Annotated in this window: 99 protein-coding genes and 7 tRNA genes; 65 read left to right on the forward strand and 41 right to left on the reverse strand. The window is 58.9% G+C overall.

The annotated features are described in order from the left end of the window. The 3 genes from LLY24_RS06810 to LLY24_RS06820 all read left to right on the forward strand — a co-directional run. Positions 1-3,092 (forward strand): type I secretion C-terminal target domain-containing protein (locus tag LLY24_RS06810; RefSeq protein ID WP_259035540.1); only part of this gene is annotated, 3,092 nt, incomplete at its 5' end. A gap of 96 nt (positions 3,093-3,188) precedes the next feature. Then, positions 3,189-3,668, forward strand: a complete 480-nt coding sequence (locus LLY24_RS06815) for a hypothetical protein (RefSeq protein WP_259035541.1) — start codon at positions 3,189-3,191, stop codon at positions 3,666-3,668. Between the two features lie 36 nt (positions 3,669-3,704). Beyond that, entirely contained in the window at positions 3,705-4,028 is a 324-nt protein-coding gene (locus LLY24_RS06820; protein WP_259035542.1) for a tryptophan synthase subunit beta like protein, read from the forward strand. 85 nt (positions 4,029-4,113) lie between these two features. On the opposite strand, the gene LLY24_RS06825 is transcribed toward LLY24_RS06820, so the two are convergent. The 3 genes from LLY24_RS06825 to LLY24_RS06835 all read right to left on the reverse strand — a co-directional run bounded on the left by LLY24_RS06825 (position 4,114) and on the right by LLY24_RS06835 (position 7,491). Next, entirely contained in the window at positions 4,114-6,048 is a 1,935-nt protein-coding gene (locus tag LLY24_RS06825) for a bifunctional diguanylate cyclase/phosphodiesterase (protein ID WP_259035543.1), read from the reverse strand. A gap of 41 nt (positions 6,049-6,089) precedes the next feature. Beyond that, a complete protein-coding gene (locus tag LLY24_RS06830) occupies positions 6,090-6,794 on the reverse strand; it encodes a transglutaminase-like cysteine peptidase (protein WP_259035544.1) in 705 nt (234 codons plus the stop codon). Between the two features lie 91 nt (positions 6,795-6,885). Continuing rightward, complete coding sequence (locus tag LLY24_RS06835) at positions 6,886-7,491, reverse strand: arylesterase (protein ID WP_259035545.1); 606 nt, start codon at positions 7,489-7,491, stop codon at positions 6,886-6,888. Between the two features lie 91 nt (positions 7,492-7,582). On the opposite strand from LLY24_RS06835, the gene LLY24_RS06840 reads away from it, so the two are divergent. The 13 genes from LLY24_RS06840 to LLY24_RS06900 all read left to right on the forward strand — a co-directional run bounded on the left by LLY24_RS06840 (position 7,583) and on the right by LLY24_RS06900 (position 23,437). Beyond that, the gene (locus LLY24_RS06840; protein ID WP_259035546.1) at positions 7,583-8,371 is read left to right on the forward strand and encodes an ABC transporter ATP-binding protein; all 789 of its coding nucleotides are present in this window, start codon (positions 7,583-7,585) and stop codon (positions 8,369-8,371) included. Beyond that, a complete protein-coding gene (locus LLY24_RS06845) occupies positions 8,368-10,947 on the forward strand; it encodes an ABC transporter permease (protein WP_259035547.1) in 2,580 nt (859 codons plus the stop codon). Before LLY24_RS06840 ends, LLY24_RS06845 begins: the two co-directional genes overlap by 4 nt. A 117-nt stretch (positions 10,948-11,064) precedes the next feature. Continuing rightward, positions 11,065-12,330, forward strand: coding sequence for a serine hydroxymethyltransferase (gene glyA, locus LLY24_RS06850; protein WP_259035548.1), 1,266 nt, complete (start codon positions 11,065-11,067; stop codon positions 12,328-12,330). Between the two features lie 222 nt (positions 12,331-12,552). Further along, positions 12,553-13,869, forward strand: coding sequence for an MATE family efflux transporter (locus tag LLY24_RS06855; protein WP_259035549.1), 1,317 nt, complete (start codon positions 12,553-12,555; stop codon positions 13,867-13,869). A 31-nt stretch (positions 13,870-13,900) separates the two neighbouring features. Continuing rightward, complete coding sequence (locus tag LLY24_RS06860) at positions 13,901-14,578, forward strand: WecB/TagA/CpsF family glycosyltransferase (RefSeq protein WP_259035550.1); 678 nt, start codon at positions 13,901-13,903, stop codon at positions 14,576-14,578. A gap of 6 nt (positions 14,579-14,584) precedes the next feature. Further along, positions 14,585-15,226 (forward strand): glycosyltransferase family 32 protein, encoded by a 642-nt coding sequence (locus tag LLY24_RS06865; protein ID WP_259035551.1) that lies wholly within the window; start codon positions 14,585-14,587, stop codon positions 15,224-15,226. A gap of 165 nt (positions 15,227-15,391) precedes the next feature. Then, positions 15,392-16,630: an O-antigen ligase family protein gene (locus LLY24_RS06870; protein ID WP_259035552.1), complete on the forward strand. Its 1,239-nt coding sequence runs from the start codon at positions 15,392-15,394 to the stop codon at positions 16,628-16,630. Positions 16,631-16,632: 2 nt separating this feature from the next. Further along, on the forward strand, positions 16,633-18,042 hold the full coding sequence (locus LLY24_RS06875) for an undecaprenyl-phosphate glucose phosphotransferase (RefSeq protein WP_259035553.1): 1,410 nt from the start codon (positions 16,633-16,635) through the stop codon (positions 18,040-18,042). A gap of 36 nt (positions 18,043-18,078) precedes the next feature. Next, on the forward strand, positions 18,079-19,086 hold the full coding sequence (gene galE, locus LLY24_RS06880) for a UDP-glucose 4-epimerase GalE (RefSeq protein WP_259035554.1): 1,008 nt from the start codon (positions 18,079-18,081) through the stop codon (positions 19,084-19,086). A 77-nt stretch (positions 19,087-19,163) separates the two neighbouring features. Then, positions 19,164-20,411: an O-antigen ligase family protein gene (locus LLY24_RS06885; protein ID WP_259035555.1), complete on the forward strand. Its 1,248-nt coding sequence runs from the start codon at positions 19,164-19,166 to the stop codon at positions 20,409-20,411. Between the two features lie 231 nt (positions 20,412-20,642). Then, positions 20,643-21,044: a GtrA family protein gene (locus LLY24_RS06890; protein ID WP_259035556.1), complete on the forward strand. Its 402-nt coding sequence runs from the start codon at positions 20,643-20,645 to the stop codon at positions 21,042-21,044. Continuing rightward, on the forward strand, positions 21,037-21,972 hold the full coding sequence (locus LLY24_RS06895) for a glycosyltransferase family 2 protein (RefSeq protein WP_259035557.1): 936 nt from the start codon (positions 21,037-21,039) through the stop codon (positions 21,970-21,972). The genes LLY24_RS06890 and LLY24_RS06895 overlap by 8 nt, the downstream gene beginning before the upstream one ends. 25 nt (positions 21,973-21,997) lie before the next feature. Beyond that, the gene (locus LLY24_RS06900) at positions 21,998-23,437 is read left to right on the forward strand and encodes a glucosyltransferase domain-containing protein (RefSeq protein ID WP_259035558.1); all 1,440 of its coding nucleotides are present in this window, start codon (positions 21,998-22,000) and stop codon (positions 23,435-23,437) included. Positions 23,438-23,523: 86 nt separating this feature from the next. Here the strand turns inward: LLY24_RS06900 and LLY24_RS06905 are convergent, their stop codons facing one another. From LLY24_RS06905 to LLY24_RS06915, 3 genes are read right to left on the reverse strand one after another with little or no spacing between them, the layout of a single operon-like run. Then, on the reverse strand, positions 23,524-24,327 hold the full coding sequence (locus LLY24_RS06905; RefSeq protein ID WP_259035559.1) for a glycosyltransferase family 32 protein: 804 nt from the start codon (positions 24,325-24,327) through the stop codon (positions 23,524-23,526). Positions 24,328-24,381: 54 nt separating this feature from the next. Continuing rightward, positions 24,382-24,963, reverse strand: coding sequence for a FlgO family outer membrane protein (locus LLY24_RS06910; RefSeq protein WP_259035560.1), 582 nt, complete (start codon positions 24,961-24,963; stop codon positions 24,382-24,384). A gap of 4 nt (positions 24,964-24,967) precedes the next feature. Beyond that, a complete protein-coding gene (locus LLY24_RS06915; protein WP_267135246.1) occupies positions 24,968-25,657 on the reverse strand; it encodes a hypothetical protein in 690 nt (229 codons plus the stop codon). Between the two features lie 255 nt (positions 25,658-25,912). Here LLY24_RS06915 and LLY24_RS06920 point away from each other — a divergent pair, with 255 nt between their 5' ends. The 3 genes from LLY24_RS06920 (at position 25,913) to LLY24_RS06930 (ending at position 30,038) form a co-directional block, all read left to right on the forward strand. Continuing rightward, entirely contained in the window at positions 25,913-26,953 is a 1,041-nt protein-coding gene (locus LLY24_RS06920) for an OmpA family protein (protein WP_259035561.1), read from the forward strand. Between the two features lie 124 nt (positions 26,954-27,077). Continuing rightward, complete coding sequence (ilvD, locus tag LLY24_RS06925) at positions 27,078-28,922, forward strand: dihydroxy-acid dehydratase (RefSeq protein ID WP_259035562.1); 1,845 nt, start codon at positions 27,078-27,080, stop codon at positions 28,920-28,922. A 66-nt stretch (positions 28,923-28,988) separates the two neighbouring features. Then, entirely contained in the window at positions 28,989-30,038 is a 1,050-nt protein-coding gene (locus LLY24_RS06930) for an oxidoreductase (RefSeq protein ID WP_259035563.1), read from the forward strand. A 128-nt stretch (positions 30,039-30,166) separates the two neighbouring features. On the opposite strand, the gene nudE is transcribed toward LLY24_RS06930, so the two are convergent. Then, a complete protein-coding gene (nudE, locus tag LLY24_RS06935; protein WP_259035564.1) occupies positions 30,167-30,781 on the reverse strand; it encodes an ADP compounds hydrolase NudE in 615 nt (204 codons plus the stop codon). 97 nt (positions 30,782-30,878) lie between these two features. Here nudE and yrfG point away from each other — a divergent pair, with 97 nt between their 5' ends. The 5 genes from yrfG (at position 30,879) to LLY24_RS06960 (ending at position 36,062) form a co-directional block, all read left to right on the forward strand. Next, complete coding sequence (gene yrfG / locus LLY24_RS06940; RefSeq protein ID WP_259035565.1) at positions 30,879-31,568, forward strand: GMP/IMP nucleotidase; 690 nt, start codon at positions 30,879-30,881, stop codon at positions 31,566-31,568. A gap of 3 nt (positions 31,569-31,571) precedes the next feature. Further along, entirely contained in the window at positions 31,572-31,973 is a 402-nt protein-coding gene (hslR, locus tag LLY24_RS06945) for a ribosome-associated heat shock protein Hsp15 (protein ID WP_259035566.1), read from the forward strand. A gap of 65 nt (positions 31,974-32,038) precedes the next feature. Further along, a complete protein-coding gene (gene hslO, locus LLY24_RS06950) occupies positions 32,039-32,944 on the forward strand; it encodes an Hsp33 family molecular chaperone HslO (protein ID WP_259035567.1) in 906 nt (301 codons plus the stop codon). A 313-nt stretch (positions 32,945-33,257) separates the two neighbouring features. Further along, a complete protein-coding gene (locus LLY24_RS06955) occupies positions 33,258-34,814 on the forward strand; it encodes a phosphoenolpyruvate carboxykinase (protein ID WP_259035568.1) in 1,557 nt (518 codons plus the stop codon). Positions 34,815-35,030: 216 nt separating this feature from the next. Beyond that, positions 35,031-36,062 carry a quinone-dependent dihydroorotate dehydrogenase gene (locus LLY24_RS06960; RefSeq protein ID WP_259035569.1) on the forward strand — a complete coding sequence of 344 codons (1,032 nt, stop codon included), beginning with the start codon at positions 35,031-35,033 and terminating at the stop codon, positions 36,060-36,062. A 101-nt stretch (positions 36,063-36,163) separates the two neighbouring features. Here LLY24_RS06960 and rmf read toward each other — a convergent pair whose 3' ends face one another. Next, a complete protein-coding gene (rmf, locus tag LLY24_RS06965) occupies positions 36,164-36,370 on the reverse strand; it encodes a ribosome modulation factor (RefSeq protein ID WP_259035570.1) in 207 nt (68 codons plus the stop codon). Between the two features lie 343 nt (positions 36,371-36,713). Here rmf and rlmKL point away from each other — a divergent pair, with 343 nt between their 5' ends. Together rlmKL and LLY24_RS06975 are read left to right on the forward strand one after the other, a co-directional pair. Continuing rightward, positions 36,714-38,885 (forward strand): bifunctional 23S rRNA (guanine(2069)-N(7))-methyltransferase RlmK/23S rRNA (guanine(2445)-N(2))-methyltransferase RlmL, encoded by a 2,172-nt coding sequence (gene rlmKL / locus LLY24_RS06970; RefSeq protein ID WP_259035959.1) that lies wholly within the window; start codon positions 36,714-36,716, stop codon positions 38,883-38,885. Next, positions 38,882-39,217 carry a glutaredoxin family protein gene (locus LLY24_RS06975; RefSeq protein ID WP_259035571.1) on the forward strand — a complete coding sequence of 112 codons (336 nt, stop codon included), beginning with the start codon at positions 38,882-38,884 and terminating at the stop codon, positions 39,215-39,217. Before rlmKL ends, LLY24_RS06975 begins: the two co-directional genes overlap by 4 nt. A 36-nt stretch (positions 39,218-39,253) precedes the next feature. Here LLY24_RS06975 and LLY24_RS06980 read toward each other — a convergent pair whose 3' ends face one another. Further along, positions 39,254-39,535 carry a hypothetical protein gene (locus LLY24_RS06980; RefSeq protein WP_259035572.1) on the reverse strand — a complete coding sequence of 94 codons (282 nt, stop codon included), beginning with the start codon at positions 39,533-39,535 and terminating at the stop codon, positions 39,254-39,256. A gap of 108 nt (positions 39,536-39,643) precedes the next feature. Between LLY24_RS06980 and pdxB the strand changes: the two genes are divergently transcribed. Further along, positions 39,644-40,789, forward strand: a complete 1,146-nt coding sequence (pdxB, locus tag LLY24_RS06985; RefSeq protein WP_259035573.1) for a 4-phosphoerythronate dehydrogenase PdxB — start codon at positions 39,644-39,646, stop codon at positions 40,787-40,789. Between the two features lie 72 nt (positions 40,790-40,861). On the opposite strand, the gene htpX is transcribed toward pdxB, so the two are convergent. From htpX to msrB, 4 genes are all read right to left on the reverse strand, one after another. Continuing rightward, a complete protein-coding gene (gene htpX / locus LLY24_RS06990; protein WP_259035574.1) occupies positions 40,862-41,767 on the reverse strand; it encodes a protease HtpX in 906 nt (301 codons plus the stop codon). Positions 41,768-41,862: 95 nt separating this feature from the next. Further along, positions 41,863-43,110, reverse strand: coding sequence for a pyridoxal phosphate-dependent aminotransferase (locus tag LLY24_RS06995; RefSeq protein ID WP_259035575.1), 1,248 nt, complete (start codon positions 43,108-43,110; stop codon positions 41,863-41,865). Between the two features lie 93 nt (positions 43,111-43,203). Continuing rightward, on the reverse strand, positions 43,204-44,160 hold the full coding sequence (ylqF, locus tag LLY24_RS07000) for a ribosome biogenesis GTPase YlqF (RefSeq protein WP_259035576.1): 957 nt from the start codon (positions 44,158-44,160) through the stop codon (positions 43,204-43,206). A gap of 105 nt (positions 44,161-44,265) precedes the next feature. Beyond that, on the reverse strand, positions 44,266-44,664 hold the full coding sequence (msrB, locus tag LLY24_RS07005; RefSeq protein WP_259035577.1) for a peptide-methionine (R)-S-oxide reductase MsrB: 399 nt from the start codon (positions 44,662-44,664) through the stop codon (positions 44,266-44,268). 286 nt (positions 44,665-44,950) lie between these two features. Between msrB and LLY24_RS07010 the strand changes: the two genes are divergently transcribed. The 11 genes from LLY24_RS07010 to LLY24_RS07060 all read left to right on the forward strand — a co-directional run bounded on the left by LLY24_RS07010 (position 44,951) and on the right by LLY24_RS07060 (position 49,275). After that, positions 44,951-45,026, forward strand: a tRNA-Glu gene (locus LLY24_RS07010). A gap of 27 nt (positions 45,027-45,053) precedes the next feature. Beyond that, positions 45,054-45,128 (forward strand) — tRNA-Gly (locus LLY24_RS07015). A gap of 93 nt (positions 45,129-45,221) precedes the next feature. Then, positions 45,222-45,297: transfer RNA gene (locus LLY24_RS07020), tRNA-Glu, on the forward strand. A 42-nt stretch (positions 45,298-45,339) separates the two neighbouring features. Continuing rightward, positions 45,340-45,414, forward strand: a tRNA-Gly gene (locus LLY24_RS07025). A 94-nt stretch (positions 45,415-45,508) separates the two neighbouring features. After that, positions 45,509-45,584, forward strand: a tRNA-Glu gene (locus LLY24_RS07030). A gap of 18 nt (positions 45,585-45,602) precedes the next feature. After that, positions 45,603-45,677, forward strand: a tRNA-Gly gene (locus tag LLY24_RS07035). A gap of 201 nt (positions 45,678-45,878) precedes the next feature. Next, positions 45,879-46,817 (forward strand): ABC transporter ATP-binding protein, encoded by a 939-nt coding sequence (locus tag LLY24_RS07040; RefSeq protein WP_259035578.1) that lies wholly within the window; start codon positions 45,879-45,881, stop codon positions 46,815-46,817. Beyond that, positions 46,814-47,587, forward strand: coding sequence for an ABC transporter permease (locus LLY24_RS07045; RefSeq protein WP_259035579.1), 774 nt, complete (start codon positions 46,814-46,816; stop codon positions 47,585-47,587). Before LLY24_RS07040 ends, LLY24_RS07045 begins: the two co-directional genes overlap by 4 nt. Before the next feature lie 62 nt (positions 47,588-47,649). Next, on the forward strand, positions 47,650-48,483 hold the full coding sequence (queF, locus tag LLY24_RS07050) for an NADPH-dependent 7-cyano-7-deazaguanine reductase QueF (protein WP_259035580.1): 834 nt from the start codon (positions 47,650-47,652) through the stop codon (positions 48,481-48,483). A gap of 57 nt (positions 48,484-48,540) precedes the next feature. Further along, the gene (locus LLY24_RS07055) at positions 48,541-49,101 is read left to right on the forward strand and encodes a nitroreductase family protein (protein ID WP_259035581.1); all 561 of its coding nucleotides are present in this window, start codon (positions 48,541-48,543) and stop codon (positions 49,099-49,101) included. Positions 49,102-49,187: 86 nt separating this feature from the next. Continuing rightward, a tRNA-Ser gene (locus LLY24_RS07060) sits at positions 49,188-49,275 on the forward strand. 216 nt (positions 49,276-49,491) lie between these two features. On the opposite strand, the gene LLY24_RS07065 is transcribed toward LLY24_RS07060, so the two are convergent. The 5 genes from LLY24_RS07065 to LLY24_RS07085 all read right to left on the reverse strand — a co-directional run bounded on the left by LLY24_RS07065 (position 49,492) and on the right by LLY24_RS07085 (position 54,968). After that, positions 49,492-50,355 carry an NgoMIV family type II restriction endonuclease gene (locus LLY24_RS07065; protein WP_259035582.1) on the reverse strand — a complete coding sequence of 288 codons (864 nt, stop codon included), beginning with the start codon at positions 50,353-50,355 and terminating at the stop codon, positions 49,492-49,494. Next, positions 50,355-51,311 carry a DNA cytosine methyltransferase gene (locus LLY24_RS07070; protein ID WP_259035583.1) on the reverse strand — a complete coding sequence of 319 codons (957 nt, stop codon included), beginning with the start codon at positions 51,309-51,311 and terminating at the stop codon, positions 50,355-50,357. Before LLY24_RS07070 ends, LLY24_RS07065 begins: the two co-directional genes overlap by 1 nt. A 281-nt stretch (positions 51,312-51,592) precedes the next feature. Then, the gene (locus LLY24_RS07075) at positions 51,593-52,630 is read right to left on the reverse strand and encodes a YcjF family protein (protein WP_259035584.1); all 1,038 of its coding nucleotides are present in this window, start codon (positions 52,628-52,630) and stop codon (positions 51,593-51,595) included. After that, positions 52,627-54,015 carry a YcjX family GTP-binding protein gene (locus tag LLY24_RS07080; RefSeq protein ID WP_259035585.1) on the reverse strand — a complete coding sequence of 463 codons (1,389 nt, stop codon included), beginning with the start codon at positions 54,013-54,015 and terminating at the stop codon, positions 52,627-52,629. Before LLY24_RS07080 ends, LLY24_RS07075 begins: the two co-directional genes overlap by 4 nt. 74 nt (positions 54,016-54,089) lie before the next feature. Then, a complete protein-coding gene (locus LLY24_RS07085; RefSeq protein ID WP_259035586.1) occupies positions 54,090-54,968 on the reverse strand; it encodes a D-hexose-6-phosphate mutarotase in 879 nt (292 codons plus the stop codon). Positions 54,969-55,092: 124 nt separating this feature from the next. On the opposite strand from LLY24_RS07085, the gene LLY24_RS07090 reads away from it, so the two are divergent. The 5 genes from LLY24_RS07090 (at position 55,093) to nikR (ending at position 60,440) form a co-directional block, all read left to right on the forward strand. Further along, on the forward strand, positions 55,093-55,341 hold the full coding sequence (locus tag LLY24_RS07090) for a GlsB/YeaQ/YmgE family stress response membrane protein (RefSeq protein ID WP_259035587.1): 249 nt from the start codon (positions 55,093-55,095) through the stop codon (positions 55,339-55,341). 221 nt (positions 55,342-55,562) lie between these two features. Next, complete coding sequence (locus tag LLY24_RS07095; RefSeq protein ID WP_259035588.1) at positions 55,563-58,028, forward strand: DUF1266 domain-containing protein; 2,466 nt, start codon at positions 55,563-55,565, stop codon at positions 58,026-58,028. 209 nt (positions 58,029-58,237) lie between these two features. Then, positions 58,238-58,765: an NlpC/P60 family protein gene (locus LLY24_RS07100; RefSeq protein ID WP_259035589.1), complete on the forward strand. Its 528-nt coding sequence runs from the start codon at positions 58,238-58,240 to the stop codon at positions 58,763-58,765. A 13-nt stretch (positions 58,766-58,778) separates the two neighbouring features. Next, positions 58,779-59,975 (forward strand): MFS transporter, encoded by a 1,197-nt coding sequence (locus tag LLY24_RS07105; protein WP_259035590.1) that lies wholly within the window; start codon positions 58,779-58,781, stop codon positions 59,973-59,975. Between the two features lie 57 nt (positions 59,976-60,032). Beyond that, on the forward strand, positions 60,033-60,440 hold the full coding sequence (gene nikR, locus LLY24_RS07110) for a nickel-responsive transcriptional regulator NikR (protein WP_259035591.1): 408 nt from the start codon (positions 60,033-60,035) through the stop codon (positions 60,438-60,440). 111 nt (positions 60,441-60,551) lie between these two features. Here nikR and LLY24_RS07115 read toward each other — a convergent pair whose 3' ends face one another. Further along, positions 60,552-61,034, reverse strand: coding sequence for an FKBP-type peptidyl-prolyl cis-trans isomerase (locus tag LLY24_RS07115; protein WP_259035592.1), 483 nt, complete (start codon positions 61,032-61,034; stop codon positions 60,552-60,554). A gap of 201 nt (positions 61,035-61,235) precedes the next feature. Between LLY24_RS07115 and LLY24_RS07120 the strand changes: the two genes are divergently transcribed. Continuing rightward, the gene (locus LLY24_RS07120; protein ID WP_259035593.1) at positions 61,236-61,517 is read left to right on the forward strand and encodes a hypothetical protein; all 282 of its coding nucleotides are present in this window, start codon (positions 61,236-61,238) and stop codon (positions 61,515-61,517) included. A 105-nt stretch (positions 61,518-61,622) separates the two neighbouring features. On the opposite strand, the gene LLY24_RS07125 is transcribed toward LLY24_RS07120, so the two are convergent. The 9 genes from LLY24_RS07125 to LLY24_RS07165 all read right to left on the reverse strand — a co-directional run bounded on the left by LLY24_RS07125 (position 61,623) and on the right by LLY24_RS07165 (position 70,382). After that, the gene (locus LLY24_RS07125) at positions 61,623-62,090 is read right to left on the reverse strand and encodes an outer membrane lipoprotein (protein ID WP_259035594.1); all 468 of its coding nucleotides are present in this window, start codon (positions 62,088-62,090) and stop codon (positions 61,623-61,625) included. A 327-nt stretch (positions 62,091-62,417) separates the two neighbouring features. After that, positions 62,418-64,028, reverse strand: a complete 1,611-nt coding sequence (locus LLY24_RS07130; protein ID WP_259035595.1) for an isocitrate lyase — start codon at positions 64,026-64,028, stop codon at positions 62,418-62,420. Between the two features lie 340 nt (positions 64,029-64,368). Continuing rightward, entirely contained in the window at positions 64,369-64,794 is a 426-nt protein-coding gene (locus LLY24_RS07135; protein ID WP_259035596.1) for a GNAT family N-acetyltransferase, read from the reverse strand. Beyond that, on the reverse strand, positions 64,791-65,975 hold the full coding sequence (locus tag LLY24_RS07140; RefSeq protein ID WP_259035597.1) for a cupin domain-containing protein: 1,185 nt from the start codon (positions 65,973-65,975) through the stop codon (positions 64,791-64,793). The genes LLY24_RS07135 and LLY24_RS07140 overlap by 4 nt, the downstream gene beginning before the upstream one ends. A gap of 45 nt (positions 65,976-66,020) precedes the next feature. Further along, positions 66,021-67,406, reverse strand: a complete 1,386-nt coding sequence (gene purB, locus LLY24_RS07145) for an adenylosuccinate lyase (RefSeq protein WP_259035598.1) — start codon at positions 67,404-67,406, stop codon at positions 66,021-66,023. Between the two features lie 114 nt (positions 67,407-67,520). Further along, positions 67,521-68,162, reverse strand: coding sequence for a high frequency lysogenization protein HflD (gene hflD / locus LLY24_RS07150; RefSeq protein ID WP_259035599.1), 642 nt, complete (start codon positions 68,160-68,162; stop codon positions 67,521-67,523). Beyond that, positions 68,159-69,277 carry a tRNA 2-thiouridine(34) synthase MnmA gene (gene mnmA, locus LLY24_RS07155; RefSeq protein WP_259035600.1) on the reverse strand — a complete coding sequence of 373 codons (1,119 nt, stop codon included), beginning with the start codon at positions 69,275-69,277 and terminating at the stop codon, positions 68,159-68,161. Before mnmA ends, hflD begins: the two co-directional genes overlap by 4 nt. A gap of 60 nt (positions 69,278-69,337) precedes the next feature. Further along, positions 69,338-69,793, reverse strand: coding sequence for an NUDIX domain-containing protein (locus LLY24_RS07160; RefSeq protein ID WP_259035601.1), 456 nt, complete (start codon positions 69,791-69,793; stop codon positions 69,338-69,340). A gap of 1 nt (position 69,794) precedes the next feature. Beyond that, on the reverse strand, positions 69,795-70,382 hold the full coding sequence (locus LLY24_RS07165) for a pseudouridine synthase (RefSeq protein WP_259035602.1): 588 nt from the start codon (positions 70,380-70,382) through the stop codon (positions 69,795-69,797). 297 nt (positions 70,383-70,679) lie between these two features. Here LLY24_RS07165 and LLY24_RS07170 point away from each other — a divergent pair, with 297 nt between their 5' ends. From LLY24_RS07170 to clpA, 3 genes are all read left to right on the forward strand, one after another. Beyond that, positions 70,680-72,914: an NADP-dependent isocitrate dehydrogenase gene (locus LLY24_RS07170; RefSeq protein WP_259035603.1), complete on the forward strand. Its 2,235-nt coding sequence runs from the start codon at positions 70,680-70,682 to the stop codon at positions 72,912-72,914. Positions 72,915-73,215: 301 nt separating this feature from the next. Continuing rightward, positions 73,216-73,563, forward strand: a complete 348-nt coding sequence (gene clpS, locus LLY24_RS07175; protein WP_259035960.1) for an ATP-dependent Clp protease adapter ClpS — start codon at positions 73,216-73,218, stop codon at positions 73,561-73,563. A 171-nt stretch (positions 73,564-73,734) separates the two neighbouring features. Then, a complete protein-coding gene (gene clpA, locus LLY24_RS07180; RefSeq protein WP_259035604.1) occupies positions 73,735-76,011 on the forward strand; it encodes an ATP-dependent Clp protease ATP-binding subunit ClpA in 2,277 nt (758 codons plus the stop codon). Positions 76,012-76,162: 151 nt separating this feature from the next. Here the strand turns inward: clpA and infA are convergent, their stop codons facing one another. From infA to aat, 3 genes are all read right to left on the reverse strand, one after another. Next, the gene (gene infA / locus LLY24_RS07185) at positions 76,163-76,381 is read right to left on the reverse strand and encodes a translation initiation factor IF-1 (RefSeq protein ID WP_007111068.1); all 219 of its coding nucleotides are present in this window, start codon (positions 76,379-76,381) and stop codon (positions 76,163-76,165) included. A 159-nt stretch (positions 76,382-76,540) separates the two neighbouring features. Further along, entirely contained in the window at positions 76,541-77,275 is a 735-nt protein-coding gene (locus LLY24_RS07190; protein WP_259035605.1) for an arginyltransferase, read from the reverse strand. 15 nt (positions 77,276-77,290) lie between these two features. After that, positions 77,291-78,061 (reverse strand): leucyl/phenylalanyl-tRNA--protein transferase, encoded by a 771-nt coding sequence (aat, locus tag LLY24_RS07195; RefSeq protein WP_259035606.1) that lies wholly within the window; start codon positions 78,059-78,061, stop codon positions 77,291-77,293. Positions 78,062-78,181: 120 nt separating this feature from the next. Between aat and LLY24_RS07200 the strand changes: the two genes are divergently transcribed. Together LLY24_RS07200 and lolA are read left to right on the forward strand one after the other, a co-directional pair. After that, a complete protein-coding gene (locus tag LLY24_RS07200; protein ID WP_282563384.1) occupies positions 78,182-81,466 on the forward strand; it encodes a DNA translocase FtsK in 3,285 nt (1,094 codons plus the stop codon). Positions 81,467-81,585: 119 nt separating this feature from the next. Further along, positions 81,586-82,236, forward strand: a complete 651-nt coding sequence (gene lolA, locus LLY24_RS07205; protein ID WP_259035607.1) for an outer membrane lipoprotein periplasmic chaperone LolA — start codon at positions 81,586-81,588, stop codon at positions 82,234-82,236. A 53-nt stretch (positions 82,237-82,289) separates the two neighbouring features. Here the strand turns inward: lolA and LLY24_RS07210 are convergent, their stop codons facing one another. Next, positions 82,290-83,618: a replication-associated recombination protein A gene (locus LLY24_RS07210; protein ID WP_259035608.1), complete on the reverse strand. Its 1,329-nt coding sequence runs from the start codon at positions 83,616-83,618 to the stop codon at positions 82,290-82,292. Positions 83,619-83,818: 200 nt separating this feature from the next. Between LLY24_RS07210 and LLY24_RS07215 the strand changes: the two genes are divergently transcribed. From LLY24_RS07215 to LLY24_RS07230, 4 genes are all read left to right on the forward strand, one after another. Next, a complete protein-coding gene (locus tag LLY24_RS07215) occupies positions 83,819-84,364 on the forward strand; it encodes a hemerythrin domain-containing protein (RefSeq protein ID WP_259035609.1) in 546 nt (181 codons plus the stop codon). A gap of 133 nt (positions 84,365-84,497) precedes the next feature. After that, positions 84,498-85,325: a glutamate racemase gene (murI, locus tag LLY24_RS07220; protein WP_259035610.1), complete on the forward strand. Its 828-nt coding sequence runs from the start codon at positions 84,498-84,500 to the stop codon at positions 85,323-85,325. Positions 85,326-85,417: 92 nt separating this feature from the next. Further along, on the forward strand, positions 85,418-86,524 hold the full coding sequence (gene trmA, locus LLY24_RS07225; protein WP_259035611.1) for a tRNA (uridine(54)-C5)-methyltransferase TrmA: 1,107 nt from the start codon (positions 85,418-85,420) through the stop codon (positions 86,522-86,524). 211 nt (positions 86,525-86,735) lie between these two features. Next, a complete protein-coding gene (locus LLY24_RS07230) occupies positions 86,736-91,559 on the forward strand; it encodes an NAD-glutamate dehydrogenase (RefSeq protein ID WP_259035612.1) in 4,824 nt (1,607 codons plus the stop codon). Positions 91,560-91,669: 110 nt separating this feature from the next. On the opposite strand, the gene LLY24_RS07235 is transcribed toward LLY24_RS07230, so the two are convergent. Genes LLY24_RS07235 through LLY24_RS07245 form a run of 3 tightly spaced genes read right to left on the reverse strand, consistent with a single transcriptional unit; the run spans position 91,670 to position 92,943 of the window. Beyond that, complete coding sequence (locus LLY24_RS07235; protein ID WP_259035613.1) at positions 91,670-91,933, reverse strand: BrnA antitoxin family protein; 264 nt, start codon at positions 91,931-91,933, stop codon at positions 91,670-91,672. Further along, positions 91,911-92,186, reverse strand: coding sequence for a BrnT family toxin (locus LLY24_RS07240; protein ID WP_259035614.1), 276 nt, complete (start codon positions 92,184-92,186; stop codon positions 91,911-91,913). Before LLY24_RS07240 ends, LLY24_RS07235 begins: the two co-directional genes overlap by 23 nt. Before the next feature lie 46 nt (positions 92,187-92,232). Next, complete coding sequence (locus tag LLY24_RS07245; RefSeq protein WP_259035615.1) at positions 92,233-92,943, reverse strand: LysR substrate-binding domain-containing protein; 711 nt, start codon at positions 92,941-92,943, stop codon at positions 92,233-92,235. A gap of 20 nt (positions 92,944-92,963) precedes the next feature. Here LLY24_RS07245 and LLY24_RS07250 point away from each other — a divergent pair, with 20 nt between their 5' ends. From LLY24_RS07250 to rsd, 9 genes are all read left to right on the forward strand, one after another. Then, a complete protein-coding gene (locus LLY24_RS07250; protein ID WP_259035616.1) occupies positions 92,964-93,653 on the forward strand; it encodes a tripartite tricarboxylate transporter substrate binding protein in 690 nt (229 codons plus the stop codon). A 55-nt stretch (positions 93,654-93,708) separates the two neighbouring features. Continuing rightward, positions 93,709-94,215 (forward strand): tripartite tricarboxylate transporter TctB family protein, encoded by a 507-nt coding sequence (locus LLY24_RS07255; RefSeq protein ID WP_259035617.1) that lies wholly within the window; start codon positions 93,709-93,711, stop codon positions 94,213-94,215. 25 nt (positions 94,216-94,240) lie between these two features. Next, positions 94,241-95,713, forward strand: a complete 1,473-nt coding sequence (locus LLY24_RS07260) for a tripartite tricarboxylate transporter permease (protein WP_259035618.1) — start codon at positions 94,241-94,243, stop codon at positions 95,711-95,713. 28 nt (positions 95,714-95,741) lie between these two features. After that, the gene (gene argE, locus LLY24_RS07265; protein ID WP_259035619.1) at positions 95,742-96,935 is read left to right on the forward strand and encodes an acetylornithine deacetylase; all 1,194 of its coding nucleotides are present in this window, start codon (positions 95,742-95,744) and stop codon (positions 96,933-96,935) included. Positions 96,936-96,989: 54 nt separating this feature from the next. Beyond that, the gene (locus LLY24_RS07270) at positions 96,990-98,204 is read left to right on the forward strand and encodes an alpha-hydroxy acid oxidase (protein WP_259035620.1); all 1,215 of its coding nucleotides are present in this window, start codon (positions 96,990-96,992) and stop codon (positions 98,202-98,204) included. Positions 98,205-98,248: 44 nt separating this feature from the next. Further along, a complete protein-coding gene (locus tag LLY24_RS07275) occupies positions 98,249-100,597 on the forward strand; it encodes a Tex family protein (RefSeq protein WP_259035621.1) in 2,349 nt (782 codons plus the stop codon). A 128-nt stretch (positions 100,598-100,725) separates the two neighbouring features. Then, complete coding sequence (gene gshA / locus LLY24_RS07280) at positions 100,726-102,375, forward strand: glutamate--cysteine ligase (RefSeq protein ID WP_259035962.1); 1,650 nt, start codon at positions 100,726-100,728, stop codon at positions 102,373-102,375. Next, complete coding sequence (locus tag LLY24_RS07285; RefSeq protein WP_259035622.1) at positions 102,372-102,872, forward strand: disulfide bond formation protein B; 501 nt, start codon at positions 102,372-102,374, stop codon at positions 102,870-102,872. Before gshA ends, LLY24_RS07285 begins: the two co-directional genes overlap by 4 nt. Before the next feature lie 149 nt (positions 102,873-103,021). Further along, complete coding sequence (gene rsd / locus LLY24_RS07290) at positions 103,022-103,510, forward strand: sigma D regulator (RefSeq protein WP_259035623.1); 489 nt, start codon at positions 103,022-103,024, stop codon at positions 103,508-103,510. 288 nt (positions 103,511-103,798) lie between these two features. On the opposite strand, the gene LLY24_RS07295 is transcribed toward rsd, so the two are convergent. Then, positions 103,799-106,873 carry an efflux RND transporter permease subunit gene (locus LLY24_RS07295; RefSeq protein WP_259035624.1) on the reverse strand — a complete coding sequence of 1,025 codons (3,075 nt, stop codon included), beginning with the start codon at positions 106,871-106,873 and terminating at the stop codon, positions 103,799-103,801. Continuing rightward, positions 106,873-107,958 carry an efflux RND transporter periplasmic adaptor subunit gene (locus LLY24_RS07300; RefSeq protein WP_259035625.1) on the reverse strand — a complete coding sequence of 362 codons (1,086 nt, stop codon included), beginning with the start codon at positions 107,956-107,958 and terminating at the stop codon, positions 106,873-106,875. Before LLY24_RS07300 ends, LLY24_RS07295 begins: the two co-directional genes overlap by 1 nt. 181 nt (positions 107,959-108,139) lie before the next feature. On the opposite strand from LLY24_RS07300, the gene LLY24_RS07305 reads away from it, so the two are divergent. Continuing rightward, complete coding sequence (locus LLY24_RS07305) at positions 108,140-109,114, forward strand: malate dehydrogenase (protein ID WP_259035626.1); 975 nt, start codon at positions 108,140-108,142, stop codon at positions 109,112-109,114. A 532-nt stretch (positions 109,115-109,646) separates the two neighbouring features. Here the strand turns inward: LLY24_RS07305 and LLY24_RS07310 are convergent. Genes LLY24_RS07310 through LLY24_RS07320 form a run of 3 tightly spaced genes read right to left on the reverse strand, consistent with a single transcriptional unit; the run spans position 109,647 to position 111,704 of the window. Continuing rightward, positions 109,647-110,783 (reverse strand): GGDEF domain-containing protein, encoded by a 1,137-nt coding sequence (locus LLY24_RS07310; protein WP_259035627.1) that lies wholly within the window; start codon positions 110,781-110,783, stop codon positions 109,647-109,649. A gap of 5 nt (positions 110,784-110,788) precedes the next feature. Then, positions 110,789-111,445, reverse strand: coding sequence for a histidinol-phosphatase (locus LLY24_RS07315; protein ID WP_259035628.1), 657 nt, complete (start codon positions 111,443-111,445; stop codon positions 110,789-110,791). A 34-nt stretch (positions 111,446-111,479) separates the two neighbouring features. Further along, entirely contained in the window at positions 111,480-111,704 is a 225-nt protein-coding gene (locus LLY24_RS07320; RefSeq protein ID WP_259035629.1) for a hypothetical protein, read from the reverse strand. 10 nt (positions 111,705-111,714) lie between these two features. Here LLY24_RS07320 and LLY24_RS07325 point away from each other — a divergent pair, with 10 nt between their 5' ends. Both LLY24_RS07325 and ptsP read left to right on the forward strand, forming a co-directional pair. After that, the gene (locus LLY24_RS07325; RefSeq protein WP_259035630.1) at positions 111,715-112,212 is read left to right on the forward strand and encodes an RNA pyrophosphohydrolase; all 498 of its coding nucleotides are present in this window, start codon (positions 111,715-111,717) and stop codon (positions 112,210-112,212) included. Between the two features lie 17 nt (positions 112,213-112,229). Further along, positions 112,230-114,491, forward strand: a complete 2,262-nt coding sequence (gene ptsP, locus LLY24_RS07330; protein ID WP_259035963.1) for a phosphoenolpyruvate--protein phosphotransferase — start codon at positions 112,230-112,232, stop codon at positions 114,489-114,491. 16 nt (positions 114,492-114,507) lie between these two features. On the opposite strand, the gene LLY24_RS07335 is transcribed toward ptsP, so the two are convergent. Next, complete coding sequence (locus tag LLY24_RS07335) at positions 114,508-115,263, reverse strand: NRDE family protein (RefSeq protein WP_259035631.1); 756 nt, start codon at positions 115,261-115,263, stop codon at positions 114,508-114,510. Positions 115,264-115,343: the final 80 nt, after the last annotated feature.

A 115,343-nucleotide genomic window follows, 5' to 3' on the forward strand; every position in this document is an offset into this window, starting at 1 on the left:
GCGTGAATGCCACGGTCACCCTGGGTGACGGCACCCAAGTGGGCGACACCCTGGTGGTGGTCGATGGCAAAGGCAACGAGCTGGTCAACCGCCCGGTCACCCAGGCCGATCTGGACAACGGGGTCAGCGTGACGGTCACCGACCTGAACGCCAGCGACACCGCAATCAGCGTCACCGCCACGGTCACCGACCCGGCGGGTAACATCGCGATGGCTACTGACACCGGTGTAATCGACCTAGTCCCAGTAGCGGAAGATGGGCAGCTGGTAGGTAAAGAAGATGTACCCCTGACGATCACGTGGGATGCCTTCAATATTTCAGACGCAGATTCCGCTGATGAAGAGCTGGGAGTAATTATCACCCAGCTGCCTGAAGCAGGTGCCTTGCAATACAAAGCTGCCGATGGAAGTTGGCAGAGTGTTGAAGAGAATAGCCACTTCACTAAAGCCCAGATCGACGCAGGCGAGCTGCGCTTTAAACCGGCAGCTAATGAATCCGGCTTCGACGGTTATGGTGGCGATGGTTTGGGTAATCAGCAGGCTGACTATGCGCAATTCAGCTTTATACCTACGGATGCGCGTAACGAGGGTAAAGAGGCAACGCTTACTATTGATATTAAACCCGTTGCGGATGCGCCTGAAGTATCTATTGCGATAGGGGAAACGGTAGTTTCTGAACGCCAAACAGCCATTAAAGTCAAGCACGGTAACGTCACGATTGATATTAGGGGCGATGAGATTGCTGCTGCGGGGATTGATGGCAAAATTATCAAGCCTCCGTTTAGTGACGGAAACCTGAATCCGGGAAGTGCCAACAATACGCATGGTGCTGATGTGATTGCCTTGATAGGTGACTTTAACAAGCTGGTAAGAGGAAACCAGCCTGTTAACTCTATCAACGGGCAGGACAAGGATTATGTTTATCTGAGCAAGCCTTATGGCAGCTACTCAGTGGCTCTTGGCGAGGAGCATCAGAACTCTGGTTATGATGGAAGTATTACCGATAAGGCTACCGGTATCCAAATCAGCCTAAACAACATCAAGGGCCTCATTTTTGGCGATGGGCATACCATGATGCCGGTTAATGCGGAGACAACGATTACCCAAGAGGGCTTCGATATCGTCGAGCTGGACGTATCCGCGAAGCTTGTGGATATCGATGGCAGCGAGTTGTTGTCAGGCATCACGCTAACGGGAATTCCTGAAGGTGTCACCGTGACCAGTCAGGCAGGTTTTGACGTCATCAAGCAAAGCGATGGCAGCTGGTTCATCGATAACCCCGATGGTCAGGACCTCATTGATCTGGGCCTACAGATGAAGGTGCCGCTTAGTGCCGGCGCGTTCGATGTGGTGGCAAGTGCAACATCGAAAGAGGTCGTGGGCTTCAATGATGACGGTACGCCCGTTGTCATCGATACGGCAACCAGCACGGCGACCACAGGCATCGAGCAGTACAATATCATTGTCGGCTCGCCAGGCAATGACGGCATCGAAGGTAGTAGTGGCAACGATATCATTATCGGGGACGTGGCGGGTCTGCAACTAGTGCCGGGGTCTGACTACAATATCGCCTTCATGGTCGATACCTCGAGCAGTATGGGCGTCAAAGGTATCGAGGATGCCAAGGCCTCTCTGGCAGAAGTTTTCAAGGCACTGAAAGCCAGCTCCATTGGCGAGGATGCAGGTAAGGTCAATGTCTTCCTGACGGACTTCAATACGCAGGTAGGCAAGACCGTGAGTGTAAACTTGGCGGATGAAGGTGCGTTGGCAAAACTGCAGGGTACTCTCGATGGAATGAAGTACTTGCGTGACAAAGGAACCAACTACGAGGATGTCTTTAAAACGACCGCAAACTGGTTCCATAGCGAATCTGTAAAAGGCAATCCTGGCACTAACCTGACTTACTTCATCACGGATGGTGCGCCCACGTTCTATCAGCAAAACGAGACCACGAAGCCTGTCATTGGATCCAGAAGCAGCAAGAAATGGATATTAGACCTGGATGCAATTCATTATCAGCCGGGGCAGCCGGTGTATGAAAACATCGACGGCACAAGACGCGAAGTTATCGACAAAGATGGCGCCGTTAAACAATGGAACTACAGTTCCGGCTGTGGTGGCGGTAGTTGGACGAGCACGGTCATCGGTAACGTCATGGCTGATGGTAAGGGCGGATATGAGATTTCCGAGCTGGGAGGCAACGGCAGCAGCACTACTGAAGAAGTGTTAGCTAACTCGAAAGCCGCGTTTGCGCTGCTTGATGGTCTGTCCGATATCAATGCGATCGGTATCGGGGCGAGCCTCAATGAAAGTCTGCTGAGCCAATTCGATTCAGATGGCATCGTGCAGGCGAACATTGATCCAGAGGACTTGGCCGATGCGATACTGGGACAGAACACCGTGCTGCCGTCGGGTGACGATGTCGTCAGAGGTGGTGAAGGAAACGACATCATCTTCGGCGATCAGGTCAAGTTCGCAGATATCGAAGGAAACGGCTTGCCAGCCATGAAGGCTTACATTGCCGATAAGTTGGGTATTGACGATCCTAATGCGCTATCAGCGCAGCAGATCCATGAATACATCACCGAAAACCATGACGAGTTTGGTCGTCTGGGTGGGGCCGCCGGTGGTAATGATATTCTCATTGGTGGCGAGGGTGATGATATCCTCTTCGGTATGGGTGGCAACGACACGCTGATAGGGGGAACAGGCAACGACATCATGTACGGCGGTACCGGTGCCAATACCTTCGTCTGGGAGAGCGGTGATCAAGGCTCTCTTCAGGCACCTGCTGTCGATCAAGTCATGGACTTCCAGTTGGGACGCTTTAACGGTAGTGGCGAAGCGGATCGCCTGGACTTGGCTGATCTATTGCAGGGAGAAGATAGCGGCAATATCGATCAGTACATCTATGCTGAGCAGCAGGGCAGTGATACGGTGCTGCATATCAAGTCGGATGGAGGTTTGAAAGCTGGGGGGGACAATGCTGATCAACGAATTGTGCTCAAGGACGTAGAGATGCCCGAAGGAAGTAGCTCGTCTGACTTTATCCAGAGTATGCTGAATGATGGGCAGCTCAAGATAGACCTCTAATATGCCGTTTTAATATGGTGAAGCTCCATTCGGGTTTTTCGAGTGGAGCTTTTAACCTAGAGAGCGATCTCAATCATGTCGAGGAAAGTGTGCAGTATGTATTTCGATGATGAACAATTATTACGCTGGATGAAAGGCGATAGTTCCGCAGTTGAATTCATCGAAATAGTCTGTGATGTGGCGCATAAATGGGATGACTTGATTGACAGAGATAAGGAACTAGATGACGCTAGCATCAATAAGCTTTTTTTCGATTTGTTGATCCGCTTGCCAAGGAACACATTCTATCGTAAAAATTTTGAACATCTTAATTCGGTATTAATGAATTCGATCTCTAATTGGCAAATCGCAACGGAGATGGAGAGAGAGGGCGACGACTATAGGACAAGTATTGCCTTTATTCTTCGGTCCTCCTATGTTGACTTGATTACACAGGCATCTTTGATCACTGGCGGAAATAAATGGGCATGTGCTGTAGGTAAGCAAGCTCGTGAAATTACGCACAGCGAAACCTACTCTGGTTATTTAAAAAATCTCACAAAGGAGAGTCAGGATAGAGCGAAGAGACAGTCGTAAGTAATGAGTGTCTATAGCTAATCCTGCAATGACACCATGCTCTACATCAAACGCAATGCCCAGGGGGAAATCGTCATGCTCAGTAAAGAGCCTCTCGATGACGCCAACGAAACCATCGCGCCGGACTCGCCGGAGGTGTTTGCTTTTCTAGCGGCACAGACGGGGCAATCGGCGCAGTTCATCGCCTCGGATTTGGCATTCGTGCGGGTCGTGGAGGATATGTTGGAAGTGTTGCTGGAGAAGGGCGTGCTCAGCTTCACTGATCTACCGCCGGCGGCGCAAAGCAAGATCATGGAGCGTAAATCGCTGCGGGCCAAGAATGATGTGAACCTACTAGGCGATGATGGCGACGTCATCTAGAAAACATTCTTAGCCTCAAAGACGCAAGGCCGCTGCCACGAACTGGCAGCGGCCTTCTTTTTTGGGCGTTAATGCGTTTAGGTAATCAATGCAGCTCGCGTACACCGGGGCCGGTCGCGCCGTCGGCGCCCGCTTGGAAGGCGGCGGTGAGCTCGGCTTCGGTGGTCACGCCCTCGGCGATCACCTGGATGCCTAGGGAGTGGCAAAGTGTCGCCATGCCACGCACGATGGCCTGTTGCTCTGAGGACGCATCAAGGCGACGGATCAGGCTGCTATCAACTTTGAGATACGCCAGCCCCATGTCGTGCAGGTCGGCGAGGCGGGTAAATTCAGCGCCCACGTGCTCTATTCCTAATTGGCAGCCTAGAGGGCGCAGGGCATGGCTCAAACTGCGAAGGCTGGCTACGGCTTGCGCATCCAGCGCTGCGGGCACTTCGAAGCAGAGATTTTGGGCTAGCGGTGTGGCTTCCAGCAGGGCGCGCAGCTCGTTAACGAAGCGCGCGCTAGTGATGGAGGCGATGGAAAGGTTCAGCCCCAGCGTGCGCGTTGGGGTGAGGGCTAGCTCTGCCAGCGCCTTTTTAACCACCGCCATATCCAGCGCGGGTTCGATGCCCAGGCGCGTTACCCAGGGTAGGAATACCCCGGCGCTTTGCCATGCCTGCTCCAGCTCCAGGCGGGCCGGGCATTCATAGTGAACGATCTGGCCTGTAGCGTCTACAACTGGGAAAAAAGCCAACTGTGGCCCTTTGGCCAAGGCAGCATCGAGCGCTTCACGCCACTCGGCGTGGGTATGGAACAGCGAATGGTACTCGCGGTCGCGCACCACGACGCTGGTATGCACGCTACTCTCGGCTTCGGCCAGGGCGTCGTCGAGGGTGGCGAGTAGGGTACCGCGCTCGTCGTCACTTGCGTAGGGCATAACGGCGGCGAGCAGGCGTGGTCGTTCGCTATGCTCACTCGGGCTTTCCGTCGGTTGTGGGTGAGTATCGGCTGCTAGCGTTTGCAGCAGCGTAGTAAGCTCCTTGGCGAGTAGCTCGGGGCTTTCAGCGGCAGGGGCCATGACGGCGAAGTCGCTGCCGTTCAAGCGCCCGACCAGCGGCACATGCCACTGCTTACCGAGGCTCTCCAGGCGCGATGCCAGAGCCTTGAGTAGGGCATCGGTGGCGTTATGCCCCAACTGCTGATTGAGCTTTTCCAACTGCGACACGCGTACCATCGCCATGACCCCCGAGGCGCGGACGTCGTCGCTTGTCAGGGCAGCCGTTAGGCGGCCCATGAAGGCCTCGCGGTTGAGCGCACCGGTGATGCGATCGTGCTGCAAGTGGCGGCGCAGCGCGTCGAGTTTCTCGCCCTCTTGGCTTAGCATATGGTGCACATCGGCAGAGAGCGTATTCATCGCCTGAGCCAGTTGGCGAAGCTCTAGCGTTTTGGGCTCTTCACTGGTGGTAAAGCGGCGGGCACCGATGTCTCGCGCCTGCGTAACGACGCGGTCCAGCGGTTTTTTGATGCCGCGCACCAATACCCACGCCAGCAGTAGGCTAAGTAGGCCAGCCAGCGCGAACCAGGCGGCGAGTTCGAGCATGCTGCGCCAGAGGGCGGCGTAAGCGAAGCTGTGCTGGCTTGCAAGCGTGAGCGTGCCAAACTGACGCCAGCCATCTTGAATAGTGGCGCTGCCTTCGGGGACGTCGAAGTGCACTAGCTGACGAAACCACCTAGGAACGTCTCCCTCGTAGCTGGGCGCCGAGCGCTCGATCAGTACCTCGCCCTGAGGGTCGCGAAGAACGATCTGGCGGTAGTAGCCGGTATCGAACTGGGCCGCGATCAACAGCTCAAGCGTCACCGGGTCTTTATCCAGCTGGCTCATCGACAGCGCCAGGGCCGTGGCGTTGTCCTCGTTCTTGATCCGCACTTCCTGCTCGATATAGCTACGGCTGGTCGAAATACTCACCAGCAGGCTGCCGACGAACGACACCAGCAGCACGGTAACGATGGCCAGCCAGAGCTGTTTGATAAGCGACATCCCAGGTCCTCTTAGATAAATCCTTGTTAATTAAAATCTTGTTAGGTGAAGCCTTGTGACTGCATGCGTTCGATGACGCCTCGCCAGCGGGAGAGGCGGGCGAGTGGGTCGGCGCGTGACTGCGTTGAGCCGCCCGCCCAGAGGCCGTCGCTATTGAAGCTGAACAGGGGGTCAAGATCGCTACGCTGCGACGCTGGGGTGATCGACGGCAGTATATTATCGAGTACCAGCGGCTCGGCGTCGGGCGTCGAGTAGTAGCCGAGCACCATGTGCGCCTGCGTAATTTGGCTACGGCCGATGCGGGCGCGAACGTAGATCATGCGCAGACGTTCACCGGGCACGCCCAGCTGCTTGAGGGTGACGTACTTGGCGATGGAGTAATCCTCGCAGTCGCCTTGGCCCTGGCCCATGGTTTCTAGCGGCGTGGCCCAGTGGTCTTCGCTGCCCCAGTTGTTGATGTCATCGACCCAGCGTACGCGGCGGTTGAAGAAGTCGTTGACCTCGCGCAGCTGGACGCTGATCTCCTCACCGCGCAGACGCTCGAGCAGGGCAAACCACTCCTCCAGCACGCGAAGCCCGCCTTGGCCATAAAGCCGCTGCATGCTCTGACGCAAGCGGTCGGGGTCGAAGGCCTGCGCCGGCGGGGTAGGAAGCCCGAGCGCCAGCGCCGCAGCAACGCCACCGAGCCCGGCGAGAAAACGCCGACGCGAAGCATCGAGGGGGCGAGAAACGAAGCGAACGGACATTCAGTGAGATCGCGGTGGGGCCGGGGGGAACAAGAGTACAGGGCATGCCCGGCCCGCGCTAGAGAAGCGGTGCGGGCCATCGCAATAGCAGCTAGGCATCGGCCTCCTCCGGTGAACGCTCGAGTAGCGGTTCGAGCGCAGGCCAAACGTTATCGAGGATGGTGGGTTGAGCAGCGGCGGTGGGGTGAATGCCATCGTCCTGCATCAGTTCGGCATCGAGCGCTACGCTTTCGAGTAAAAAGGGCACCAGGGCGACCTCGAACTCGTCGGCCAATTGATGGTAAACGCCGGTAAACGCATCGCGGTAGGCTTGGCCATAGTTGGGCGGAATATCGATACCTAAAAGCAGTACCTCGGCGTCGATGGCTTGGCTCTGCTCTATCATGGTGGCGAGATTGGCCTGCATCTGCTGTGGCGCCAGGCCGCGCAGACCATCGTTGCCGCCGAGTTCGAGCAGCACGATGTCGGGGGCGTGCTGATCCAGCAGATCGGCAAGGCGCTGGCGACCGCCAGAGGTGGTTTCACCGCTGATGCTGGCATTGACCACCTGGGCGCGTTCACCCAAGCGTTCTTGCAACAGCGTGACCCAGCCTTCGTCCTGCTCGATGCCGTAGGCGGCGCTGAGGCTATCACCCATTACCAAAAGCGTTGGTGGCTCGTTGGCTTGCAGAGCAAGGGGGAAGGCGGTCACTATCATGGCTACCGTTAAGATGGCCCTCTTTCCTAGCACGCACAAAAGATGTTGTTGCCAGCGATTCGTTTGCCACATATCAGGGATACCTCATTTCATGACCGATGCGCCGGATCAGTCTAGCCCGCTTTCTTCCAAACCGATATCTCCCCGCCCGCATGCCGATACTCTCGTGCTCGATGCGCGAGGGTTATGCAAGCAGGTGGTTAGCGGCGAAAAGCGCCTCACTATTCTCGCAGCGCTGGACCTTCAAGTAACGCGGGGTGAAAGCGTGGCCATTCTGGGGCGCAGCGGTGCGGGTAAATCGACCCTTCTGGGTCTACTCGCCGGGCTCGATACCCCGGATGAAGGCGAGCTTGCCCTTTTTGGCAAGCCGCTTAGCCGCCTGGATGAAGACGGCCGTGCAGCGCTGCGGGCGGGTAAGGTCGGCTTCGTGTTTCAGAATTTCCAGCTGTTACCCACCTTGAATGCGCTGGAAAACGTGCTGCTGCCGCTCGAACTTTCCGCGCGCGCCGGTGATACACCAGCAGCCAAAGAGTGGCTTTCGCGGGTAGGGCTTGCTGCGCGCACCGGGCATCTACCCAAGCAGCTTTCCGGTGGCGAACAGCAGCGGGTGGCCATCGCCCGCGCCTTCGTTACCGACCCCGAGCTGGTCTTTGCCGACGAGCCCACAGGCAACCTTGATCCCGATACTGGCGCCCAGATCATCGATCTGCTCTTCGAACTCAACCGCGCGTTGGGCACCACGCTGATTCTGGTCACGCATGATCACGCCTTGGCGCGACGCTGTAGCCGCTGCCTGCAGCTGGTCGATGGCCGTTTGGAGGCGTTTGATCGTTTCGATACGGGTGGTGACGCGGTAACGCCCAGCACAGGTGACGCATGAGTGAGTGGAACTGGCGCCTGGCCGGGCGTAGCCTCAAGCGCGACCTGCGCGCCGCCGACGTGCGTGCGCTGTTTATTGCCCTAATGCTCGCGGTAGCGGCCTCGACCATGATTGCGTTCTTTCTCGACCGGTTGGAGCGCGGGCTCGAGCGTCAGGCGGGGCAACTGCTCGGCGGTGACGTAGTGCTCGAACAGCGCGAGCCTTTCGATGACGAACTCAGAGACACGTTCGAAGCCGCAGGGCTTACCCTAAGCGAGCAGGTAAATTTGGTCTCGATGATCAGCCGCGAGGCGCGCTTTCAGCCCGCGAGCCTAAAAGCCGTGGATGATCGTTATCCGCTCTATGGCAGCCTTGAGGTGGATAGGGGAGAGGGCGTTACCACCTTAGCCTCGGGTCCGTCCCCGGGTGAGGCGTGGGCGGATCCCCGGCTCATGGCGCTGGTCGAGCTATCGCTTGGCGATAGCGTGCAGGTAGGGCAGACCGAACTGGTTATTACCGGCGTTATCCAGCGAGAGGCCGACCAAGCCGGGGGCTTTGGCAACTTCAATCCGCGCTTGATGATCCACACGGCAGACCTACCCGCTACGGGCTTGGTGCAGCCGGGCTCGCGCATCGACTTCGAACTGCTGGCCGCCGGGCCGCCCAGCGCGTTGGCGCAAGTGCAAGACCAGCTTGCCGAACTGCGCCAAGCAGGCGTGGAAGTGCGCGACGTACGCGTTGATCGCCCTCAACTGGGTAACGCCCTGCAGCGCGCCGAGAGCTACTTGGGGCTTGCCGGGCTTGCCGCCGTGCTGCTGGCCGGGGTGGCGGTGGCCATGTCCACACGGCGCTATACCGAGCGCCATTTGGATACCGCGGCGCTGCTACGCTGCTTTGGTGCCAGCCAACAGCAGCTTGCGTTCATCTTTACGCTACAACTGCTGGGCTTGGCTTTGGCGGCTTCGATTGCCGGGGCGCTGTTGGGCTTTGCCGGGCAGGCGCTGCTATTGAGGCTTTTGGGCGACCTACTCCCGCTGACGTTACCGGCCCCCGGTTTGACTCCCCTGGCGCTGGGCGTGCTGACGGCGCTGGCGGTGCTGGTCGGCTTTGCCGGGCCGACGCTTTTGCGTATTCAGCGCGTGAGCGCGCTCAAGGTGCTGCGTCGCGAGCTCGATCCGTTGCCGCCTTCGGCGTGGCTAGTGGTGGGCGTTGCCAGCCTAGTCTTTGGCGCCCTGCTGTGGCTCTACTCGGGCAGTCTAGTACTTTCGATGGCGCTCTTACTCGGTGGGTTCGTGGTGTTGGGGCTTTTGTGGGGCCTGTGCACACTACTGCTCAACGGGTTGTTGGCCGCTCTTACGCGCCTCTCCGGACGCGGCGAATGGCGCCAAGCGCTGCGCTTGGGCGGGCGGCAGCTGGGGCGTCGGCGCCAAGCGGGAGTGGGCCAGTTATTGGCGTTTTCGGTGACGTTCTTCGCTATGGCGATGATCGTACTGGTACGCGGCGATCTGCTCGATACCTGGCAGGCGCAACTGCCGGAACGCACGCCCAACTATTTTGCCATCAACATCCAACCCAGCGAGCGCGACGCCTTCGCCACTGCTATCGCGCCCCATGCCGATGCCCAGAGTACGCTCTATCCCATGGTGCGCGGGCGGTTGACCGAGATCAACGGTGAGCTGGCACGCGAGGCGGTGCCCGTTGATGCACGCGGTGACAACGCCCTGCGCCGCGAGCTGAACCTCACTTGGCAGTCGCAGCTGCCCGAGGGCAACCGCGTGGTGGCGGGAGAGTGGTTTGCAAGCCGTAGTGCAGCCAATGCCCATCAGGCCAACTGGATGAGCGCCGTCGATGCGCACAGCGCCTCAACCGAGACTACGCCTGTGCCCGTGTCGCTAGAGGATGGGCTGGCCGAGCGCTTGGGCGTAACACTCGGCGACAGGCTCAGTTTCACCATTGGCGGTGAGCGCCTTGAGGCCGAGATCACGAGCCTGCGTAATCTCGATTGGGACAGTTTTCAGCCCAACTTCTACGTGGTCTTTCCGCCGGGCGTGCTCGAAGGTTTCGGCCATAGCTACATCACCGCTTTTCATCTGCCCGAGCAGGAGCAGTCTTTGATTCGCGAATTGGTAAGCGATTTCCCCGGTGTTTCTCTGCTCAACGTCGATGCCATCTTGCGCCAGGTGCGCGACATGCTTAGCCAAGTGACCCGAGCGATCGAGCTGATCCTTGCATTGGTGCTGCTCGCGGGCGTGAGCGTGCTCTATGCTTCGTTGACCGCAAGCCTGCCAGTACGGGCCCATGAGAGCGCCTTGCTGCGCGTATTTGGGGCGGGCAACCGGCTGATCTCACGCGTCCAGGCCGCCGAGTATGGCCTTTTGGGGCTGGCGAGCGGGCTGATGGGGGCGGCGCTTAGCGAGCTTGCCTGCGCCGTGCTCTATCGCGTCTGGCTCGATCTACCGCCGCGGCTGCATCTCGAACTTTGGCTTTTACTACCGCTGGGTGGGGCGCTGTTAATTGGTGGCATTGGTCATCTCTTGACCCGTGACGTGCGCCGACAGGCACCCGCCGCGAGCTTGGGGCTGCTGGAAGAGGCGTGAGGCCATGATGACGATATATGCCGATCCAATGCAGATGCGATGAAACCTGACAGGCGCTGGGGTATGATAGCGCCTCTTCCTTTTCACCATCGCTCCTTTTGACGAGGTTCCCTGCTCATGTTCAGCCGCGATATGACCATTGCCGGATTCGATGACACCCTGTTTGACGCCATGCAGAAAGAGGTAGCGCGTCAAGAGGCTCACATCGAGCTGATTGCCTCCGAAAACTACGCCAGCCCCCGCGTGCTAGAAGCCCAAGGCAGCCAGTTGACCAACAAGTATGCCGAAGGCTATCCGGGCAAGCGCTACTACGGCGGCTGCGAATACGTGGATATCGCGGAGAGCTTGGCGATCGATTACGCCAAGGAGCTGTTCGGCGCCACTTACGCCAACGTTCAGCCGCATTCAGGCTCACAGGCCAACGGCGCCGTTTTCCAGGCGTTGGTCAAGCCGGGTGAAACCGTGCTGGGCATGAGCCTGGATGCCGGTGGTCACCTGACCCACGGCGCCAAGCCCAATTTTTCGGGCAAGCACTACAACGCCGTTCAGTACGGTCTCAACGACCAGGGCCTAATCGACTACGATCAAGTGGCGGCGCTAGCCCATGAGCACAAGCCGAAGATGATCATTGCAGGCTTCTCTGCCTATTCACAAATCATCGACTGGGCCAAGTTCCGCGAGATTGCCGATGAAGTGGGTGCCTACCTACTGGTCGACATGGCCCACGTGGCGGGTCTGGTCGCCGCTGGCGTCTACCCGAGCCCTCTGAAACATGCTCACGTCGTCACCACTACGACCCACAAAACGCTGCGCGGCCCGCGTGGTGGTCTGATCCTTTCGGCCGAGAACGACGCCGAGATCGAAAAGAAGCTGCAATCTGCCGTGTTCCCCGGTGGCCAAGGCGGCCCGTTGATGCACGTCATCGCCGCCAAGGCGATCTGCTTCAAAGAAGCCATGGCGCCGGAATTTAAAACCTACCAGCAACAGGTGGTCAAGAACGCCCAGACCATGGCGCAGGTGTTCATCGAGCGCGGCTACGACATCGTCTCCGGCGGTACTGAAGATCATCTCTTCCTGCTCTCGCTGATCAAGCAGGGTGTAACCGGTAAGGACGCCGACGCTGCTCTGGGGCGCGCGCATATCACCGTCAACAAAAACGCCGTTCCCAACGACCCGCAAAGCCCCTTCATCACCTCGGGCCTGCGCATCGGTACGCCTGCCGTCACCACGCGCGGCTTCGGCGAAAAAGAGTGCAGCGAGCTGGCTGGCTGGATCTGCGACATTCTCGACGTCCTCGCTAAGGGCGAAGATACTACAAGCATCGAAAATGAGGTGCAGGGCAAGGTCGCCGAGGTATGTGGGCGGTTTGCGGTTTATAAGTGATAATTAGGATTAACTAGCTGTCTCTATACAGGGATGAAGAGGTCTGTTACATTTGTAAAAGCGCAATCCTTTGTGGTTGCGCTTTTTTAATTGTTCTCAATATGAATTCGATCATGGAACAATTTGCACTCGATGGTAATGAGATGCATGTCTAAATATGCGTAAATTTAATTAGAAAGCTATCTTTAATTGTAAGCTATACCATGGATAAGGTGAGCTTAAGTGATACTGAGTTTTATTTTCAAAAATCAGCTTTTATCTACTTTTGCTGCTAGAGGCATGGCAGCAGGAGGAACATTCCTTCTCTCTTATGTGCTCGCTACCTTCGTCGATCTCAAAGAGTTCGGCGCTTTCATGCTGTGTCTGTCGATTATGATAGGTATTCAAGTATTTACTAGTTTAGGTACTGATAGGGCAACCCTAAAGTACATGGGCATTGCTACTGCAAATGACAATCGCCGGGAAGTGAAATGGATTTATCACCGTGGTTTTTGGGTGAATATGGCAGCGAGCTTGGTAGTATCTACACTGTTGTTTTTTTGGGCTGCAGAAATTGCGGCTCTATTATTCACAAATGTTGAAAAAGGGGCGCACGCTTTACGTATCACAGCGCTTCTTTCCCCTCTCTATAGTATTATTTATCTGTGCAATTTCATCTTGAAAGGGTGGGGAAAAGCGAATGTTTCTTGCCTCTTTGAAATAGGTAGTATCTCCATCATATTGAGCCTGTTCATAGTGGGGATCTCACTTTTTAGCAATGTAGTGCTTACCGCCTCGTATCTTATGGCGTTACTTGGCAGCCTTTTAGTCCTTTACTTGGTCATTGGATTATGGGCTGTGATGCGTGTCTATGGCAGCAGCGGCTTAAGCGATGACAGAAAAATTAGCTTTTCGCGTGGTTTTTACCAAAGTCTTCCCGATTTTTTGCTGGTGGGTATCATTTTTTACTATATCCAATGGGGAGCCAGCGTCGTGTTGGGGGTGTTTCATAGTGAAGAGCAGGTCGCTATTTTCAGTTTGGGACTGCGTCTAGCGATGATTATCGGTTTTATTTTAACCGTTTACGACAGCATTCTAGGGCCAAAGTTTTCACGTCTATACCATGAAAACAATCACACTGAATTAAGGCGGTTGGCTAAAAAAAGTACGCTGCAGATGTCACTTTTCTCAGCCCTTCCTGCATTTATTTTCTTGCTTTGGCCGGAATGGATATTGAGTTTTTTTGGAAACGATTATCAAGGTGCGGCGGGTGTGTTACGTGTACTGGTACTAGCACAGGTAATTAACGTATTTACAGGTTCGGTCGTACTGTTGTTATTGATGGTCGATAGACAGCGCTTAGCACGTAATCTTTTGCTTTTATCTGTAGTAGTAGGTGGGGGTGTGGCACTAATACTTACTCCTTTCTATGGCGCAATGGGAGCTGCGTTATCTCTATTGGTATGTCTTACTGTGCATAATGTGCTTGCAGTTTACGTGGTGAAGCGTGATTTGGGTTTTTTAATGATGGATTGGCGGGGCGCTTATGTGCGCCACTGAGATCAATTAACGGCTAGGGAGCGTTGATAGCATGAAAATGAAGCTGGAAAAGCGCTTTATCTTTCAGCCGGGCGAGTGTTGTACTTTTCTCAACCCCTTTTCGTTGGGCGTGGTCTCCGAGACGTTGACTCATCAGGAGTGTAAGCGTTTACGCTTTTATACAGATGGTATTGCCATCGTAATATACGCTCGCCTTTTCAAAAACAAGCGCGTTGAGCGCGTCAGTTTCGATGATACGTCGATTGCCCCCTTGGTATTCCAACATGCGGTAGAATATGGCAAACGAGTCTGCCTCATTGGAGGAACACAAGAAAATATTTCTCAAGCTACTGTACTATTGCAGGAAAAATACCCGGGCCTAGATATTATATTAGCTCGCTCGGGATATTTCGATGAAGCAAGCGAGCGAGCACAATTCCTTGAGCATGCCATGTCATCAGATATCCTCATCGTAGGTATGGGAGCGGGTAAGCAAGAGCGTGTCCTGTTGGATATGCAGGATAAGGGATGGCAAGGAAGCGGCTTTACCTGCGGGGGGTATTTAGATCAATTAGTAGCGGCTAAAGGCGGTGACTACTATCCTGAGATTATTAATCGTTACCATCTACGTTGGTTATACCGAATTTTGAAAGAACCCCGTCGACTAGCTGCTCGTTATTTCTTTGACTATCCTTACTATCTCTTTAAGTTTGGAAAAAATATTGGTTGATATTAAATGATTCCTAAAACTATTCACTATTGCTGGTTCGGTGGAAATGAAAAAAGCGCTCTATATAAAGAGTGTATTTCTAGTTGGAACGCCATCATGCCAGACTTCGATATTATCGAATGGAATGAAAGTAATATAGATATCAGCATTCCTTATGTGAAAGATTGCCTCGAAAAAAAACGCTGGGCATTTCTTTCGGACTATATACGTATGGTGGTACTACGTGATCATGGTGGTGTCTATTTAGATGTTGATATCGAAGCTGTTAGAACTTTAGATCCTTTGTTGCAGTATAACTGCTTCTTAGGGTATGAAGATGCTGATAGATTGAATACGGCTGTTGTAGGCGGCGCGGCTGGCCATCACTTTTTTAACGATGCAATAGACTTGATTGAAAAGAGATTTAAAGAAAAAAAGCCCTTTTTGATAGCGCCAGAAGTCGCTAATGCATGTGTGAGAAAAGATGCTAGCGATATTCAGCTAATGCCTTATAGTGCTTTTTATCCTTACAATCCGTATGCTAAAGCGCATGATCGTAAGATTCTAATGTTCAAGTATGTAGAAGAAAGTACTTATCTTATTCATCATTGGGGAAAAGGATGGAAGATGGGATTGTTTGAAAGGATCAAAAGAAAAATTATAGGCTAAATAATAAAGTGTAGTGGAAGGAAGGGCGGCTACTAGTGTTTTATAAAACCGAGGCCTGTCTTTAATTTTTTTATAGTAGACGCAAATATGGCTATCAATAGGTTGTTTTTTTTCTTACTAGGCGCCTGGATATTTTTTATCAATGGAAATTTTGACGATAGGGTCATGCTTTCTATTGAGCAGTATAGCACCATGCTAATGATACTTTTGGCGCTATTGGGCTTTATTACGTTAAGTAAATGGAGTGTTAGCCCGGTAGTGATTTTTTTACCTATCTTTATTTTTTATCTTTTCTTAATATCACTTTTATTTGAGGGTGAGCTGACCGCTTTAGCTAAAGTGGTGGCTCTTTCACTTATCGTGGTGTTGGCAAGTTTCTGTGCCTACAAGGTTAGCGCGGAAGAGTTTCTCAAACTGCTTGTTGTATCGCTTTTTCTATTGCTTGTTTTTAATGTTGTACTAGCGAGTTTTTATCCTGATGTAGGCGTTGAAGCTGGGAAGTTTTCGGGAGATTGGAAAGGCGTTTTTGATCAAAAAAACGCACTCGGTCGACTTTCGGCTTTACTTATGGTTTTAGCAACACTTTTATTTATTAGTGTTCGCGATCTTGAAAATAAGATTTTTGCTTTTTTTGTGTTTGTGTCCGCCGTTTTCGTCGTTATAAACTCGGGGTCTAGAACCGGATTTGCTACTGGTGTATTGACTTCTGTTCTCGTGCTTTTCTTTTGCTTAGTTTATAAAGTAATTAAAGATCCCGAAGTTAACGCGAAAGTGTTCGTAGCAGTTTTGTTTTTTGAAGCTTTTTCAATAGGTGTCATCATATTAAGTAATATGGAAGCTGTTAATCTTTATTCAGGTAATGATGGTGTCAGTGTCTTTGGTCAATTTATTTCTTTAACTGGTCGATTGACTATTTGGGAGTATGCCGTTCAGCATTTGCAAGGGGCCCATCTTTGGGTAGGTTATGGTTTAGATAATTTCTGGACCACAGAAAATTTTAGAGCATTGGGCGCTATTGACGGAATGGGAGATTTTTATCCTGAAGATAGCCATAATGGTTATATTGATATTCTCATTCAAGGAGGAGTGTTGGGTGCATTTTTCTATGGGACTTTTATAGTTTTCTTATTAGTCTCTGTTTTAAGGGCTAACCTTAATTTCGTAGAATTTATTACCTTTTTCACTTTTATTAGTTTCTTTATGATTTCCAATATATCGGAATCTTACACAACGAAGTCCACAAATATTGTAAATTTTATATTTATTTATTTGAGTGCATTGGTTTTTTTGAAATCGGGAAAAAATAGATGCGGTTGGATTTTAAAGGTCTCTTCAGTAAAAGACATTAAAATCTTTGGCTTTGCTTTGCTAGGCAAAAGCGTAAATAGAACCAGGGTGCTATGAAGATGATGTATCGTAGTAACGAAAAAATGAAAATACGAAAAGGCGTTGTATTTTCGGAGCGTTACCCTCCGCAGCTTATTTTTCCCGTTCTGGATATCGTCGTAATTACATTTTTCGGCCTTTTAGCTTATCTCTATCGATTTGGCTCTATTGAATTACATGAACGCTATGTTTTAGCACTAGCTTGTATGTCTTTGCTAGTCGTCGTAATAAATGGCGCGTTTGGAAGCTACAAACGATGGCGAGTGTCGTCGAATTATAATTTAATTGGTAAGCTGCTAATTGTTTGGCTGGCGGTGGCAATTATCGTTTCTTCTTTAATTTATTTGGCTGATGCATCGGAGCGTTATTCAAGGCTTTGGGTGGGGCTTACACTTCTTGGTTCCTTTACGGTAGCGAGTGCTGCACGAATTGCAGTGCAGTATGGGCTTAGGCGTATTCGTTTACGTGGAGGAGCGCGGCGGCCAGTCTTTCTTATAGGGCCTGGGACAAACGTACTTAATGTGGCTAAGGGGATGCGTCAGGCGGCATGGGAAGGCCACACTATTGCTGGCGTCGAACGTCTTCACAGAATTCCCGATAGTGTTCAACTTGATAGAATCGCTACACGAATCAGCTCGTCCGGGGCGGCAGAGGTGTGGATTTGCGTCCCCTTGGAGATGGGAGAAACCGTTCATGCACTTTTCTTTGCTTTGCGTAATCATACTGAAGAGATTCGCTTCATACCTGATTTCAAAGATATGAGGCTTTTGAACCATCGTACTAGTGAAGTGGCTGGGCATTTGGCTATCGATTTAAGCGTATCTCCTATCAGCGGTATGGCGAGGTTGATAAAGCGCACTGAAGACATTCTATTGGGCGGATTGATCACGCTGATGATTCTGCCAATTTGTCTTGTAATTGCGATTGCTATAAAAGTGACCTCTCCAGGCCCTGTTCTCTTCAAGCAATATCGAACGGGTTCGAACGGTAAAAGGTTCAAGGTCTATAAATTTCGCTCCATGCGTGTTCATAATGAGAAGGCGGGAACAGTGACGCAGGCTACTAAAAATGATAATCGCCTTACATCGATTGGAGCATTGCTACGTAAAACTTCGCTGGATGAATTACCCCAGTTCTATAATGTCTTACAGGGACGAATGTCGATTGTAGGGCCTCGCCCGCATGCGTTAGAGCACAACGAGTATTATAAAGAGCTGGTTGAGTCCTATATGCGTCGGCACAAGGTAAAGCCGGGAATTACAGGTTGGGCGCAGGTCAATGGTCTGCGTGGAGAAACAGATACGCTCGATAAAATGCAGAGACGCGTCGAGTTTGATCTCTGGTACATCGATAATTGGTCGCTTTTTTTAGATTTAAAAATTATTTTTTTGACGGTGTTTAAAGGCTTCACCAATAAGAATGCATATTGACGCCGCCTATTGATGTGGCTAGAACGAGGTAAAGCGATGATACTGCTGACGGGTGGAACTGGATACATTGGTTCACACATTGCCGTAGAACTGCTCGAAGCTGGGTACGATGTCATCCTGCTGGATAACCTTTGCAATAGCCAGCGCTCGGTTGTGACGCGAATTGAGCAGATCACTCAGCGTAGCGTTCACTTTCATGAGGGTGATATCTGCGATTATAAGGGCCTTAGCGCCTTCTTCGCACGCTACGATATTGATGCCGTGATCCACTGCGCTGGTCTCAAAGCAGTGGGCGAGAGCATCTCTAAGCCGCTCGAGTACTATGATAATAATGTCAGCGGTACGCTGTGTTTGCTCAAAGCCATGCGCCAAGCGGGTGTCATGCAACTGGTATTTAGCTCATCGGCTACCGTCTATGGTGAAGAGGCTGCGATACCTTATATTGAGCACATGCCCCGAGGGCGCACGACTAGCCCCTATGGCACTTCGAAAGCCATGATCGAGAAACTGCTCGAAGATGCCAGCGCTAGTGATTCGCGTTGGGCGATCTCCATCCTGCGCTATTTCAATCCTGTTGGTGCTCATCCTAGTGGTTTCATTGGAGAAGCACCCCAGGGTATACCTAATAACCTCATGCCTTATATCAGTCAGGTAGCCGCTGGCCAGCGTGCTGAGCTTGCCATTTTCGGTGATGATTATCCTACGCCCGATGGCACCTGCGTGCGTGACTATCTGCACGTGGTGGATTTGGCTAAAGGGCATTTGAAGGCACTCCAGTATCTGTCAACTGGCGTAGACCATTTCAACCTTGGTACAGGCCAGGGCGTTTCAGTGCGGGAGATGGTGGCCACGTTCGAACGTGCTACGGGCGTTACGGTGCCTTATCGCTTTGCCCCAAGGCGCAGCGGTGACCTACCGGCTTTTTGGGCGAGCGCTGAGAAAGCCCGAAAAGAGCTAGGGTGGCAGGCTGAAAAAAGCGTTCACGACATGGTGGTGGATACCTGGCGCTGGCAGCAATGGGCAAATAGAGATCCTGAACGCTAAGAGAGCACGTGGTATAGTGCAGGCCGAACCGCTATCGGCCACGGCACTCCGCCTTTCTAAAGATACAAGACGATACCATGTTGAATACTGCTCGGTGGGCTACCCATTATACGTCACTCGCTGCGTTCCTATTTGGAGCGCTTTCTCTCGTCATACCGACCGGCTACTCGTTAGGCGCGGTACTCCTGCTTTTGGGGGGTGTGGCACTGCTCTTTTTGCGCCCACGGTTGCACTTAGACCGTAAAGACTACGCTGTGATAGCGGTAATGTTGGCGTATTCCATTGTCGTGATGTTAATGGCCTGGTGGGGAGGTGAAAGCTCACGTGCTTTGGACCGCCCCAGTCGATTTATGCTCGCCGTTCCTGCACTCCTATTCGTGCTTGCTTATCCACCGCGTTTGGCGTGGCTATGGTCGGGATTTGCCGTAGGTGCCATTGCTGCAGGTAGCTGGGCTGCTTGGCAGAAACTCTTTAGCGAGGTCGAGCGTGCTGGCGGATATACCCATGTCATCCAGTTCGGTAACTTGAGTATGCTGCTAGGTATATTGTGCATGGCGGGCTTAGGTTGGGCATTCATTCAGCGCCAACGCGCGATATGGACCATTTTACTTATCACAGCTGCCTTCATGGGGGTGCTCGGATCGCTTATGTCAGGCAGTCGGGGAGGCTGGGTCGGTTTCCCACTAATGCTGTTGGTGCTTTATCGCAGCTATGGCCAGCAATTTCCCCTAAAAATTAAACTATCCCTAGTAGGCCTAGTCGTTCTTATGGGGGCTGGCGCTTTCTTTTTACCTCAAACAGGTATTCAAGACCGAGTAGTTCAGGGTATCAATGATATAACTTGGTACCTATCAGGCGATTCTCAGGATACATCGCTTGGTGCACGTTTTGAAATGTGGAAAGGCGCTAGCCACTTGATTGCCGAGAAACCACTTCTTGGGTGGGGAGAAATAGGTTACCAGGAAGGGATGGCAAAATTAGTCGCGCAAAATATAGTCAGCCCTGTCGTACTTCAGTTTGGTCATGCTCATAATGAGTTTTTTGACGCGTTTGCTAAGCGAGGAATTGTTGGCCTCGCTATTCTATTAATGCTTTACCTCGTGCCCATGCGTTTGTTTGGTCGTTATCTCCATCATACTGATTTGAATGTGCGATCAATTGCCGTCGCTGGCGTGCTATTAAGTGTTGCATATATAGATTTTGGTTTCTCACAAGTTTTCTTGTCTCATAACAGTGGCGTGATGGTCTTTGCGTTTTTATTAGCGATACTTTGGGGGATTCATAGTCATCAAAAACTACTTATAGGTAAAAGCGGCGGCCAATAATTTTTATGTGCAGCTATTAAAATTTTATCTTTAATTTATAGCGGGATGATTTATTGATTCTTTGATTCAATTTTTAATATAGAGGGTTGTTATTAATGATGTGCACCCTCTTTATTTTTAGAGTGCAAGAAAATTTCTCTATGTCAAATATTAATACCCATAACATTTAACTTTCGTGTGTCTTAAATTTTATTTGAAATGTACTTTACTTGAAATGTTATTGAGAAAAAAATGAATATCTTTAAGTTTTTTATTGAAAACGAAAGTTTCCAATTGTTCCGTTTTTTCGTGGTCGGTGGGGGGGCCACATTAATCCATCTTGCAATAGCAGCACTGCTAATTTTTTTATTTCCTTTCCTGCATATTTATGCTGTGAATTTTATTTCATTCTTAACTGCCTTTTTGTTTTCTTTTTTAGGGCATCAATATTTTACCTTTAAAAGGCAGGGTTCTTTAGCTAAATTTTTTAGTGTTTCTGTATTAGGTTTTTTTTTAAACAACATCGTTTTGACAATTGGGCTTGCTTTCCATTTTCCAAAGATGATTGCAATTTTAATTGCAGTTATGAGTGTTCCTTTTCTTACGTACATAGTGTCAAAAATATGGATATTCAGGGGAGATTCTAATGATTGAAAAGAAAAGAGATGTACTTTCTTTAATTGTTGCGGTTTTAAACGAAGAGGAGTCTATTGATCCTTTTCTTACGGCTATTAATGAAGATCTCAAAGATTTAGAGTTGGATCTTGAATTGCTTTTTGTCGATGATGGTTCTACAGATAAAACTGTCGATAAAATAATGTTGGCGGCTAAACAAGATCAGCGAATAAAGTGCATCAAGTTATCTCGTAATTTTGGTAAAGAAGCGGCTATGACAGCAGGTATTGACCATGCAATAGGAGATGCCGTTATTCCTATTGATGTGGATTTACAAGATCCTCCCTCTTTAATTCATGATTTTGTTTATTATTGGAAAAAAGGATATGACACAGTCTATGGCATGCGCGCTAGCCGTAAAGACGATAAGAGAAGTAAAAGAGCATCAGCAGGAATGTTTTATAGGGTTTTTAATAAACTATCTCATACTTCTATACCTGCTAATGCAGGCGATTTTAGATTAATGAGCCGGCGCGTTGTTGACGCTATTAAGAATATGCCTGAGAGAAATCGCTTCATGAAGGGTATGTTTGCATGGCCAGGTTATCCTTCTATTGGTGTTGAGTATCATCGCCCTGCGCGCCATGTAGGTCAGACCAAGTGGAATTTTTGGAAATTATGGAATTTCGCTCTAGATGGCTTAACTAGCTTTTCTACATGGCCTTTAAGAGTATGGTCATATATTGGTGGTGTCATTGCTTTTTTAAGCCTTGTTTATATGTTTTTTATTGTATTAAGAACAATTTTTCTAGGAGTCGATTGGCCTGGTTATGCATCTCTGATGTCAGCAATTCTATTTTTTGGTTCCATACAACTTATTTCCATAGGTGTTTTGGGTGAATATATTGGTCGGCTATACATTGAGTCTAAGCATAGACCTATATATATAGTTGAAGATATTTTCTAAATTGCATTATGCGGGAGTAGAGAAGTTGAAGGTTAAATTAGAGTACTATTTCTTATTGTCTTGCGCGCTATTTTCTATGCCTGCTGTAATGTTAGGCGTATATTATAGAGATGATTATTGGAGAGTGGTAACCGGAGGGAATTTTTGGGGCTGGGCTGGTAGACAAGGTGCTGATCAATTAGCGCATCTTCTATCACTGAGTCGATACCATGTTGATTCGTATCCACTAGGGTTGATTCTAGCTATTGTAACTATGGCAGGATCATTAATATATATATCCAAAAAATCTTCTGAAGAAGATAGCTATGCAAGTTTGGCTTTACCACTTTTATTTATAAATCCTTTTTTTATTCAGAATTTAGCTTATCGATTTGATGCTCCGCAAATGATTATAGCTTTGGCTTTAGCTATTTTTGCTTATTATAAAGTCCAGGGTGGTCTTTTAAAGAGCTTTGCTTCTGTATTACTAGTTTTTTTGTCTCTTATTATCTATCAGCCTTGCGTTAATATTTTTTTAGGCCTTATGGCGGTAAATTATTGCTTCAAGATTAAAAAATCTGATACGGAAAAAGATAGCCTAGTTCTCTCGGAGCTTTTTGTTTTCTTATTGGGGTATGTTTCTTATCTTTTTTTTCAGAAATTTGTTATTGGAAATATTCCCAGAAGTGAAACTATAGCTTTTTCGGAAATCCACATATCTCTCTATTACGTATCGAAGTATCTCTATGAGTCTGTCTCTAGTTTGTTCGTGGGCTATGCAGCTTATTTGCTTTTTTTGTTTCTACTCGTTTCGTTTTTTTGCGTCTTTTCTTTTTTGAAAACATCTTTTTTTAAGAATATTGTGAAAGAAAAAAGAGTTTTTTCCTTATTCGTATTTTTATCAGTGCCATTGCTGCTCTTTTTTGCATCTACTGGACCGTCTTTCATTTTGGCTGAGGGGGTAACGGATATAAGGGTTTTAGTTGGTTTTTCTTCGGTTGTATTCTTTTTAGCTGTTGCTGTTTTGAAAAAGATGCCAGAAAAATATGCTTTCTTTATTGTTTTGATTCCAGTCTATTGTTTTATAGTTTTTTCTTTTCAGTTTTTTAATGCAGTAAAGGCTCAAAGACTATTTGAAGAGAATATAGTTTCTAATATTTCTTATGACTTGAGTCAGTATGTTGACGAAGAAGTAGAGATTTATATGTCTGGTGTATTCCCAATTGCTCCCATTGCTAATGTCATTGCTTCGAGGAGCCCGCTCATTATGCGTATGCTTAGCCCAATGGAGGGCTGGATATCTGGGCCGGCACTCAAATCTTACGGGAATAATGTGGCTATCAGTTGGACTAATTTAAGTGAAGATAAAGTTTTAGAAGTATGTAATGGACTAATGGATGAAGTGCTAAATAAAAAACAATATGCGATATATCAAAGAGAAGAGATCATGATCGTTCATGCAAAGGGAGCAGGAGATATTTGCTAAAACATATGATGTGACGTTATACAATTAAGCTATTGCTATCCATAGCTGTGCTATTGCAGCTATGGAAGGCATAGTCTTAATTTTATTTAAACATCATCGCGGATGACGCGCACCTGCTTCTGCTCCCGCGTCCACTTGCCAGCGGCTTTATCGATGTACTGAAAGTGCTCGTTGGTGAAGCTACCCTGGTTGCAGGCATAGCGGTAGGCGATGGTGGGCACTTCGTTTTGGTCGAGTAGGGCGTTGAAAACGCCGGGGCCGGTGATGTCGAAGACGTTGGTGAGGCGGTTCTCGCGGATGTTGGCGCACACTTGCGCGAGTAGGCGCTGAATGTTGGGGTTGCCCGGCTGGCTGGCGATGAAGTAGTTGCTGAGATCGCCCCGGCGAGTGGTAACGTAGAGTTCTGTCACTTCCTCGCCAATGACATCGCCCAGAGGCCAGATGGCGTGGGCATCGATGTCGAGATACACCCCACCATGCACGTCGAGTACCGCTAAGCGCCAAAGGTCCGCTTGGGCGGCGCCGATTTGCAGGCGGTCGTAGCAGGCGAGAACGTCCGCATCGCACTGCGCTTCGATAAAGTCTCGGCGCGTTTGGGTAATCATGAAACGATATTCGAAGCGCGGCGCCATCAAACGGTTGAATAGGTAGTTGAGGTAGACCGGAAGCGTCACCCGGTTGGTGAAGTTGGTCTGCCAGATGATGCGGGGAATGCGAGACGCCTGCTTACTCGGCCACCAAGGCGCGGCCTGCTCGGGCAAAGTAAAGCGCACCTTGGGTAGTAGCGCATGAAAAGGGTAGCTGGCGAGCTTGGCAATGTTGGCCAGCAGCTTAATGACCCGGCTACAGATGACGATGGACGTTTTTTTCAGCAAATGCCGTGGGGGCATGGTGGGGCGCCTTCTTGGTAGGAACAGCGCCACCATAATCGAGCGCTCGCGCGGTTACCAGCCCCCGGTACCTTCAAGCAGGCTGCGTGTGTTGTTGTTGAGCGGCAGACGAAAGTCGGCGCTGCCCAATACCATGGCATCGCCCGCGCGTACTACCCGCGCGCTAATGTAGACGTAGTCTAGCCCTTGGGCGTAAGTGCCCATCAAAATCGAGCGCGCATTGTGCTGCGAACTGAGACGCTGTACCTGGCGGGAGAGAATCAGTTCGCCAACGTTCTCCTCGATGAACAGGCTATCGCGCATCTTGACCTCGCGCACCTGCATGCCTTGTCGCGCCAGCGCTGAGGCCATGATTTCGGAGGTGATACGCCCAAGGGTCGACGATTGGCTTAGATTATCGATGCTGACAAAGGTCGCTGCAATCATCGGGCTATAGCGCGTAAGGTCAGGGTTGCTTGCAATCATCTGCTCGGCGGCGCGTTCGGCCAGCTCGGAAAGATCGGGCTCCGGTGGTAGAGGCGGGGAGGCTTGCGTAGCGCAGCCTACCGTGGACAGCAGTAGAGCCAGCACCAAGAACGCCTGTGCGCCGCGATGAACATAGCGATAAACGACGCGAGCAGTAAAAGTCAGGTCCATGGGATTACCAAGTGTCGGTGACGGAAACGGAGGGCGTGACGGGCGCACGCGGTACCAGGTTTGGCGCGTACTGGCGTCGGTCGCCCGCGTTGATGTAGTAGATGTTGGACGAAGAGTATAGGATCCGCTCACCGTCGACGATACGCGTGGTGACGATGATCTCTTCGTTCCCCGTATAGGTCCAACTGCCACTGGTAACATCGGCAACGGCAGCAGCAGGAATTAGCCCAAGCGCAGGCTCGCGCCAGTGGTTGATGGGCAGCGTGGCCACGGCGATACCCGCTGTGAGAGCGGTAAAGGCGCCTACTGGCGGGCGCACGAACCCACGATCGCGATGTTGTACCACGCCTACGTCGATTTCGACCGTAGCGGTGTTGTCACTAGGGGCGGTCATTACGTTGGCGCCGCGAGTGACGAGCTCGCTGGTGAGCAAGGCGCGAAAGCCACGGTCAAACTCGCCGCCACTATAGGCCGAAAAAGCGCCTTGCGCCGGTGGCGCGATATAGAGGTCACGAAAACGCACGCGCTCGCGAGTGAGGATCTTATCGGCCTCGTGGCGAGCGAGTATCTCCCAGTGGTGTGCCGCCTGCATGCGCTGCTGCTCAGAGTAGGGATAGGTAGTCGCGATGGGCGCTTGGCTGGTATTGGCGTAAAAGCAGCCACCGAGTGAGAGCCCAAGCGCTGCCACGAGCAAGATTTGGCTACTAAGCCTCCAGCACCCAGCGCCGTGTGACGTAAGAAAACGAGGTAAAGAGCGAAAAAGGGTCGGCACCTGGAAGTTCCTTCTGGCTTCGAAACGGCGTTGAATAGGCTACGCTGCCTGCCTGAGGAAGTATCGGCCGCTAGCGGTAATACTTGAATGGCCTCGAGTGAGATGCGTGAAGGCCGAGTGTGAAGCTAGGTGTAAAAACTAGGTGTAAAACGATGTGTAACGCGATGTATAAAAACCATGCTTGAAGACCACCGCAGCGGACCGCGCCACGATGGGCTGATGTCGGCGTACCACGACGATGATAGCAGCGGCTGGATGGTGAGCTACATCGATATCATGACCCTTTTGGTCGCGCTGTTCGTCGTCATCGTCACCGCCAGCGGGGCGGCGCACTCGACGTCCTCAAGCGAAGAGGCCGCCAGCATCGAGTCACCGGCGGGCCTTGCGCCCTATGCCATTAGCGCAGCGTTGGGGGTAGCGGGGCGGCCACGCCTAGCGCCGGTGGAGGCGCCTATGAATAAGCTGCGGGCGCCGGTCACCCTTGAAAGCGATGTAGTTAGCCCTCCTAGGCTACTGGCGCTGCCCGAGCGCACCGAGCAGCCCCCACTCCCGGAATCCACCGTTGCCGCGCGCCCGCTGCCGACGATATTGCTGCCAACGGATCTCACTGACACGGACGTTGCCACACCGGCAGAATCGCTGGCCCTGGCGCCTTCATTGTTAGCGACGTTGCCTCTCGCTGATTACGTGGTGCTGCTCACCGATCGGCCGCCAGTCAACGTCGAGCCGGTCGCGTTCGAGGCGCTGGATGAAGCGGCGCTCGAAGCTGCCGCGGCGCTTGCGAATGCGCAGGTTGGTTCATGGGAGCAGTCGCTCTATCTGCCCAATTTGAATGGAGTGGAGGTATCGCGGGTGGCCGAAGGGATTAGTCTACGGGTGCAGGATCGGTTGCTGTTTCCCTCTGCCGAGGCTGAGCTCACTCAGACGGGCGATGAGTTGGTAGCAAGCCTACTGGAGACCATTCAGCGCTTCGAGGGCGACGTTTGGGTAGAAGGGCACTCGGATAGCCAGGCTATCAATACGCCGCGCTTCTCCTCTAACTGGGCGTTATCGAGCGCGCGGGCCATTGCCATCGTCGAGGCGCTGGTGCGCGCCGGGGTCGACCCGGCACGGCTGCGCGCCGTGGGGCTTGCCGATACCCGCCCGCTTGAGGCCAACGATACGCCCGAGGGGCGCGCACGCAATCGTCGCGTCGAGGTGGTGATCCACGTGGAGTGAGTTTGCCCCGATTCTATGGCCGCTTGCACCTAGTCTGAGGCCAGCGCTCATGCCACAATCGGCAGGCGCTGGATTCACATACCGCCCCTGACCGTGCGGGCGGCATCAAATAGAAGAGGACATCATGCCCGAGTATCGTTCCCGTACTACCACCGCTGGCCGCAACATGGCGGGCGCTCGCGCGCTGTGGCGCGCCACTGGCATGAAGGATGACGATTTTCATAAACCGATCATCGCCGTCGCCAACTCCTTCACTCAGTTCGTGCCCGGGCACGTACACCTGAAGGACATGGGCCAACTCGTGGCACGCGAGATCGAAAAGGCGGGTGGTGTGGCCAAGGAGTTCAACACCATCGCCGTGGACGACGGTATCGCCATGGGTCACGATGGTATGCTCTACTCGCTGCCGAGCCGCGACATCATCGCCGATAGCGTCGAGTACATGTGCAACGCCCACTGCGCCGACGCCCTGGTGTGCATTTCTAACTGCGACAAGATCACCCCCGGAATGCTGATGGCCGCCATGCGCCTCAATATTCCGGTCATTTTCGTTTCCGGTGGCCCCATGGAAGCGGGTAAGACCAAGCTTCTGGATCACGGCCTCGATCTGGTCGATGCCATGGTCATGGCCGCCGACGATAGCGTCGACGATGAAACGCTGGCCGAAGTCGAGCGTAGCGCTTGCCCCACCTGCGGCAGCTGCTCGGGCATGTTCACCGCTAACTCGATGAACTGTCTGACCGAAGCGCTGGGGCTAGCCCTGCCGGGCAACGGCACGACGCTTGCCACCCACGCCGATCGTCGTCGTTTGTTCGAAACCGCCGGGCACCGTATCGTCGAGTTGGCCAAGCGTTACTACGAAGGCGAAGAGGCGCATCTCTTGCCGCGCGCCATTGGCTCCAAGGCGGCGTTCAAAAATGCCATGACCCTGGATATCGCCATGGGCGGCTCTACCAACACCATCTTGCACCTGCTAGCAGCGGCGCAAGAAGGCGAAGTCGACTTCACCATGGCCGACATTGACCGCCTCTCTCGCGAAGTGCCGCAGCTGTGTAAGGTGGCGCCCAATACCCAGAAGTATCACATCGAAGACGTTCACCGCGCCGGTGGCATCATGGCGATCCTGGGTGAACTCGATCGCGCAGGCGTGCTGGATACCTCTGTGCCTACGGTTTACGGCGATAGCCTGGCCGCAGCACTCGAGGAGTGGGACATCATGCGCTCACCCAGCCCTGAGGTCGTCGAGTTCTTCAAGGCGGGGCCGGGCGGTGTGCCGACACAAACCGCGTTCTCGCAAAGCGCGCGCTGGCCGAGCCTGGATGGTGACCGCGCTACCGGCTGTATTCGCGATCTCGAACATGCGTTCTCCCGCGAAGGCGGCTTGGCCGTGCTGTTCGGTAATATCGCGCTCGAAGGCTGTGTGGTGAAAACCGCAGGGGTCGATGACTCCATTCTGGTCTTCGAAGGTCGTGCTCACGTCGTCGAGTCGCAAGATCAGGCGGTTGCAGATATTTTGGTCGGCAAGGTGAGCGAGGGCGACGTCGTTGTCATCCGCTACGAAGGCCCGAAGGGCGGCCCCGGTATGCAGGAGATGCTCTACCCCACCTCCTACCTCAAGTCCAAGGGGCTGGGTAAGGCGTGTGCGCTACTCACCGATGGGCGTTTTTCCGGTGGCACTTCTGGGCTCTCTATTGGCCACGTATCGCCGGAAGCGGCGGCAGGCGGCGCTATCGGGCTTGTCGAGCAGGGCGATACCATCCTGATCGACATTCCCAACCGCGCGATCAACGTTCAGCTCACCGATGCCGAGCTTGCCGCCCGCCGCGAGGCGATGGACGCCAAGGGTAAAGAGGGCTGGAAACCGGCAGCGCCCCGCCCGCGCAAGGTAACGCCTGCGCTCAAGGCCTATGCGCTACTGGCCACCTCCGCCGACAAAGGGGCGGTGCGCGATCTCTCCAAGCTGGACTGAGTGCTTGGCTGAGCGTAAAGGACGCGCGATTGAACACGGATCGATCAACCAAAAGTAAGGAATGCTATGAAGGCAGTCGTCAACGTAGGCCTGATCGGCTACGGTTTTGCGAGTAAAACCTTCCATGCACCCCTGATCCAGGCCACGGAAGGCCTGGCATTGACCGCCATCGTATCGAGCGATGCGGCCAACGTGCATAAGGACTTTCCCGATATCGACGTCGAGGCCGACGCCAACGCGCTCTTCGCGCGCGTGGATATCGACCTCGTCGTCATCCCCACGCCCAACGATACCCACTTTGCCCTGGCCAAGGCCGCGTTGAACGCGGGCAAACACGTGGTGATCGATAAGCCTTTTACCGTCACGCTGTTCGAAGCCAAGCAGCTCAAGTCGTTGGCCGTGGCCAAAGACTGCCTGCTCTCGGTGTTTCATAACCGCCGTTGGGATAGTGACTTTCTCACCCTCAAGGCGTTGCTGGCCGAGGGTACTCTTGGGCGCATCACCGGCTTCGAGTCGCGCTTTGACCGCTTTCGCCCTGAGGTTCCCGACCGCTGGCGCGAAAACGGTATGCCGGGGAGCGGCCTTTGGTACGATTTAGGCCCGCACCTTCTCGATCAGGCCTGCGAACTTTTTGGAATGCCTACGGCGATTTTGCTGGAGCAGGGCGCACGCCGCGACGGCGCCAAGGCGGATGATGACTTTCTCGCCCTGCTCGAATACGACGGCCTGCGCGTTACCCTGAGTGCCGGCACCTTGGTGGCCGAGCCCACGCCGCGCTACCGCGTGCACGGCACCCAAGGCGGCTACCTGAAGTTCGGGCTAGACCCACAGGAAGCGCGGCTGAAAGCAGGCGAGACGCCCATGCCACACTGGGGCGCGGATGCCCCAGGCGAGCTATTGGTGAACGCGCAGGCGAGCCAGACGCTCGAGCGCCGTGAACACCCTACGCTACCGGGTGACTATTTGGCGTATTACCAGGGCGTGGCAAGTGCCGTGCGCCTTGGTGAGCCGCTACCGGTGAGCGTGGACGATGCCCTGCGCTGCATGACGCTCTTGGAAGCGGGGCTTGATAGCTACCGCCAGCGCCGCTGGATCGCGCTCAAGCTCAATCCGTAAGGGGCTTGAGGCCCCAACATGCTTCTCTAAACGCTGACGCCTCGGGCTGCTCAATCACAGCTCGAGGCGTCTGGCGTCTTATCCTAGATTTAATATGACGTGCTCTTTGATTAATTAGGTCAGATTAATTAGAGCAGATCCGGCATCTGCTGGCGCCGCTCTTCGCGCAGGCGATCGCGGGCGATGAAAAGCGCAGCGATAGCGCGCGCTTCGTGGAAGTCCTCGCGCAGCAGCAGTGACGGCAACGACTCCAACGGATGCGTTTCGACGATCAACGGTTCGGGCTCATCGCCCGGCAGACGCTGAGGGTAGAGGTCGGTGGCCAGCACCACCTGCATGCGATGATGCATGTAGTTGGGCGCCATGGAGAGCTCTGCCAGCGGCTCGATGCGGTGCGCGCCGAAGCCGCACTCTTCCATTAGTTCGCGGTTGCCCGCGGTGATCAAATCTTCGCCTGGATCGATCAGCCCCTTGGGCAGGGTCAACACGTAGTCCTCGAAGCCTGCGGCGTATTCGCGAATCAGCAGCACGTGATCTGGATCGGGCATGGCGACGATCATCACCGCGCCATTGCCGCTTCCGCTCAGCCGCTCGAAGACCCGCTCCGCGCCGTTGGCAAAACGCAGCGACAATGATTCGACGTGAAAGAGGCGGCTACGGGCAACACTCTCGCGCGCCAGAATGCGCGGTTTTTGCGGGTAGCCGGATGTCGGTTCTCCCGCGGATGCATCATGTTGGGACATCGTGCCTCCGTGGCTGCGAAAAAGGGGTTGAGCTACAATAGCACGCCTACTCTTTAACTCTACTCTTCAACATCACTCTTCAAGCACTGGAACGGCGATGATCGATTGGCGTGACATAGACACCGTACTGCTGGACATGGATGGAACGCTGCTGGATCTGCACTTCGACAGCCATTTTTGGCTCGAGCACCTGCCCCGGCGCTATCGCGAACTCCACCAGTTGGACGAGGCCTCTCAAGAGGCGCTGCGCGAGCGCATCGTCGGTGAAGCGGGCACGCTCAACTGGTACAGCCTAAGCTACTGGAGCCGCGAGCTCGACGTCGATGTGGTCGCCTTAAAGCGAGAAGTGCAGCACTTGATTGGCCTGCGCGGCGACGCGCTAGACTTTCTCACTTGGCTCAAGGCGTCGCACCCCAGAGTGGTGCTGGCGACCAACGCCGATCGCGCAAGCCTGGCGCTCAAATTGCCGCTCACAGGCCTTGAAAACTACCTCGATGCCATCATCTCATCAGAAGACGTGGGGGCAGCCAAAGAGGAGCAGGCGTTCTGGATGGCGCTTCAAGCGCGCGAACCCTTCGACCCAGCGCGTACGCTATTCATTGACGATAACCCGCAGGTGCTCGAAAGCGCGCGCGAGTTCGGCATCAAGCATCTCCTTGGCATCCGTAAACCCGACAGCCAGCGGCCGGAGAAGGAGCTCCAAGCCTTCATCGCTCTCGACCGCTTTGCCCAGTTGCTGCCCCAGGACCTGCCCGCCTCACACGCGCTTTCCGAACCAAAGGAGTAAGGCATGAGTGATAGCGATCGCCAGGACGTTCGCCTGGATAAATGGCTCTGGGCCGCGCGCTTTTTCAAGACCCGTGCGCTGGCCAAGAAGGCCATCGAGGGCGGTAAGGTGCATTACGATGGCGCCCGAGTGAAGACCAGCAAGAGCGTCGAGATGGGCGCGCTCATCCGGGTGCCACAGGGCTGGGACGTTTTCGAGGTGGAGGTCACCGGGCTTTCCGACCAGCGCCGTGGCGCCCCCGAAGCGCGCAAGCTCTACGCCGAGACCTCGGAGAGCGCTCAGCGCCGCGAGCGTGAGGCCGAAGCGCGGCGCTTAACCAATGAAGTAATGCAGCACCCGCTCAAACGCCCCGACAAAAAGCAGCGCCGCGACATCCAGCGTTTCCAGCGCCACCAGGGCGAATAGAGCCATTTAGAGCGCGCGCTTTTCTACTACCCGTGACACCCCTCTATTTCATACGGTATTCCACCATGTCCCATACAACGCCTCGGCCTGCTTCGCACGCCGATCAGATTCAGCGCTTTCTCTTCGACCAGACCAACGTGCGCGGCGAGATCGTCACCCTCGAAGCCGCCTACCGCGAAGTGCTCGACCGTCACGCCTATCCCGAGGCGATCAACCGCTTGCTCGGGGAGCTGTTGGCGGCCGTTGCCCTGCTCACCGACACCGTCAAGCTCGACGGCACCTTGAGCATCGAGGTGCGCGGTCAGGGCATGCTGTCGCTGTTGATGGCGGAATCCAACCCAGGTGGCGAGCTGCGCGCGATTGCACGCATCGCCGAAGACGCAGCGCTGCCCGATGTCGCCGCCGATTTTCGTAGCCTAGTGGGCGAGGGGCAGATCGTGATTACCCTCGACCCGCGCGAGGGGTATCGCTACCAAGGCATCGTGGCGCTGGATCACGCTACACTAAGCGGCTGCCTGGAAGCCTACTTTGGGCAATCCGAGCAGCTGCCTACAAGGCTCTGGCTGGCCGCCGATGGTGCCCGCGCCGGGGGCCTGCTGCTGCAGCGCCTGCCCCATGAGGCGCAAAATCAAGACATCGACGCCTGGGAGCGTAGCGTCCACCTTGCTGAAACCCTCAAGGACGATGAGCTGCTTGGCCTCGATCAGCGCGAAGTGCTTTACCGCCTCTACCACGAAGAGACGGTGCGCGTTTTCGAGCCCAAAACGCTGCGCTTTGGATGCACCTGTTCGCGGGAGCGCATGGCGGGGGCGTTGATCACTCTCGGCGCCGAAGAGCTGCGCGAAATTCTGGCCGAACAGGGCAGCATCGAGACCCAATGCCACTTTTGCCACACGAAATATCACTACAGCGCGGCCGAAATCGAAAATTTATTGGTCGACCCTAGCGCTCCCGCGCCGACCATTCACTGATTGTGTAGTCACTTGCAATCAAGGTGCGTAATGGTTGTATGACGAACGAAGCTTGCCATAGCAACGCTCTAGCGACGAAAGGCTAGCGACTGTTTGAAAAGTTACCGCACTGCAGCAAGAAAAAAGCCCTAATTGTAGTAGTTTAACTACAAAAAGGGCGCGCTAAGCCCCCGTTTTACGGGGGCTTTCTTTTTGCCATAATCCGTTTCGACTTCACACGCCCAGCCAGTTTGGTGCCGCTGGGATGCCTTTTTATGCTGGCGTCGATGACGCCCGGTAACGCGAGAATCGGCCGCTCGGCCTAGGAATCGACATGACCACGACTCAAGCCGCTCCCCAGATCCACGTCAACCTAAGTACCGCCGAACTGATCGAGCGCGCCGTGGCGCGGGGGGAGGGCCGCCTCTCCGCAGATGGCGCACTAGTAGTGAACACCGGTGTGCGTACGGGCCGCTCGCCCAAGGATCGTTTCATCGTCGATGAGCCTTCGACGCGTGACAGCATCGACTGGGGCAGCGTCAACCGCCCCTTCAGCGCCGAGAAATTCGAGGCGCTGTGGAACCGGGTCGAAGACCACCTGCAGTCGCGTGAGCACTTCGTGGCCGAGCTGCACGTGGGCAGCGACACCACTCACTATCTGCCCGTGCGTATCAACACCGAAACCGCTTGGCAAAACCTTTTTGGTCGTACCATGTTCGTGCGCCCTCAGGCGTACAATCCGGCGGGCAAAGAGGCCTGGACGATTCTCAACGCCGCAGGCTTCACCTGCGACCCCGAGCGCGATGGCACCAACTCCGACGGCACCGTCATCATCAACTTCGCCGCCAAGAAAGTGCTGATTGCCGGTATGCGCTACGCCGGTGAGATGAAAAAGGCGATGTTCTCGGTGCAGAACTTCCTCCTGCCCGCCGCTGATGTGCTGCCCATGCACTGCTCCGCTAACGTCGGCGAAGATGGCGAAACCTGCCTTTTCTTCGGTCTATCTGGCACCGGTAAGACCACGCTCTCTGCTGACCCTGCGCGCTTTTTGATCGGTGACGACGAGCATGCCTGGGGCGAAGGCATCGTTTTCAACATGGAAGGTGGCTGCTACGCCAAGTGCATCGACCTCTCCGAGAAGAACGAACCGGTGATCTGGAACGCCATTCGCTTTGGTACCGTGCTAGAGAACGTGGTGCTGGACGACCGTCGCGAGCCCGACTACGCCGACGATAGCCTGACCCAGAACTCGCGCGCGGCTTACCCGCTGGAGCACGTCGAAAAACGCGTTGCCGAAAACCTGGCCGGTGAGCCTAACGCCATCGTCTTTTTGACCTGCGACATGTCGGGCGTGCTGCCGCCGGTATCGGTACTTAGCAAAGAGGCGGCGGCTTACCACTTCCTCTCAGGCTACACCGCCAAGGTCGGCTCCACCGAGATGGGCTCTTCCGAAGGCCTGGCCGCTACGTTCTCCACCTGCTTCGGCGCGCCGTTCTTCCCGCGCCCGGCGCGTGAGTACGCCGATCTTCTGATCAAGCGCGTCGAGCAAAAAGACGCCCAGGTCTACTTGGTCAACACCGGCTGGACCGGCGGTGCTTACGGCGAGGGCGGTGCCCGCTTCTCGATTCCGACGACCCGCGCCATCATCAGCGCGATCCAGTCGGGCGTGCTGCGCGATGTCGAGACCAAGCACATCGATGGGCTCAACCTCTCCGTGCCGGTGGCCGTGCCGGGTGTCGATTCGAGCCTGCTCGACCCGCGCGATACCTGGCAGGACCGCGCCGCCTACGATCGTCACTTGGCCGAGCTCGCCGCCAAGTTCGTCGATAACTTCAAGAAGTTCGAGGGTGTCAGCGACGCCATCGTCAAGGCAGGCCCTCAGCTGGTTTGATTCTGCTGCGTGGCATCTTGATGTGACGTGCTTGTATGACGTGCTTGTGTAGTACAACGCCTCGGCCAACGCCGGGGCGTTTTGCTTGGGCGATGACGCCGCCGTGTGACTATGTGAGGCGTAAACGTCGCCGCCGTCTAGGTGCTTGCGCTATACTCGCCTCCCTTTTTCTCGATGACGCTTCATCGAAGATCGATCAGCCAGCCGGAGAAGACGATGTACACCTTGGCGCGTTCACTGCTGTTTCGCCTGGACCCTGAAACTTCCCACGGGCTGGCGCTCAAGGGGCTCGATCTTTTGCATCGCACGGGCGGGGCGGGGCGGCTCTATGGCCCGAAGGTGAGCGACCCGGTTGAACTCATGGGGCTGCGTTTTCAAAACCGTGTGGGCCTGGCTGCCGGTCTCGACAAGAACGCCGATCACCTCGATGCGCTAGGGGCGCTCGGCTTTGCCTTCGTCGAAGTGGGCACGGTGACGCCGCTGGCGCAGCCCGGCAATCCCAAGCCGCGACTCTTTCGCTTGGCCGAGCATGGCGCCATCATCAACCGCTTTGGTTTCAACAATGCAGGGGTGGCGCATCTGGTCGAGCGGGTGAGGGCGCGCCACTACCAAGGCATCGTGGGCATCAACATTGGCAAGAACCTGACCACGCCGGTCGAGCGCGCCCTCGACGACTACCTGACCTGCCTCGAGGCGGTACATGGCTGCGCCGACTACGTGACGGTCAACGTTTCGTCGCCCAATACGCCAGGGCTACGTACGCTACAGTTCGGCGAACAGCTGGATGCGCTGCTTGCCCCCATTCGCGAGCGCGCCACTGCCTTGGATGATGCCGCCGGACGCCGCGTGCCGCTACTGATCAAAATTGCCCCGGATATGGACGCCGATGAAGTCGCGCTGATGGCTCAGAGCATCGAGCGAAATCGCTTGGACGGCGTGATCGCCACCAACACCACGGTGGCGCGGGAAAGCGTAGCCGGTCACCCGCATGCCGATGAGGCAGGCGGGCTGTCGGGCCGTCCGGTCTTCGCTGCCTCGAACGCGGTGATTCGTGGGCTGCGCGAGCACCTGCCGACGCTTCCGATCATCGGCGTGGGCGGCATCGATAGTGGGGAAGCCGCGCAGGCCAAGATCAAAGCCGGGGCCGATTTAGTGCAGCTCTACTCGGGGCTGATCTACCGTGGCCCTGCGCTAGTGGGCGAGTGCGCTCGGGCGCTGAAAGATGGATGTAAGCAAACCGAGCGCTAAGACGCTGAGGACTGAATACGAAAAAGCCCGCGCGCAGCGGGCTTGATGGTACGACGCCAGTGGCGTCGGTAAAAATGAAACGCTACCCGATGAAGGGGCGGCTAAAGGACCATGGGATTTTTATGGATGCCCGAGACGCCGATCATGCCGTCCCATTGGTCGCCGCGCCCTTCGCGCCAACCGCTCATCCAGTATTCGCGTAAATTGATGTCGTGGCTAGGACAGTCGTCACGGGAGCGACCCGTAACACCGGCTTTATAGCCGTGTACATAAGCCCGCTGGAAGCGATCACGTTTCTGTCGTTTCATTGGCTAACCTCTTGTGTACGTTTGCGAAGTACGAAAGCCTTTGAGTCGAAGCGAGTCACGTCGAAATAGGGTTGAGTTCAAACGAACGTGGCCGATTTCGATATGACGCCAGTGAATCGCGCATGCCTGTCATAAGCCGGGCACTCACGTGCGGAACGGACAGCAGGCGCGCTGTTTTTACCAGTAGGGTCAGAGACCCTGACAAGCAACGCATGCGTTTTCGGTAGCTACACTTCTATTGTTAGCCCATGCTGGGGGCTGCTGTCGACCCCAAAATTGTCATCAGACGTAAACTCATTTGCAACATATAGGAATTACGCACACTTACCGTGCCAACATCGCCATGACCCAAGCCGCCTCGTTATCACTGCTGGCCACCTGCCCTAAGGGCATCGAAGGGCTGCTCGCCGAAGAGCTCACCGCGCTGGGCGCCACGCCCGGCAAAACCACGGTGGCAGGTGTCTACTTCGACGCCACCCTTGCGATTGCCTATCGCGTCTGCCTCTGGTCGCGCCTGGCCAACCGGGTCGTGCTGGTGCTGGCGCGCGCTCCTCTGATCGATACCGCCGAGCAGCTGCGTGACGCTGTCACCCAGCTTCCATGGCGTGAGCATCTAGCGCCGGGTAAAACCCTTGCGGTGGACTTTCACGGTAAGAGTGACCACATTCGCCACACCCGCTTTGGCGCGCAAACGGTGAAAGATGGCGTGGTCGATGCGCTGCAACTCGCAGGGCAGGCGCGGCCCAACGTGGATACCAAGACGCCGGACCTGCGCCTTTACGCTCATCTGCATCGGGCGAATCTCACTCTTGGGGTCGATCTTTCCGGCGAAAGCCTGCACCGGCGGGGCTATCGTCGCGACGTGGGTCACGCGCCCCTCAAAGAGAACCTGGCCGCGGCGCTGCTAGTGCGTGCCGACTGGCCGCGTCGCGCCAAAGCGGGAGAGGCGCTCATCGATCCGCTGTGCGGCTCGGGCACGCTGCTGATCGAGGCGGCGATGATGGCGGCCGACCAGGCGCCCAACTTGAGCCGTACTACCTTTGGTTTTCATGGCTGGGCCGGTCATGACGAAGCGTGTTGGCGCGAGCTGCGCCGTGAGGCCGAGGCGCGGGCATCGATTGGCCGCAAACGCTGCACGTGCCAGCTGTTCGGCTTCGATCAGAGTCCGGCGGCGCTCTCGGCGGCCAAGGCCAATGCCATGCGCGCGGGCATTCCTGCGTTGATTACGCTGAATGGGCAGGGGTTGGGGGCGCTTTCGCGCCCAGAAGCGCTCCAGGCCGAAAAAGGGCTTTTGATCACCAATCCGCCCTACGGCGAGCGCCTGGGCGAGCTGCCTGAGCTCGTCGCGCTTTACACCACTCTGGGTGAGAAGGCCAAGGCGCATTTTCCCGGCTGGACGCTGGCGCTTTTCACCGGCAACCCGGATCTGGGCCACCGCTTGGGGCTGCGGGCGCACAAACAGTACGCGCTGAAAAACGGCCCGCTGGACGCCAAGCTGCTGTTGATGGCCATCGACGAGCGCGCCGATGGCCCAACGCAGGCGGCACCGGCGGCGGTCGAGCGCTCCGAAGGCGCGCAGATGTTTGCCAACCGTTTGCTCAAAAACCGTAAGCGACTGAAGAAGTGGCTCAAGCAGAGCGGCGAGAGCTGCTACCGGCTCTACGACGCCGACATGCCGGAATACGCCTTCGCCGTGGATGTCTATGGCGCCCAGGTGCACGTTCAGGAGTACGCGCCGCCGCGCTCGGTCAACGCCGCCCAGGCGCAAAAGCGCCTTTATGATGCGTTGGCGGTGCTGCCTGAGGTGTTGGAGGTCAATCCTGCTCACGTTCACATCAAGCGACGCGAGCGTCAAATGGGCGCCTCCCAGTACCAAAAGCGCGACAGCAGCGGCGAGCGTTTCGAGGTGCGCGAAGGGCAAGCGCGGCTTTGGGTCAATCTGCGCGACTACCTCGATACGGGGCTATTTCTGGATCACCGTCCGGTGCGCCGTAAGCTTTTCGCCATGGCGCAGGGCAAGCGGTTCCTCAACCTGTTCTGCTACACCGCCACGGCAACGGTGCAGGCAGCGCTTGGTGGCGCGAGCGAAAGCGTCAGCGTCGATATGTCCAACACGTATCTTGACTGGGCCAAGGACAACTTCCGCCTCAACGGGCTAGATGAAACGCGCCATCGCACCGTGCGCGGCGACTGTTTCCAGTGGCTCGAAAACGCCACGGCCAGCTTCGATTTGATCTTTATGGACCCGCCCACCTTCTCCAACTCGAAGAAGATGCGCGACACCTTGGATATTCAGCGTGACCATCCGCGGTTGATCGAACTGTCGATGAAGCGGCTTGTTCCCGAAGGGACGCTGATCTTCTCCAACAACCAGCGCCGCTTCAGCCTCGACCCCGCACTTGTCGAGCGTTTCGACGTTGAGGAGATCACCGAGCGCACCTTCGACCCTGACTTTCAGCGCCGCGGCAACATGCATCACGTGTTCGTGCTGCGCCATAAACGTGGGGCAGCGTGATTCGGCTGACGCTCTACACCACGCTGGGTTGCCACCTGTGTTCGCTGCTAGAGGCCAACCTCGAACGTCTCGCCAATGCCGAGGTGGCACTGAAGCGTATCGATATTGCCACGAGCGCTTCGCTACTCGCGCTCTATGCTGAGCGGATTCCGGTCCTTATGGACGAGGCTGGCGCGATGCTCGAACGCGGCTTCGAGGCGCCGCGTTTGGCGGCGTGGCTGGCACAGCGAAATTGGCTCGATCAAAGCGTTTGGGCGCTTGAACGTGGCGCTAAGCGCGCCCCCAACGCGCCTACCGTGCATCGGGGGCGGCGTTACTTGAAAGCGCCTTGAGACGAACGCTTTGAGCTTTTCAGGAAGGACGCGCCCTCAAAGCTGATCGAGCAGCGACAGCTGGCGCATCGCTTCGCGCCCTTCGGGGCTGTCGTCGGCCACGTCGAGCACCTTGCGAAAGCCGCGCGAATTTTGAATGGTGGCTTCGTCTTCCAGCCACATGTCGGCCTGGTCGCGGCTATCGGCTAGCTGGTGCTTCAAACCGCCGAACTGCGTGCCGATCTGCCCCCAGGCGCGGCTGAATATCCAGTCGCCGAACATGTCCTGATGAATATGCACCAGCACATAGTCATGGTCGGTTTCCCAGCGTACGATCACACACATCTCCCTTGAACGAGTCACCCCTTGGGCGCGGCGGCGACATTGTAAAGCGCATTGCCGCCTGCGCCTATCTGTGGCGCTCTTCCACACCCCTAAGGAGCCAACGTGAAGCTAATTGCCGATGCCACCATTCCCGCCCTGGACGCCTGCTTTAGCGCCTTTGGCACCATCGAACGGCTGCCCGGGCGCGCCATGCGAGCCGAGCAGGTGCGCAACGCCGATGCCCTGATCGTGCGCTCGATCACGCCGGTCGATGCTGCGCTCCTGGAGGGTAGCAGCGTACACTTCGTCGGCACCTGCACCATCGGCACCGACCATCTCGATCTCGACTACCTCGATGCCCACGGCATCAGCGTGGCCAACGCGCCCGGCTGCAACGCCGAGGCGGTGGTGGATTACGTGCTCATGAGCCTGCTGACGCTGGCCGAGCGCGGTGGCTGGCGCCTGGGTGAGCGCTGCGTAGGCGTAGTGGGGGTGGGTAACGTCGGCGGGCGCTTGGTCGCGCGCTTGAACGCGCTGGGTGTCGAGGTGCTGTGCTGCGATCCGCCTCGTGCCGAGCGCGAAGGGGGCGACGGCTTTGTTGAGCTTGATACGCTGATCGAGCGCTGTGACGTGCTCTGCTTTCACGCCCCGCTGGTGCGTGAAGGCCCACACCGCACCCAGTACCTGCTCGATGCCGAGCGCATCGCGGCGCTGGCGCCCCATAGCGTGCTGCTCAACGCGGGGCGCGGTGACTGCATCGATGGTTTGGCGCTGCGCAATCGCTTGGCCGGGCAGAACGATTTGAGCGTAGTGCTCGACGTTTGGGAGCACGAGCCGGATATCGATGCGAGCCTGCGTGATCTCGTCGCGCTCGCCACGCCACATATCGCCGGGCACAGCCTGGATGGCAAGCTGCGCGGCACTTGGATGATCCAGCAGGCGCTAGCCGCACACCTTGGGCGTGACATCGAAGGCAGCTTTTCCGCGCTCTGCCCGCCCGCAGCGGTGCCTGCACTCACGCTCAGCCATGCATTGCCGGTAGAGGACGCCTTGCGACTGTGTATGCGTGCGGTCTACGACGTCCGTCGCGACCACGATAGCCTTCACCGCGAGGTGCTGATGCAAGGTATTCGCAAAGGCTTCGATCATTGCCGAGCCCACTACCCGCTGCGCCGCGAGTTCGCCACGCTGGAAGTAACGTTGGTGGGAGAGGCCGCTGAGCTTGCCAGCCCGCTACGCGCCGCAGGCTTTTGCGTCACGCTGGCCTGATCCTTTCGTCATGCCAAAATGCAGCAAGGCCCGCAAGCGGGCCTTGGTAGGACACAATCAAACGGCTAGGGCTTACTGACGGTAAGCCGCTTCCTTGAGGGCGCGAATCCGATCGTCCAGCGGCGGGTGGCTGGCAAATAGGCGCTCGGTGATCGAGCGCGTTTGGCCCTTGGTGATGGCGAGGGCACGCAGGGTGTCGGGCATCTGATCCGGCAGCTCAGTTTCGCTCTTGAGTCGGGCCAGGGCGTTGACCATGGCGCCGGTGCCCGCTAGGCGCGCACCCATGGCGTCGGCGCGGTATTCACGAAAGCGTGAGAACCAGGCGACGATGGCTGAAGCGACCAAGCCAAAAACGATCTCGGCGACGATGACCACGACGAAGTAGCCCAGAAAGCCAAGGCCACCCTCGCCGCCGCTGCGGCTTTTGAGGAAAGAGTCGACCAGATGCGCCACGGCGCGGGCGAAGAACATCACGAAGGTATTCACCACACCCTGAATCAGCGCCAAGGTCACCATGTCGCCATTGGCGACGTGCCCGATTTCGTGGGCAAGGACGGCGCGCACCTCTTCCGGGCGCATACGGTTCAGAAGCCCCGCCGAAACCGCCACCAGCGCGTCGTTCTTGTTCCAGCCGGTGGCGAAAGCGTTGGACTGCTGGGCGGGGAAAATACCCACCTGGGGCATCTTGATGCCTGCTTCGCGGGAGAGCTCGGCCACGGTGTCGACCAGCCACTTCTCCGTGGTGTTGGAGGGCGTTTCGATGATCACCGTGCCAGTGGAGCGTTTTGCCAACCACTTGGACATGAACAGCGAAATGATCGACCCGGCCATGCCGATAATGAAGCAAAACAGCAGCAGTGCGGTGAAATCGATGCCTTGGCCACGCAGGTAGCCATCTACCCCAAGTAGCTGCAGGGTGATACTGGCAACGAGCACCACGGCCAGGTTGGTCGCCAGAAAGAGCAGAATTCTCATCATCGGTCGGTATCTCCAGAGAGTGATGATATTACGTTGGTATAACGTTGGCCCACTGCCAGGGGCGCCTACTTAGAGTCGTTTCGCCACGTTCGGGTTCACTGACGGTAACGCGCCAAGAAGTTGGCGAAGCGGTCCAGGGCATCGCCTAGCTGATCCGCCCAGGGCAGCGTAACGATGCGCACGTGATCGGGTTCGGGCCAATTGAAGGCGGTGCCTTGTACCAGCAGGATCTTCTCCTGAAGAAGCAGATCGAGCACCAGTTTTTGGTCGTCCTTGATGTTATAGACCTTGGGGTCGAGGCGCGGGAAAGCGTAGAGCGCGCCCTTGGGCGTTACACAAGAGACGCCGGGAATGGCGCTTAGCTTTTCCACGGTAACGTCGCGCTGGGCCAAGAGCCGCCCGCCAGGCAGGATCAAATCATTGATCGACTGGTAGCCGCCAAGCGCCGTTTGAATCGCATGCTGGGCGGGCACGTTGGCGCATAGTCGCATGGAGGCGAGCATGGTCAGCCCTTGGATGAAGTCTTTGGCGCGCTGCTTGGCCAGCGTGCCGGAGATAGTCATCCAGCCCGAGCGAAAGCCAGCGCAGCGGTAGCTCTTCGACAGCCCGTTCATGGTGATTACCAACTGATCGTCGTCGGCCAGCGCCCCTGTCGCGGTATGCTCGACCCCGTCATAGAGAATCTTGTCGTAGATCTCGTCGGAGAACACCACTAGATTGTGCTGGCGGGCAATCGCCAATACCTCACGCACCACCTCCGGCGGGTAGACGGCGCCGGTCGGGTTGTTGGGGTTGATGATCACGATGGCGCGCGTGCGGCTGGTGATCTTGTCGCGAATATCGGCTAAATCCGGCGTCCAGTCGGCCTGCTCATCGCATAGATAGTGCACGGCATTGCCACCAGAAAGGTGTGCCGCAGCCGTCCAGAGGGGGTAGTCCGGCGCGGGAATCAACACTTCGTCGCCGTCGTTCAATAGCGCCTGCATACACATGACGATCAGCTCAGAGACGCCGTTACCGATGTATATGTCCTCGATACCGACGCCGGGAATCTCCTTGCGCTGACACTCCTGCATGATCGCCTTGCGCGCCGAATAGAGACCCTTGGAGTCGCAGTAGCCTTGGGCGGTCGGCAAGTTACGCATTACGTCCTGCAAGATTTCTTCAGGCGCCTCGAAGCCGAAGGGGGCAGGGTTACCGATGTTCAGCTTGAGGATGCGCTGGCCTTCCTCTTCCAAGCGCTTGGCGTGGTCGAGAACGGGGCCGCGAATGTCGTAGCAGACGTTGTGCAGCTTGTGCGATTTGCGCAGCGGCTGCGGCTCGTTAGGCAGCAAGGTGTCCATGCGGTGGGTATCCAAGGTGTGCGTGGCCGGGGTGGCGGCAGCACTCGAGATGCTTTTTCTAAAGAACCTCGAGCGCTGTCGCGCAAGACGCCATTATGCGTCTGAATTTGCTTGGTTGTCTTGGTCGTTTTCAACGGGCGGCGCGGGAATGTCGGCCGGGGTTTCGAGCGTAACGCGGCCGAGCTTGCCATCGCGCAGCTCGTGCAGCAGGACTTCGGCGCCGCGGTGCAAGTCGACTTCCCCGCCGGGGCGCAGCCCGCCCCGCTTTGCGGCGATCTCTTTGAGAATGGCGTGGCCGTCGAAGCCCGCCAGCGCGAGAAAGTCCGGCCGCTCGGGGCCGTCCGCGTCGATGGTCTGATCGTTCACCGGCGCCTCGTAAGCAGGCAGCGCCTTGAGCTTGTAGCGTGCCTTGAGTGCATCGGGATAGCGTTTGGCGAGCTCGGCGCTGGCGACGATGGCGACATCGCTATATTCGATGGCGGTATCGCGAATGGCGCCGCTCGCGGCCAGACGGTAGGCGCTGGCCTGGTCTTCGATCTTGGGCCACAGCACGCCGGGTGTGTCGATCAAGGCCACGCGGCCGTCGATGCGCACCTTCTGCTGGCGCTTGGTGACGGCGGGTTCGTTGCCGGTCTTGGCGATCTTACGCCCAGCCAAACCGTTGATCAGCGTCGATTTACCCACGTTGGGAATGCCCATGACCATCACCCGCACGTCGCGGTCGGCGCGAACCGCACCCGACAGCTCATGGCACAGCTTGGGAATTTGTTTGAGCTCGCGGGTATTGGTGGTGGTGATGGCGAGTGCGCGCATGTCTTCCTGGGCATCGAAGAAGGCGACCCACTCAGCGGTGCGTTCGGGGTCGGCCAGATCCGCGCGGGAAAGAATCTTCAGCACCGGCTTGTGGCGCGTCAGCTCGGCGAGCATTGGGTTGGCGCTAGAGTAGGGCAGGCGTGCGTCGAGCACCTCGATGACGACATCGATCTCCGGCAGCGCGTCCTTGATCTGGCGGCGGGCCTTGTTCATATGACCGGGGAACCAGCCGAGCATGGGTATCTCCTGCATGCATAAAAAAGCGGACGGCCATTCTACCAGAAAGGCCGTCCGCCATGAGGAGCACTGCGCGTAAGCCTCATTTAGGCTTAGCCGCTGCGCTTACTCGTCAGGGTGAAACTCCAACGCAACGGAGTTGATGCAATAACGCAGCCCTGTCGTTTGCGGGGGTCCATCAGGAAAGACGTGGCCCAGGTGGGCATCGCAGTGAGAGCACACTACCTCGGTGCGTACCATGCCGTGGGAGGTATCGGTATGCTCCTCGACGTGCTTTTGTCCCAGCGGGCGATCAAAACTCGGCCAGCCACAGCCCGCTTCGAACTTGTGCTCGTTCTCAAACAGCGGCGCATGGCAGCATACGCAGTGGTAGATGCCCTGCGCGTCGCGTACCTGATAGTCCCCGGTAAAGGGGCGCTCCGTACCTTTTTCGCGAGTGACGTGATACTGCTCTGGCGTGAGCGACTCGCGCCACTGCTCGGGAGTTTTTTCGATCTTGGCCATGGTCGCCTCCTTGGTCGGGCGGTAAGAAGGGAGAAGCGTTCTGCCTATACCACGTAAGGTGCTATGTAAGGTGCTATATCGATATGACCGCGCGCGGTGGTATGCGTTTCAGTGTATGTCAGGCGCGGGTAAATCCCCAATAGCGCTATTGCCCAACAGCTCCTTATGCGCACTTATATAGAGAAGCGCCTTGGTAAACAACTTATTAGCCAGGAGGTTGTGCCAGAGTGCTTGACAGAAAAATACCTGCTGGGTAATATACGCGCCACCTCGACGAGGCATCTACGTCCCATTCGTCTAGTGGTCTAGGACACCGCCCTTTCACGGCGGGAACAGGGGTTCGAACCCCCTATGGGACGCCACTTCGTTAAGGTGTGCGTCATCGGAATGCGGGAATAGCTCAGTGGTAGAGCATCGCCTTGCCAAGGCGAGGGTCGGGAGTTCGAATCTCCTTTCCCGCTCCAAAATGGTAGTTGGGTCCAAGTGCCTTGGGTCGTGAGCTGGAACGCCAGCCCGGTCGAATCGCCTTCCCCGCTCCAAAAAGCAATAGCTTATACGTCCCATTCGTCTAGTGGTCTAGGACACCGCCCTTTCACGGCGGGAACAGGGGTTCGAACCCCCTATGGGACGCCACTTTCGATGCGCAGTGCGGTAAACGAGAACAGCGGTTGCAGTGCGGGAATAGCTCAGTGGTAGAGCATCGCCTTGCCAAGGCGAGGGTCGGGAGTTCGAATCTCCTTTCCCGCTCCAAAATGGTCGTTGGGTCCAAGTGCCTTGGGTCGTGAGCTGGAACGCCAGCCCGGTCGAATCGCCTTTCCCACTCCAGAAAGCAACAGCTCAATACGTCCCATTCGTCTAGTGGTCTAGGACACCGCCCTTTCACGGCGGGAACAGGGGTTCGAACCCCCTATGGGACGCCATCTCGTCACTTCTTTCAAGCGGGAATAGCTCAGTGGTAGAGCATCGCCTTGCCAAGGCGAGGGTCGGGAGTTCGAATCTCCTTTCCCGCTCCAAGAATGCCCCCTCATTTCGATACTCGACGCTCACGGCCATGTGCCGCGATTTGGCGTTTCCGTTGTCCACGTGGCGCGCTTGACTGGTTTACTGGGTTGAAAAGGGTGTTCTGTGCCCCGATATCCGACTCCCTTGCGCGGCTATTTTGTTGGCCTGCTAATTTTTTATCGCGTAAACGCTTACTGAACAGGACGGTGTTCATGGCCGAACCGGCATTGTCTATCCGGGGCCTCACCAAGGTGTATGGCAACGGCTTCAACGCCCTGAAGGGCATCGATCTCGATGTTCAGCAGGGCGATTTCTTTGCGCTGCTCGGGCCCAATGGCGCGGGTAAATCTACCACGCTCGGCGTGGTCTGTTCGCTGGTGCAGAAGACAGCGGGGCAGGTGTCGATCTTCGGTATCGACATCGACCGTGACTTCGCCAATGCCAAGTACCAGCTCGGCGTGGTGCCCCAGGAGTTCAACTTCAACCAGTTCGAGAAGGTAATCGATATCGTGCTGGCCCAGGCGGGCTACTATGGTATGCCGCGCAGCGAAGCGCTGCCGCGCGCCAAGCAACTGCTCACCGAACTGGGTTTGTGGGACAAACGTAACGGCGGCGCGCGCATGCTCTCCGGCGGCATGAAGCGTCGTTTGATGATCGCCCGCGCCTTGATGCACCGCCCAAAGCTCCTAATTCTCGACGAGCCGACTGCCGGCGTGGATATCGAGCTTCGCCGCAGCATGTGGGAGTACCTGCGTCGTATCAACCAGGACGAAGGCACCACCATCATCCTCACTACGCACTATCTGGAAGAGGCGGAGAGTCTGTGCCGTAACATCGCCATCATCAATCATGGCGAGATCGTGCGTAATACCAGCATCCGTGAGCTTCTCGCCGAACTCGATACCGAAACCTTCCTGCTCGACGTGGCCGCACCCTTGAGCCAGGCGCCGGTGGTCGAAGGCTTCGAGGTGGGGCTTGCTGAGCCAACCCAGCTTTCGCTGGTGGTGCATCGCGGTCAAGAGATGAACCGGGTGTTCAACGCTTTGAGCGAGCAGGGTATCAAGGTCGTCTCGATGCGCAACCGCGCCAATCGCCTGGAGGAGATGTTCGTCTCCATGGTTAGTGAGCGCACTCAGGAGGCCCGCGCATGAATACGACGCAAACCCTGGTCGCACTCTGGACGCTGGTCTACAAGGAGATCAAGCGCTTTACCCGCATCTGGCCGCAGACGCTCTTGCCGCCGTCGATCACTATGGCGATGTACTTCATCATCTTCGGCAACCTGATCGGCTCGCGCATTGGAGCGATGGATGGCTTTAGCTACATGGACTTCATCGTGCCAGGGCTGATCATGATGTCGGTGATCACCAACAGCTACTCCAACGTGGCCTCGAGCTTTTTCTCCAACAAGTTCCAACGAAGTGTCGAGGAGCTGATGGTCTCGCCGATGCCCAATTGGGTGATTCTTTCCGGTTTCGTACTGGGCGGTATGGCGCGGGGCTTGGGTGTTGGCGCCATCGTCACCGTGGTGTCGCTATTTTTCACGCGCCTGAGCGTAGAGCATCCGCTCTTGACGCTGTTGGTGGTGGTGCTGACCTCGGCGCTGTTCTCGATTGGCGGCTTCATCAACGCGCTGCTGGCGGACAAATTCGACGATATCTCTATCGTGCCGACCTTCATTCTGACGCCGCTGACCTATCTTGGAGGCGTGTTCTACTCGATCTCGATGCTGCCGACCATCTGGCAGAGTCTGTCGATGCTCAACCCCATTTTGTATATGGTCAACGTCTTCCGCTACGGCTTTCTCGGCGTCTCCGATATCCCGGTGCTCTGGGCCTTAGCGGCCATCGCAGCCTTCATCATCGTGCTGTTCATTATTGCGCTTAAGATGCTCGAAGGTGGTAAGGGCATCCGTAGCTGATGCCTAATTGATGCGTCGCTACTACACCGCTGATTCGTCGTTACGATTGTGAGGAGAGGCCCATGAGCCATCGCCCCGAAACCCTGAAGCACGCGCCCTTGGGCCGTGAGTCGGCCTATCCCGAGCACTACGATGCTACGCTGCTCTATCCTATTGCCCGGGCGGCCAATCGCGCACCGCTGGGTATCGAGGAACACGCGCTCCCTTTCGTCGGCGAAGACGAGTGGCACGCCTTCGAGATTTCCTGGCTCAACGCTCGTGGCAAGCCCCTGGTAGCCGTGGCGCGCTTTCGCCTACCTGCGAGCTCGCCGAATCTGATCGAGTCCAAGTCCTGGAAGCTCTATCTCAATAGCTTTAATCAGACCAGCTTTGAAAGCCGCGACGAGGTGATCGAGCGCCTAAAGCAGGACTTGGCCGAGGCCGCCGGTGCGCCAGTTAGCGTCGAGCTATTCGGCGTCGAGGATGCCGCCCTGGCGCCTGTTGCGATGCCGGGTGAATGCCTGGATGAACTCGATATCGCGGTGGACGCTTACTCGCCCAGCGCAGAGCACTTGAAAGTAGGCGATGAGTGGGTAGAGGAAACGCTGCACTCGCATCTGCTCAAATCCAACTGCCCGGTCACCGGCCAGCCAGACTGGGGCAGCGTTTTGATTCGTTATAAAGGACCGAAACTCGACCGCGAAGGGCTTCTGCGCTATCTCATTGGCTTTCGTCAGCACCAGGATTTTCACGAGCACTGCGTCGAGCACATCTTCACCGACCTGATGCAGCGCACCAAACCCGAAGCGCTTCTTGTCCTGGCGCGCTACGTGCGCCGTGGCGGGCTCGATATCAGCCCTTGGCGCGCGACAGAGGGTATGGCGCCGCCAAGCCCGTTGCGCTTAGCTCGGCAGTGACGCTTTTTGCCGCCTGGGGTAGAGTAAAGCGCACCTAGACGAACGATGGAGCCTTACATGGACGCAATTACTCTGCTGCACCAGCGCAGTTCGATGGGCAAGCTGGTCGAGCCTGCCCCCACGGCCGAGCAGATGGAAACCCTATATCAGGCCGCGCTGCGCGCGCCGGATCATAAAGAGCTGCGGCCTTGGCGCTTCATCGAATTCGTGGGAGAAGGGCGCGAACGTTTGGGTGAGCTTTTCGCCGAGGCCGATTTTCAAGAAGATCCCAATACGGACGACGCCACCCTCGATGCTGCACGTAAAAAGCCCCTGCGTGCCCCTATGGTCATTGCCGTGATCGCCAAGGTAACGCCGGACCTGCCCAAGGTGCCCAAGATGGAGCAGGTGATCTCGGCAGGCTGCGCCGCTCACGGCATCTTGTTAGCTGCACACGCGCTGGGTCTCGGGGCCATGTGGCGAAGTGGTAAATACGCCTTCGACCCGGTCGTACGTAAGGGGCTTAGGTTGAGCGAAGAAGACGAGGTCGTCGCCTTCATTTACCTCGGTCAGTTAGGTGGCCGCCACAAGCCGCTACCCGAGCACGCCATCGACGATTTCGTCGAGCGCTGGCACTAAAAGACTTGCCATTTCAGACCTTAGGCGATACTATATGCGCCGTTCTGTTGCCCATGGCAGCGCCAAGCGCCACAGAACAACATTGCGGAGAGGTGTCCGAGTGGTCGAAGGAGCACGCCTGGAAAGTGTGTAAGTCGAAAGGCTTCGAGGGTTCGAATCCCTCCCTCTCCGCCACCGAATACGAAAGGGGAGTCAAGCATCAGCTTGACTCCCCTTTTTCGTTTTTGACGTTTAAAAATAACTCTTGTAGCTCGGGTGGTGTAATTTTTAAACTTACAGCTATAAATTAAAATTAGTTCTAAGAAAGGAAGCGTTGGAAAGCCTGCTGGCAGAAGTCTTGCGGGTTGCCATTGACGAATGCGCTAACGATATGGCGGTACTTGCCAGCTTTCAAATTGCCAAATCGAGCGGCAAATCACTGATATCTTTAAGCCGCTTACCGTCTACCATCACGGACAGCAGATCCGCTGCATCGTCCATGCCCAGCGTTGCTAATGTTTCTTGCAGCTCATAGAGCGCGAAATGATACACGCAGTCGATATCACCGGTACCTAAGGCGATGGAAGCGAGTCGGCTTGGCGTAGGTTCTGCGGTCACGACCACTACATGTGGCAACCTGCCCTTGCGGTTGCGGATAAGATTGAGCGCTTCTGAACGGGCGTTTTGGGCTCTGTCGCTGCGGATCGTCCATTTACAGGAAATGCTCGCGTGCAGCAGCGGCAGTCCGCCGTTTTGCTTGCGAAGGCTGGATAACGTGGTGACCTCATCATCGATCAGGTGGCTATGGCGGTTAATAGCTTCATCATCCTCCGCCTCGCGCACCACGACGATATCTGGTGTAATGGTGTAATCACTTCCTAGCGCTGCGGCAAGTTCGCTATCGGCCTTTGCTGCTTTATCGAGTGCTACTAGGTGGGCGTATTGTTCGTAGCGGGCAATTTCCAGCCGGTTGCGGCCGCTGACCTGATGTATATCCCACGTGCCTGGCCGAAGGTGTTGGAGCTTAAGAAAAGCCGATTCAACGAAGTGAGCGCAGATAGCTTCGAACTGATTGCCAGATGTTTGCCCTGCAATGCGCTCGCCGATGGTTTCCGCTTTTAATAGATCGGCGATGCCTTTGGCGATGACTTTACTGGTTCGGTTGCTGCTATCGGCGTTACTGACCACGCCTTTGTCATTGGTGGTCAGCGTCGCTTTAAGCAGTTCGGCATGAAAGGCTTTTCGTAGCTGTCCAAATTCTGCCGATGTTTCCATTACGCTACCTTGTAAATACGTTTGGCCGATAGTGCGTGAAAGATCTGTGAGGCGACGGCTGCTGCCACGGGAGGAGGGAAGGCGTTGCCAATTTGTCGGTACGCAGCCGTTTTCTTGCCGAAAATTTCCCAGTCATCGGGAAAGCCCTGAATTCTGGCTGTCATTTTGGGGGTGAGCTTCGGCATGCCCACAAAGCCTTTCTCAGGTGGCTCGTTTGCCAAAACATGACCATTCACCCTCAAAGCAGCCCAGGCTTTTTTCGCCCGGGTGGGGCCTAGGTCAGGCCCACCGTGCTTCTTAGAACCGCCTACCAGGGTGGGGGCAATAGTGTTGGCTTGTTTGGCCCACTCTTCAGCGCCTTCCCAACCCCCTTCTTTCATAAGGTCGAGCAGTAGCTCGCCAACAGTCGGTGGCGCTACTTTCAATGGTTCGGGCCACGAAAAGTGCTCCGACAGTTCTTTTCGAATGCCTACACAAACGACCCTGGGGCGTAATTGAGAAACGCCAAAATCCGATGCGTTCAGAAGCCGCCAACCGGTTTTATAACCGAGGGCGTTGAGCTGATGCTCTACTTTTTGACGGTAATCATCAAAGCGTGCATCCATTAGCCCACGCACATTTTCAAGCATCACGGCTTTGGGGCGGCATTCATCCACTAAGCGGATCGCCTCGGGGAAAAGATCTCTCTCGTCTGCTTCGCCGAGCTGCTGGCCGGCCTTGGAAAAAGGGGGGCAGGGAACGCCGCCTGCAACCAAATCGACGCCGAAGTAGGGAAGCCCATTGAAAAGCCGTAAGTCTTCTTCCTTGACGTCCCATTGCGGACGGTTTAGCCGCAGCGTGGCACAGGCGGGTGGCTCGATCTCTACGAGGGCTTCGTGGTCAAATCCAGCTAGCTCTATGCCCAACGCTTGCCCTCCAGCGCCTGCACACATTTCAAGGGAAGTAAAACGACCCATCATGTCCTCACTAATAAAACGATCGAGCAGCGACGGCGGGAGCCATGCACTACTCGATTTTGATAGCAGTGTACCACGTTAGTGGCGTAATTCGGGCCTACCGCTGGTGAGTCGGCTGGAGTGGAGCAGGCTTCTCAGCGTGCGTCGATGTATGTATTTATATACAGTTTTAGCCGTTAGCAGGCAGCAGTCAAATTTTAAGATTCATCGCTATAGTGCTTATCCTGGCCAATAGCATATGGCGGCGATGTTTTGAGTGCTGCCGTGGTAGGTATGGAGCTTCATTTCCGCCCAGCAGGTGCGGCGCTTTTATCCAAGCGGCGTAGGCGTTGCCATAGGTCTTGGCGTAGGTCGGCTAGGCGTGGGGTTTCTTCGGGGGTGAAGGCGACGGGGCGGCAGAGGCGCTGGGCGCGAAGGCCTAGGCGGGCGCTGAGTAGGCCCGTGGCCAGGCCTTGGCCTGCGCGGGCGGAGATGCGTCCGGCGAGGTCGAGTGAAAGCATATCGACGCCTGCATCGGTGGCAAGCTCGCTCACGCCGGCAAATGCCATGTTGCGCAGCACGTTGCGGAAAAGGCGCAGGCGGCTGGCGTAGCCGAGTTCGAGCCCGTAAAGGGCGCAGAGGCGATCGACCATGGCTAGGCTGCGCCAGGCCACCAGCGCCATATCGACCAGCGTGATGGGGCTGACCGCCACCAGAATTGCGGTTTCGCCGGACATGCGCGTGATCAGCCGTTTGGCTTCGCGATCGCGCGGTCCAAGCAGGTGATGGCGCAACAGCGTCTGGACTTCTTCACCGCTATGATGTTGCTGGCAGGCATTCTCGAAGGCCAGCCAGTGTGGGTCGTCGCGGCTCAGTTTGAGTTGATGGCGTAGCGTCTCGGCGAGCGTGCGCGCCTGCTTGTGGCTTTTCTGGGGAAGGGCGGCGAGGTCCTGGCGGAGCCGGTCATGGCGCTTGAGCCGTGAAAGCCTTCCCAGCTCGCGCAGCAGTGTCGCGCCCCCCAGCGTGATGATGCCAAGGCCGAAGAGTTGCCACGCCAGCCCCATCCAGTCGCTGCCCACGACACTTGCCGGAATGTCGGTGGCAAGCTCCACCGCGCCTAAGCTGGCGCCCCCCACCAGGGTAAACCAGAGCCCCCAGCGGCGTTTGCGTGGCGCCGCTAGGGCCGTCACCGGAAAGCCTTCGTCGGTTATCTCTTCTTCGAGCGGAGCGTTTGCAACATCGGCAGCGTAGCGCTGTTGCTGGCGCAGGTTAGGGTCTGCGGCGTCGTCTAACGCTGCCTCTGGCAAGTCGTAATGGCGACGAGGTTGGGGTTGGGTCATGCGAGTTTGTCTCCAATCAGCCACTCAAGCGCAGCATCCATGCGAATGTGAGCCAGCGCTTCCTGCGGCGTCGCCATGGGGCGAAAGCTTGGGAAGTCGAAGCCTTGCGAGGTCCAGAAAGCGGGGGAGGGAAGGCTTGTGGGCACGTCGCCGGGGTATACGAGGACCTCTTCGCCATCAAGCGTAGTGCCGCGCAGGGCGGGGGAGCGCTTGCCTTCGTGGCTCACTTCGCGGGCCTCGGTCGCGCGAATGGCTGCAAGCGACAGTGCCTTGACCGGCACGTTGGCAAAGCGCAGGTCTTTCAGCGGCTCGGCAAGCAGCGCTTCGAGCAGGCGAACCAAGGCGGGGTGCTGTTCGGGCGTGACGTGATCGGCCTTGGTCGCGGCGATCGCCAAGCGGTCGATGCGCGGCGCAAACAGGCGCGAAAGCAAACTACGCTGGCCGTAATCGAAGCTTTTCATGAGTTGGCGCAGGGCGCGAGAGAGGTCTTCGAAGCGCTCAGGCCCCGCATTGAGCGCGCCAAGCACGTCGACCAAAATGATCTGGCGGTCGAAACGACGAAAGTGCTCGCGATAAAAGGGGCGCACCACCTGCTGCTGATAGTAGCGAAAACGCTCGCTCAAGGTTGCGTAAACGCTATCGGCGGGCAGAGCGGCCAGCGCCTCGGGAGAGAGCGACAGTGCGGGCAGCGGGAAGAACTGCAACACCGGCGCGCCTTCTAGCTCCCCGGGCAAAAGAAAACGCCCCGGTTGCAGATCGGAAAAACCGGCCTGCTTGGCGCGCTTGAGCCCTTCGGCGTAGGCGTCGGCGAGCTCGGCAAGCTGGGCTTCGTCCGCCGTCGCGGCAGGGTCGAGCGTTTTGACGCCTTCGAGCCAGCGGGTAAAAAGGGCCTGGCGCTGTGGCCCTTGATGATGCGTCTGGCTTTCGCTCCAACTGGCGAAGTCGTGCTGAAGCAGAGGCAGATCGAGCAGCCATTCGCCGGGGTAATCGAACAAGTCGAGCGTAAGGTGCGCGGTTTCCGGCGTGAGCCAGCCGCGCCGAGCGGGCCGGTAGCGCAATTGCAGGCGCAGCTCGCTGATGCCGCGAGTCGGCTCTGGCCAGCGCGGTGGCGTATCGCGCAGCGCTGCCATGCCAGGGTCGTAGGGAAAACGCGGCACGCCGAGATCGGGCTGGTTCAAACGCTGTGCGCCGAGCAGTCGCCCTTCGCGCGCAGCGGGTAAGAGATCCAGCTTGGCCTCGACCCCTGCGTGGCGTAGCTGATTGACCAGCGAGGTCAAAAAGGCGGTCTTGCCCGCCTGGGAGAGGCCGGTGACCGCCAGGCGAAGCTGGCGATCGCGGCCGCGCTCCAGCAGGTTATGTACTTCTTGGCGTAGCGGCATACGCATAGCGGATCATCCTGGCAGGGGCAACGGTAAGGCAGTAAGCGTAACGGGTGCTGTCTGAATCCAAGATGAACCCGTTAGGCCGATACGAGGCTCAGCGTGGTACCCAGCAAATGCTGCGCACCGGGAACGAGCCATACTGGGTCGAGGCGCGTGTTGGCTGACTCGATGCAAAGAAAACGCATCGAGGCTTCGGCTGGGGTATCGTCCGGCAGGGCATCGCCTGGGTGCCACACGACCGTGGAGTCGCTGGACTGCTTGGCGACGTTCAGGGTGCGCTGACCATCGCTTAAAACCACCGCATGGTTGCTATGGTAGATACGGTCGATCGGGCCTCGAATGGCCAGCGTGCCCTGCTGTTCGCTCTCGGCGAAGTCGCGAAGCTTGTCCAGGTAACGCGCACCCTCGAGCCCCTGTAAGCGACACTTATGCGTATCGGCAACGCCTAGATAGGTGTGCAGCGCGCCGCTGGTCTTGATCGGCGTTTCGCCGACGTTTTCGCTGATCAGCTCGACGCTCAAACGCTTGGCGTTGGCTTGCACCACGGCACGTACGTTCAGAAGGCTATGCAGTGACGCTTCTGGTGAAAGATGCAGCTCGATGCCTTCCTCATGCTCGTCCACGGCATCCAGTCGCCAAGCGGCTTTGCGGGCCAATCCGTGGAAGGGGCCGTCGCGGTTGGGGCTCTCGTCGGCGTAGCGTTCGTCGGCGAACCAGGGCCAGCACAGCGGAATGCCGCCGCGAATCGCACCGGGCAACGGCTCAGGGGTAGGCGTGACCCAAAGCCAGGGCGCGGGATCGGCGGCGGGTTGGAAGTGCAGCACCTGAGCGCCCTGCAGGCAGATCACAAGCTCGCCCCAAGGCTCTTTGAACAGCACAAGATCGCGCCCTTCCCAGGTGGCGCGGGCCTGGCCGGTCAGGCCATCGAAGCAGTGGCGAAGCGAGTCGGGAATCATGGGCATCCTTTTAAGCATAAGTTCATGCGAGTATTCATTGGCACATTAGCGCTGTGTGCTATGTTAGGACAAGCAGAGGTAACAGACTGCACTCGATTGATAGGGATTATCTCAAGGAGGCACTATGGTCGGCAGCTTATTAGCATGGTTGATTATTGGCGGCTTGGCAGGCTGGATTGCGGGTAACATCATGCGCGGGGGCGGCTTTGGCATCATAGGCAATATCGGTGTGGGTATCGTAGGTGCCGTGCTGGGTGGTTTCCTGTTCTCGCTATTGGGACTTTCGGCCGGTGGTTTCATCGGTTCATTGGTCACGGCCATCGTCGGTGCGGTGGTGCTGCTTTGGATCATCAGCAAGGTTGGACGAGGGTAGCCTCGCTGGCGGTTTTACCGTCGACTCGATCTGATCAAAGCGCCCGGCTCTGCCGGGCGCTTTTGGTTGCGCCGTCTGCCAGAGTTAAATGGCGCCATGGCGCTGGCATATCTTGTCTTGCCATACCCTTAGGGCTATCGGCCTTAGCGTGAGTTTCCGTTACACTATGGCGCTTTATTGCTGGCGCCTGCGCTGGCGTCATCGTGTTTTCGAGGTGTTCCTTGGTCGACGCTTTTCATGCCTGGTGGGCTCAACAGCTCGTGCTCTGCGATTGGGCCTTTACGCCCAATCCGCTCTCCGTCGAGGCGGGCGCCGCCGAGCAGCGCTTGTTATCGCTCGGTATCACCGGCCGGGGTGAGCTTGGCGAGCACTTGCTTTTTGGCTTAGGCGCCGGTAGCGAGGATGCCGATCATCTTTTGGCCGCCCTTGAAAGCGCAGCGCTAGCGGGGGCGGCGGGCTGGCTGAGCCCCGCGCAGGCGAGCGGTTGGGCGTTTCGAATCGCACAGCGCATCGTGCGGGAACACCACGACCTGCGCGCTTGGCTCCTGGCCCTACGCCGCGCGCTGGGTGCGCAGGGGTGGGAGAGTGCAGCCGACGATCAATTCTGTGAGGCCTGCGAGGCGCTTGCCGCCCTCGAAGAAGAGGGCGACGGTATTACCTGGGCGCGCCTGGAGGCGTGCCTTGCCGAGATGGCGCCGCCGAGTGCGCTTTGGCCTCAGGCGCCGGAGGCGGCTCCCTGGCGGCTCTGCGCGTTGAGCCGCGTGGTATTGGCGTATCCTGCCACGTCCAGCGATTGGCCCGACGCGGTGCAGTGGCTCGATGAGATCTGGCAGGTAAACGATCGCGAAAGCCTGTTGGGCGTTGCGCTATGGCTGGCCGCTCAAGGCGAGCGACAGCGCTGGGATATCGAGGCGCGCGAACTCGTGGGGATGGACCGCGCTCAGCGCAGCGCCTGGCAGCGCGACAACCGCGAAGAGGCCCCCCATGCGCGCGTGCTGTGCACCTTCGTCGATGAGGGCGAGCCGCTGGAGTGGGCAGCGTGGGACTGGCTCAGGCTCGTCGAGCTTGCCTGGGCGGGCGCCTGCTGCGGCTGGCTCGAACAGGCAGAAGCCGATGCCCTGGCCGCGCACGCCGCCGATTTGATCGCGCGGCGTTATCACGATTGGCGCTCGCTCACCAGCGCCTTCGAGCGTGGCCTGAGTCTCTTCGAGGGCATCGACCGCCGCCACCAAACGCCCAATGCGCGCCAGCAACTGCTGCTAAACCTTGCCCAAGGCCCGTGGCAGGGCAGCCCCGATGCGTTACTAACCGCCGAGGTTCAGGCGGCCTCCGCGCGTCAGCTGCGCGCCTGGCGCAGTAGCGATCACCACTGGCTGCTGGCGCTCGCGGGTGTCCGCGAGCCCGATGTCATGTTACGCCAGGCCGCGCCCGCACGGCCGCTGCCGGAGGAGCGCCGTGCAGATGCCGCGCTTTACCTGCAAGAGTCTTTGGGCCTGCATGCCGATGAGGGCGCCAGCGCCATGGCGCGTTACTGGCTGCCCGCCCAGGCGCACCATCTCAATCAGCTCGCGGCCGATGCCGCCCACGGTGTCTTGCCGCCGCGTAAGAGCGCCTACGGCCAGCCTTCGCCCGAGGAGCTTGCCCAGCGCGACGCGGTCAAGGGCGTTAGCCGCCATGCCGCCACCATCCACATGGCGGAAAAGTTCGCTTTCTACCTGCATATGGCGCTGGATAGCCAACTGTTCGAACCACAGCCGCTCTACGCCTATGCGACCTCGCTGCGCGACTGTCTGTGTCGCTTCTACGCCTCGCCCAAGCGCTTGCTCGAGGCCTGGTTTGCCTGGGAAACATGCCTGCCCGAGAGCGATCAGGGCTCGCTTGCTGCCGAAATCGCCTGGCATCTGGAGGATCCGGGCAGCCTGTTTCACTGGCTCGAGTGGCGCCCGGGTAACTGGAGCGAGCCAAGCCCCCGCCCAACGCTAATGCGCTTTACCGCAATGGCCCTGGTCGGGCCGCTCAATAGCGCCGTTTGGGGTGAGCCGCAGGTGGAGAGCGCGCGCGAGGCCGATGATATTCGCGAGTGGATCGAAAACCACTATCACCTGGCTACAGCCGAGGCGATGCGTGAGTTCCTGAGTTTTCTCGATGAGGCGGGGGATCGCCAGGAGTATCAGATCAACTACGCACCCTACACCCTCAATACCGAGCGCCTGGACGCCGAGATCGCGATTTTGGAGTCGGGCGACTGCGGCGAGGAGGAGCGCCACCATCTGCTGCGCCTGCGGCGCGTGCGCGATAACGAAGACCGCTGCAACGAGGTCGATATGGCCGCCTGGGATATCGCTCAGCGGGTCGATCTAGCCATTGCCGCGCGCCAACTGGGCTGGCTCGGGCTCGATGAGTTTCATCTCGTGCTCGATGGCGCCTATAAGCTGGCGGCGGAGCACTATGCGGGCTGGCAGGAGTTCGCCGATGGCATGTACGCCGGGTTCTCGTTTTTCATGGGCGAGACGCCCGAGCGCGAGGCGTTTCTCGCCAGCTTCCGTCAGGCATTAGTGGCTTGGCTCTGCGCGTCGCCACTGCTGGCCGGGCCCTGGGCAAGCCTTGACTTCCCTGGCAACAAACCGCGGCATTTTGCCCCGCTGCATATCGATACCCTGCCGGGAGATCAGCGTACGCTGCATTAAACGCACCAGGTCTATATTCATGCTCGCCAAGGCCCGAGGTTTTCGCTTATAGTCGGGCCTTTGTATTTTTCGATTACTTTTCATCTTCATTTTACGAGGTTTGTCGCATGGTTGCGTTGCCACACCCTGCTGTGACCGCTGTCCGTGTTGTCAGCGTTTGTGTCGCCGTTGCGTTAATGAGTGGGTGTGCGGGATCGACCCGAACGAGCATGGAGCCCCCGGAAGATTACTTCGCGATGACGCTTCCGGGGATGCCATCAGGTTTCAATCCGCAAATGTCGCCCATCGACAACCCCATTTCCCAGTTAAGCAACCTTCAGGCACCGCCACCAACGATGATTCGCCAGGCCCTGCTCGCGCAGCATCAGCGGTGGTCGGGAACCCCCTACCGAATGGGCGGAACGACACATCAAGGGATAGACTGTTCGGCCTTCGTTCGCTCCATCTTCCGCGATACCTTCAATCTCGAATTACCCCGCTCCACCAGCGAGCAAGTCCATGAGGGACGCCAGATCGACCGCCAATCGTTGCAGGCAGGCGATCTAGTGTTCTTCCGCCCTTCAGGCCGTTACGATCACGTCGGCGTTTACATCGGTGATGGCTACTTTATGCACGCCTCGACCTCGCAGGGGGTAATCATTTCCCGCCTCGATAACAGCTATTGGCAGCGCTACTACTGGCAGGCGCGCCGTACCCTGGATACCGCGCACCTGGCGTCGCTAAACGCATCGCTATGACCTCGGGAGTGGCATGATCGAAGCCCAAACGCGCGCCTGGTGGCGCGCTACCCTGGCGCTCTGCCTGGGATCGTTTCTCGTCTTCATCAACCTTTACGCCCCGCAGCCGCTACTACCCGAACTCAAAGAGGCTTATGGCGTCTCTACCCTCGGCGTGAGCCTGCTCATGTCGGTAGCGACGCTGTCGCTGGCGCTATCACTTCTCGTGTTCGGGCCGCTTTCCGATGCCATTGGGCGCGAAGGCATCATGCGGATTACGCTACTTCTGGCGGGCGGTTGTTCGCTAGCGCTTGCACTTGCCCCTAACTTCGAAACTCTGCTGGCGCTGCGTTTGGTTCAAGGCTTCGTGCTGGGCGGGCTACCCGCCGTGGCGATTGCCTGGATGGGCGATGAGTTCAGCAAACCGGCGCTATTGAGCGCCGTGGGGCTATACATTGGCGCCAACTCGCTAGGCGGTATCAGTGGGCGTTTGGTCGGCGGCTCGATGGCGGAATTTTTCGGCACGGGGGCGGCATTCGTCACCGTTGGGGCGCTGACGCTTGCAGGTGGGCTGCTTTTCTGGCGGCTACTGCCCAATAGCCGCGCCTTCGTTCATCAGCCTTTTCGCCTGCGGCCTGCGCTGGCAGGGCTCAAAGGGCACCTGCGCGAGCCGGTGCTGCTTGCAGCTTACTGCTTGGGCGGAATCAACTTTTTGATTTTCATCAACCAGTACAGCTACATCACCTTTCGCCTGGCGGCGGCGCCCTATTTACTCGCGGCCAGTAGCCTCGGGCTCATCTTTCTCACCTACCTTGGTGGTACGCTGGGCTCTACTCTTTCAGGGCGTCTGGCGCGGCATTTTTCACCGGCGGCGTGCATGAGCGTTGGGGTGGTGATTCTCATGCTGGGCACAGCGGTGACCTTGGCCGATTCCCTTGCCATGATCATTCTCGGGCTGACCATCAACGCCTTCGGCTTCTTTCTTGCCCACTCGCTGGCTTCGAGCTGGGTAGGGCGCTATGCCAAGGGCGCGCGCGGCAGCGCCTCGGCGCTTTATCTTGTGTTCTACTATCTCGGCGCCAGCCTGGGTGGTTTTTGGCTCGAGCCCTTCTGGCGCTGGGCCGGGTGGGCTGGCGTGGTGTGGGGCTCCTGGGCGCTTTTGACCATCACCTTGCTGGTGGCCTTGGGTATGTGGCGCTTCGAGCGTCGTCAGGCAGAGCAGGCGCGCTAAGTAGGCGATAATAGGCAAGCCAGTAGCAACGGCGAATGGGCGAGAAAGGGGGCGATGATGCAGCGGGTGACGATAACCCTGGATGACGACCTGCTCGACGAGGTCGATCAACTGATGCGCGAACGCGGCTACCAGAACCGTTCGGAGGCGATTCGCGATCTGGCGCGCAGTGGGCTGAAGCAGGCACGTGAAGATAGCGAGCCCGATGCGCCGTGCGTGGGAGCCTTGGTGTACGTTTACGACCATGCCGCCCGCGAGCTACCCAAGCGCCTGACGCGGCACTCGCACGACCATCACGATCTAACGCTCTCGACCCTGCACGTTCACCTCAATCACGATAGTTGCATGGAGGTCACGCTGCTGAAAGGGGCGGGCAGTGAGCTTCGCGCTTTTGCCACCGAGGTCTCCTCTTCGCGCAGCGTGCGCCATGGCCAGCTGGTGCTGATCCCCGATGAGAGCGCGTGAGTTCGGTGAAAAGAGACGGGCATGAAAAAAGGGTGACGTTCTCGTCACCCTTTTTCTTGGATGGCCATAAGGCCATAGCTTGGCCGTGTAGTGGCCTCGCCGTTACACCGCTTAGTGGTGTACGCCACCTTCGCCGTGGACGTGGCCGTGCTCGACCTCTTCGGCGTTCGCTTCACGTACGCTTGCGATTTCGACATCGAAGTTCAGATGTACGCCCGCCAGCGGGTGGTTGCCGTCGACGACGACGGTGTCGCCTTCGACTTTCTTGACCGTGACCATCAGTGGGCCGCCTTGCGTCTGGGCTTGGAACTGCATGCCCGGCTCGATGTTATCGACGCCCTGGAACGCATCGCGCGGTACTTCCTGCATCAGCTGATCTTGCACTTCGCCGTAGCCTTCGCTGGGGTCGACTTTGACGTTGAGCTTATCGCCCGCAGCGCGGCCTTCGAGCTCTTTTTCCAGGCCTGGGATGATGTTGCCGGCACCGTGGAGGTAGGTCAGCGGCTCGCGGCCTTCTGAGCTGTCCAGCACCTCACCTGCATCGTTGGTCAGGGTGTAGTGAAACGCGACAACGGAGTTCTGCGCAATTTGCATTGAATAACCTTTCGGTGAGTGCATGTCACGCCAATGGTAACGTGCATGCGCCTTCTTGTCAGGGGCAGCGAACTTTTTCCTCCCCAACGGCTCACTTCAGAGCACGCCATCGACGTTGATACGCGGCTATTGCACCTGGGTAGGGCGGCGGATACCCTACCCGTACAACTATTTCTTCGCTAGAAACTCACTGGAGCGACCATGACCGTACTACTCATTTGGATGATCGCCTTTGCGCTGATCCTCTACTTTGCCTATCAACGCTGGAACAGCGGCCTGAGCCAAGGGCTCGACAAGTTTTTGCCTGCGGCTCTCAAGAGCCATGGTGACAACCGTGAGGTGTGGGTGGTGGCTCTTGCCGTGCTTGGCGCCACCGCGCTAGTGCGCCCTGTCGAAATTTTGCTGGTGGCGATCCTATTAGGACTGTTCGCGCTTGTGCTGACCAAAGTGATCAATGTGGCCAACAGCACCATCAAACACTGATAGTCGCTTTATCTTTACCTCATACGCAAACCCCGCCAGTGCATGCATTGGCGGGGTTTTTTGATGTGCCGTAGCGCCAAGAAGAGGGCGCTCAATACGACGTTATCAGTAGGGCGCAACGCTCAGGTTGGCACCGCTACCGATCAGGCGAACGCGCTGGCCAGCCTGATACTGGCGATCGGCACGCTGAACGACGACGACGTCGGTGCCGTCATCGCGGCGAATCTCCATTTCGAGAGCGCTGACGCGGTTGGCGCGGTCTTCGACGGAGGTGCCTGCCACGGCGCCACCCAAAGCACCGGCAACGGTTGCCAGCTGACGGCCCGAACCGCCGCCGATTTGGCTGCCGAGCAGCCCGCCGAGTACGGCACCGCCGCCGCCGCCCAGCAGGTTGCCCGTACGGCTATCAGCCTGAATCTGGACGGGACGCACGGCGACGATGGTACCGTAAGCGACGCTCTGGCCGGTTTGTGCTTGGTTGCCACGGTAGACATCGCCGGAATAGGTAGACGTATTGGCACAACCTGCCAGGGTCAGCAGACTCAGCGCGGCAACGGGAAGAAGACGTTTCATGCAAACCTCCAGAGTGTTCGGGCGTATCCCTTGATACTGCGTTAATGCACGGTGTTAGGTGCTGCGTGCTTGATGAGGCGTCGGTTACACTTGGTCAGCAGTTTTAGAACAGTGTTCACCAAAAGTAACTGATGCGCACAGCTATGACCAGTGATTCGCAAAAAAGGTCACTCATTACGCTTTGTTAATGAAGAAATTTAGTTAATGTGGAAACAGTGTGCAACAGCGTATATATCGGTGTCATCGTTGCCTGCTTCTGGGATGCATATACTGGGTTACATATAAAAAAAGGAGGCTCGAAAGCCTCCAAGCACCGAAGTGGGTCGATCAGCCGAATTGGTTCATCGTGTTGTCTTTGCCGCCGGCCTTGAGGGCCGCCTCGCCGTGGAAGAACTCTTTGTGGTCGTCGCCGATATTGGAGCCTGCCATGTCTTGATGCTTGACCGTAGCGATGCCTTGGCGAATCTCCTTACGTTGGACGCCTGCCACGTAGGCCAGCATCCCGTCGTCGCCAAAGTAGCCCTTGGCCAGGTTGTCGGTGGAGAGCGCTGCCGTGTGGTAGGTGGGCAGAGTAATCAAATGGTGGAAGATACCCGCATCGCGGGAGGCATCGCGCTGGAAGTTGCGTGTCCACTCATCGGCTAGCTGCGCTAGTTCGGTGTCGTCGTACTCCTGACCCATTAGCTTGTCGCGAGCGTAGGCGGAAACGTCCTTGCCCTCTTTCTCCCAGGCATCGAAGACCTGCTGGCGGAAATTCAGCGTCCAGTTGAAGGAGGGCGAGTTGTTATAGACCAACTTGGCGTCGGGCACGACCTCGCGCACGCGATTGACCATCTGGGCGATTTGCCCCACATGGGGTTTCTCGGTCTCGATCCACAGCAGATCCGCGCCGTTTTGAAGGCTGGTGATACAGTCGAGCACCACACGGTCTTCACCGCTGCCGGGTTTGAACTGATAGAGCCCCGAGGCCAAACGCTTGAGACGCTTGAGCTTGCCTTCGCACTTGATCACCACATCGCCGTTGTCGATCTCCTCGGCGCTGTCGATGAAGTCGCCGTCGAGAAAGGCGTTGTACTGATCGCCCAAATCGCCTGGGGTATGGGTCACGGCGATCTGTTTGGTCAGGCCTGCGCCGAGGGAGTCGGTGCGCGCGACGATCACACCATCGTCAACGCCGAGTTCGAGGAAGGCGTAGCGAACCGCGTTGATCTTGGCGATGAAGTCCTCATGGGGCACGGTGACCTTGCCATCCTGATGGCCGCACTGCTTCTCGTCGGAGACCTGGTTCTCCAGCTGGATGCAGCAGGCACCTGCTTCGATGAACTTCTTGGCCAGAAGGTAGGTGGCCTCGGCGTTGCCGAACCCGGCATCGATGTCCGCGATGATCGGCACGATGTGCGTTTCGAAACCGTCGATCTGCGCCAGCAGCGCCTGGGCTTTGCTTTGGTCGCCTGCGCTTTTGGCCTCGTCATGGGCACGAAAGAGCGCGTTGAGTTCGCGGGCATCGGCCTGCTTTAGGAAGATGTAGAGCTCGGCAATGAGATCTGCCACCGAGGTTTTCTCATGCATCGACTGATCCGGCAGGGGACCAAACTCGGAGCGCAACGCAGCAACCATCCAGCCAGAGAGGTACAGGTAGCGCCGCTGGGTGCTGCCGAAGTGCTTTTTGATCGCGATCAGCTTTTGTTGGCCGATGAAGCCGTGCCAGCAGCCCAACGACTGGGTGTACTGGCGGGTATCGGCGTCGTAGGCGGCCATGTCGTCGCGCATGATGCGGGCGGTGTAGCGGGCGATGTCGAGCCCGGTATGGAAGCGGTTCTGTGATCGCATGCGCGCCGCGTACTCGGGCTTGATGTTCGCCCAGCGCTCGCGATGGGCTTCGCGAAGCTGCGCCATGGCCTTGATGTCATCCAGCAGGGGCGTGGTGTGAGAGGTCATGAGAAGGCTCCTTCAGTGCTAGGTTGAGCGCCGTTTCGGTATATCGAAACACGTTGAGTCGAACGGTAGTGGTGCCTGAGTGCGCGCTATGCCGCGCTGCAACAAAACCACTATCGGTCAGAGACTGAAAGCCAACAATTGACACTTGGGGGCAGCCTTGGTTGTAGCTAAACGACACCCCCGCGCCTGCGCTAGGGTGTTATGTAGTAGGTTTCCGCACGCTAAGCGTTAAGTCGCCCGTGGAGCACATCGGCGAGAAGAGTAAGAAGAGAAGAAAGGTAAGGGTTGAGATAGGAGGAAACAGCAGCGCTAGGCTCCGGCGCATTGCGCGCCAGAGCACTTAGAGCGAAAGCCGCATTACACGGTGAGGAATATCGGCGTCCAGGTAGATGTCGCCTTCGGCAATGAAGCCAAGGCGGGCATAGAAGGGCAGGGCGTGGGTTTGGGCGCTGAGCACGACCTCCGTGTGTTGGCGTGCGCGAGCCGCCGCAATGGCGGCCTGCATGAGCGCGACACCAATGCCGAGACCGCGCGCCTCGGCCAGCACCGCCACGCGGCCGATATGGCCATCGGGCAGCAGGCGCGCCGTGCCCAGCGGCGTGCCCTCGCGACAGGCGAGAAAGTGCAGGCACTCGGCGTCCAGTGCGTCCCACTCCTCCTCTTCGGGCACCTGCTGCTCTTCGACGAAGACGCGGCGGCGAATCTCGGCCGCCGCCTCGCCTAGGCGCGTCCAGTCGCCTTCTTGAAGGAGAATGCCAGGGCTCACTCGTCCTCCTCGTCGTCCTGAGCCAACCAGCCAAGGCTACCACCATTGACCAGTTGGGTGATCACACGGGGCGCATCTGCCAGTGCCAACGCCTCGGCGTCGAGTGGTGCGGTATCGCACAGGCGCTGGGCCAGGGTTTCGTTGCAGGAGATGGCGTCGCCGTCGACGAAGAGCGTCGTGCCGTGTGTATTGCTTCGCCAGGCAAAGCGCGACCCCGGCATCTGAAACAGTGGCTCGCCCGCTTCCAACTGCTCGCTGACCTCCTGCTCGCTCATGGGCGTTTCCAGCGGCGCCATCTGATCGATGTACTTGGGCTGGGTCATGACGCGGCCAAACCACTGGGCGATCTGATCGGCATCGTCCAGAGTCGAGAGAATCAGCGAACGCATGCGCTCGACGGCGGCGTCATCGATCTCGCCAAGCGGGCCTGCTGGCGCCATGCCCGCATCGGCGTAGCGCAGCGAGGGCGGCAACTGCTCGCCGAGGTAGTCAGCGTAGGAAGTCACGGCCTCATCGGCCGAGGGCGCGCGAAAGCCGACCGAAATGGTCATGCAGTCGTCGCTTTGGCTGACGCCATGATGTGCCCAACCCGGCGGCAGGTAGAGCATGTCACCGGGTTCGAGGGTCCAGTCGGAGTCGGGCTCGATGGTGAAGGTATCCAGAATGCGCAGATCGATGCCTTGGACGATGGGGGCATCGTCCGGCTGCTTGCCGCCGAGCTGCCAGCGCCGCCGACCGCTCGCCTGGAGCAAGAAGACATCGTACTGGTCGATATGTGGCCCCACGCTGCCTCCCGGCGGAGCGTAGCTGATCATGATGTCGTCCAGGCGCCAGCGGGGCAGAAAGTCGAACTCGTCGAGCAGGGCGGCAACCGAAGGTACGTAGTGGTCGACCGCCTGAACGAGAAGACTCCAGTGGCCTTCGGGCAGACGCTCGAAAGTAGCGTCATCGAAGGGGCCGTGGGACACCTGCCAGGGCCCGTCGGGGCCCTCTTCCTCGACCAGGCGCGCCTCGACGCCCGGCTCGCAGGCAAGCCCTGCGAGTTCATCGGGGTCTATGGGGCTCAGAAAGTCGGGAAAGGCGCCGCGGATCAGCAGCGGCTTTTGCTGCCAATATTCGTCCAGAAACTCGGCGGCGGTAAGATCACCCAGCAGCGTAAGCGGTGCATCGCGATGGCTCATGACGGACTCCAGAGAGCGTCGGAAAAAGTGCGTCGAAAGAAAGCGTTAAAGCGCTTCAATATGCGCGGTCAGGGCATCTGCCTGGGCCTGCGCGTTACCAATATAGGTGGCCGGTGTCAGCGCCTTCAATTCTTCTTTGACCGTCTCGGGCAGCGCTAGCGTGTCAATGAAGGCGGCAAAGCCTGCCTGATCGATACGCTTGCCGCGCGTCAGCTCCTTGAGCTTCTCGTAGGGCTTCTCGATACCGTAGCGGCGCATCACCGTCTGGATTGGCTCGGCCAGCACTTCCCAGCTGTTATCCAGGTCACTTGCCAAGCGCTCAGGATTGGCTTCGAGCTTGCCGATACCTTTAAGACTTGCCGCGTAGGCGATCAAGCCGTAAGCCAGGCCCACGCCGAGGTTGCGCAGCACGGTGGAGTCGGTTAGGTCGCGCTGCCAGCGCGAGATCGGCAGCTTCTGGGCTAGGTGAGCGAGAATGGCGTTGGCCAGACCAAGGTTGCCTTCGGAGTTTTCGAAATCGATCGGGTTGACCTTGTGCGGCATGGTCGAGGAGCCGATCTCGCCGGCCACGGTCTTTTGCTTGAAGTAGCCCAACGAAATGTAGCCCCATACGTCACGGTCGAAATCGATCAGGATGGTGTTGAAACGGCAGATCGCATCGAACAGCTCGGCGATGTAGTCGTGCGGCTCGATCTGGGTGGTGAAGGGGTTGAAGGTGAGCCCCAGTCCTTCCACGAAGGCCTTGGCATTGGCGGCCCAGTCGATGTCGGGGTAGGTCGTCAAATGCGCGTTGTAGTTGCCCACGGCGCCATTGATCTTGCCCAGGATCTCGACGGCCTCGATCTGCTTGAGCTGACGCTTTAGACGGTAGGCGACGTTGGCCATCTCCTTGCCCAGGGTGGTGGGTGTCGCCGTTTGGCCGTGGGTGCGCGAAAGCATCGGCTGGGCGGCGTGCTCACGCGCCAAGCGGGCGATCTCGTCGGCAACCTTGTGCATGCTCGGTAGCAGCGCGGCAAGGCCATCGGCCAGCATCACGCCGTAGGAAAGGTTGTTGATGTCTTCCGAGGTGCAAGCGAAGTGGATGAACTCGGTAACGGCGTTGAGTTCGCCCTGGGCTTCGATACGCTCTTTGAGGAAGTACTCGACCGCCTTGACGTCGTGGTTGGTGGTGCGCTCGATCTCTTTGATGCGTTCGGCATCGTCGACGGAAAACGTAGCGATCAGGTTTTCCAGAAAGGCGTTGGCCTCTGCAGAAAGCGCGGGTACTTCGCTAATGCCGGGATGTTCGGCCAGACGCTGTAGCCAGCGAACTTCCACGATGACGCGGGCGCGGATCAGGCCGAATTCACTGAAATGCTCGCGCAGGGCGGCGGCTTTGTCGCCGTAGCGGCCGTCGACGGGAGAGAGAGCGGTCAAGGCGGAGAGTTGCATGGCAGTCGTTCCAGGTGGTCGGTTGAAAGGCGGTCGGTGGTAAAGCGGAGTCAAGGTAAATCCAAGCGGACAGCGGGGCCCGGTAGCCAGAGCCCCTTAGCAGAGCTCTTTAGCTTAGCTAAGCTCGTCCAGGGCGCGGCGCAGTGCCTTGCGCTGGAACATTAGCTTCCAGCGGCGCCCGCCCTGCTGATGCCACAGAAGACCAAAGCGAATACCACCCAGCAGGCAGGCGCGTACGCGTTCGGGCATCATGCGGCTTTGCAACAGCGAAGGGTCACCCTGGACGACGATCCGCGTCTTGAGTGTCGAGAGCGTTGCCTGGTACGCCTCGCCGAGGCTCGAAATGACGTTTTCGTGCGTGGCGCCAAAGTGCTCGGCTTGGCCCTGAACATGAGCTAGCTGCTTACCCAGGTTCGCCATCATCGCCTGGTCGGTGCGCAGCTTGTTCATCAATAGCAGCAGTGAGAACCCGTAGCGCAGTACCACGGGGTTAGCCTGTTTGCGGCCAACCAGCGCTTCGAGGGTATCCAAGCCCAGGCGTAAGTTGTTCGGATGGCCGCCGTAAATGGCTTCGAAGCTTTCGGGGTCGGTGTCCACGGTGGCGTTGATCAGGGTTTCCCAGGCGCGTGGTTCGACCTGGCCGGTGCGGGCAAGCTCATCGACGAGGCTGGCGGACTGAAACACGCCCGCCAGCGCCAGGGCTTGGCGTACGGCGGGCGTTTCGGGCACGCGATGAATCGGGGTAGTGGAGCTCATGCCGTGGCATCCTCGGTCATCCAGGCGTGGCGGATGACGCCGCCGCCAAGGCACACATCGCCATCGTAGAGCACCAGCGACTGGCCCGGGGTGACAGCGCGCTGAGGCGACTCGAAACGCACTTCGACGCCGCCATCGGCGCGGGTGGTAACGAAGCAGGGGCGATCGCTCTGGCGGTAGCGCGTCTTGGCCGTAAAGCGACCTTCGGCGCGGGGCGCTTCACCGGCTACCCAGTCCATCGTCTCGGTCATTAGCGTATCGGTATATAGCAGCGGGTGATGCTTGCCTTGTACGGCCACCAGCACGTTGCGCTCCAAATCCTTGGCGGCGACGTACCAGGGCGCTTCCGGGTGGTTGGCCAGCCCGCCGATACCCAGGCCTTGGCGCTGGCCCAGGGTGTAGTACATCAGCCCCATGTGCTCGCCGATCACCTCGCCCTCGGGCGTTTCGATCTTGCCTGGCTGTGCGGGCAGGTACTGCTGGAGAAAGTCGCGAAAGCGGCGCTCGCCAATGAAGCAAATCCCGGTCGAGTCTTTTTTCTTGGCAGTGATCAAGTCGTGCGCTTCGGCCAGAGCGCGTACTTCGGGCTTTTCCAACTCCCCCACCGGGAACAGCGTGCGCGCAATGGCGGCTTCGGGCACGGCATGCAGGAAGTAGCTCTGATCCTTGTTGGCATCCAGGCCCTTGAGCAAGCGCGGGCGGCCATCGCGTTCGCCACGGCGTACGTAGTGGCCGGTGGCGATTTTCTCGGCGCCGAGCATTTCGGCGTACTCGAGAAAGACTTTGAACTTGATTTCGCGGTTACACAGGATGTCGGGGTTGGGCGTGCGCCCGGCCTTGTATTCGGCCAGAAAGTGCTCGAAGACGTTGTCCCAGTACTCGGCGGCGAAATTGGCCGTGTGCAGTGGAATACCGAGCTTGGCGCACACGGCTTCGGCATCGGCCAGGTCTTCCTTCGCCGTACAGTACTCCGTGCCGTCGTCTTCGTCCCAGTTCTTCATGAAGAGACCTTCCACTTCATAACCTTGTTGAAGTAGAAGCAGGGCGGAGACGGAGGAGTCGACGCCGCCGGACATGCCGACGATCACTTTGCCGGTAGTGGATGTCATTGCCATCCTCGATTGAAGTATGCAAAGGCGGCGATTATACACGATGCAGGCTTGGCGCTTCGAGTGTTATGGCCGCTCGTGAAGTACCGCGAGCGGATAGTGGCGCCCGGCTAGGGCATCGTCGATGCGTTCGAGCACCAGCGGGCTGCGCAGGCGCCCGGCGTCATTCAAGGCATCGATCTCCGCTTTGCTGAGCCAGTGCACGGCGTGAATGTCCGGGTCGATGGCGCGAGTAAGCGGTGCTTGTGCCGTAGCGACGAAGCCATGGCTATGAAAGGTCAGCCCGCTTGGCGTATGCAAGACGTAGAGCCCCAAATACGCCTCGAGGCGCACCTGCCAGGCGGTCTCCTCGGCCGCTTCACGTAGCGCGGCGGCCATAGGGCCTTCGCCGGGCTCGATGTGACCGGCGGGCTGGTTGAACACGCTATGCGCGTCACCGCGATACTCTTCGACCAGTAAGAAACGGTCATCGCGGCGAATCACACAGGCGACGGTGCTGTGGATGATGGGACGCGTGCTCATCTCAGCGTTGACGCCATGGCTTGTGGGGTTTGGCCGCAGGCGCTGGTGCGTGCAGCGTTTCCTGGCGCCACTGCCCGGGGGCGAGATCTCCAAGCTGCCAGGGGCCGATGGCAGTGCGCACCAGGCGCAGCGTGGGAAAACCGACGTGGGCGGTCATCCGCCGTACCTGGCGGTTGCGCCCTTCGGTAATGGTCAATTCGATCCAACTGGTAGTGGGATGGCGTTTGGTATCCAGGGGCGGTTGGCGCGGGCAGAGGTTCGGATCATCGAGACGCCGCGCCTTGGCCGGACGCGTTGGGCCATCTTTGAGCTCCACCCCTGCGCGCAGTGCCGCAAGGGCGGTATCACTGATCGTGCCCTCGACCTGTACGCGGTAGGTTTTGGGCTGTTTGTGACGCGGGTGGGCGATGCGGTGAATCAGTGCGCCGTCGTCACTGAGCAGTAAAAGCCCTTCGGAGTCGTAGTCGAGTCGCCCGGCAGCGTATACGTCGGGTATGGGGAGTACATCTGCCAGCGTTGCTCGGCCTTCGCGGTCGGTGAACTGCGACAGCATGCGGTAGGGTTTGTGTAGCAGGTAGAGGGTGCTCATAGCGTCATCATGGGTGGTGGGCTAATTTGTCGACAATCTTCCATGCGGAGGTGGCGCAGCGCTGATATACTCCGGCGTGGCCGCGGAGTCGTTGCCGTCGTTTTCCTCTAGATAGAGATGGCTCTATAGAATGAGGGCTCTCGAACCCAGAACGGTTTCCGGAGTGATAACGCCCGATGGAAGAGTGACTCGAGCCGTCGTAGTGAAAGATGCTAGCTCGAGATCCATCGCCGCAGGCGCCGCGTAGCTCAAGATTTCTCCTCATCGCAGCGACAGATAAAAGAGGTTAACGTAAAAATGTCCAAAACGCCGAAGATCATTTACACGCTCACCGACGAAGCCCCTGCGCTCGCGACCTACTCCTTGTTGCCGATCATCGATGCCTTTACCGACTCCGCTGGTATCGCCGTCGAGACCCGCGATATTTCGCTGGCGGGCCGGATCATCTCCCAGTTTCCCGATTACCTGAGCGACGCGCAGAAACTCGAAGATCACTTGGCCGAACTCGGCGAGCTGACCAAGACACCCGAAGCCAACATCATCAAGCTGCCCAACATTAGTGCTTCCATGCCGCAGCTCAAAGCGGCCATCAAAGAGCTGCAACAGCAGGGTTACGCGCTGCCCGATTACCCCGAAGCGCCCAAGAACGATGAAGAGAAAGAGATCAAAGCGCGCTACGACAAGACCAAGGGTAGTGCCGTCAACCCAGTGCTGCGCGAAGGCAACTCCGACCGTCGCGCGCCGCTGTCGGTCAAGAACTACGCGCGCAAATACCCGCACCGCATGGGCGAGTGGAGCAGCGATTCCAAGTCACACGTGGCCCACATGAATGAAGGCGACTTCTACGGCAGTGAGAAATCGGCGCTGATTGAACGCGCTGGTAGCCTCAAGATCGAACTGATCGAGCAGGACGGCAAGACCACTGTGCTGAAAGAGAAGACGGCGGTACTCGAAGGTGAGGTCGTGGATGGCGCGGTGATGAGCCGTAAAGCCCTGACCCGCTTCGTCGCCGACGAAATTCGCGACGCCCAGGAAAAGGACGTGCTCTTCTCGCTGCACCTGAAAGCCACCATGATGAAGGTCTCCGACCCGATCATGTTCGGTTTGGTCGTCAACGAGTTTTACCGTCAGGTGCTGGACAAACACGCCGATGACCTCAAGAAGGCAGGGTTCGACGCCAATAACGGTATCGGTGATCTTTACGCCTCCATTCAGTCGCTGCCCGAGGCGACCCAAGAGAGCATTAAAAACGACATTCAGGCGCTCTACGCCGAGCGTCCGCGCTTGGCCATGGTCAACTCGCACAAGGGTATCACCAACCTGCACGTGCCCAGCGACGTGATCATCGATGCCTCCATGCCGGCGATGATTCGCGACTCCGGCAAAATGTGGGGCGCCGACGACGCGCTGCACGACGTCAAGGCGGTGATTCCGGATCGCTGCTACGCCGGTATCTACCAAACCGTCATCGACGACTGCAAAGCCAACGGCGCCTTCGACCCGACCACCATGGGCAGCGTGCCTAACGTTGGTTTGATGGCTCAGAAAGCCGAAGAGTACGGCTCGCACGACAAGACCTTCCAGATTCCAGCTGACGGTACCGTGCGTGTGACCGACGAGAGCGGCAAGGTGGTGATCGAGCACGCCGTCGAGCAGGGCGATATTTGGCGTATGTGCCAGACCAAGGATGCGCCGGTGCGCGATTGGGTCAAGCTGGCCGTCAGTCGCGCTCGCGATAGCGGCACCCCGGCGATCTTCTGGCTCGACGCCAAGCGCGCGCACGATGCCCAACTGATCAAAAAGGTCGAGTCCTACCTCGCCGATCACGACACTAGCGGCCTGGATATTCGTATCCTGGCGCCGGAAGAGGCGATGAAGCTCTCGCTTGAGCGTATTCGTCGCGGCGAAGACACCATCTCCGTGACCGGCAACGTGCTGCGCGACTACCTCACCGACCTGTTCCCGATCATGGAGCTGGGTACCAGCGCCAAGATGCTCTCCATCGTACCGCTGATGAACGGTGGCGGCCTGTTCGAAACCGGCGCTGGCGGTAGTGCGCCCAAGCACGTGCAGCAGTTCGTCGAAGAGAACCACCTGCGCTGGGACTCGCTGGGCGAATTCCTCGCCCTGGCGGCGTCGCTCGAGCATCTGGGCAGCACCTTCGCCAATGAGCGTGCCAAGGTGCTGGCCAAGGCGCTGGACGAGGCCAACGGCAAGTTCCTCGACAGCAACAAGTCGCCCTCGCGTAAAGTGGGTGAGCTCGATAACCGCGGTAGCCACTTCTATCTGGCGCTCTACTGGGCCGAGGCGCTCGCTGCTCAAAGCGCTGATGCTGAACTCAAAGCGCTGTTCGCACCGCTGGCCAAGTCGCTGAGCGAGCAGGAAGCGCAGATCGTCAACGAGCTCAACGAAGTGCAGGGCCAGCCGGTCGAGATCCGTGGTTACTACCACCCGAACGGCGAACTGACCCGCGATGCCATGCGCCCGAGCAAAACGCTCAACGCAGCGCTGGCGCTGGTTGCCAAAGGCTAACCACGGGCGTTGGCTTGACGTAGCGCCGCTTGGTTTACGGCGTTACGCCAACTGCGTCGAACCCTCGGCCGGGCACGGCCGAGGGTTTTTTGTCTCGTGGCGTATGCTATTTTTACCCTTCGTGAACCCTTGCCACCGCGAGGCGTCCAATTTTCGACAGGTATCGATGGCGCCCGGTTACGCGCTGCTCGATGCCTCGGGATACTTCATCGTGCAATCATTTTCGGAAAACATGTCGACACTTTTCTTCAAGGCATCACCCTCGAACGAGCCGTGTGAGATTACCCAAACGTCGCCTGTCATGATGGCAAGCGTAATGGCGGGGATGACGCGCCCGGAGCACCCGGGCGACGACGGTGATCTCGCCGTCGAGTCGGCAAAGCCCGAATTGGCCAAGCCGCCCATGTACAAGGTGGTCTTGCATAACGACGACTACACCCCCATGGAGTTTGTGGTCGAAGTTCTACAAAGCTTTTTTCATCTGGATAGCGAAACCGCCGTGCAGGTGATGATGGCCGTACACACCCAAGGTAAGGCGACGTGCGGTATCTTTACCCGCGATATAGCCGAGACCAAAAGCTATCAGGTCAACGAATACGCCCGCGAATGCGAACATCCCTTGATGAGCGATATCGAAGCGGCCGATTGAAAGCGTTGGCAAAAAAGTGGTAACAGGGCTTGCAACGACGCGATTTGTACCCGATGTTGAAAGTGCCGGTCGATTTAACTGATCCAGCGCAAGCGCCAATGGCATTTCCCCGCGAGAAAGTGCGCGCGGCCAGGTGGGAGCGAATGGATAGTAGCGAAATAGGGGACTGCCATGCTGAGCAAAGAACTTGAACTGACCCTGAACACGGCCTTTACCGTGGCACGCTCCAAGCGCCATGAGTTCATGACCGTTGAGCACCTACTGCTCGCGCTGTTGGATAACGCATCGGCAGCAGACGTGCTCAAGGCGTGTGGCGCCAACCTCGACAAGCTGCGCTCCGACCTACAGGATTTCATCAACTCGACGACCCCCTTGATTCCCGAGGGCCAGGGCGACCGTGAAACCCAGCCTACGCTCGGTTTCCAGCGCGTGCTCCAGCGCGCCGTTTTCCACGTCCAGTCGTCGGGCAAGAGCGAAGTGACCGGCGCTAACGTGCTGGTTGCCATCTTCTCCGAGCAGGAGAGCCAAGCGGTCTACTTCCTCAAACAGCAGAACGTGGCCCGGGTCGATGCGGTCAACTACATCGCTCACGGTATCTCCAAAGTGGCCGGGCACGGCCCCTCCGCCTCACCCTCGTCGCAAGAGGGTGAAGAGGCAGAGGAGGGCAGCGTCGAGGGGGCTGCGCATCCGCTCACTGGCTACGCCACCAATCTCAATGAGCAAGCGCGAATCGGTAAGATCGACCCGCTGATTGGGCGCGATCACGAGCTCGAACGCGTTGTGCAGATTCTCGCGCGTCGGCGTAAGAACAATCCGCTGCTGGTCGGCGAGGCGGGCGTGGGCAAGACGGCCATTGCCGAGGGTCTTGCCAAGCGCATCGTCGAAGAGGACGTGCCCGATGTCATCGCCGATGCCGTGGTCTACTCCCTGGATATGGGCGCGCTGCTGGCGGGCACCAAGTACCGTGGTGACTTCGAGAAGCGCTTGAAAAGTCTACTCGGCGAGCTGCGCAAGCAGCCCAATGCAATTCTATTCATCGACGAAATCCACACCGTGATCGGCGCCGGTGCCGCTTCGGGTGGTGTCATGGATGCGTCGAACCTGCTCAAGCCGCTGCTCTCCTCGGGTGAGCTACGCTGCATCGGCTCGACGACGTTCCAGGAGTTCCGCGGCATCTTCGAAAAGGATCGCGCTCTGGCGCGGCGCTTCCAGAAGGTCGACGTGCTGGCGCCGTCGGTCGACGACACCATCAAGATTCTCAAGGGGCTGCGTTCGCGCTTCGAAGAGCACCACGCGCTGAAATACACCGATGGTGCGCTAGAAAGCGCGGCGCGCCTGGCCGATCGCTACATCAATGATCGCCACCTGCCCGACAAGGCCATCGACGTGATCGATGAGGCCGGTGCCCATCAGCGCCTGCTGCCGCCGGAGGTGCGGGTCGATAGCATCGATGTCGATCAGATCGAAGCCGTAGTGGCCTCGATTGCGCGCATTCCGCCGAAGAGCGTCTCTTCGTCGGATCGTAAGCTGCTCGAAAAGCTCGACCGCGATCTCAAGATGCTGGTATTCGGGCAGGACGAAGCCATCGACTCGCTTTCGGCGGCGATCAAGCTCTCCCGCGCAGGGCTCAAGTCGCCCGACAAGCCGGTGGGTAGCTTCCTCTTTGCTGGTCCTACTGGGGTGGGCAAGACCGAAGTGGCCAAGCAGCTTGCCCATATCATGGGGATCGAGCTCGTGCGCTTTGATATGTCCGAGTATATGGAGCGCCATACGGTGTCACGCCTGATCGGTGCGCCTCCTGGCTACGTGGGTTACGACCAGGGCGGGCTACTGACCGAGGCGATCACCAAGCAGCCGCACTGCGTGCTGCTGCTCGACGAGATCGAGAAGGCGCATCCGGAAGTCTTCAACCTGCTGCTCCAGGTCATGGACCACGGTCGGTTGACCGACAACAACGGCCGCGAAGCGGATTTCCGCCACGTGATTCTGATCATGACTTCCAACGCCGGTGCCGAGCAGTCATCGCGCCGTTCCATTGGCTTCCAGTCGCAGGATCACTCGACCGATGCCATGGAGGTGATTCGTCGGACCTTCTCGCCGGAGTTCCGCAACCGCCTCGACGGCATCATCCAGTTCCACGCGCTGCCTACGTCCGTGGTGCGCAATGTGGTCGACAAGTTCCTGGTCGAGCTACAGGCGCAGCTGGACGAAAAGCGGGTGCAGCTCGATGTCGACGAGATTGCGCGCGACTGGCTGGCCGAGAAAGGTTACGACCCGGCGATGGGGGCACGCCCTATGGCGCGCTTGATTCAAGAGAAGCTGAAAAAGCCGCTAGCGGAGATGATTCTCTTTGGTGAGCTAGCTGAGCACGGCGGTATCGTGCACGTTGGCCTTGAGGAGGGTGAGCTTCATCTCTCCACTGAGACCGAACTTGCAGATGCGCCGTGATGGTGCTCTCTGTTAGATAAAGCTACGCGCAAAAATGCACAGCGCCCTGTCCATGACGGGGCGTTGTCATTTTCTAACGTCGCATGACGACCATAGCGGCTAGAGCATCAGCATCGAGCGGGGTAACGAGGGCAGGGCTGGGTGCGAGCGCTTAGCGCGAACGGTAAACGATGCGGCCTTTGGATAGGTCGTAGGGAGTCAGCTCGACCTTGACCTTGTCGCCGGTCAGGATGCGGATGTAGTTCTTGCGCATTTTGCCGGAGATGTGAGCGGTCACGACGTGGCCGTTTTCCAGCTCGACCCGAAACATGGTGTTGGGCAGGGTGTCGACGATGACACCTTCCATTTCAATATGATCTTCGCGTGCCATATAGGCAGTTCCTCATCGATTGATGGTAATGAAATAGCAAAAAAGCATCGAAACGATGCGTGGCCCGCGTCGGGGCTCGGTGCAAACAGCGCTATATTGTGCCGCAAGCCTGGCGGCAAGGCAAAAAAGCGCATCAATTAGGTGGTTTTTTGCTAGACGTTAGCCGACCAGACGCCGCCAGCGCTGGCCGTCGAGCTGCTCGAGTGGAGCAAAAGCCTGTTTGTAGCGCATCTTGCGACACGCCTCTATCCAATACCCCAGGTAGAGATGCGGCAGCGATTTCTCATGGGTTAGGTGAATTAGTTCGAGAATCGCCTGGGTGCCCAAAGAGCGGCGCTCGAGATCGTCGCGCACGGCGAAGAAGGTATAGATCGCGGAAAGGCCGTGTTCGAGTTCATCGAAGGCGCTTACCGCTACTAGCTCCTCATCGAGATAGAGTTCGAGCAGGCGTGCATAGGGCGCCTCTTGGGCTAGGAAGGTGCGGTACTGCTCGCGGCTGGGCGGATACATATCGCCATCGGCATGGCGCAGCCGAATGTAGTCGGCGTAGAGCTCATAGTGGTGCGGCTCGAAGCGCGCGGGCACCACGCGTGTGGTGATATCGGCGTTACGCCTCGCTAGCTTGCGCTGGGTACGGTTGGGCGTGAAGGCCGCCACCGGAATGCGCACCGAACGGCAAGCGTTGCAGCTTTCACAGTGCGGCCGGTATAGATGGCGTCCGCTGCGACGAAACCCGAGCAGCGACAGGGCATCATAAACGCCATCGGCCACGGCTTCCTTGGGGTCGAGAAAAAGCGTGGTGGCCTCGCGTCCGTCGAGATAGCTACAGGGGTGCGGCACGGTTAGGAAAAAGCGCAGATCCTGCAAGGGGCGCGAAGGGGTACGACTACTCATAAGGCCCTCCACTGATCACGACGAGGGAAATGATATAGGTGATTCGCCCAAAGCGCCGGGTTCGCCGGGAATGGCGGTGAGCCAGGGCGAGGGCGGTACACCGCTCGATAGCGCGCCGGTTGAAGCGGGCGCGGCAGGCAGCCACTGTTCAAGATAGTCGATGAACGTTTGCCGGGCGACCGTCGCGGCCCCCAGGCTTGCCAGATGCGGGGTGTGCATTTGGCAGTCGATGAGTTTGCCGCCTCCTTGGTGCATGGCGCTCGCTAGCCGCGCAAGGGCGATCTTGGAGCCGTCGGGCTCGTGTGAGAACATGGATTCGCCAAAGAAGACTGGCCCCATGGCCAAGCCGTAGAGCCCGCCGACCAAGCGCCCGTCTCGGTGCACCTCAATGCTGTGCGCGACCCCCAGGGCGTTGAGCTCGATATAGGCCGCGCGCATCTCCTCGGTGATCCAGGTGCCGGTTTCCTGAGCGCGTGGTGCGGCGCAGGCATCGATCACCTGCTCGAAATGCGCATCGAGGGTGATGTGAAAGCCGCCGTTACGTAGGCGCTTGTGTAGGCTGCGCCGCAGGCGAAAATCGGCGGGAAAGAGCACCATGCGAGGGTCGGGGCTCCACCATAAAATGGGATCCTCGTCGCTATACCACGGGAAAATGCCACGGCGGTAGGCGGCAATCAGCCAGGCGGGCGAAAGGGCCCCGCCAGCGGCGAGCAAACCATTGGGATTGCGCAGCGCCTGCGCGGTAGAGGGAAACAAAGGGTGGGGCGTCGAAAGCCAAGGCAGCATGCAAATTCCTATCACCGAAACGGCCACATAACGCTGTGACCGCGAAAGGATGCTCGGTATGATGCAAAGTCGCAAGTGGGCGTCAGGCTACATGAATCGAGGTGTTGAAGGGAGAGTCGCTTGAAAGTGAACAAAGCAGTAGACAAGCGAACGCAGCGTAACACGCGTCAAACGGCCAAGGATGCCTCCTCGGCGCGTGTCAAGGCAGCCAAAGACAAGGCGCGCCGGTTTGGTCTGCGTTTACAAGGTTCGACGCGAGAAGGCGTAGTCGTAGTGCTACTGGCGCTCTGCGTCTTCTTGCTATTGGCGCTATTGAGCTATCACCCGGCCGACCCCGGCTGGTCCTACCAGGGCCCGGAAACCGACGTGCGCAACTGGATGGGGCCTGTCGGCGCGTGGCTTGCCGACGTGCTCTACTCGCTCTTGGGCGCCAGCGCCCTGTGGTGGCCGGGCATGCTAGGCTTTGCCGCCTGGTGGCTAATCCGTTCGCGCCAGGTGCGCTTCGAGATCGACCCGGTCGCCATCGCCGTGCACATCGGCGGCCTAGTACTGCTTATCTTTGGCACCACGATGCTCGGTGCGCTGCATTTCTACCATGCCAACAGCATGCTGCCCTACGCCTCGGGCGGTATTCTGGGCGAGGGGCTCGTGCGCTCGCTGATGCCGCTGGTCAATAGCGGCGGGGTAGGGCTGATTGCCGCCGCGCTCATTTTGAGCGGCTTTCCGCTGTTCAGCGGCCTCTCTTGGCTGCAGGTGGCCGATGAATTGGGCCGCCGTTTGTGCCGTTTAGGCGGCTGGATGCGCTACCGCCGTATGCGCCGCGATGAGAAAACCGCCCAGCGCGCCGCGCGCAAACCGACGCCGGTGGCCGAAAAGCCGAGTGCTGCGCGAAGCCCCCGGCGCGGCGAGCGCCGCGAACCCGAATTCAGCGAAGATACCTCGATTCCCTGGGAAGCGGCTTTCTCCGGTGCCGTTGCCGATGATGCACTAACTGCGCAAACGCCTGCGGCCGTGGCGCCCAAGCGCGAGCCCGCACCGGCACCTGTACTTTCACCCAAAGCCGAACCCGCGCCACCGGCCACGCCCGAGCCAAAAGCGCCCGAGATCAAAGCGCCTGAGCCTGAGCCCGCCCCCGAGCTTAAAGCTTTCGAGCCGACCGCTCCCGCCGTCAAACCGGCGGCACGCGTAGAACCTGCGTTCGAGCCCGAGGCTCACACTGCACCCGAAGCAGCCCAAGACGAGCCCGACGACACGCCGATGCCGCTCTATGCCCGCCGGTTCGAGGAGAACGAAGAGCCAGAGAGCCAGACGCTCGCCAACGGCGATGACGATATCGCTAACAGCGAGGTAAAAGCGCCATCAAAACCCCAGCCACTGACAGAGGCATATCCCCCTGTAGAGGCGCAGCCCACGGCAGAGGTGCCAACGTCTAAGCCGCAAAGTGCTGACGACGTATACGAAAACGAAGTACAAGAGGAAGAAGAACGCGAAGAAGAGGACTTCACGCCGCTGATGCCGCTGCACGCGCGCCGCGACGAGCGCGAAGAGGAGAGCGCCTTTTCCGCCGCTTCGCTGCGCGCCACTGACCGCGAAGGTGGCGATGGCAGTGGCGATGAGACGGATGCACCGCGCGCGCCCATTGCTCCTGCAGCCGTGACGGCGGCGACCGTTGCGCCACGCGTAGCTGAAGTCGTGCCCGAACCGGTATGGGAGGATGACGACGAGGTCGATCTCACCCCAGCCCCGCGCGTGGCGCCTAGCGTCGAGCCTGCCCGCCCCACCGCGCGTCACGAGCCCACGTTCGATGCCGATGAGGCTGCGCAAGAGGCCGACGATGGCCCCACGCTCTGGACCGTCGAGCACTTGCAGAGCCAGCGGCCAACGCTCGAGAATTTGCCCGAGCCCGAAGGCGAGGTGCCGAGCCTGCGTCTGTTGACGCCACCGGAGCCGCACCAGCCCAACTACACCGACGAGCAACTCGCCGACATGGCCGAACTGCTCGAAGTGCGCCTGCGCGAATACGGGGTGAAAGCCGAGGTAGTAGATACTTGGCCGGGCCCGGTGATCACGCGCTTTGAAATCAAGCCCGCCGCTGGCGTCAAGGTCTCCAAAATCAGCAACCTAGCCAAAGACCTTGCCCGTTCGCTGATGGTCAAGAGCGTACGCGTCGTCGAAGTCATTCCCGGGCGACCTACAGTGGGTATCGAGATTCCCAACCCGCATCGGGCGATGATCCGCCTGCGTGAGGTGATCGACTCCGACCGTTTCCAGAACGAAGCCTCACCGCTGACGCTGGCGCTGGGTCAGGATATCGGCGGGTCGCCTGTCGTGGCCAACCTCGGCAAGATGCCGCACCTGTTGGTGGCGGGCACCACGGGCTCGGGTAAGTCGGTCGGGGTCAACGCCATGCTGATCTCGATGCTGCTCAAGGCCAAGCCCAACGAGCTCAAGCTGATCATGGTCGACCCCAAGATGCTCGAGCTCTCGGTTTACGATGGCATTCCGCACCTTCTCGCGCCGGTGGTTACCGACATGAAAGAGGCGGCTAACAGCCTGCGCTGGTGCGTGGCCGAGATGGAGCGGCGCTACAAGCTTATGGCGGCAATGGGCGTGCGTAACATCGCGGGCTTCAATGCGCGCCTGGACGAGGCCGAACGCGCCGGAGCCCAGGTCGCCGACCCGCTGTGGGAGCCGCAGCCCTGGGAGATGCACCAAACGCCGCCGGTACTCGAAAAGCTGCCCTACATCGTCGTAGTGATCGATGAGTTCGCCGACATGTTCATGATCGTCGGCAAGAAGGTCGAGGAGCTGATCGCGCGGCTGGCGCAAAAGGCGCGTGCTGCCGGCATCCATCTGATTCTCGCCACCCAGCGCCCGTCGGTGGACGTAGTGACGGGGTTGATCAAAGCCAACATTCCCTCGCGGATGGCGTTCCAGGTCTCTTCGCGTATCGACTCGCGCACGATTCTGGATCAGGGGGGCGCCGAGAGCCTGCTGGGCCACGGCGATATGCTCTACCTGCCCGCAGGTTCGGGGCCGCCCAACCGCGTTCACGGCGCCTTCGTTGACGATGACGAGGTACACCGTGTGGTCGACGACTGGAAGCGCCGCGGTGCGCCCGAGTACATCGAAGAGATCCTCTCTGGTGGGGTGACCGCCGATGCCTTGGCAGGGCTTGAAGCCGAAGGTGGCGATGGCGACGATGCCGAGCAGGATGCACTTTACGACGAAGCGGTGCAGTTTGTCACCGAGAGCCGCAAGGCGTCGATCTCAGCGGTGCAACGGCGCTTCAAGATCGGTTACAACCGCGCCGCGCGTCTGGTCGAGGCAATGGAGAGCGCTGGCGTGGTCTCCTCCATGAGCAGCAACGGCTCGCGCGACGTGCTGGCCCATCCCCCGGGGTGAACGGGGAAATCGTGCAAGAAGGATGAAAATGGCGCCGCGATGGAAACCTCGCGGCGTTTTCAACGTCTTATCGGCTAACGGATCGGCTCGCTCGATCCTTTGCTTTCAGGGAGAACAGAATGCGCGACACGCAAGTACGACGCTCTTCATCGCTGGCGCTGGCCGCCAGCGCACTGGGACTCACGCTCTCCGCCCCGGCGGCCTGGGCCAACGAAGCCGCCGAGCGCCTGACCGCCAAGCTCGACCCACTACAGAACTATCAGGCCAGCTTCGAGCAGCGCATTCTCGATAGCAGCGGCCAGCGCCTGCAAAGCGCCCAAGGTGAAATGTGGCTATCGCGCCCGGGCATGCTGCGCTGGGAAGTGGAAGCGCCCTACGCGCAAACGGTGGTCTCCGACGGCAGCGAGGTCTACCTCTACGACCCGGACCTCGAACAGGTGACCGTTCAGGCGATGGATAACCGCGTGACCCATACCCCGGCACTGCTGCTTTCCGGCAGCGCCAGCGACCTGACCGAGAGCTACGACGTCTTCTACGAGCAGGAAGCGGGTAACGACGTCTTCACTCTGATTCCCGTGTCGGCGGATACGCTGTTCGAGGAGTTGAGCATGGTCTTCGATAGCGAGACCCTGACCGAGCTGTGGATGACCGACAGCACCGGCCAGCAGACCGCCATCGCCTTTAACGGCATCACCCAAAATGGCAACATCCCTAGCGAGCGCTTCCGCTTCGATATCCCCGAAGGTGCCGATGTCATCCGCGAACGCTGATTGCTGACGCCGTCATCGCTTTTCTCACTCTTTTATCACTGTTGATCGGGCGCCTAGGGCGCCCGATCGGCGTTTTGGTCCTGCTCTTCACGCCAGGCCATGATCTCGCCAAAGCGCTTCTCTTGACCAAACGCCGAAGGCTCATAAAAGCTCGCTTTGGGCAGCGCCTCGGGCCAGCAGTCGTGGGCGCTTCCGGCGGGGTAGCCGTGGGGCTCGTTGTGGGCGTAGCGGTAGCCTTCGCCGTGGCCTAACTCCTCCATCAGCTTGGTGGGAGCGTTGCGTAGATAGATCGGCACGTCGAGTCGTGGCTGGCTGGCGACGAACTGCTGCGCCTTCTTCCACGCTTGGTCGATACGGTTGCTCTTGGGCGCCACGGCAAGATGGATCGCCGCGTGGGCGATGGCGCGCTGGCCTTCGTAGTCGCCCAGGCGCAAGTAGGCGTCCCAGGCAGCGATGACCAGCGGCAGCGCGCGTGGGTCGGCGTTGCCAACGTCTTCCGAGGCGATGGCGCTGAGCCTGCGCACCACGTCGAGCGGGTCGCCGCCGCCCTGGATGAAGCGCGCCATGTACAGCAGCGCCGCATCCGGGCGTGAGGAGCGCACCGACTTATGAATGGCCGAGAGCAGGTCGTAGTAGGCATCCCCCTGCTTGTCGAAGCTACTGGCCTGGTGGCCAATTACGTCGGCCAGTACGCTCTTCTCCAAACGCTCGCCGCCCTCGATCGGGGTGGTGAAGTCGCAGGCGGTTTCGAGTAGACCCAGGGCGCGCCGAGCATCGCCCGCGCTTGCATGGGCCAGCGCGACTAGCACGTCATTGTCGACCGCTATATGTCGCTTGCCCAAACCGCGCGCTTCGTCGTCGAGCGCTTGGCGCATCACCGCGATCAACTCGTCGTCATCGAGCGCTTTGAGAACGTAAACCCGCGCGCGTGAAAGCAGCGCCGAGTTAACCTCGAAGGAGGGATTCTCGGTGGTGGCGCCGATCAGCGTCAAAAGCCCCGACTCTACGTGGGGCAAAAGAGCGTCCTGCTGGCTTTTGTTCAGGCGGTGAATTTCGTCGAGAAAAAGCACCACGGGCGTGCTCATCTGGCGTGCCCGTTCGACCACGGCGCGAATCTCCTTGACCCCCGCCATGACCGCGCTCAAGTGCTCAAGGTGCGCCTCGGAGGCGCGGGCGAGCAGCTCAGCAAGCGTCGTTTTACCCACGCCCGGCGGCCCCCATAGAATCATCGAGCGGATGACGCCCGACTCGGCCATGCGCCGAAGCGGCTTGTCCGGCCCTACCAAGGCTTTCTGGCCAAGATAGTCGTCGAGCGTGCGCGGGCGCATGCGAAACGCCAGCGGCGCATCGTCGGCGGGAGGGGCGTTGTCGAAAAGATCCATAGCGACTTCCGTATTGCGGGCCTTGAGTATAGACGGCTTAGAGGTGGTAATACGCCATTGCCAAGACTACCTTTGGCGTAAATCACAAAAAACCATCACCTGCTAAGCTTGAACCAGTCGGGGCATTGTCGAACAGGTGCCCGCGTGCACGCCAGCGCTCGCTACAGGGCGTAGGCGTGACCCAACAAGGAGACGGCACGATGTTGAACCAATTGCGTCTAGATCATGCCAACATGGCGAGGATGCTGCACGTACTGCAGCTCAAGCAGAAGACCCTGGCGCAAGGCGAGCGCCCCAATTTCAAACTCATGCGCGAGGTCGTCGACCATATCCTCGCCTACATGGATGGTTTCGCCGCGCCTTTGGAGCGTGTCTGCGTCGAACGCCTGCAGAAAGACGCCCCCGAGCACGCCGAGGTGACCGAAGCCATTGCGGCAGAATACCTTCAGCTCAAGCCCCGCTTGGCGCGCCTTTCCGACGACATCGATATGATCCTGATGGACAATGTGCTGCCCATGGATCGCTTCGCCGATGACCTCAAGTCGTATCTGGAGGCGCACCGCGCCTATTTGCGCCAGGAGCGCGAAACGCTCTTCCCCTTGATCGACCGCTACTTCGACAGCGACGAGATGGAGGCGCTGCGCCAGGCGCTGCCCGAGGGCGCTGAGAAAGAGCTCGAACGCCTCCAGCTCGCCTATCCCGAGCTCTATGCCGAACTGCGCGGCGCCGAGGTGCCTGAGCTATAGAGGCAACGGCGTCAATGAGCCAGCGTAACGATGACGGGGCGTGCTAAACTAGCCGCCCCGTTTTTCGTACGGGCCAATTGATGTATGAGAGGCAAGACGGCGTGGCGAGCAGAGCGTGACGAAGATGGCAGGCATGAAAAAGCCCTTGGATAAGACACAGCCCCCAGCGGGGCCAATTTTGGTGTTCGACTCCGGCGTGGGCGGCCTGTCGGTGGCGCAGTCGCTACGTAAGCACTACCCCCACGCCGCGCTCTGCTACGCCTGTGACAATGCCTGGCTACCTTATGGCCTTCGCCCCGACGAGGCGCTGGCGGCGCGAATCGTTCGGGTGTGTAGCGCCGCGGTAGCCGCCTGTTCGCCAAGCGTGCTCGTGGTGGCCTGCAATACCGCGAGCACGCTGGCGCTCGATGCGCTGCGTGAGGGGCTGACGATTCCCGTCATCGGCACCGTACCCGCGATCAAGCCCGCCGCCATGGTGAGCCGTACGCGCCATATTGGCCTGCTGGCCACCCAGGCCACGGTACGCCGCCCCTATACCCAGCAACTGATCGACGATTTCGCCAGCGACTGTCGCATCACCCGTATCGCCGCCGACGAGCTGGTGACCCTGGCCGAGGCCTGGCTTGGCGGTCGGGCGCCCGAAATCGCGCGGTTGAGCCATCTTCTGGCCCCCCTTTGGCAAGCAACCAGCCCAGAAGGCGACGCCGCCCCGCTGGATACCGTGGTGCTGGGCTGCACGCACTTCCCGCTGCTAAAGCCGTGGCTTGAAGAAGCATCGCCCACGCCGCTCACCTGGGTGGACTCGGGCGATGCCATTGCCCGGCGCGTGGCGCAGGTGGGCGCGCACGTAAGCGAAGGCGACGATGGGCGCTGTTTCACTACGGCGCCTGCTCAAGGGCTTCGCGCAGGATTTCAGCGCTACGGATTCGGCGCTCCGCAGCCGCTTTCGCTGCCCGATTGAGTGCTCGCCTCGCAGCGCTTCGGTGTACGTCTTATTTCCCTTTTCATCCCCTTTATCGAATCACTGACCGATTGCAACGACGAGGAGAGGCCTTGGCTATCCCGATAGTAGAACCCAAGCGCTACGATGATCTTCTGGCGGCCAAGCGCGATGCCATGCAGGCACTGTTTACGCCCTTCGACGCTCCCGCCGTCGAGGTATTTCCCTCGCCGCCGAGCCACTATCGCCAGCGCTGCGAGTTTCGAATTTGGCACGAAGGGGACGACCTCTTCTACGCCATGTTCGAGGTGGATGCGGATGATCCCAAGAACAAGCGCGTGGTGCGCCTGGATCAGTACCCGGTTGCCAGCGAGCGTATCAACGCGCTGATGCCGCAGCTGCGCGAGGCCTTTCTCGCCAGCGATGAACTGCGCCGCCGGTTGTTCCAGGTGGAATTCTTGACCACGCTCTCCGGCGAGGCTTTGGTGACGCTGGTCTATCACCGCCCCTTGAGCGAGGCGTGGGAGGCCGAGGCGCGCGCGCTCGAGGCACGTTTGAATATCATGATCATCGGGCGTTCGCGTAAGCAGCGCCTAGTACTCACCCGCGATCATGTCTGGGAGACGCTCAGCGTTGGCGGCAAAACGCTGCGCTACCAGCAGGTCGAGAATAGCTTTACGCAACCCAATGCCGTGATCTGTCAGGCGATGCTGACCTGGGCCCGCGAAGCGACCCAAGGCAGCGAGCAGGAGGATCTGGTCGAGCTCTACTGCGGCAACGGCAACTTCACCATCGCCCTGGCCGAGAACTTTCGCCGCGTACTCGCCACCGAAATTTCGCGCACCTCGGTGGCCAGCGCCAACGTCAACCTCGAGGCCAATGGCGTCGCCAATGCCCAGGTTGCGCGTATGTCCGCCGAAGAGTTTTCGCTGGCGCTCAAGGGCGACAAGGGCGGGCGTCGCGTGGCCGAAATGGACCTTGCGGGCTACGACTTCTCCACCGTATTGGTCGATCCACCTCGGGCGGGACTGGATGACGAGAGCTGCCGCCAGGTCAGTGAGTACGCGCGCATCGTTTATGTCTCCTGTAACCCAACGACCTTGGCGGCGAACCTCGCGCTCTTGACTCGTACCCACCGTATCGAACGCTTTGCGCTGTTCGATCAGTTCCCCTTCACCGACCACTGCGAATGTGGCGTGGTGTTAACGCGACGCAGTTAAAACGTCTACGCTAAGTCTCACTGACCAGTCTCACGGACCAGTTTCACAGACGAGGCTCACGGGCGATGCCTAAGCGGCATGCGCCATGAGCAAGTGAGTAGCGTGCTAGGGTTCGGCGCGCCACTGGCGTAAGCTGAGAGCCTTTGGCCTAAAGGCCCATTGTCCTTCGTTTTTTTTGCCGCCAAGCGGCCCCGGCAGTCGAGGTGTAGGGATGCATTACGTTGCGATTGAAGAGAGTCGGCAAGATCTGTTGAAGCAGCTTCAGGAGCGCTTGCATGCGCGCTTGGAGCCTGCGCGTGCGGAGGCGATAGACGCTTTTGCCAGGCAGTTCTACGCGACGGTGCCCATCGAGGACCTCGTCGATCGCCGCCTGGACGATCTCTACGGCGCCACGCTCTCTATCTGGCAGTTTTTGCTCCACCACGACAGCGACAAACCCAAGGTTCGCGTCTTCAACCCCGATTTCTCCGAGCACGGCTGGCAGTCGGCGCACACCTTCGTGGCCGTGTTGCACGAAGACATGCCGTTTCTGGTCGACTCGGTGCGCATCGAGCTCAACCGCCGTGGCCTTACCGTCCACGCCATCCAGAATACGGTGCTAGCGGTTGCGCGTAACGGCCAGCACCACCTCGAGCGGATTGGCTCGCCGCGCGACGAGAACGCGCCGGAAGGGCGCGAGTCGCTGATCGTCATCGAGGTGGATCGACGTACCGATCCCGATTTTCTGCACAAGATCGAGCGCAACCTTCACGACGTGCTGCGCGACGTACGCACTGCCGTTGCCGATTTCGACCCCATGTGCGGGCGTATCACCGAATCGATCCAGGAGCTGGAGAAGAACTGCCCGCCGCAGATCGACCCCGACGACCACGAAGAGGCCATCGCCTTCCTCGAGTGGCTGCTCAAGGACAACTTCACCTTCCTGGGCTACGACGAGTATCACCTGGTCGATGGCCGACTGAAGCGCGACCCTGACAGCCTGCTTGGCGTATTCCGCCTCGATCAGCCGCGCTATCAAGAGCGTATTCGCACCGAAGAGGGCGTTGACGAGCAAAACGGCTATGTTCTGGTGCCGCAGCTTCTTTCTTTCGCCAAGAGCGCCCACCATTCGCGGGTGCATCGGCCGACTTACCCGGACTACATCACCGTCGACCGCTACGATGACGACGGCAACGTGATCGGCGAGCGCCGCTTCTTTGGGCTTTTTACCTCCACGGTCTATAACGAGTCACCGCGCAACATTCCGCTATTGCGGCGTAAGCTGAAAGCCGTCACCGATATTGCCGGCTTCAGCCCTCAAGGCCACAACGGCAAGCAGCTTTTGCAGGTGCTCGAGGTCTACCCGCGCGATGATCTGTTCCAGATCAGCACCGACGCGCTGGCCAAAACGGCGTTAGGCATTCTCAACATTCGCGAGCGGCGCCAGGTACGGTTGTTCATCCGTGCGGATATCAGCGGTAAGTTCTACTCCTGCCTCGTTTTCGTTCCGCGTGACGTCTTCTCGACCGATCTGCGCCAGCGCATTCAGAACATGCTGTGCGACGAGATGGACGCCCACTTCGGTGACTTCAACACCTATCTTTCCGAGTCGGTGCTCGCGCGTATCCAGCTCATCTTGCGCTTCAATGGCGATACGCCCAGTGACTTCGACGTCAAGCGCCTGGAGGCCAAGGTGGCACGCTTGTCGCGCAGCTGGCGCGACGAGCTCCAAGAGGCGATGACCGAAGGCTTCGGCGAAGAGCAGGCCAATCTGCTGATGGATCAGTTCCGCGAGGCGTTCTCGACCAGCTACCGCGAAGACTATACCGCCCGCACGGCGGTCTACGACATCCAGAAGCTGCAAGAGCTCGATAGCGGCGACAACTTGGCGCTCTCGCTCTATCGTCCTCTGGAGGACAGCGCCAGCGGTCTCAACCTGAAACTTTTCCATGGCGACGGTCAGATTCCGCTCTCTGACGTGCTGCCGATGATGGAAAATCTCGGCCTGCGGGTGATCGGCGAGCGCCCCTACGAGCTCGACGCCCAGGGCAAGCACTACTGGATTCACGACTTCGAGCTCGAACACTACGGCAGCGAAGTGAGCCTGAGCGAAATGCGCGATGGCTTCACCGAGGCGTTCAAGCGTATCTGGGCGGGTGAGGCCGATAACGACGCCTTCAACCGGCTGATCATCGGCGCCGGCCTCGACTGGCGCGAGGTCGCCATGCTGCGCGGCTATGCGCGCTACTTGAAGCAAATCCGCTTTGGCATGTCGCAGGACTACATCGCCGCGACGCTGGCCAACTATCCCGAGATCACCCAAGCGCTGGTGGCGCTGTTCCGCCTGCGCTTCGATCCCAAGCGCGAGTCGCGCGACACCCGCGAGTGTTTGGCCACGCTCAACGAGCAGCTCGAAGGGGTGGCAAGCCTTAGCGACGACCAGCTTCTGCGCCGCTTCATGGAGCTGATTCAGGCAACGCTGCGTACCAACTACTACCAGCGCACGCCGGAAGGGCGCGCCAAAGACTACATCGCCTTCAAGCTCGAACCCTCCAAAGTTACCGGCATGCCCAAGCCGCGCCCGGCGTATGAGATCTTCGTTTGCTCACCGCGCGTCGAAGGGGTGCACCTGCGCGGCGGTAAGGTTGCGCGTGGCGGCCTGCGCTGGTCGGATCGCCATGAGGATTTCCGTACTGAAGTGCTGGGCTTGGTGAAAGCGCAGCAGGTGAAGAATGCGGTCATCGTGCCGGTGGGCGCCAAGGGCGGTTTCGTGTGCAAGCGTATGCCCGAAAACCCCGATCGCGAAACCCAGCAGCAAGAGGGGATCGCCTGTTACAAGATATTCATTCGTGCGCTTCTGGACGTCACCGATAACCTCGTCGGCGGCGACGTGGTGCCGCCGCAAGACGTCGTGCGCCACGACGATAACGACCCCTACCTGGTGGTTGCCGCTGATAAGGGCACGGCAACCTTCTCCGATATCGCCAACGCCATCTCGCTCGAGTATGGCCACTGGCTGGGCGATGCTTTTGCGTCGGGCGGCGCCAACGGCTACGACCATAAGAAGATGGGGATCACCGCGCGCGGTGCGTGGGAGTCGGTCAAGCGTCACTTCAGAAGCTTCGGTATCGACACCCAAGCGCAGCCCTTCAGCGTGGTCGGCATTGGCGACATGGGCGGCGACGTCTTCGGCAACGGTATGCTGCTCTCCGACAAGATCCAACTGGTGGGAGCGTTCAACCACCTGCACATCTTCGTCGACCCCAACCCCGACGATACCGAGGCCGCCTTCGCCGAGCGTCAGCGCCTCTTCGACATGCCGCGTTCGAGCTGGGAGGACTACCGCGCCGAGCTCATCTCCGAAGGCGGCGGTATCTTCCCGCGCAGCGCCAAGTCGATCGCCATCACGCCGCAGATGCAGGAGCGCTTCGGTATCAGCGAAAGCCGTCTTTCGCCCAACGAGCTGATTCGCGCCATGCTGGTTTCTCAGGTCGATTTGATCTGGAACGGCGGTATCGGTACCTATGTCAAGGCTAGCAGCGAAACCGACGCTGACGTGGGCGACAAGGCCAACGATGCGCTGCGCATCAACGGTTGTGACCTGCGCTGCCGCGTGGTGGGTGAGGGCGGTAACCTCGGTCTGACCCAGCGTGGGCGCATGGAGGCCGCTGCCCAAGGCGTGCGCGTCTACACCGACTTCATCGATAACGCCGGCGGGGTCAACTGCTCCGATCACGAGGTCAACATCAAGATCCTGATCGACGAAGTGGTCAAACGCGGCGACATGACCGAGAAGCAGCGCAACCAACTGCTCGCCGACATGACCGATGAAGTGGCTGAGCTGGTGATTCTCGACAACTACCGCCAGACCCAGGCGTTGGATCTCTCCGAGCGCCTTTCGCACCAGGGAATCGGGCCCTATCGCCGCTTCATTAGCGAGCTGGCCACAGCCGGGCAGATCGACCGTGAGCTCGAGTTCTTGCCTAGCGACGACGAGCTCAAAGAGCGCGCCGGTAGCGGGCAGGGTATGAGCTTGCCGGAGCTTTCGGTACTGATCTCTTACGCCAAGAGCACGCTCAAAGGCGATCTGATCAACTCCGACGTGCCCGACGATAGCTACGTGCATCGTCACCTGGAGCGCCTGTTCCCGAGTGTGCTTGTCGAGCACTATCAAGAGGAGATGTACGAGCACCGGCTGAAGCGCGAGATCGTCGCCACGCAGTTGGCCAATGATCTGGTGGATCACATGGGTATCGTCTTCGTACGCCGCCTGATCGACTCAACCGGCGCTGGCCGTGCCGAGATCGCCCGCGCCTACGTGATGGCGCGCGATAGCTTCAACATGCCTGCGCTCTGGTCCGAGCTCGAAGCGTTGGACAACCAGGTGCCGAGCGACATCCAGTACCGCATGATGCTCGATTTGATGCGCCTGATTCGCCGCGCCACGCGCTGGTTCCTGCGCCAGCACCTCAATACGTCGACGCAGGACGCCATCGAGTACTTCGGCCCGCGTCTGACCCAGCTACAGGAAAGCATGGACGAGATGCTCAGCGGCGACGAGCTGGCCACTTGGCACGCACGGCGCGACGAATTCATTGATGCGGGCGTGCCCGAGGCGCTTGCCGCGACCATTGCTGCTGCGCCCAGCCTCTATGCTGGCCTTGGCATCATTCAAGCCGCTCGCATTACCAACGAGAAGCCCCAGCGCGTTGCAGAGGTCTTCTACGAGGTCGGCAACCGCCTGGAGCTGCCCTGGATGGTTCAGCAGGTCACTCAACTCGAAGTACGCGACAGCTGGCAGGCCCAGGCGCGGGAAACCTTCCGCGACGATATCGACCGCCAGCAGCTCGCGCTCACTACGAGCGTGCTGAAGAACGACGCCGGTAGCCGCTCGACCGAAGAGCGCGTCCAACAGTGGCTCGACGCCCACTCCGCTCTTCACGAGCGCTGGCGCCGCCTCATCGACGAGGTCAGCAACGGCCACGAAACCAGCTTCGCGCTCTTCGCCGTCGCCATCCGCGAGCTCATGGGACTTGCCGAGAGTGACGTGGAGTAACGTTAAGGTCAGATAAACGCGCTACCTCGATGGTCGCCCTCCCACGTCTGCTGACGGGGAGGGCGTTTTACTTTGGAAGTATCGGGACTTTAGAAGTGCCGGGAAGAGGTCTACCCGTGCTCGCGAATGTACTGTTTAAGCGCTTGATCGATACGACGCTGCCAGCCATCCCCTTGCTGCTTGAAGTGGTCGATCACATCCGGTGAAAGTCGGATCGACGTTTTGACTTTGGTCGGCGCTTGCTGTTTACCGCGTTGCCCAATGCTACGCTGGAGCGAAGTAGGCAAAACCTCCGCCATACGACGCATGTCTTTTACGTCGTCATCGTTTAGCTCGCGGACTTCGCCATCCTTACTCGTGAGTTGCGTTGTCATAGCGGCGTACCTCGCGTGAATTAGCCTTTCTCAAACTGATGACCCGAATGCCTCCTTCGATAGGCGTAAAGCACACGACATGGACGCGTTTACCTATCCTACCAGGCGCCACAAAACGCCTCTCGGGATAGGCAAAACGGTCGTCTTCTGCCAGTAGCGCGTCCTCCCAGTCGAACTGCTCCACGACGCTAAAAGGGAGCCCGCGATCCTTGGCGTTGCGTGCACTTTTATTGGGATCGAAGTCGATGATCATTGCCTTATTGTATGGACAAAAAAAGGCATTGGAAAGATCCCTTGGATCACGCCTCAGGCAGCGGCTGCAAAATCTCCAACTCTTTCATATTGTCGATTTCACGGTAAATCTCGTCGCAAAAGGCGCGCGCAACGAGGCTTAAAGGGCGACTTTTGGAAGTCAGTAGGGCGATTTCCCAATCGATGCTGGGTTCAAGCGGCTTGGAGACGACGTTGGTTCCCTGGAACAACAGCTCCGCCGTAGGATCAATGATGGCAATGCCGAGGTCTCGATCTACCAGCGCGCAGACGCTGCGTAAATGGCGCAGCTCCGCTGCAATATGGCGTTTGATATCGATGGACTGAAGCAGGTAATCCACCCGTGCGCGCAAGGGGCTATCGGCCGTGAGCTCGACGAAGGTTTGGTTTTGTAGCTGGCGTAGCGGCACGCTGCTCGCTTTGGCCAGCGGGTGATGGCGGTGCATGATGCAACGCGCGGTACACAGCGCCAGCCGCGTCATGGTGGCGCCGTAGCTTTCGGCTTCCAGGGTAATACCCAAGGCAAGGTCGCAGGTGTTGTTATCGATCATCTTCAACAATTCGTGCAGCCCGGCGTCGATGACCCGTACCCGTACCTGCGGATGCTGCTCCTTGAAGCGCTTGATCACGTCGAGCAGGAAGGTATCGCAGAAGATGGGCTGCGCAGCGATGACCACGGTGCCGATCTGATTGTTGGCGATGGCTTCGGCTTCTTTTTGGGTGTCACGAACGCTCGCCATCAGGCGCAGCACGCGTGGGCATGGCGCTCTCTCCGGCAGTCAACGAAAACAGCAGCGTAGGCTGGGACGAATACACCTTTTTGAGCCCCATCGAAGCCACGCCGATGATTCTTGCCGTGGGCAAAGATTCACCCTATGAGAGCGTCGAGGCGCTGCTGGAAGGCATCGAAGAGAGCAATGGCGCGATGAGCTATGCCGCCTCCGGCGCCACGGCCATCGATGGCTTCACCGTACAGGCGCTGTTAGCCGATGCGGATATGGACCCGCTTACGGCCGCGACCGTGATTCCCTACCGTGGCGGCGGTGAGCTAGCGACGGCGCTTTTAGGCGGGCACGTCGATTTTCTCGCCATCGCCGCGGCCTCGCTGATGCCGCATATCGAAAGCGGTGATATGCGCCCTCTAATGGTCTATTCACCCGAGCGTATGGAGGCTCTGCCGGATGTGCCGACTGCCGAAGAGCTTGGCTATGAGTTGGCGGGGCAGGTCATCGGCTGGAGCGCGCTCTATGGTCCGCCCGACTTGCCCGAAGAGGTGGTAGCCAAGTGGGACGAGGTGCTCGAAGGCGTGGCGCAAAGCGAAGGCTGGCTCAAACGCGCCGAGGATCGCGGTTCGGTCTCTACCATCGGCAGCGTCGATATGACCACTTACGCCCAGGAGCAGTATGAGTTCTACCGTGAACTGGCAGAATCCTTTGGCTACCTGCAGTAAGCAAGCAATCCCAACGGTGGCGTAAAGCAGGCGTGAAAAAAGGGGAGAAGAAGCCATGGGCGTATGGCGCGGCGCGTGCGTTGCCGTTTTGTTTGGCATCGTGCTCTTGGTATTGATTCCGGTCTATGTACCTCGGCCAAGCTTTATTCCGGGCTTCGCTCCCCCGCCAGACATGTGGCCGCGTACGGTGTCGGGTCTTGGGCTGGCGCTGGGGCTTTTGCTCGTCGCGCTTTCATTTTCCAAGCGCGCCGAAGCGATCGCCGATCCCGAGTCAGCGTCGGTTCTGCGCGGTGAGGCGCCTAAGGCGACGCTACTGTTGCGCTTTGCACTCGCCGTAGCGGCCTTCGTGCTCTACGCCCTGCTGGTTCCCTTTCTGGGGTTTCTGCTCACCAGCATCTTGATGCTGCTGCTGATGCTCGCCATGACCGGCTACGCCCGTGCGCGCTTGCCGGTTTCGCTTGCACTCGCGATTGGGCTGCCTGTGGCGCTGTTTTTCTTCTTCTCCAGCGCGCTGCGTACGCGCTTTCCCGTAGGTAGTCTGCTTCGCGCGCTGGGCTTCTAGAGCCACCACACCAGGAACGATCACCATGTTGCACGACTTGTTGATGGCTTTTCAGGCCGTCGCGACGATCGAGAATTTTCTGATCATGGCGGCGGGTATCTGGGGCGGCGTGATCATCGGTGCCATTCCCGGCATGACCGGTACCATGGCGGTAACGCTGGCGCTGCCCTTTACGTTCTACATGCAGCCGATCCCAAGTATTTTGCTGTTGGTAGCGCTCTATAAGGGCTCGACCTATGGCGGTTCGGTCTCTGCCATTTTGATCAAGACGCCGGGTACCGCCTCGGCCGCGTGTACCACTCTCGATGGCTACCCCTTGGCGCAGCAGGGCAAGGCGGGTAAGGCGTTGAACATGGCACTCTACTCCTCGTGCACCGGCGATTTCATCTCCAATCTATCGCTGATCTTCATTGCCGCCCCTTTGGCGCTTCTCGCCCTGCGTATCGGGCCGCCTGAGTTTTTCATGCTGATGGTGTTTGCCTTGACCACGGTCGCCGGTGTATCGGGGCGCTCGCTGCTCCTGGGGCTCGTATCGGCCTGTTTGGGGCTCTTGCTCGCCACCGTGGGTGAGGACATGTACGGCTCGTTTCGCTTCGATATCACCGTCGACATGCAGAGCGGGCTCGCCGTTGCCCCGGTGCTGATCGGCTTGTTCGCGATTCCCGAACTGCTCAAAATCATCGTCTTTCGTCACCAGCAAACCGCCAAGCCGATGCAAATGGGCGATAACCGCGTCACCCGCGAAGAGCTTAGGCGTTCGCTAAAAGCCATGCTCAAGGGGAGCGCCATTGGCGTGGTCATGGGGGCGATTCCCGGTATCGGGCCATCGGCGGCGGCGTTTTCAGCCTACGGAGAGGCGCAGCGCTCATCGAAGAATCGCGATAACTTCGGCCACGGAGAAGTGGAGGGGATCGCGGCGTCGGAGTCGGCCAACAACGGCTGCTGCGGCTCGACGATGATTCCGCTGCTGGCGCTTGGCGTGCCGGGTGACGTCATCACCGGCGTGATGCTCGGCGCCTTCATGATTCACGGCATGACACCGGGGCCGATGATGTTCGAAACCAACCTCAACGAGATCTACATGCTCTTCATCGGCATGATGTTCTCGTCCATTTTGCTGTTCGGCGCGGGCAAGGTGACCATGCGCATGTTTTCGCATATCTCGCGCATTCCTCCCGGCATGATGGCGCCGACCGTGTTGATCCTCTGTTTGTTCGGCATTTTCTCCATTTCCAATAGCCTCTTCGATGTCTATGTACTGCTGGCCATGGGCGTGTTCGGTTTTTTGATGTACCTGTTCGCCATACCGGCAGCGCCGTTTCTCATCGCCTTCATTTTGGGCCCGATGTTGGAGGAGAACCTGCGCCGCGCTCTGGCTCTTTCTCGGGGGGATCCCAGCATTCTGCTCTCTTCGCCGATTACCTGGCTCTTTGCGGCGCTGGCGCTGTTCGTCTTAATCATCACCATCCGCCAGCAGCTCAATAAAGCCAAACGCTGACGCGCCACCTTTAAAAGGAGTTCATGCCATGAGTGCCCTTGCCCAGCCTCCGCACCCTCGCCGACAGGCGGCCATAGATCATCTCGAGGCGCTGATCGGTTTCGATACCACCAGCGCCTACTCGAACCGCGCGCTCATCGACCACATGCAGGCATATTTTGCCCAGCTTGGGATGGAGACGGTGGTGCTGTTCGACGAGACGGGAGAGAAGGCCAATCTGATCGCCAGCGCAGGACCGCACGATGTGTCCGGCATCGTGCTTTCGGGGCATACTGATGTCGTGCCCGCCAATCCGCGCGCTTGGCGTAGCGATCCGTTTTGTCTCACCCAGCGCGAAGCGCGCCTTTACGGGCGCGGCACCTGTGATATGAAGGGCTTCGCCGCCTGCGTCATGGCGGCAGCACCCGAGCTGTTATCCGGTGAGCTTACATATCCGCTCTATTTCTGCTTTTCGCACGACGAAGAGGTGGGCTGTTTGGGTGCTCCGGCCATTGCGCGCCATCTTGCCAGCATCGAAACACCTCCAGGGCTTGCCATCATCGGCGAGCCCAGCGAGATGCATGTGGTCAACGGCCAAAAGGGCAAGATCGCAATGCGTGTGACGGTGCACGGCGAAGGGGGACACTCGTCGTTCGCCCCGCAGCACGTCAACGCCGTCGAGTACGCTGCGCGTATCATCGCGATGGTCGGCGAGCGCGAACGCCGCTACGAGCGTGAAGGCCCCTTCGATGGGGATTTCACCGTGCCGCACGCGACGACGCTTGCGACCATTATCGAAGGAGGGGTGGCGACCAATATCACGCCGGATCACTGCAGCTTCGTCTTCGAGCTGCGCAGCATCGATCAAAACGCCGCCCAGGCAGACATGCAGGCGCTGATCGACGAGATAGAGTCAGCGCTATTGCCATCAATGCAAACGCTTTCCCCGCAAGCGCGGATCGAGTGGCAGGAGCAATTCTCCTATCCCGCCATGGGCGATGCGACCGAAACGCCCCTATTCAAAGCGATAGAACCGATCCTGCCGTCGCGTGCCGGTAAAGTCTCTTATGGCTCGGAAGGGGGCGTGTTCGAAGTCGTGGGTAACATTCCTTCGATCATTCTGGGGCCAGGTTCCATCCAGCAAGCGCACAAGCCGGATGAGTTCATCGAAATCGAGCAGATCGATCGGTGCCTCGCGTTCTTCGACGATCTCGCGCGCTGGACCAAAGGCGCGTCCGTCTGAGCGGCTATATCGGGTACGATGCTGCTTGATCAAATACTACGATAGGCAGCTTTCATGGCATCTCACTCTCGGCACTCGTTTTGGACCCGTAGGGCGTTGGCCCGTATTCACAACCTTCACGACGTGGAGCGGCTGGCGAAGCGTAAGCTCCCACGGCCGATCTATGGCTATATCGCTCACGTCGCCGAAGATGGGCGCACCCAGCGGGCCAATGTCGATGCGTTCGCGGCCTATCGATTGCTGCCCCGCGCCTTCGTCAATGTGGCCAAGGTTAGTCTTGAAACCGAGCTCTTTGGTAGGCGCTACGCCGCGCCCTTTGGGATTGCCCCCATGGGGATCAGCGCGCTTTCGGTCTACCAGGGCGATCTCGTGTTGGCACGGGCGGCGGCTGCGCGTAACGTGCCGATGATCATGAGCGGCTCCTCGCTGGTGCCGCTGGAAGACGTGGCGAAGGTCGACGGCGCCGACTGGTTCCAGGTCTACTTGCCGGGCACCCCGGAGGGTATCGAAGCGCTTTTAGCGCGAGCCGCGCGGGCGGGGTTCGAGAAGCTGGTCGTGACACTGGACTATCCGGTGCCACCCAACCCCGACAACATGCGTAAGGCGGGGTTTTCGTCGCCGCTGGTGCCAACGCTTCGATTAGCGCTCGATGGCCTGCTGCGTCCGGAGTGGCTGCTCAACACCTTCGCCCGTACGCTCAAACGCCACGGTATGCCGCACTTCGAGAACAACCATGCCGAACGCGGCGCGCCGATGGTCTCGCGTCGCGCGGCGCGTGACTTCTCCGGGCGGCGTCATTTTGACTGGGGGTATCTCGATCTAGTGCGCCGCTTGTGGCCCAAGACGTTGATCGTCAAAGGCGTGCTCAACCCTGACGATGCCGTACGCGCTTGCGATGCCGGAGTCGATGGCATCATTCTCTCCAACCACGGCGGGCGCCAGCTCGACGGCACCATTTCGCCGCTGACGGTACTGCCCGAGATACGACGGCGCCTTCCCACTATGCCGCTGATGATCGACAGCGGTTTTCGCCGCGGCACCGATGTGCTCACAGCGCTGGCCTTAGGCGCCGATTTCGTCTTCGTCGGCCGCCCCTTCAACTACGCGGCCGCCTGCGCCGGGCAGGCCGGGGTGGAACACGTGATCGCGCTGCTCGAAAGTGAGATCGAACGCGATATGGCGCTGCTCGGTGTTACTGCCATTGCCGAGGTCGACCAACGCTGTCTCTACTGCGCGGCGGGTGAGCAGGCGGCTGGCAGTGGAGTGTGATACCGTGTCGGCACTTGGAATGCTGCATGAGTTAGTTGCGATTTATGGATGTCAATCAGCGTATTATTTCACGTTTAGCGACCGAGCTTGGCGTGCGCGCCGAACAGGTCTCGGCCACAGTGGCGCTTCTGGACGATGGCGCGACCGTTCCTTTCATTGCCCGCTACCGTAAAGAGGTAACGGGCGCGTTAGACGACACCCAGCTGCGCCAGCTAGACGAACGGCTGCGTTATTTGCGCGAACTCGAAGAGCGCCGCAGTGCAGTGCTCGCTGCCATCGACGAGCAGGGCAAGTTGGACGGCCCACTCAAAGCGAGCATCGAAGCGGCCGAAACCAAGCAGCGCCTGGAAGACCTTTACCTACCGTTCAAGAAAAAGCGCCGCACCAAAGCGCAAATCGCGCGCGAAGCAGGCCTCGAGCCGCTTGCCGATACGCTATTGGCCGATCCGACCCTTGACCCCGAGCACGAAGCCGCAGGCTATCTGCGCGCAGCCGAAGGCGAGACACCCGCCATCGAAGATGCCAAGGCAGCCCTCGACGGCGCCAAACAGATCCTTATGGAGCGCTTTGCCGAAGACCCCGAGTTGATTGGCCAACTGCGCGAGCGCCTGTGGCAAGAGGGCGAGCTCAGCGCCCGCGTACTCGAAGGCAAAGAGCGCGATGGGGTCAAGTTTGCCGACTACTTCGAGCACGATGAGCCGCTGGCTAAAGCGCCGTCGCACCGCGCTTTGGCAATGTTTCGTGGGCGCAACGAAGGCGTGCTCAGCTTGGCGATCCGCCTGCCGAATGAAGATGAGGCGCCGGTACATCCTGCCCAGGTCGCCATCGCCAAGCAGGTGGGCATTCGCGACGAAGGGCGTGCTGCCGACAAGTGGCTCAATGAAGTGGTGCGCTGGACCTGGCGGGTCAAACTCTACACCGCGTTGGAAACCGAGCTTCTTGGTCGGCTGCGTGAACAGGCCGAGCTCACTGCCATCGAGGTCTTTGCCGCCAACCTGAAGGATTTGCTGCTGGCTGCCCCAGCGGGCCAAAAGGTCACGCTTGCCCTCGATCCAGGCCTTCGCACCGGCTGTAAGGTCGCCGTGGTCGATGCCACCGGGCAGTTTCTTGCCCACGACACCATCTACCCGCACGCACCGCAGAACCGCTGGGCGGAGTCGCTAGCAACTCTGGCCGCGCTGGTCAAAAAACACGACGTCACCTTGGTGGCCGTGGGCAACGGTACCGCCAGCCGGGAAACCGACAAGCTAGCCGGTGAGCTGGTCAAGGGGCTGGCGCCCGCGCACCGCTTGAGCAAGGTGATGGTCTCCGAGGCAGGCGCTTCGGTCTACTCGGCCTCCGAATACGCGGCGCGTGAGCTGCCCGAGCTCGATGTCACCATTCGTGGCGCCGTCTCCATCGCCCGCCGTCTGCAGGACCCGCTAGCGGAGCTGGTCAAGATCGAACCCAAATCCATTGGGGTAGGGCAGTACCAGCACGACGTTTCCCAGGTGCAGCTCTCCAAAAGCCTGGAGGCGGTGATCGAGGACTGCGTCAACGCCGTCGGCGTCGATCTCAATACGGCCTCTAGCGCGCTGCTTTCACGCGTCTCGGGCCTTACCACGACGCTGGCGGAAAACATCGTTGCCCAGCGCAATAGCAAGGGCGCCTTCAAGAGCCGCCAGGAGCTGCTCGACGTTAGCCGCCTTGGGCCCAAAACTTTCGAGCAGTGCGCCGGGTTTTTACGCATTCACGCCGCCAGCAATCCGCTGGACGCCAGCGCCGTGCACCCGGAAGCCTATCCGCTGGTCGAGCGCATCGCCAAGGGTAGCGGGCGCGAGGTGAAAGCGCTGATTGGCGATAGCGCAACGCTCAAGGCGCTCAAGCCTGCAGCGTTCGCCGACGAGCGCTTTGGTGTGCCAACGGTGAGCGACATTCTCAAGGAGCTCGACAAGCCAGGGCGTGACCCTCGCCCCGAGTTCAAGGCCGCCGAATTCCGCGAGGGCGTTGAAACTCTGAACGATCTGGCGTTGGGGATGGTGCTGGAGGGCACGGTGACCAACGTGACTCACTTTGGCGCCTTCGTCGATATCGGCGTTCACCAGGACGGTCTCGTGCACATTTCGGCTCTCTCGGAGCGCTTCGTCGAAGACCCACGCAGCGTGGTCAAGGCGGGCGATATCGTCACGGTGAAGGTGATGAGCGTGGACATTGCGCGTAAGCGCGTAGGGCTTTCCATGCGCCTTAGCGACGAGCCGCAAAGCGCCGAAGAGGGCGCGAGCACGCCGCGTCATGCCTCGCGCAAACCGCCGCGTGGCAACGCCAACGCTAACGCCAAAGTGTCTCGCGCGCAGGAGCCTGCGGCCATGGGTGCGCTTGGCGCTGCGCTGCTCAAGGCGCGCAAGGGCAAGTAAGTCACACGCGTGTGCCTTGAAGTTTTCACGCCTGTCGCCATATTCTGCCTTTTGTTTAGTGCTGCTATCTTGAGTGCTGCTACCTGATGACTACTCGGCCCGCGGGAAGCGGGCCGCGCCACCAAGGAATGTTGACCTTGTCTGAATCGTCCACCGTGCCATCGGCGCTCAGCGCGCAAGTGGAGCGCCTGCTGCCCAGCGCCCAGGCAGGCCGCCTTGGGCGGCTGCGCCGTGGTCTAGAGAAAGAGGGTCTGCGGGTAGACGCCAGCGGGCGCATCGCCCAGACGCCGCATCCTAGGGCCCTCGGCTCCAAGCTGACCCACCCCCATATCACCACCGACTACTCCGAAGCGCTGCTCGAATACATCACCCCGGTCTATTCGCAGCCGCGCGAAGCGCTGGGATTTTTGTCCGACCTGCATACGTTCACCTACCAGCACCTCGAAGACGAGTGGATCTGGCCGAGCAGCATGCCCGCGCGCCTTAATGGCAACGACAGCGTGCCCATCGCCGATTACGGCTGCTCCAACGTTGGCACCATGAAGCACGTCTATCGTAAAGGGCTCGATGTGCGCTACGGGCGCATCATGCAGGCTATTGCCGGGGTGCACTACAACGTGTCGCTGCCGGATGAAATGTGGCACGCCCTGCGCGAACTAGAGCAGGCCACCGAGACGCCGTTCAACGACTACCGCTCGACGCGCTATTTTGGCTTGATTCGCCATTTCCGCCGCCATAGCTGGCTGCTGCTCTACCTCTTCGGCGCTTCTCCGGCGGTGGACAAGAGCTTTTTGCGCGAGGGTGAGATGCCCGCCAAGCTCGAATGGGCCAGCGACGACACCTTAATCGCCCCCTACGCGACCACGCTGCGTATGTCGGATCTGGGCTACCAGAACAAGGTGCAGTCGCAGCTCAAGATCTGCTTCAACTCGTTGGCCAACTACGTCAATACGCTGCGCCACGCGATCACTGCTGCCTGGCCCGACTACGAAAAAATCGGTGTCAACGTCAACGGTGACTGGCGCCAGCTCAACGCCAACATTCTGCAGATCGAGAACGAGTACTACAGCGACATTCGTCCCAAACGCGTTGCCAAGCACAACGAAACGCCGAGCCAAGCGCTCGAAGCGCGAGGGGTGGAGTACATCGAAGTACGCTGTCTCGATCTCAACCCCTTCGATCCACTTGGTGTCACCGAAACCCAGCTGCGCTTCATCGACGTCTTCATGCTCTGGTGCTTGCTTAGCGAAAGCCCCTGGATCAGCGATGACGAGTGCGACCACCTCGACGACAACCGCCGCTTGGTGGTGGATCGCGGTCGCGATCCTAAGCTTACGCTGCGTCGTCAGGGCGAATCGATTGGCCTGCGCGATTGGGGCACGGAGATCTTTGCCGAGCTGCGCGAGGTGGCGCGGCTTCTGGATGCCAACGAGAGCGGCACGCCTCACGCCGAAGCGCTGGATGAGCTCGCCCCGCGCCTCGATGATCCGTCGCTGACGCCTTCGGCTCAAGTGCTGGCGCAGCTGGCCGCGCACGGTGGCTCGCTCAGCGAGCTGACCCTGGCGCTTGCCAAGACCCAGGCCGAGGCCCTTAAGCAAGCCCCCATGCAGCGCGCGCGCGAGGCGCTGCTCGATCAGCTGATCGAGACCTCGCATCAGCAACAGCAGGATATCGAGGCGGCGGATACCGAACCCTTCGCCACTTTCCTGTCGACCTACTTCGAAAAGGCGCGTGAATCGCGAAAGCTCTCGCCGCTCTCCTCTGAGGATGATCAATGAACACGATGAGCGTGCGCGCAGTCGCGCTGGTGGGGGTTACCTTCTGTGTGTTGATGATGGCCGTGGCGCTGGTGTTGGAGCACGTAGTCGGGCTCGAACCGTGCCCGCTGTGTATCTTCCAGCGCGTGGCGGTCATTTCGGTAGGTGTGATTCTGCTGATCGCTGCTTTGCATAACCCGAAAGGCAAGGCAGGAGCGGGCATTTACGGCGTACTGAGCTTGATCGCCACGGCAACGGGCGCCTTCATCGCCGGGCGCCACGTGTGGCTACAAACGCTGCCGGCCGATCAGGTGCCCAGCTGTGGGCCGGGGCTCGATTACATGATGAAGATCCTGCCGTTTCAGGAGGTCGTCTCCATGGTGCTAACAGGCTCCGGTGAGTGCGCCGAGATCGACTTCACCTTCATGGGCTTTTCCCTGCCGGTATGGACGCTTGTTGGCTTCGTGGTGCTGGCGCTGGTACCGCTACGCCTTATTTGGCTTGCCTTCAAGCGTTGAACCTCTGGGCGCCTTAGGGTGCCCGGTGGTTAAACTTGCAGCGAAAAAACACCGTGACGATTGACAGCGAGTGAGGCTAGCGGTGACTCTAGCGATGGCTCACCGCGTACCGTTGGATGTCATCAGCGGCAGATATAGGAGGAAACGCCATGCTCGAGAACTGCAAGAATGCCCTGGAGCGCTGGGGGGGCGTACACGTACTGATCGACCGCTGGCTGCATCAACGGCGTGAACTCCTCGTCAGCTTCATCGAACTGAAAGAAGCCTGCGACGCCGAGCTCGAAGCCGTCAGCAAAGAGCGCATCGATACCTTTAGCCAGCTGCTGATGGACTATATCAGCGCAGGGCACTTCGAGATCTACCCGCAGCTTGCCGAGGAGGCTCGCGCCTTTGGTGACGAAAACGCGCTGGTAATTGCCTCGAAGCTGTTAGAGCGCCTGGAAATGTCGACCGAGCTTGCGCTCGAGTTCGACAAGCATTTCGAGAACTCGGCCAACTGCCAGCAGCATCTAGCGCGTTTGCCCGCCTGGATCGAACGTCTGGTCAAAGGTCTGACCGAACGCTTCGCCCTCGAAGATCAGCTCATCGCCCGCCTACACGCCGCCCACAGCCCCGCCGATAATCCTGCCGTTCCGTAAGCCATATCTGGCACAAACCAGGGCGGCTGTCGCCGCCTTCGCGGGTGCCTCGCTGCGCTCGTTACGCCACGCTACGGAGCACATAAACTCGTCACCCTTGTAGCGTGGGTAAGCGCAGCGCACCCGCGAAAGCCGTGCGCAGCACGGCCATGGGGGTGCGGTGGCACAAACCAGGGCGGCTGTCGCCGCCTTCGCGGGTGCCTCGCTGCGCTCGTTACGCCACGCTACGGTGCCATTCGCCATTCGCCATTCGCCATTCGCCATTCGCCATTCGCCATTCACTACTCCTCACCGATTACGCCCTAATTTGCCGCCGATGACGAGCATGCAGGGGGTGAGCAGGAGGGTAAGGGCGGTGGCGAAGGTGAGGCCGCCGGCGATGGCGCTGGACATTTGCGCCCACCACTGCGCCGAGGGGGCGTTGAAGCCAAGCGATGGGGCGAAGAGATTGACGTTAAGCCCCAGTACCATCGGCAAAAGCCCGAGTACGGTGGTGATGGCGGTGAGCAGCACCGGGCGCAGGCGCAGGCAGCCCGCTTCCAGCGCCGCTTCACCAGGCGCCATGCCGTCGCGGCGAAGCTCGTTGTAGGTGTCGATCAAGACGATATTGTTGTTCACCACGATCCCCGCCAGGGCGATCACGCCCATCCCGACCATTACCACGCCAAAGGCTTGCCCGGTCACCAGTAGCCCGATGAGGATACCCGCCGTCGAGAAGACGATGGCCGAAAGCACCAGCGCGGATTGATAGAAGCTGTTGAACTGAGTCACCAGAATCAGCGACATCAACCCAATGGCGACGAAGAACGCCGCGACCAAAAAGCGCATGGCTTCCAACTGATCCTCTTGCTCGCCTGCAACGTTGACCACGAGGCCATCCGGCAGTTGGCCCTGAGCGGCTTGGAGTAGCGCACCCAGGCGTTCATCGGCGAGATAGCCTGGTTCCAGATCGGCCTCCAGAGTGACCGCGCGCCGTCCGTCGATGCGGCTGAGCGTGCCTACCTTGGGCGCCGGTTCGATGGTGACGAAGTGTGAAATGGGCACTTGGCCGCGTGGCGTATTGATGGTCAGCCGCCCCAACTGGTCGAGCGAGCGCCAGCCTTCGGGTAGCCGGACGCGAATATCCACCTCATCGCTCACCTCGGGTGGGCGGTAGCTCGCAACCTGCAAGCCCGTGGTCAACAGCTGCACGGCGCTGCCGATAGTCGCGATATCGGTACCCATACGCGCCGCTGCCTCGCGGTCGACGTTGATACGCCACTCCACTCCCGGCAGGCTGCGGTTATCTTGAATGGCCATGAAGCCACCAAGCTCACGCATCAATGCTTCGATCTGATCGACGCCCGCATCGGCAACGTCGGGGTCGAGGGCGCTGATTTCCAGCACGATGGGTTTACCGCCGCCGGGGCCCATCTCCTGTTCCTGAAACTCCAGGCGAATGCCCGGAAGATCGCTTGCCCGTGCCGACATGTCGGCCAATATCTCGCGTGAGGGGCGGCGCTGGTACCAGTCGACGAACTGGAACTGCAGCATGCCGATAACGTCGTTACCCATCTGCTGATTGGGCATAGCGAAGGAGCGCGCGTAGAGGGCGCGCACCTCGCTCATGCCGGCCAAGCGCGCTTCGACGCGTTTGACGATGGCGTCGGCCTCCTCGGCGGAGAAGTCTCCCCGGGCGCGGACCAGCACCTGAGCGCTGTCGGGTTCGACATTGGGGAAGAAATCCACGCCATGGTTGAACCGGCCGTACGCGATGTAGACCAGCGCCAAAAGAAGAATCGCCAACGTCAGCACCCAGCCCGGACGTTTGAGCAAGCGCGAAAGCACCTGGCGGTAGCCACGCCCAAGCCGCGTACTCTGGTCTGGTCGTGCGCTTGGTGATGCCTCAATGGGCGTCGAGCGGGTGAATAACCGCCCAAGCGTTGGCAGAAACACCAGCGCCATCGCCAGCGAGGCCAATAGGCACAAAATCACCGTCGCGGGCAGGTATTTCATGAATTGACCGACTACTCCGGGCCAGAACAGCAGCGGCAAGAAGACCACTAGCGTGGTGGCCGTGGAGGCGATAACTGGCCAACTCATCCGCGAGGCGGCGTTGAGCCAGGCTTGATGAGGCGTTTGCCCTTCGCGAAGGTGGCGGTCGGCCAGCTCGCTGACCACGATGGCGCCATCTACCAGCATGCCTGCGACCAGAATCAGGGCGAACAGCACGACGATGTTGAGCGTGAAGCCAAAGGCCCAAATCAGCAGAATGCCGGTCAAGAAGGCGCCGGGAATCGTCAGCCCTACCAGCAGCGCCATGCGCACGCCCATTACCGCGACGATGACGATCAACACCAGCACCACAGCGGTCAGTACGTTGTTAAGAAGCTCCGAGAGCATGTCCTGTACGGTGGCGGACTCATCCAAAATCGTAGTGACGTTGAGCTGTTCGGGGAGCAGGTCGGCAGCCTCATCGAGCGTTTGGCGTACCGCACCGATGGTGGCAAGAATGTTGGCCCCCGCACGCTTGGAAATCTCAAGCACGACGGCGGGCTGGTCGTCGATGCGGGCGAAGCCTTCAGGGTCCTTGAAGGTAGGGTGAATCCAGGCCACGTCGCCAAAGGTCACTACGCGGTCGCCATCCACCTTCACCGGCATCCCCATGACGTCTTCCAGCGACTCGATCACCCCCGGCACCTTGAGCGCCATACGCCCTGCGCCGGTATCTAGGCTTCCCGCCGCCACCAGGCGGTTATTATTGGACACCATGTTGAACAGCTCGTTGAAATCGACGCCGTAGCTATCCAGCACCAACGGGTCGACCACGATTTCGAGCATGTCCTCCTGTTCGCCTGCGATCTCGACCTCGAGCACGTCGGCAATGCCTTCGATCTCCTCCTGTAGGCGGCGGGCGATGGTGATGCGCTCGCGGGTATCCAACTGCCCCGAAAGCCCGATGGTGAGCACCGGGAATTCGGAGACGTTGACCTCCATCACCCGTGGCTCATCGGCTTCGCTCGGCAGTTCGCTGCGGGCGATGTCGACGCGGTCACGCACATCGGAAAGGGCGGTATCAGGATCGAAACCGGCATCGAACTCGAGCGTTACCGAAGCATGCCCTTCGCTGGCTTGCGCGGTGAACTTGCGCAGGCCTTCGATGCCGCGAAGCTCCTGCTCCATGGGGCGAATCAACAGCCGCTCGCCATCCTCGGGGCTCACGCCCTCAAGCGTCAGCGAGACGTAGATCATCGGGATGGTGACGTCCGGATTGGCCTCCTTGGGAATCACTTGCCAGGCCGCAACGCCTGCCAGCAGTAAGCTGACGAGCAGAAATAGCGTGGTGCGCGTATGGTGAAGCGCCGCATCGATCAACTGGCGCATCAGCGAGCCTCGCGTGGGGTGTCGTCAACGCGAACGGGATCGACCCTTTCGCCTGGCTCGACCAAACCTGCGCCCAGCGTGATCAGCTCGATCTGCTCGGGCAGGCCGCTGACATAAGCGCTTTCGATGGTGGCACTGACCAACTCGACCGGCGCCTGAACGACGTCGTTGGCGGCATCGACGTATTTTACCGCCAGTCGGCCTTCATCATTTAGCGACAGCAGCGCAGGAGATAGGCGGTGTACCTCGCGCGGCGCCAGGGTGATGGTCAGCTCGGCGCTGCCGCCCGCCATGGTGAGGCCGCGAGGGTTGTCGAGCGTTGCTTCGACGTAGAAAGTGCGGGTGGACTCGTCGGCGCGGGGGCTAACGAAGGTCAACTCGCCTTCCAACTGCTCGCCATTCAAAAGGCGCGCGCTCACCGGCAAGCCAGCGCTGAGCTCGCCCACCTCCTGCTGCGATACCCAGGCTTCGCCGGTCAGGCGGCTGTCGTCGACGAGCTCGCCCCACTCTTCGCCGGGCTGCACCAAGTCGCCTACCTCCACCTGAACGCGACCAAGCGTGCCCGCGAAAGGCGCTTGGGGGCGCGAGTCGTTGAGCTGTTTTTCCAACTGCGCGACTTGGGCAGCACTGGCGCTGAGTGAGGCCTGCAGGCGGAGCAGTTCGGGCTGCGAGATGAGTTCGCGCTGGCGCAGGTTTTGGGCGCCCGCATATTCGGCCTGGGCAAGCGTTAGCTCGTCGCGGGCCTGCTGCAGGCGCTCGGGTAGGGCATCGTTATCCAAAATCAGCAGGGTGTCGCCTGCATTCACGCGGCTGCCTTGCGCGACGGGCTTCTCCTGCACCACGCCGCCGACGTTGGCGCGCAGCGTCACTTCGCGTTCGGCGCTCAGCTGGCCTTGCACGATCTGGCGCGGTACATAAAACGTGCTGTGGCGTGTCGTTACCTCAACCCGAGACCCTTCGGCGCTCGGGGGGGGCGATTCGGGCGGGGTGGGCTGAAAGCGCTGAAAATCGCCCAGCAGTAGCCAAACGACCAGACCAAGCACTAAAAGGCTAGCCACGACATAGGAGGAGGGGAGTCTACGCATGAAGGTGTCACTATCCCTGACGACGATGAGGCAGCCGCTACGATAGCGTAACGGCGGCGCTTGAGCGAGCGTGGTAATACGAGCCAGTCGCACGTCTGATTGAGTTTTCCAAGCGGTCGGCATACCATCATGGCCTCTTGAGTTCCGTCCCACCCTCAGACGTACTTATCAAGGAGCAATGATGAAAGATCCCGTACGTATTGCGATTACCGGCGGCGCCGGTCAGATCAGCTACTCTCTCATTTTCCGCATCGCCGCTGGCGACATGCTGGGCCCGGATCAACCCGTCATTCTTCAACTGCTGGAAATTCCGCAGGCCATGGACGCGCTGAAAGGCGTGGTGATGGAAGTCAACGACTGCGCTTTCCCGCTGGTACGCGATATCGTCGCCACCGACGATGCCAACGTAGCCTTCAAAGATGCAGACTTCGCCCTGCTGGTTGGCGCGCGTCCGCGTGGCCCGGGCATGGAGCGTAAGGATCTGCTCGAAGCCAACGCGGCTATCTTCTCGGTACAGGGTAAAGCGCTCAACGACCACGCTAGCCGTGACGTCAAAGTGCTGGTCGTCGGTAACCCGGCCAACACCAACGCGCTGATCGCCTCCGCCAACGCGCCGGATCTCGATGCCAAGCAGTTCACTGCCATGACCCGTCTGGATCACAACCGCGCGCTGACGCAGCTGGCCCAGAAAACCGGCAAGCACGTCACCGATGTCGAAAACATGATCATCTGGGGTAACCATAGCGCCACACAGTACCCCGATATCGCCCAGTGCAAAGTGGATGGCAAGGCCGCTGCCGAGCTCGTCGAGCGCGACTGGTACGAGAACGACTTCATCCCCACCGTGCAGCAGCGCGGCGCCGCCATCATCAAAGCGCGCGGTGCTTCTTCTGCAGCATCAGCGGCCTCTTCCGCCGTCGATCACATGCGCGACTGGGCGCTCGGCAGCAAGGGCATCGTCAGCATGGCCATTCCCGCCGATGGCAGCTACGGCATCGAAGAGGGCATCATCTACTCCTACCCGGTACGTTGTCAGGGCGGTAAGTACGAGATCGTCCAAGGCTTCGAAATCGATGCCTTCAGCGAAGAGAAGATGAAAGCCACCGAGAAAGAGCTGCGCGAAGAGCGCGCCGCCGTCGAGCACCTGCTCGGCTAATCGCCTTTCTCCGCAAGGCCAACCCCCGCAAGCGATCCTTGCGGGGGTTTTTGTTTGCTGCCAAGTCATGCGGTGGCACCATCCAGGGCGGCTGGCGCCGCCATCGCGGGTGCCTCGCTGTCGCTCGTTACGCCACGCTACGGTGTGCCACAATAGCTCGCCATTTGTAGCGTGGGTAAGCGCAGCGCACCCGCGAACGCCGCGCACAGCGCGGCCATGGCATGCAGTGGCACAACCCAGGACGGCTGGCGCCGCCGTCGCGGGTGCCTCGCTGTCGCTCGTTACGCCACGCTACGGTGTGCCGCAATATTCGTCCCATTTGTAGCGTGGGTAAGCGCAGCGCACCCGCGAAAGCCGTGCACAGCGCGGCCATGGCATGCAGTGGCACAACCCAGGGCGGCTGGCGCCGCCGTCGCGGGTGCCTCGCTGTCGCTCGTTACGCCACGCTACGGTGTGCCGCAATAGCTTGCCATTTGTAGCGTGGGTAAGCCGTTAGGCGCACCCGCGAATGCCGTGCACAGCGCGGCCATAGCTACAGCACGGTCATGCGGTTGCGGCCGCGGCGTTTGGCGTCGTAGAGGGCGCGGTCGCTTTGGTCGATGAGGATATCGAGCGAGCTGGGTGGGGTGTCGAATAGGATGACGCCAAGGCTCAGTGACGCCGTTTGTGGAGCGGCGAAGGCGGTCGCGGCCAGTTGAAAACGTTGGCGCAGAGTCTCGCCAATATGGCTAAGCTCCTCCGCGCTGGTGTCGTTGATCAAGAAGGCGAACTCATCTCCGCCCAGGCGCGCTTCCAGGCTGCCGGGAGGTAGCATCTGGCGAGCCAGATCGGCCAGGGTGACCAGAAGCCGGTCTCCAGCGGCGTGGCCGTGTAGGTCATTGACCTGCTTGAAATGATCAATATCGACCAGTATGAGTGCGCCGGGCGCGCTAGGCGACACCTCGGCCAAGCGGCGCGCGGCACGAGCTTCGAAGCCGCGGCGGTTGAGCAAAACGGTGAGCGGATCGCGCTCGGCGAGGTGCTCGATCTGGCGCTCGCGTCGGTAGCGCACCGTGCCGGTCATCGATAGCGCGATCAACAGTATCGCCATCACGCCCTCGACCAGCGAAACACGAATGATCGTGCCCTGAAAAACGGTGAGGTCGATCAGCGTACCCGGCAGCAGGGTGATGGTGCCTTTGGCCACATAGAAGAGGCCGTGGATCATCAGTACGTAGCGCAGCTGCTGAGTGCCGAGGGTAGCGACATCTGGCGCTAGTTTGAGAGCCGCACTGGCGCGCAAGGATAGCAGCCCCACGATAAGCGAGTTGACGATCAGGTAGATCTTGGTGCCCGCTGGGTCGAAGGGCAGCGCTAGCATGGCGCACCAGAGGGCGATCCAGCACCACCACAGAGTGGGCAAGCGCTCGCCGACGAAGCGGATCACTCCTAGCAAAAAGAGCCAGTGGGCCAGCACTAATAACCCATTGGCCAGCCAGATGCCGATGAAGAGATGCCCGCTGGCGCGCAGCAGCGATAAGCTCGAACCCACGAAGACGGTAGCGAAGCCCGCTGCCCAGTAGAGCAGGGCGAACTCTTTGACGCTGCGCCATTCGAGTAACAGGTATAAGGCCGCCGCCGCCGCGATGGCGAGTGTTAGGCTAAGCATCGTGGCGGGATCGAAGGCCATGAGGGTTAGTCGCGTAGGCTGATGATACGCCAGTTGCGCTCCATGGCGATCTGGCGAAGGGCGTCGTCGGGGTCGACCGCCACGGGGTTGTCGACGCGCTCGAGCAGCGGAATGTCGTTGTGCGAGTCGCTGTAGAACCAGGCATCGTCCATAGTGACGTCTTGCGTTTCGAGCCAATCCTCCAGCCGTGTGATCTTACCTTCGCGGTAGCTGGGTACGCCTTCCACGCGCCCGGTATAGCGACCGTCGATCACTTCGGGATCCACGGCGATCAAGTGATCCACCCCCAAGCGCTCGGCGATGGGCGCAGTGATGAAGCGATTGGTGGCGGTGATGATCAAAAGCGTATCACCGCTGGTGCGATGGCGGGCCAGCAACTCTTCACCTTTGGCGAGAACGTGCGGCTCGATCTTGCTCGCCATGAACTGCTGATGCCAGGCCGCGAGCTGCTCGGGGGAGTTATCGGCTAGCGGCTTCAAGGCAACTTCTAGGAAGGCGTGGATATCCAGCGTGCCAGCGTTGTAGTCGTTCATGAAACGCTCGTTGGCGTCGCGGTAGGCGATGGGGTCGACCGCGCCTTGTTCGAGCAAGAATTCGCCCCAGGCATGGTCGCTGTCGATCGACAGCAGCGTATTATCCAAATCGAAAATAGCCAGACTCACAACGTCTCCCCTTACGGATATCGTCCACGCGCTTTTATAAATGACTCATATCAACGGTCTGCCACGTCGTTACGCGGCCAGGCGGCGGTGGATTATCGCAGAGTCGCTGCGCCTTGCCCACCGAGGCGCCGCCCGCTTTCGCCAACGCAGGGAGTGAAAGCGCCAGGTTTTTGTATTGGTGGGTTTTTATATTGGTGGTTTTTATATTGATAGGGTTGTCGTCCTTGTGGAAAAATGGCGGTAACTGAAAATTTAACAAGGTGAAGTCCGTGATCGACGCTGACGGCTTTCGCCCCAACGTTGGCATCATCATTACCAACGACCAGGGGCAGCTGCTTTGGGCGCGTCGTGTAGGACAAAATGCATGGCAGTTTCCCCAGGGAGGCATCAAGTCAAGCGAAACTCCACAGCAGGCGCTTTATCGTGAGCTCTATGAGGAGATCGGCCTGACCGCCGACGATGTCGACATCGTCGCCTGCACCCGGGGGTGGCTGCGCTACCGTCTGCCACGACGCATGATTCGTACACATTCACGGCCCGTTTGTATTGGCCAGAAGCAGAAGTGGTTTTTGCTGCGCATTCGCTGCCAGGAGAGCCGGATCTGCATGACCGCCACACCCAAGCCGGAGTTCGATGGCTGGCGCTGGGTTAGCTACTGGTACCCCTTGGGTCAGGTCGTACCGTTCAAGCGGGAGGTCTACCGCCGTGCGCTTCGCGAGCTTTCCCCCCGCGTGCAGCGCCTGGCTCTGGATGAGGGCGAATTATAATGAACAGTAAAGCGTCCATGTTGGAAGTGTTGCGCCGTATCATCCAGGAGGTGAACGGCGCACGCAGCCTCGACGCCGCCCTGGCGACGATGGTGCGGCGTATCCGTAAAGCGATGCAGACCGACGTCTGCTCTTTCTATCTTTTCGATCAATCCCTCGACGCACTGGTGCTGATGGAGACCATCGGCCTGCGCACCCAGGCGGTCGGTCGGGTCATGCTGCCCATCGGCGAAGGCCTCGTTGGCCTTGTAGGCAAGCGCAGCGAACCCTTGAACCTCGAAGATGCCCAGTCGCACCCGCAGTTTCGCTATTTCGAAGCCACGGGCGAAGAGCGCTACTCGAGCTTTCTCGGTGTCCCTATCATTCATCAGCGTCGCATGCTGGGGGTGCTGGTCGTTCAGCAGGTAGAAAAGCGCCGCTACGACGATGAAGACGAAGCCTTTCTGGTCACCATGGCCGCGCAGCTCGCCGGTGTGCTCGCCCACGCCCTGGCAACGGGCAATTTGGTGCGCCCAGCGATGCCGGGTGGTCAAGCGGTATTCAAGGGCGTTGCGGCAGCGCCAGGTATTGCCATGGGCAAGGCCGTGGTCATCGTGCCGCCAGCCGATCTCAACAGCGTGCCCGACTTGATTCCAAGCGATGAAGAGTACGAAATTGCGCGCTTGAAGGAGGCCATCGAAAAGACCCGCGAAGACATTCGCGCGGCGGCCGAGCGCTTGGCTAATCGAATCTCTTCGCAGGAGTTGGCGCTTTTCGACGTCTATCAGCAGATGCTTAGCGAAGCTGCGCTCTCCGGCGAAGTCGAAAAACGCATTCGCGAAGGCCAGTGGGCGCCTGGGGCGCTGGCCGATGTGGTGCGGCGGCACATGCAGTATCTTGAGCGGGTCGATGACGACTATCTACGCGAGCGCGCCGCCGACATTCGCGATCTGGGTCGTCGCGTGTTGGCCTACCTGCAAGAGGACACGCTGACCTCGCCCGATAGCTATCCTGATGACGCCATTCTGGTAGGCGATGAAATCAGCGTCGCCATGCTGGGTGAGGTGCCGCGGGAAAAGCTCAAAGGACTGGTTTCGGTGCGGGGGTCGAGCACGTCGCACGTGGCGATCGTGGCGCGTGCCATGGGTATTCCCACCGTTCTTGGCATGATGGACTTGCCGCTGCCGCGCCTCAATGGGGCGCCGCTGGTGCTGGATGGTCATCGCGGGCGTCTTTTCGTGCGCCCGCTGCCCGAACTCGAAGCGCGCTATAGAAGCCTTATCGCCGAAGAGAAAGCGCTGAGTGAGATGCTCGAACACGAGCAGAACCTACCCAGCGTCACTCCTGACGGCCACGAAGTGCCGCTGATGGTCAATACGGGGCTGGCCGTGGATGCCGCTGCGCTATTGAAGAGCTGTATTGGTGGCGTGGGGCTTTACCGCACCGAAGTGCCCTTCATGATCACCGAGCGCTTTCCGGGCGAGAAGGAGCAGATGCGGCTCTATCGCTCGCAGCTCGAAGGCTTTGCGCCCCTACCTGTGGTGATGCGTACGCTGGATATTGGCGGTGACAAGGATCTGCCCTATTTCCCCATCAACGAGGCCAACGCCTTTCTGGGCTGGCGCGGCATGCGCGTTACCTTGGATCACCCCGAAGTGCTGATGGTGCAGCTACGCGCCATGCTGAGGGCATCGGTTGGGCTCAATAATCTTTCCATCCTCTTCCCCATGGTGACCAACGCCGAGGAGGTGGACGATGCACTGCGCCTGCTCGACCGCGCCATCGTCGAGCTGGGCGAAGAGGGCATGGCCATCAAGCGCCCAAACGTGGGCGTTATGATCGAGGTGCCTGCGACCATCTATCAAATGGATGCGCTGGCCAAACGCGTCGATTTCTTCTCGGTGGGAAGCAACGATCTTACCCAGTACCTGCTGGCGGTGGATCGTAACAACCCGCGCGTTTCGGGTCTTTACGACCCGCTTCATCCTGCGCTTTTGGGGGCGCTGCAAGAGCTGTCTCAAGATGCCCAGCGCCTGCGTAAACCGGTCTCGTTATGCGGCGAACTGGCGGGCGATCCGGCGGGAGCGCTGCTGCTCATGGCCATGGGCTTTACCAGCCTCTCCATGAACGCGCCGAGCCTACCCAAGGTGCGGGCGGCCATTCGCCGGGTCACCTTGAGCGATGCGCAAACGCTGCTGGGGGAGATCATGGCGTTGGATACGCCTGCCGAAGTGCATCGCCACCTCGAACGCCGCTTCGACGAGTGGGAGCTTGCGCACCTGCTGCCCCCGCGCGACTAAAGCGCCTTAGCAGGCGTTAGCTTATTGATAACGCCGTTTCCCCTAGCGGTGTACCATGGGGGCCAAAGCGCCTTTCGTTCATCTCCACGGCCCCGTTCCTAGCCAGCGTGACCCAGGTGGTGGCGCGGGTGCCGTATTTTTCACCTTGAATAAAGGGAGAGGAGAGAAAGCGCTCCCACGCCACGCCGATGCCCGTGTCCGGCAACTGATCATCAGGCGCTTGGCGGGTGTCGAGCAGGGCATCGATGGGGCGCGCTGGCCAGAATTTCTCGGCAGTAGCTAAGGCCTCTCTTGCCTTTGAGAGCTTCGGCCAGGGCGTGTTCAAGTCTGCGTTGGATAGTCCGTGCACGCCGGGCGCGATCTGGTTCAATGCTATCCGCTCACGGCTGCGATGCAGATGCCAAAGTGTGGTGGGTGTGGCGACAAGCAGGTTGAACCCGGCATAGCGCGCGGCACCGCCCTGGGCGAGTGCTTCGAGCCAGCGCTCAATATCATCACTTTCGAGCGCCTGAGTGACGAGGGCACCTCGGCTGGGCGCCTTGGATGGTATCGGCAAACTCGGGTCGCGCACGTTGGTAAGGGCTGCGACGATACCATGGCGCGCTGCAAGCCAAGTCCCGCCCGCTTCCAGATCGCGTCCGCCTATTACCTCCGGTTTGTCTTGCCAGCGTGCCAATGCCGCCGTCGGCCGGGCGTAAAATTCGTCGCGATTGCCGATCAAGCGAAGGGGTATCGCCTGCCCAGGTTGCCAAGCGAAGGCGATTAAGCACATGGGTAACTCCAATAGGGGATCATGGCATAGGGTTATATCCTACATGACACTACCTCACCGGCAACGTAAACTGCCGGGAT

The sequence above is a fragment of the Halomonas dongshanensis genome (assembly GCF_024790395.1).
In the GTDB taxonomy this organism is placed as follows: domain Bacteria; phylum Pseudomonadota; class Gammaproteobacteria; order Pseudomonadales; family Halomonadaceae; genus Vreelandella; species Vreelandella dongshanensis.

What these genes read in the sequence shown, in the direction of transcription:
- LLY24_RS06815 (WP_259035541.1), top strand. Translation starts at nt 3,189, where the DNA reads ATGTATTTCGATGATGAACAATTATTACGCTGGATGAAAGGCGATAGT.
- LLY24_RS06820 (WP_259035542.1), top strand. Translation starts at nt 3,705, where the DNA reads ATGCTCTACATCAAACGCAATGCCCAGGGGGAAATCGTCATGCTCAGT.
- LLY24_RS06825 (WP_259035543.1), bottom strand. Translation starts at nt 6,048, where the DNA reads ATGTCGCTTATCAAACAGCTCTGGCTGGCCATCGTTACCGTGCTGCTG.
- LLY24_RS06830 (WP_259035544.1), bottom strand. Translation starts at nt 6,794, where the DNA reads ATGTCCGTTCGCTTCGTTTCTCGCCCCCTCGATGCTTCGCGTCGGCGT.
- LLY24_RS06835 (WP_259035545.1), bottom strand. Translation starts at nt 7,491, where the DNA reads ATGATAGTGACCGCCTTCCCCCTTGCTCTGCAAGCCAACGAGCCACCA.
- LLY24_RS06840 (WP_259035546.1), top strand. Translation starts at nt 7,583, where the DNA reads ATGACCGATGCGCCGGATCAGTCTAGCCCGCTTTCTTCCAAACCGATA.
- LLY24_RS06845 (WP_259035547.1), top strand. Translation starts at nt 8,368, where the DNA reads ATGAGTGAGTGGAACTGGCGCCTGGCCGGGCGTAGCCTCAAGCGCGAC.
- glyA (WP_259035548.1), top strand. Translation starts at nt 11,065, where the DNA reads ATGTTCAGCCGCGATATGACCATTGCCGGATTCGATGACACCCTGTTT.
- LLY24_RS06860 (WP_259035550.1), top strand. Translation starts at nt 13,901, where the DNA reads ATGAAAATGAAGCTGGAAAAGCGCTTTATCTTTCAGCCGGGCGAGTGT.
- LLY24_RS06865 (WP_259035551.1), top strand. Translation starts at nt 14,585, where the DNA reads ATGATTCCTAAAACTATTCACTATTGCTGGTTCGGTGGAAATGAAAAA.
- LLY24_RS06870 (WP_259035552.1), top strand. Translation starts at nt 15,392, where the DNA reads ATGCTTTCTATTGAGCAGTATAGCACCATGCTAATGATACTTTTGGCG.
- LLY24_RS06875 (WP_259035553.1), top strand. Translation starts at nt 16,633, where the DNA reads ATGATGTATCGTAGTAACGAAAAAATGAAAATACGAAAAGGCGTTGTA.
- galE (WP_259035554.1), top strand. Translation starts at nt 18,079, where the DNA reads ATGATACTGCTGACGGGTGGAACTGGATACATTGGTTCACACATTGCC.
- LLY24_RS06885 (WP_259035555.1), top strand. Translation starts at nt 19,164, where the DNA reads ATGTTGAATACTGCTCGGTGGGCTACCCATTATACGTCACTCGCTGCG.
- LLY24_RS06890 (WP_259035556.1), top strand. Translation starts at nt 20,643, where the DNA reads ATGAATATCTTTAAGTTTTTTATTGAAAACGAAAGTTTCCAATTGTTC.
- LLY24_RS06895 (WP_259035557.1), top strand. Translation starts at nt 21,037, where the DNA reads ATGATTGAAAAGAAAAGAGATGTACTTTCTTTAATTGTTGCGGTTTTA.
- LLY24_RS06905 (WP_259035559.1), bottom strand. Translation starts at nt 24,327, where the DNA reads ATGCCCCCACGGCATTTGCTGAAAAAAACGTCCATCGTCATCTGTAGC.
- LLY24_RS06910 (WP_259035560.1), bottom strand. Translation starts at nt 24,963, where the DNA reads ATGGACCTGACTTTTACTGCTCGCGTCGTTTATCGCTATGTTCATCGC.
- LLY24_RS06920 (WP_259035561.1), top strand. Translation starts at nt 25,913, where the DNA reads ATGCTTGAAGACCACCGCAGCGGACCGCGCCACGATGGGCTGATGTCG.
- ilvD (WP_259035562.1), top strand. Translation starts at nt 27,078, where the DNA reads ATGCCCGAGTATCGTTCCCGTACTACCACCGCTGGCCGCAACATGGCG.
- LLY24_RS06930 (WP_259035563.1), top strand. Translation starts at nt 28,989, where the DNA reads ATGAAGGCAGTCGTCAACGTAGGCCTGATCGGCTACGGTTTTGCGAGT.
- nudE (WP_259035564.1), bottom strand. Translation starts at nt 30,781, where the DNA reads ATGTCCCAACATGATGCATCCGCGGGAGAACCGACATCCGGCTACCCG.
- yrfG (WP_259035565.1), top strand. Translation starts at nt 30,879, where the DNA reads ATGATCGATTGGCGTGACATAGACACCGTACTGCTGGACATGGATGGA.
- hslR (WP_259035566.1), top strand. Translation starts at nt 31,572, where the DNA reads ATGAGTGATAGCGATCGCCAGGACGTTCGCCTGGATAAATGGCTCTGG.
- hslO (WP_259035567.1), top strand. Translation starts at nt 32,039, where the DNA reads ATGTCCCATACAACGCCTCGGCCTGCTTCGCACGCCGATCAGATTCAG.
- LLY24_RS06955 (WP_259035568.1), top strand. Translation starts at nt 33,258, where the DNA reads ATGACCACGACTCAAGCCGCTCCCCAGATCCACGTCAACCTAAGTACC.
- LLY24_RS06960 (WP_259035569.1), top strand. Translation starts at nt 35,031, where the DNA reads ATGTACACCTTGGCGCGTTCACTGCTGTTTCGCCTGGACCCTGAAACT.
- rmf (WP_259035570.1), bottom strand. Translation starts at nt 36,370, where the DNA reads ATGAAACGACAGAAACGTGATCGCTTCCAGCGGGCTTATGTACACGGC.
- rlmKL (WP_259035959.1), top strand. Translation starts at nt 36,714, where the DNA reads ATGACCCAAGCCGCCTCGTTATCACTGCTGGCCACCTGCCCTAAGGGC.
- htpX (WP_259035574.1), bottom strand. Translation starts at nt 41,767, where the DNA reads ATGATGAGAATTCTGCTCTTTCTGGCGACCAACCTGGCCGTGGTGCTC.
- LLY24_RS06995 (WP_259035575.1), bottom strand. Translation starts at nt 43,110, where the DNA reads ATGGACACCTTGCTGCCTAACGAGCCGCAGCCGCTGCGCAAATCGCAC.
- ylqF (WP_259035576.1), bottom strand. Translation starts at nt 44,160, where the DNA reads ATGCTCGGCTGGTTCCCCGGTCATATGAACAAGGCCCGCCGCCAGATC.
- msrB (WP_259035577.1), bottom strand. Translation starts at nt 44,664, where the DNA reads ATGGCCAAGATCGAAAAAACTCCCGAGCAGTGGCGCGAGTCGCTCACG.
- LLY24_RS07040 (WP_259035578.1), top strand. Translation starts at nt 45,879, where the DNA reads ATGGCCGAACCGGCATTGTCTATCCGGGGCCTCACCAAGGTGTATGGC.
- LLY24_RS07045 (WP_259035579.1), top strand. Translation starts at nt 46,814, where the DNA reads ATGAATACGACGCAAACCCTGGTCGCACTCTGGACGCTGGTCTACAAG.
- queF (WP_259035580.1), top strand. Translation starts at nt 47,650, where the DNA reads ATGAGCCATCGCCCCGAAACCCTGAAGCACGCGCCCTTGGGCCGTGAG.
- LLY24_RS07055 (WP_259035581.1), top strand. Translation starts at nt 48,541, where the DNA reads ATGGACGCAATTACTCTGCTGCACCAGCGCAGTTCGATGGGCAAGCTG.
- LLY24_RS07065 (WP_259035582.1), bottom strand. Translation starts at nt 50,355, where the DNA reads ATGGAAACATCGGCAGAATTTGGACAGCTACGAAAAGCCTTTCATGCC.
- LLY24_RS07070 (WP_259035583.1), bottom strand. Translation starts at nt 51,311, where the DNA reads ATGGGTCGTTTTACTTCCCTTGAAATGTGTGCAGGCGCTGGAGGGCAA.
- LLY24_RS07075 (WP_259035584.1), bottom strand. Translation starts at nt 52,630, where the DNA reads ATGACCCAACCCCAACCTCGTCGCCATTACGACTTGCCAGAGGCAGCG.
- LLY24_RS07080 (WP_259035585.1), bottom strand. Translation starts at nt 54,015, where the DNA reads ATGCGTATGCCGCTACGCCAAGAAGTACATAACCTGCTGGAGCGCGGC.
- LLY24_RS07085 (WP_259035586.1), bottom strand. Translation starts at nt 54,968, where the DNA reads ATGATTCCCGACTCGCTTCGCCACTGCTTCGATGGCCTGACCGGCCAG.
- LLY24_RS07090 (WP_259035587.1), top strand. Translation starts at nt 55,093, where the DNA reads ATGGTCGGCAGCTTATTAGCATGGTTGATTATTGGCGGCTTGGCAGGC.
- LLY24_RS07100 (WP_259035589.1), top strand. Translation starts at nt 58,238, where the DNA reads ATGGAGCCCCCGGAAGATTACTTCGCGATGACGCTTCCGGGGATGCCA.
- LLY24_RS07105 (WP_259035590.1), top strand. Translation starts at nt 58,779, where the DNA reads ATGATCGAAGCCCAAACGCGCGCCTGGTGGCGCGCTACCCTGGCGCTC.
- nikR (WP_259035591.1), top strand. Translation starts at nt 60,033, where the DNA reads ATGCAGCGGGTGACGATAACCCTGGATGACGACCTGCTCGACGAGGTC.
- LLY24_RS07115 (WP_259035592.1), bottom strand. Translation starts at nt 61,034, where the DNA reads ATGCAAATTGCGCAGAACTCCGTTGTCGCGTTTCACTACACCCTGACC.
- LLY24_RS07120 (WP_259035593.1), top strand. Translation starts at nt 61,236, where the DNA reads ATGACCGTACTACTCATTTGGATGATCGCCTTTGCGCTGATCCTCTAC.
- LLY24_RS07125 (WP_259035594.1), bottom strand. Translation starts at nt 62,090, where the DNA reads ATGAAACGTCTTCTTCCCGTTGCCGCGCTGAGTCTGCTGACCCTGGCA.
- LLY24_RS07130 (WP_259035595.1), bottom strand. Translation starts at nt 64,028, where the DNA reads ATGACCTCTCACACCACGCCCCTGCTGGATGACATCAAGGCCATGGCG.
- LLY24_RS07140 (WP_259035597.1), bottom strand. Translation starts at nt 65,975, where the DNA reads ATGAGCCATCGCGATGCACCGCTTACGCTGCTGGGTGATCTTACCGCC.
- purB (WP_259035598.1), bottom strand. Translation starts at nt 67,406, where the DNA reads ATGCAACTCTCCGCCTTGACCGCTCTCTCTCCCGTCGACGGCCGCTAC.
- hflD (WP_259035599.1), bottom strand. Translation starts at nt 68,162, where the DNA reads ATGAGCTCCACTACCCCGATTCATCGCGTGCCCGAAACGCCCGCCGTA.
- mnmA (WP_259035600.1), bottom strand. Translation starts at nt 69,277, where the DNA reads ATGGCAATGACATCCACTACCGGCAAAGTGATCGTCGGCATGTCCGGC.
- LLY24_RS07160 (WP_259035601.1), bottom strand. Translation starts at nt 69,793, where the DNA reads ATGAGCACGCGTCCCATCATCCACAGCACCGTCGCCTGTGTGATTCGC.
- LLY24_RS07165 (WP_259035602.1), bottom strand. Translation starts at nt 70,382, where the DNA reads ATGAGCACCCTCTACCTGCTACACAAACCCTACCGCATGCTGTCGCAG.
- LLY24_RS07170 (WP_259035603.1), top strand. Translation starts at nt 70,680, where the DNA reads ATGTCCAAAACGCCGAAGATCATTTACACGCTCACCGACGAAGCCCCT.
- clpS (WP_259035960.1), top strand. Translation starts at nt 73,216, where the DNA reads ATGATGGCAAGCGTAATGGCGGGGATGACGCGCCCGGAGCACCCGGGC.
- clpA (WP_259035604.1), top strand. Translation starts at nt 73,735, where the DNA reads ATGCTGAGCAAAGAACTTGAACTGACCCTGAACACGGCCTTTACCGTG.
- infA (WP_007111068.1), bottom strand. Translation starts at nt 76,381, where the DNA reads ATGGCACGCGAAGATCATATTGAAATGGAAGGTGTCATCGTCGACACC.
- LLY24_RS07190 (WP_259035605.1), bottom strand. Translation starts at nt 77,275, where the DNA reads ATGAGTAGTCGTACCCCTTCGCGCCCCTTGCAGGATCTGCGCTTTTTC.
- aat (WP_259035606.1), bottom strand. Translation starts at nt 78,061, where the DNA reads ATGCTGCCTTGGCTTTCGACGCCCCACCCTTTGTTTCCCTCTACCGCG.
- lolA (WP_259035607.1), top strand. Translation starts at nt 81,586, where the DNA reads ATGCGCGACACGCAAGTACGACGCTCTTCATCGCTGGCGCTGGCCGCC.
- LLY24_RS07210 (WP_259035608.1), bottom strand. Translation starts at nt 83,618, where the DNA reads ATGGATCTTTTCGACAACGCCCCTCCCGCCGACGATGCGCCGCTGGCG.
- LLY24_RS07215 (WP_259035609.1), top strand. Translation starts at nt 83,819, where the DNA reads ATGTTGAACCAATTGCGTCTAGATCATGCCAACATGGCGAGGATGCTG.
- murI (WP_259035610.1), top strand. Translation starts at nt 84,498, where the DNA reads ATGAAAAAGCCCTTGGATAAGACACAGCCCCCAGCGGGGCCAATTTTG.
- LLY24_RS07230 (WP_259035612.1), top strand. Translation starts at nt 86,736, where the DNA reads ATGCATTACGTTGCGATTGAAGAGAGTCGGCAAGATCTGTTGAAGCAG.
- LLY24_RS07235 (WP_259035613.1), bottom strand. Translation starts at nt 91,933, where the DNA reads ATGACAACGCAACTCACGAGTAAGGATGGCGAAGTCCGCGAGCTAAAC.
- LLY24_RS07240 (WP_259035614.1), bottom strand. Translation starts at nt 92,186, where the DNA reads ATGATCATCGACTTCGATCCCAATAAAAGTGCACGCAACGCCAAGGAT.
- LLY24_RS07245 (WP_259035615.1), bottom strand. Translation starts at nt 92,943, where the DNA reads ATGGCGAGCGTTCGTGACACCCAAAAAGAAGCCGAAGCCATCGCCAAC.
- LLY24_RS07250 (WP_259035616.1), top strand. Translation starts at nt 92,964, where the DNA reads ATGGCGCTCTCTCCGGCAGTCAACGAAAACAGCAGCGTAGGCTGGGAC.
- LLY24_RS07255 (WP_259035617.1), top strand. Translation starts at nt 93,709, where the DNA reads ATGGGCGTATGGCGCGGCGCGTGCGTTGCCGTTTTGTTTGGCATCGTG.
- LLY24_RS07260 (WP_259035618.1), top strand. Translation starts at nt 94,241, where the DNA reads ATGTTGCACGACTTGTTGATGGCTTTTCAGGCCGTCGCGACGATCGAG.
- argE (WP_259035619.1), top strand. Translation starts at nt 95,742, where the DNA reads ATGAGTGCCCTTGCCCAGCCTCCGCACCCTCGCCGACAGGCGGCCATA.
- LLY24_RS07270 (WP_259035620.1), top strand. Translation starts at nt 96,990, where the DNA reads ATGGCATCTCACTCTCGGCACTCGTTTTGGACCCGTAGGGCGTTGGCC.
- LLY24_RS07275 (WP_259035621.1), top strand. Translation starts at nt 98,249, where the DNA reads ATGGATGTCAATCAGCGTATTATTTCACGTTTAGCGACCGAGCTTGGC.
- gshA (WP_259035962.1), top strand. Translation starts at nt 100,726, where the DNA reads ATGTTGACCTTGTCTGAATCGTCCACCGTGCCATCGGCGCTCAGCGCG.
- LLY24_RS07285 (WP_259035622.1), top strand. Translation starts at nt 102,372, where the DNA reads ATGAACACGATGAGCGTGCGCGCAGTCGCGCTGGTGGGGGTTACCTTC.
- rsd (WP_259035623.1), top strand. Translation starts at nt 103,022, where the DNA reads ATGCTCGAGAACTGCAAGAATGCCCTGGAGCGCTGGGGGGGCGTACAC.
- LLY24_RS07295 (WP_259035624.1), bottom strand. Translation starts at nt 106,873, where the DNA reads ATGCGCCAGTTGATCGATGCGGCGCTTCACCATACGCGCACCACGCTA.
- LLY24_RS07300 (WP_259035625.1), bottom strand. Translation starts at nt 107,958, where the DNA reads ATGCGTAGACTCCCCTCCTCCTATGTCGTGGCTAGCCTTTTAGTGCTT.
- LLY24_RS07305 (WP_259035626.1), top strand. Translation starts at nt 108,140, where the DNA reads ATGAAAGATCCCGTACGTATTGCGATTACCGGCGGCGCCGGTCAGATC.
- LLY24_RS07310 (WP_259035627.1), bottom strand. Translation starts at nt 110,783, where the DNA reads ATGGCCTTCGATCCCGCCACGATGCTTAGCCTAACACTCGCCATCGCG.
- ptsP (WP_259035963.1), top strand. Translation starts at nt 112,230, where the DNA reads ATGTTGGAAGTGTTGCGCCGTATCATCCAGGAGGTGAACGGCGCACGC.
- LLY24_RS07335 (WP_259035631.1), bottom strand. Translation starts at nt 115,263, where the DNA reads ATGTGCTTAATCGCCTTCGCTTGGCAACCTGGGCAGGCGATACCCCTT.